We start from the raw sequence: 113993 nt of genomic DNA, 5'->3' as shown, positions 1-113993 counted from the left end.
GGCCCTGGCCGCGGGCGGGGCCGGAGTGGATGCGGCGCAGGCCGGCGGCATCCGCGCGGCGTTCTTCGCAGGCGCGATCATCTCGCTGTTCGCGGTCGCCGGCTCGTTCTTCCTCCGGAAGCCCGCCGACTCCCCCGCCGAAGCCGGAGCCTTCGCCCACTGACCCCGCCGTCGAGTCCGCGATCTTTGCACGCCCGCCCGGCGAGGCGCGTGCAAAGATCGCGGACTCGACGGCAGGGATCGGCGCGCGTGAGAATGAGACGGACCTCACGGGAGGAGACCGCCGTGTCCATCATCGAGAGCCCCGAACCGTCCGACGCGACCGGCGCCGTCGCCGAGCTGTACGCCGAAGACCTCGACGACCTCGGCTACGTCCCCGAGTACACCCGCGTGCTCAGCACGAACCCGGAGGCGTTCCACGCGTTCGAGGATCTCGTCCACGCGATCGTGCCAACGCTCGGCAAGCGGCGGTACGAGCTCGTCACCCTCGCCGCCGCCCAGGCGCTCCGGTCGCAGCAGTGCCGCCTCGCGCACGGGCGCAAATCCCTCACGATCATGGACGAGGACGAGCTCGAGCGCATCGCCCGCGACTACCACAACGCCGGGCTCAGCGAGGCGGAGGTCGCGATGATGGAGTACGCCGAGCGCCTCAGCACGGACTCCTCCACGATGACCCCCGACGACGCCGGACGGTTGCGCGACCTCGGATTCACGGACCGCGAGATCGTCGACATCACCCTGGCCGCCGCGGCGCGCAACTACTTCAGCCGGGCCATCCAGGCGCTGGGCGTCGGCGTCGAGGTCCCGCCCGACCTGAGCGAGCGGCTGCGCGGGGCGCTCCTGGCGCCGCTGTGAGAGACACCGCGCGCGCCCGGGCCCTGAGCGCGTTCCAGGGCCTGGCGCTCGGCGACGCCCTCGGCATGCCCACCCAGTCGATGGCGCGCGAGCGGATCGCCGCCGACCACGGCACCCTCCGCGGGTTCGTCGCCGCCGGCCCGCACCAGCAGATCGCGGCCGGGATGCCGGCGGCTTCCATCACCGACGACACCGAGCAGGCCGTGCTGCTCGCGCGCCTCCTCATCGACGGCGGCGGAACGGTCCGCCCCGCCGTCTTCGCCGGCGAGCTGCTCGCCTGGGAGCGCGCCATGGAGTCGCGCGGCTCGCTCGACCTGCTCGGCCCGAGCACCCGCGCCGCCCTGCAGCGCCTGCAGGACGGCATGCCGCCGGAAGAGGCCGGCCGGTTCGGAGCGACCAACGGCGCCGCCATGCGCATCGCGCCGGTCGGCATCGCCGTGCCCGTCGAGCCGCTCGGCGGCTTCGTCGATGCGGTCGTGTCCGTCAGCGCCCTCACCCACAACACCGGCATCGGCATCGCCAGCGCCGCGGCGGTCGGCGCCGCGGTGAGCGCCGGCATCGACGGCGCCGACACCCCGGAGGCGCTGGATGTGGCGGTCGCCGCCGCACGCGAGGGCGCCAGGCGCGGCCACTGGGTCGCCGGAGGCGACATCGCCGCGCGACTGGAGTGGGCCATCCCTTTCCTCCTCGGCCTGCCGCCGCGAGAGCAGGACGACGCCATCGCCGACGTCGTCGGGACGTCGGTCGCCGCGCAGGAGTCCGTGGTCGCCGCCCTCGCGCTCGTCGCCGTGACCGTCGCGGGGGCGGAACCGGCGCATCCCGAGCCGGACGCAGCCTGGGACACGCTCTGCCGCGCCGCCGGGCTCGGCGGTGACACGGACACCATCGGCGCGATGGCGGGAGCCGTGCTCGGGGCCACGGGAGCCGCCACGTGGCCGCGCACGGCCATCGAGACGGTCCGAAGGGTCAACGCGCTCGACCTGGAACCCCTGGTCGACGGACTGCTGGAGCTGCGGAGGCGACATGGCTGACGGACGCCTCATCTTCACGGGGACGGTCGTCGTCGACCTCCTCCTGACGGTGGATGCCCTGCCGGAGCGCGGCGGCGACGTCCTGGCCTCCTCGGCGGGCATGGCTGCCGGCGGCGGCTTCAACGTCATGGCCGCCGCCGCCCGCGACGGCGCAGACGTCGTGTTCGCGGGCCGTTCCGGCAGCGGACCCTTCGGCGAGGTCGTCGCCGAGGCGCTCTGGCGCGAGGGCATCTCGGTCGCGAACCCGCCGCTCGACGGCGTCGACAACGGCTACTGCGTCGTCCTCGTCGACAGCGCGGCGGAACGCACGTTCGTCACCGCCCCCGGCGCCGAGGGGATGCTGAGCCGCGCCGACCTGGATGCCGTCCAGCCCCGCGCTGCGGACGTCGTGTACGTCTCCGGCTACAGCCTCGCGCATCCCGGATCCGGACCGGCCGTCGCGGGCTGGCTGACGGCGCTCGGCCCGGAGACGCGCGTCGTCTTCGATCCGTCCCCGCTGGTCGGAGCGCTCGACCCGGAGCTTCTGGAGACGACACTGCGCCGCACCGACGTGCTGAGCGCCAACGCCCGCGAGGCGCGCCTCCTGCGCGCGCACGCGCATCCCGCCCCGGCCGCCGGGTCGCTCCGCGGCTCGCTGCGGGAGGGCGGGGTCGCCGTCGTCCGCGACGGCTCCTCCGGATGCTGGGTCGCCACCGACGACCCCGCGCCCGCGCACCTGCCGGCCTTCCCCGTGGACGCGGTCGACACCACGGGTGCGGGCGACGCGTTCGGGGGCGTCCTCGCGGCGGCTCTGGCCCGCGGCGCCACACCGCTCGACGCCGCACGGCGGGCGAACGCGGCGGCCGCGATCGCGGTCACGCGACGCGGCCCGGCGACGGCGCCGACGGCCGCCGAGACCGACGCGCTGCTGGCCACCGGCTGAGCTGCGCGCGACACTGGCCCCAGAACGACCGCACCCGCACGCTCCGGCCGAAGGAGGCATCCCGTGTTCACGGTGAAACGCATCTACGATCCGCCCGCGGCCGACGATGGCTTCCGGGTGCTCGTCGACCGGCTCTGGCCGCGCGGCGTGAGTAAAGCCCGCGCCGACATCGACGAGTGGCTCAAGGAGGTCGCCCCGTCGACAGAGCTGCGCCGCTGGTTCCATCAGAGTCCGGCGGATGAAGCGGAGGTGTTCGACGAGTTCCGCCACCGGTACGAGACGGAGCTGGACGGCAATCCGGCGGTGGATGCGCTGCGCGAGCTCGGCCGGACGCATCCGACGGTGACGCTGCTCGTCGGCGCACGCGACCCCGAACTCAACCACGCCACCGTGCTCCGGCAGTACCTCGAGCACCACCCCTGACCTCCCACCCCCGTCGAGTCCGCAGACTTTGCACGCGACACGCGGCGGATGTGTGCAAAGTTCGCGGACTCGACGGGGTCGGGACGTCATCCGGCGAGGGGGAGCTCCTGCGAGGACGCGTCGGGTGTGTCGGCCAGGTAGCGCGCGTACGCCGGGATGGTGAGGAAAGTCGGGAACTCCTCCCCCAGCGCCACCTCGCGAAGCAGCTCCGCCGCGTCCGCGAACCGATCGCCCGCGGGGGCGACGGCACCCAGGCGAGCGAGCTCCTCCTCCAGGATGCGCGAGACGGCCTCGCGGTCCACGGCCGTCCCCTCGGCGGTGACGACCCGGTTGTCGATCCACTGCCGCAGCAGCGAGCGCGAGATCTCGGCCGTCGCCGCATCCTCCATCAGGCCGTCGATCGCGACCGCCCCGGTGCCGCGCAGCCACGCCTCGATGTAGCGCAGCGCGACGGACACGTTCGAGCGCACCCCGGCGTCCGTCACGGTCGCGTCCGCGCCGCGCACGTCGAGCAGATCGTCCGCGCTCACCTGCACGTCGTCCCGCAGGCGGTCCACCTGGTTCGGCCGGTCCCCGAGCACGGCGTCGAACTCGGCGAGCGCGGTCGGGATGAGGTCGGGATGCGCGACCCAGGTGCCGTCGAAGCCGTCGCCGGCCTCGCGCCGCTTGTCGTCGGCGACCCGGGCCAGCGCCCGCTCGGTCGCCTCCGCATCCCGGCGGTTGGGGATGAAGGCGCTCATCCCTCCGATCGCATGCGCCCCGCGCCGATGGCAGGTGGCGACCAGCAGCTCCGTGTATGCGCGCATGAACGGGACGGTCATCGTGATGCGGTCGCGGTCGCCGAACGCGAACCGCCGGCCGCGGCCCTGGAACGTCTTGATCATCGAGAAGATGTAGTCCCAGCGGCCGGCATTGAGACCGGCGCAGTGATCGCGCAGCTCGAACAGGATCTCCTCCATCTCGAACGCCGCCGGGATGGTCTCGATCAGGACCGTGGCCCGGATGGTGCCGACCGGCATCCCGATGCGCTGCTGCGCGAAGACGAAGATGTCGTTCCAGAGCCGAGCTTCGTGGTGCGACTCCAGCTTGGGCAGGTAGAAGTACGGTCCGCGGCCGTTCGCGACCAGCTCCGCGGCGTTGTGCCAGAAGTACAGGCCGAAGTCGGTGAGGGAGGCGCTGGCCGGTGCCGTGCGCCCGGCCCGGTCGGTGAACGCGAGGTGCTTCTCGACCAGGTGCCAGCCGCGGGGGCGCATCACGATCGTCGGCGTGTGCTCGAACGGGGTCGTGACCCGGTACTCCTTGCCCTCCGTGCTGGTGAAGGCGAGGCGGCCGCGCACCGCGTCGTGCAGCGTCCGCTGGCCGCCGACGATGTTCGCCCAGGTCGGGCTGGTGGCGTCCTCCAGGTCGGCGAGCCACACGCGGGCTCCCGAGTTGAGGGCGTTGATCGCCATCTTCGGATCGGTCGGGCCGGTGATCTCGACCCGGCGGTCCTCCAGCCCGGGCCCGGCTCCGGCCACCCGCCAGGTGCGGTCGTCGCGGATCGCCTCCGTCGTGCTCAAGAAACGCGGGTCGCGGCCGTTGCCGGCCTCGGCGCGGTGGCGCTGGCGCTCGGCCAGCAGCTCCTGCCGCCGGGCGGCGAACGCCTGGTGCAGGTGGTCGACGAAGGCGATGGCCTCCGGCGTCAGGATGGTGTCGGTCGCGTCGTCGCGCGGCCCGGTGATCTCGATCATGTCGTTCTTCCTTGTCGTCGTGGTGTCGTGCGCCGCCCGCAGCTCCTGAGTTTTTCCGCTCCGCCACGGCGTGCCGGGCGAAAAACCAGGAGCGGATGGTGGGGCGCGGGAGGGGTCAGAACTGGTGCTCCTCGGTGGAGCCGGTGAGGGCGAGCGTCGCGCTGTCGGGGTTGAGCGCGGTCGCGACCCGGTCGAAGTAGCCGGTGCCGACCTCCCGCTGGTGGCGGGTGGCGGTGTAGCCGTCGCTCTCCGAGGCGAATTCCGCCTCCTGCAGATCGACGTAGGCACTCATGTGGCGCCGCCCGTAGTCGCGGGCGAGCGTGAACATGGAGTGGTTCAGGGCGTGGAAGCCGGCCAGCGTGATGAACTGGAAGGCGTATCCCATCGCGGCGAGCTCCCGCTGGAACCGGGCGATCGTCTCGTCGTCGAGGTGGCGGCGCCAGTTGAACGACGGCGAGCAGTTGTAGGCGAGGCGCTTGTCCGGGTACTCCGCGTGCACCGCTTCGGCGAAGCGCCGGGCGAGCTCCAGATCCGGCTCGGCCGACTCCACCCAGAGCAGGTCGGCGTACGGCGCGTACGCCAGCCCGCGGGCGATGACCGGCGCGATGCCGTTCTCGACCTCGTAGAACCCCTCGGCCGTGCGCGTCCCGGTCAGGAAGCGGGCGTCGCGCTCGTCGTGGTCGCTGGTGAGCAGCGTCGCGGCGAGGGCGTCGGTGCGGGCGATCACGATGGTGGGCACGCCGGCGACGTCGGCCGCCAGCCGGGCAGCGTTGAGGGTGCGGATGTGCTGGCCGGTCGGCACGAGCACCTTGCCGCCCATGTGCCCGCACTTCTTCTCGCTGGCCAGCTGGTCCTCCCAGTGCACGCCGGCCGCGCCCGCCTGGATCATCGCGTGCATCAGCTCGTAGGCGTTGAGCGGGCCGCCGAAGCCGGCCTCGGCGTCGGCGACGATGGGCGCCATCCAGTCGGCCACCGGCCCGTCGGTGCCCTCGACCTGGCCGGCGCGCAGCAGAGCGTTGTTGATGCGGCGGACCACGGCCGGGACGGAGTTGGCCGGGTACAGGCTCTGGTCGGGGTACGTCTGGCCCGCGAGGTTCGCGTCGGCGGCGACCTGCCAGCCGGACAGGTAGATCGCCTCGAGTCCGGCGCGGACCTGCTGAACGGCCTGGTTGCCGGTGAGGGCTCCGAGCGCGGCGACCCAGCGCGGGTCGTCCGCGGTGCTCTCACGACGGATCAGCTCCCAGAGGCGCTCGGCGCCGCGGCGCGCGAGGGTCTGTTCCTCGCGGACCGGTCCGCGCAGGCTGACGACGTCGTCGGCCGTGTAGTCGCGGCGGATGCCCGACCAGCGCGGGTCGGCATCCCACTCCAGCTGCAGCTCGGCGGCGGTCTGGGTCGTGTCGCCGGGGCGGGGTTCTGTCGTCCGGTTTTCCATGTCTGGACCTCCATCGGTCGGATCGGATGAGTCGATCCTTCGCCCACCGCGCACCGCCCGACCCGGATCGGTCGACAGAAATTCACAGGTTCTTCTGTTTGCCAGAACTTCGCGCGAGTGTCAGCATGGCCACCATGACCGTCATCGACGACGTGCACGACGACCAGCCCGCAGCCGACGCGCTCACCCTCGGGCGGCGCATCCGCGCGTTCCGGCAGCGGCGCGGGATGACGCTGGAGGCCCTCGCCTCCGCCGTCGACCGCGCGCCGTCGCAGGTGTCGACCATCGAGAACGGCAACCGCGAGCCGCGGCTCGCGCTGCTCCGCGCGATCGCCGACGCGCTCGGCGTGACCGTCGACGACCTGCTCGCCCCGGAGCCCCCGGACGAGCGGTCGGCGCTCGAGATCGCGGTCGAGCGGGCGCAGCGCGGACCGGTGTTCGCCTCCCTCGGGATCGATCCCGTGCGGGTCGGCAAGACCGTGCCCGACGCGACGCTGCAGGCGATCCTGGCCCTTCATCAGGAGGTGGAGCGGCTGCATCGCGAGCGCGCCGCGACCCCGGAGGAGGCCCGGCGGGCCAACGCGGAGCTGCGGGCGACGATGCGGGCGCGCGACAACCACTTCCCCGAGCTGGAGGCGATCGCCGCCGACCTGCTGGCCGCCGTCGGGCATACCGGCGGCCCCGTGTCGCACCAGACGGTGACCGACATGGCCGACCACCTCGGCTACGAGTTGCACTACGTCGGCGACCTGCCGCACTCCACCCGCTCGGTCACCGACCGGCGGAACGGGCGGATCTACCTGCCGACCGAGCAGTCGGCGTCCCGCGACTCGCGCTCCCCCATCCTGCAGGCGTTCGCCTCGCACGTGCTGGATCACGACGAGCCGAGAAACTACGCCGATTTTCTGCGTCAGCGGATCGAGACCAACTATCTGACGGCCGCGCTGCTGCTGCCCGAGAAGGATGCGGTGGCCTTCCTGACCGAGGCCAAGAACTTCCGGCGCATCTCGATGGAGGACCTCCGCGACGCGTTCGCGGTGTCGTACGAGACCGCGGCGCACCGGTTCACCAACCTCGCCACCGCACGCCTCGGCATCCCCGTGCACTTCATGAAGGTGCACGAGTCGGGCACCATCATCAAGGCGTACGAGAACGACGCCGTGTCCTTCCCGTCGGATGCGCTCGGCGCGGTCGAGGGGACGCCGGTGTGCCGCAGCTGGACCGCGCGCACGGTGTTCGACGTCGCCGACCGGTTCAGCCCGTACTACCAGTACACGGACACCTCGAGCGGCACTTTCTGGTGCACCTCCCGCGTCGAGAAGGCCAAGGAGGGCGACTACTCGGTCAGCGTCGGCGTGCCGTTCGCGCACGTGAAGTGGTTCCGCGGCCGTGAGACGACGCACCGCGCCGTCTCACGCTGCCCGGACGAGTCGTGCTGCCGCCGGCCGCCCGAAGCTCTCGCCGAGCGCTGGGAGGGGATGGCCTGGCCGGCCGCCCGAACTCCCACGTCCCTGCTCGCCGCGCTCCCGACCGGCACCTTCCCGGGCGTCGATGCGACCGAGGTCTACGCCTTCCTCGACCGCCACGCCCCCGCTCCCCGCCCCTAGCCCCCACCCCCCACCGTCGAGTCCGCGATTTTTGCACGCGACACGCGGCGCGGGCGTGCAAAGTTTGCGGACTCGACGGTGGGCGGAGGCCCGCGAGAGACGGGGCGTCAGTCGAGGGCGAGGAGGCGGATGGCGACGCCATAGGGGTCGAGCGCGATGGACGGGGATGCGTCGCCGTCGAGCGTGCGCAGCTCGCCGCCGGTGACAGTCGGCTCGACGGTCACCGGAGTGTCGTGCTGCGACACGAAGAACACGAAACAGCGGCCGTCCTCGTGCACCAGCGCGTCCGCGAACACGCGCGGATCGTCGATGCGGACATCCCGCTCCACGTCCGCGACGGCGGCGAGGGCGTCGTACAGCCGCCAGGTCTCCTCCGGGTTCACCCGGGCCTGCGCCGACGCGAAGTACTCGAGCGGATAGGTCGACAGCACCGCGCGCCCGGCGCCGTGATCGCGCACCACGATCGCCGGCCGGCCGTGCGCATCCACCGCGACGACGCGGCCCGCGGTCGCCCGCACCGGGAGGTACGTGCGTCCGTTCTCGTTCCCCGCCGCCGCGAACGACAGCTCGGTCCCCGCGGCGATCGACCCGAACGCCTCCGTGAACCGCACGGTCACGGTCGCGTCCGTCACCGGCTCGGCGAGCCCGTACGCGCTGTCGAACCGCACGCCGAAGAGTTCCTCCGTGTGCGCCCACCACGGTCCACGCTGCACACCGCTCGGCCCGTGCGCGTACGACGCGTACACGGTCGCGCCGTCGCGGGCGAGCGACACCAGCTGCTCCCACGAGGTGGCGCACAGTTGCTTGACCGACGGCAGCAGGTACAGCCCGTACCCGGCCGGCAGACCGCCGTCCTCCTTCTCGCGCACCACCGCGACGGGGATGTGCGCCTCGTGCGCGGCGACGTAGGCCTGCTCCCCCGTCGCCACGATGTGGGCGCGCTCCTCTTCCTGCGTGAACGGGTAGTCCTCGGCGAGGTGCGAGGGGACGACGAGCGCCGCATCCACCGGGGCCCTCCGCACGGCGGGCAGCTCGATCGCGGCGAGGTCCTGCGCGAAACGCGCGAGTTCGCGCAGCGGGGGCTTCGGGTTGCCGTGCCGGTCGGTGATCCCGAAGTGCATCTCGAAGGGATGGTGCGAGTACGGCCGCTGATCGGCGAGGTCGTCGTAGTCGGTGTTGTTCCACGCGATCCAGCCGGTCGCGCCGGCCAGGAGGGTCGAGTACAGCAGCTGCCGGTAGTAGGAGGCCGCCCCCGCATCCGAGACGAAGTCGCTGGTCAGGCCGAACTCCTCCATGATGACCGGCAGACCGTCGGTCGCCGCCAGCTCCGCGATGAACGCCGCCTTGAGGTGCTGACGCACCTGGTCGGTCTCCATCCGGTAGACGTGCGGCCCGATGAAGTCGGTGAACGCCGCCAGGTCGCGCACCGAGAACCCGTTGTCGTGGCCGGTCGTCTCGATGCCCCAGGCGCCGTCGCCGACCGCGACCGGCTGCGTCCCTCCGCCTGCGCGCACCGCATCCACCAGCAGCGACGCCCACGCGTCGACGATGGGACGCGGCGCCTCCCCGCCGTAGATCGGCACCTCGTTGGTGAGCAGCCAGCCGGCGACCGCGGGATGCGCGGCGAACCGCGCCGTCAGCTCCCGCACGTACCAGGCCTGCCGGCCGACGAACCAGACGTCCCGGTACAGGTCGCGGCCGTCGCGCCAGGCCGGATCCCAGTTCTCTCCGGACATGTGCCCGACGAGGAACGTCGGGACCGTCGTCATCCCGACCTCGGTGTGGGCGTCGAGGAAGTCGGCGAAGTTCGCGACGCACTGCTCGTCGAGCGAGTCCGGGGTCGGGTGGAAGTCGGGCCAGTAGAAGAAGGAGCGGGTCATGTTCAGGCCGTGTTCGGCCAGCACGCGCAGCTCCTCCCGCACGAGCGCCGCGTCGTACCGCGTCCACATGAGCGGGCCGCCGCTGCGCGACCAGAAGTTGGCGCCGAGCCACACCACGGGGGCGTCGTCGACCTGCAAGACCGGGGATGGGCGATCCATGGTGCCTTTCAGAGGGAGGAGGGGATGCGGGCGCGCGTCACTTCACGGCGCCGGCGGTCAGACCGGCCACGAAGTTGCGCTGCAGCAGCAGGAACGCGACGACGATCGGGATGGACACGACCAGCGACGCCGCCATGATCTGGTTCCAGTAGACGTTCGTCTGGGTCGAGTACAGCTGCAGGCCGACCGCGAGCGTCCTGTTCTCGTCCGTCGTCATCACGGATGCGAACAGCACCTCGCCCCAACTGGTCATGAACGAGTAGATCGCGACCGCGATCAGGCCGGGGCGCGCGGCGGGGAGCACCACGTGCCACAGCGCGCCCATCGGACCGGAGCCGTCGACCTTCGCGGCCTCGTCCAGGTCGCGCGGGATGCCGTCGAAGTATCCCGCGAGCATCCAGATCGAGAAGGGCAGCACGAACGTGAAGTACGTGATGATGAGGCCCCACCGGGTGCCGACGAGCTGGATGCCGGTCGCCTGGTTGATGTTCACGAAGATCAGGAACAGCGGGAGCAGGAAGAGCACCCCGGGGAACATCTGCGTCGACAGCACCGTCGTGGTGAACACGTTCCGGCCCTTGAACCGGTACCGCGAGACGGCGTACGCGGCGAACACCGCGATGACCAGCGAGATCAGGGTGGCGGCGCTCGACACGATGAGCGAGTTCACGAAGTACGACGCCAGCGGGACGGTCGACCACATGTCGATGAACGGCTGGAACGTGATCGTCTGCGGCCACCACGTGAAGGCGGACTGCACCTCCGAGAGCGGCTTCACCGACGACGTGATCATGACGTACAGCGGCACGACCGTGAACACGGTCAGCACGGCGATGGTGACCCAGCGGAAGACGTGGGAAGAGCGGGTCTCACGCATTGCGGTTCCTCCGGTTGACGGTGAGCAGGTAGACGCCGGTCACGATCAGCAGGAACAGCAGCAGCAGGACGCTCATCGCGGCTCCCGAGCCGAAGTTCCAGGTCAGGAACGAGGCGTTGTAGATGTGGAAGGAGATCAGGTCGCCCGCCGCGGGTTGGGCGGTGCTCCCGAACAGCACGAATGGTGTGTTGAAGTCGTTGAACGTCCACAGGAACATGACGAGCAGCAGGACCGAGTTGACCGGACGCAGCATGGGGAGCGTGATCGCCCGCCACTGCCGGAAGGGCTTTGCGCCGTCGACCGCGGAGGCCTCGTACACCTCGGCCGGGATGGACTGGAGTCCCGCCATCAGCATCAGGAACGCGAACGGCCAGAGCCGCCAGATCGCGACGATCACGATCGACCAGAAGGCGTTGCCGCCGATCAGCCAGAACGGCTTGTCGCCCGGCAGCCCCAGGTTGTCGAAGAGGAAGTGGTTGATGGCGCCGGTGTCCTTCTGGAACATGAACTTCCAGGTGATGATGCCGGCGTAGAGCGGGAGGGCGTACGGCACGAGGAACAGCGTGCGGAAGAACGCGCGCCCCCGGAACCGGCCCTGCAGCGAGACGGCGGCCGCCATCCCGAGCACCCAGGAGAGGCCGACGACGAGGATGGTGAAGCCGACGGTCACGAGGAACGAGCGAAGCAGCCCGGCGCCGACCGAGCCGTTGAAGTCGAGCGCGACCGCGTAGTTCTTGAGGCCGACGAACGGCGCCTCGCCCCAGTTGGCGATGTAGAACTTGGTCAGCTGCGTGAAGCTGATCCAGATGCCGGTGAGCATCGGGACGACGTGGATGAGGAGCTCGAACACGATCGCCGGTGCGAGCAGGATGAAGGGCAGCCACCATCCCTTGGGGCGGCGGCGCTTGGGCTGGGGCGGTGCTGCTGCGGCGGCCGGAACGCTGCGCGCCGGGCCGCGGACGTCTGTCGTCGTCGACATGAGTCTCCTTGGGGGTGTGGCTGTCCGCCGGGCGGGACGCGGTGGCCGCGCCCCGCCCGGCGAGCTGGTCTCCGGGTGTCAGCCGCCGAGCGACTGCTTGACCTGGTCCTGAGCGTTCTGCAGCGCCGACTTGATGTCGGCGTCGGAGACCGTGCTGCCGGTGGCGATCTTGGCGAACATGTCGTTCATCGCCTTGCCGACGGTGTTCTCGAACTGGTCCTCGGCCGGCACCAGCGGGAGCGGCTTGGACATGTCGTTGTAGATCTTCTGGAACGTCGCGGCCTCTTCGGCGTTGTCGGTGAAGACCGGCTTGGCGTCCTTCAGCACCGGCAGGCTCGCGTACGGCTTGCCCAGCGTGGACTGGACGTCCTCGCTCGTCATGTACTTGACGAACTTGAGCGCCGCATCCTTCTGCTTGGTGTTCTTGAAGATCGACAGGTTGATGCCCGCGATGAAGGTGGCGATGTCCTTGCCACCCTCGGGAGCCGGGAACGGGACGACGCCGTACTGGTCGTTCTTCATGCCGTTGGCGACGATCGAGGCGTCGGCGTTGTTCTGGCTGAGGATCATCGCGACCTTGCCGGTGGCGAAGTCGTTGACCGCCTGCACGCCGTTGTCGTACTGCGCGTTGGACGGGTTGACGACCTTGTCGGTCTGCATCAGGTCGAGGTAGCGCTTGATCCCGTCGATGTTCGCCTGGCTGTCGAACGTCGGGTTTCCCTTCTTGTCGAACCACTCGCCGCCGTTCTGGGCCGAGTTGATGAACGCGAAGTGGACGTTCTCGGTGTAGCTGCCCGCTGCGAGGGCGAAACCGTACTGGCTGCCGTTGGTGAGCTTCTTCGCCGCGGCGACCAGCTCCTCCCACGTCGTCGGCGGCTGCACGCCGGCGTCCGTGAACATCTTCTTGTTGTAGTACAGGCCGTAGGCGAGGCCGTACAGCGGGACGCTGGTGACGGGCTTGCCCTCGGCGCCGCCGGTGTCGAGCGCGGCCTTCACGAACTTGTCGCTTCCGCCGATCGCCTTCATGTTGGCGTCGTCGAACGGCAGGAACGCGCCGGTCGCCTGCAGGGAGGCGGCCCAGGTGTTCCCGATGTTCAGGACGTCCGGGCCCTGGCCCGACGTGACGGCCGTCTGGATGCGGGTCTGCAGGTCGTTCCAGCCGATGACCTCGAGCTTGACCTTGATGCCGGTCTGCTTCGTGAAGTCGTTCAGGACGGGGGTGAGGACCTGCTTGTCGTTGTCGAGGCTCGTCCCCTGGTTGCTCGCCCAGTACGTGAGCGTCGATCCGCTGGACGACCCTCCGGATCCCGAGCTGCTGCAGCCCGCGACCACGAGCGAGACCGCTGCGGCCAGTGCCGCGACGGCGATGGCGCGTTTCCTCATTGTGACTCCTTCGTCTCTTGATGGGGGCGATCCCGGCCCTGGTGCGAGAGCCGGACCCGGGAGCGCCACGCTGAGCCTAACTTAACCGGTTCAGGTGTCAATCCTTGACTTCACCTCGTCCGAGGGTATACCGCCCGTTCGCCCCTCCGTCCGGGATGCGGCGCGAAGTGCTCGCAGATGCGGCGCGACGCGGCGTGTTGCCCGCGACTGCGAGCACCTCGCGGGAGATCGCTGCGCTCAGCGGGCGGCGTGCTCGCCTGCGCGGATGCTCGTCGCGCGCGGCACGAGCCGGCTCGGCCGGGCTCGGCGGTCGAATGCGGGCCGGCCGGCGAGCTGATCGAGCAGCAGGCGCGTCGACCGGCGCCCCTGCTCCTCCGGGGAGCGGTCGAGGGCCGTGATCGGGCGGGTGCCGAGCCGGCAGAGCAGGGAGTCGTCCCAGCTGACGATCGCGACGTCCTCGCGCCCGGCGTGGGTGAGCGCGGTCTGCGCCCCCAGGGCGAGCAGGTCGTTGGAGGTGAGCACCGCCGTGATCGACGCGTCGGCGGTCAGGAGCTCCGCCGCGATCCGCTCCCCCGACTCCATCGAGTAGTCGGAGGCCGCGAACGAGAACGCGAGCCCGAGCTCCTCTCCGCGGGCGGCGACGGCGTCCCGCCGGTCCTGCTCGTGCTCGAACTCGGCGGGTCCGGCGATGTGCAGCGCCCGCCGGTGGCCGAGGGTGGCCAGGTGCTCGACGAGCAGGCCGGCGTCGGCCCGCGCGTCGTAGAGCAGCACCTTGCCCGGCGCGACCGCCTCCCGGTTGCCGTGCAGCACGAACGCGAGGCCGAGCTCCTCCAGCAGCCGCGGCCGCGGGTCGTCGAACGTGATGTCGAAGAGCATCACGCCGTCCACCCGCGCCTCCGCGCTCCACCGGCGGTAGGCGGCGACCTCCTGGCCCGAGTCCGTGCCGACCATGCGCAGCAGCAGCGACTGGCCGGTCTCCGCCAGCTCGGACTCGACGCCGGCGAGCAGGCTCATGTAGTACGGTTCCGCCCCGAGCAGGCTGGGGTCGCGCCGCAGGACGATGCCGATCGTGTCGGAGCGCGCCCGCGACAGGGCGCGCGCGGACGAGCTGGGATGCCATCCCAGCTGCTCCGCCAGGGCGAGCACGCGCTCGCGCGTCTCGTCGCTCACACCGGGAAGCCCGTTGAGGGCGTACGACACGGAGGCCTTCGAGAGGCCGAGCTGTTCGGCCAGCCCCGCGATGGTCACGCGCCCCGCTCCGTGGTTCACGTCCGCCTCCCTTCGTGGTGCGCGGCCAACATTACTTGTTCGGACGTTTCGCGCACCCGCCGCGTCGTGCGAGAACCCTCAGCCGCGGATCCGGTGAGACCTGTCGGACGGATTGGACGGCGCACCGCGACTTTCCCGACGAACGGCCGACGCGCGGTCGGGCAGAATGGCGGCGTGAGCCCATCCCGGACCAGCACCGTCTTCGAACGACAGCGTCCCGACGCCTCCGTCGTGCGGCACGCGCTCGCCCCCAGCAGGCAGGCCGTGTTCTGGACGGAGGACGCCCCCGCCGAGCGCCATCCCCGCCTGCACGGCGACATCGGCTGCGACCTGGCCGTCGTCGGCGGCGGGTACACCGGGCTGTGGACGGCGCTGCTCGCCAAGCGCGAGGATCCGTCCGCACGGGTCGTCCTGCTCGAGGGCCGGCGCGTCGGCTGGGCGGCGTCCGGCCGCAACGGCGGCTTCTGCGAGGCGAGCCTCACGCACGGCGACGAGAACGGCCGCACCCGCTGGCCCGGCGAGTTCGACGAGCTGCAGCGGCTCGGGATGCGCAACCTCGACGAGATCGAGCAGACGGTCGCCGAGCTGCGGCTCGACGCCGAGTTCGAGCGCAATGGCGCCCTAGACGTCGCGACCGAACCGCACCAGGTCCCGTGGCTCCGGGAGTCGGAGGGGCCGGATGCGACCTTCCTCGATCGGGATGCGGCCCAGGCGCTCGTGCACTCGCCGACCTACGAGGCCGCCCTGCTGCGCACGCGCGACTCGGCGCTCGTCCACCCCGCGAAACTGGTGCGCGCGCTCGCGCAGGCGTGCAGCGACGCCGGCGTCGAGATCTTCGAGCGCAGCCCGGTGGAGAGCATCGGCGACGGCACGGTGCTCGAGACGCCCACCGGCACCGTGCGGTCGCGGCGCACCGCGCTCGCGACCAACGTCTTCCCGAGCCTGCTGCGGCGGAACCGGCTCGCGACCGTGCCCGTGTACGACTACGTGCTCATGTCCGAACCGCTCAGCGCCTCCCAGCGCCGGTCGATCGGCTGGGAGGGCCGGCAGGGCATCGGAGACTCGGCCAATCAGTTCCACTACTACCGCCTGACCGCCGACGACCGCATCCTGTTCGGCGGCTATGACGCGGTGTACCACTACGGCGGCCGGGTGCGGTCGGCGTACGAGGACCGCCCGGCGTCGTTCCAGCGCCTGGCCGGGCATTTCTTCACGACGTTCCCGCAGCTGGAGGGGCTGACGTTCACGCACCGCTGGGCGGGCGCGATCGACACCTGCAGCCGGTTCTGCGCGTTCTTCGGCTCCGCGCGGGAGGGACGCGTCGCCTATGCGGCCGGCTACACCGGCCTCGGGGTCGCCGCGACGCACTTCGGCGCGAAGGTGATGCTCGACCTGCTCGCCGGGCGGACGACCGAGCGGACCGAGCTGGAGATGGTGCGCACCCGTCCCCTCCCGTTCCCGCCGGAACCGGCCGCGGCGCTCGGCATCAACCTGACCCGCTGGTCCCTCGATCAGGCCGACCACCGGGCCGGCCACCGCAACGCCTTCCTGCGCACCCTGGATGCGGTCGGCCTCGGCTTCGACTCCTGACCGGCGCCGTCAGGTCGCCGTGCGCCCCCGGGTCAGCACCGCGGCGTGGAGGGCCGCGACGGTCTCGCCGTCGTCCAGGTCCATCCCGAGCAGGTCCTCGATCAGGGCGATGCGCTGGTAGAAGACCGACCGGGACAGGTGGCTCGCCGCCGCCGCGCGCGTCCGGTTGCCGGGATGGCTGAGGTAGGCGCGCAGCACCTCGACGAGGTCGCCGCCCGTCGCGAGGTCGTGCTCGATCAGCGGCCGCAGCAACTGCTCGGTGTGCTCCAGCAGCCGCGGATCGCTCCCGAGCGCGTTGACAAGCCGCAGCAGGGGGCGGTGCTGCACGCGCTGGATGAGCGGGCGCCGGCCGAGGCGGGAGTCGGTGCGCGCGGCCGACCCGGCCGCCAGTTCGACCGCCTCCTCCAGGGATGACAGCAGCCCGGTGATCCCTCGGGCGTCCGACCCGACCGCGACGACCGCCGCCGGGTCGTCGAGGCGCACAGAGCCGACGGCGTCCGCGATCGAGCCGAACAGCGCATCCCCGAGCTGCCGTCCCGGCCGCGCCGAGACCGCGACGACGAGGGTCCCCGGCTGCTCGGGATGCCGACCGGCGACCGCGTCGACGCCCGCCGCCCGAGCCGCCTCCACCGCCCGCGCGGCGGCGGGGACGGGCAGCGTGCCCGAGCGCAGCCGCACCGCCACCCCGGCGACCCGCCGCCCGGCGAGGGGGAACCCCGCCGCCTCGAACCGCGCGGTGACCCCGCCCTCCCCCGCGAACCGGCGGCCGAGCAGCGCCGCGAGCAGCGCGTCGTGGCTGCGCCGCGTCCACTCGTCCTCGTCGCGGTCGGAGAGCCGGCTGAGCGCGAGCGCGACAGCGGCCTGCTCGAGCACGTTGGAACGCCCGGCGGGATGCGGCTCCCCCGGCAGCCCGACGAGGTGTCCCCAGCGCATGCCCCGCGCCTCGACCGGGACGATCGTCCACCCGGCCTCCGCCGACCGGTGCGCCGCCCGCGACCGCTGCTCCCAGCCGGCCAGCTCGTCCTCGCCCGATGCGTTCGCGGGAGCGGACGCTGCACCGCCGCCGCTCGCAGGGACGCCACCCATCCCGGTCCCGCTCGCGGCAACGCCACTCGCCGCCACCCCGCTCGCCGCCACCGCGCTCGCCGTCAGCCCGCTGGCCGCGATCACCCGGTGGCTGGTGTCCTCCAGCACGACCGGCGACCCCAGCACGCGCGCCGCCTGCTCCACGATGAAGTCGGCCGGGCTGCCCCGCAGGCTCAGGCCCGTGAAGAGCGCGTGGATGTCGTCCCGCGCCCGCAATGCCACCATCTGCTCCGCGATGATGCGGGAGTGCACGGCCTCCGTGATCGCGACGAACCGCGCCTCGCGGTGCAGAACGACGAACGGCAGCCCCGCGGCCTGGAACTCCTGCACCAGGGCGGGCGGTGCGGCGGGCATCGGCGCCCCCAGCTCCAGCACGAGCCCGGCGACGCCGGCGTCGACCAGCACGCGTCCGAGCCGGCGGAGCGCCGCGTCGTCGGACGGCCAGCCCACGCCGGTGGCGAGCAGCAGCTCGCCCCCTGAGCTCAGCCGGGCCGCCTCCGCCGTCTCGGCCACGTGCACCCAGCGCACCGGCGCATCCAGCCGCTCCCGGCCGGTGAGCACCTCGGGCAGGGCGACGGCGACGGGTTCCATGCGCAGCACCTCGCGCACGGTCGGCAGCACGGAGGACGACGGCGCGGAGGCATCCGGACGAACTGTTCGGCCCGCTTGCGGGTCCCGACGATCTGGCATCCCTGCTACCGCCCCTGCTCTGTGATCATTGGGAGACAAGCTTACTGTCAGTGCCGGGCAGAACGTCCGGCCGAAGCACGAGGAGGATCCCCGTGGCCCTGATCCGTCACGTCATCGCCGGCGAAGAGACCGCCGAGCCGGCCGGCGCCCTGCGCACCGGCCCGGTGTTCAACCCGGCCACCGGCGAGCGCCAGCACGAGGTCGCGCTCGCCGACGCCGCCGAGACGGAGCGGGCGATCGCCGCAGCGCGCGCCGCCCTCCCCGGCTGGCGTGCCACCAGCCTCACCAAGCGCGCCGACGTGATGTTCCGGCTCCGCCACCTGCTCACGGAGCGCCGCGACGAGCTCGCCGCGATCGTCACGAGCGAGCACGGCAAGGTGCTCTCGGACGCCGCGGGAGAGATCGGCCGCGGGCTCGAGAACGTGGAGTTCGCCAGCGGTCTGATCGACAAGCTCAAGGGCGAGTACAGCGAGCAGGTGTCCACCGGCATCGACGTGCACAGCGTCAAGCAGCCGGTCGGCGTCGTCGCGTGCATCACCCCGTTCAACTTCCCGGTCATGGTGCCGCTGTGGATGGTCGCCAGCGCCATCGCGTGCGGCAACACCGTCGTGCTGAAGCCGAGCGAGAAGGACCCGAGCGCGTCCGTCTTCCTGGCGAAGCTGTTCCGCGAGGCCGGCCTGCCCGACGGCGTGCTCAACGTCGTCCACGGAGACAAGGAGGCGGTGGACACCCTGCTCGACTCCCCCGATGTCGCCGCGGTCAGCTTCGTCGGCTCCACGCCGATCGCCCGCTCGATCTACCAGCGCGCCTCGGCCAACGGCAAGCGCGTCCAGGCGCTCGGCGGCGCCAAGAACCACATGGTCGTCCTGGCCGACGCCGACATCGACGCGGCCGCCGACGCGGCGGTCTCGGCAGCGTACGGCTCGGCCGGCGAGCGCTGCATGGCGGTCAGCGTGGTGGTCGCCGTCGGCGACGTCGGCGACCGGCTGGTCCCGGCCATCCAGGCGCGCCTCGGCGCCCTGCGGATCGGCCCCGGCACGGATCCGGCCAGCGAGATGGGACCGCTGATCACGCGCGAGCACCGCGACAAGGTGGCCTCCTACGTGACGGGCGCCGCGGCGGAGGGCGCGACGGTCGTCGAGGACGGCACCGCCCGCTCCTTCGACGGCGACGGCTTCTTCATCGGCGTCAGCCTGCTCGACGGCGTAAAGCCGGGGATGAAGGCGTACGACGACGAGATCTTCGGACCGGTGCTGTCGGTCGTCCGGGTCGACACGTTCGACGAGGCGATCGAGCTCGTCAACGCCAACCCGTACGGCAACGGGGTCGCCCTGTTCACCCGCGACGGCGGAGCGGCGCGCCGCTTCGAGTTCGAGGTGGAGGTCGGGATGGTCGGCATCAACGTGCCCATCCCCGTCCCGGTCGGCGCGTACTCGTTCGGCGGCTGGAAGAACTCGCTGTTCGGCGACTCGCACATCTACGGCCCCGAGTCGTTCCACTTCTACACGCGGAGCAAGGTGGTCACCACGCGCTGGCCCGATCCCCTGCACTCGCGCATCGAGCTGGCGTTCCCCGGGAACGCGTGAGCCCCCGGAACGCGTGAGCCCCCAAGACGCAGGAGTGAGGAGACGACGATGACAGACACCATCCCGACCACCGGAACACGGACCGGCTACCTCGACCGGCACGGCGTCGAGCATCCGTTCGGCGATGCGGAGGCCGAGCGCCAGGTGCGCAGCGACGACCGCGCGCACGTCTTCCACTCGTGGAGCGCGCAGGCGAAGATCGACCCGCTGCCGATCGCCGCGGGCGAGGGCTCCACGTTCTGGGACTACGAGGGCAACGCGTACCTCGACTTCAGCTCGCAGCTGGTGAACGTCAACCTCGGGCACCAGCACCCCGACCTCGTCGCGGCCATCCAGCAGCAGGCCGGGCGCCTGGCGACGGTGCAGCCGTCGATGGCCAACGACGTGCGCGGCGAGCTCGCACGGCGCATCGCCGAGGTGGCGCCGGGCACGCTGAACAAGGTCTTCTTCACGAACGGCGGCGCCGACGCGAACGAGTACGCGGTGCGCCTCGCGCGCCGGGTGACCGGACGCCGCAAGGTGCTGTCGATGTACCGCTCGTACCACGGAGGCACCTCCACCGCGATCGCCCTCACCGGCGACCCGCGACGCTGGGCGAACGAGCCGGGCGACCCGTCGGTCGCGCACTTCTTCGGCCCGTACCCGTACCGGAGCGCGTTCCACTCCACCTCCCCGGAGGAGGAGACGCAGCGCGCGCTGGAGCACCTGGAGAACGTCATCGTGCTGGAGGGAGCCGGCACGATCGCGGCGCTCATCGCCGAGACCGTGGTCGGCACGAACGGCGTGCTCGTTCCCCCGCCCGGCTATCTGGCGGGCGTCCGGGAGCTGTGCGACCGGTACGGCATCGTGTACATCGCCGACGAGGTCATGGTCGGCTTCGGCCGGATCGGCGAGTGGTTCGCCGTCGACGCTTTCGACGTGGTGCCCGACCTCATCACCTTCGCGAAGGGCGTCAACTCGGGGTACGTGCCGCTCGGCGGTGTCGTCATCTCGGATGCGATCGCCGCGCAGTTCGACGATGTCGCGTTCCAGGGCGGCCTCACCTACTCCGGGCATCCGCTCGCGTGCGCGGCCGGCGTCGCCACGTTCGACGTGTTCGAGCGGGACGGCATCCTCGACCGGGTCCGCGACCTGGGTTCGCGCGTTGTCGAACCCGAGCTGCGCTCGTGGCTGGAGCGGCACCCGTCGCTGGGCGAGGTGCGCGGCCGCGGGCTGTTCTGGGCGCTGGAGCTGGTGCGCGACCGCGAGACCCGGGAGCCGCTGGTGCCGTTCAACGCGGCCGGGCCGGATGCTGCGCCGATGGCCGAGGTCGCGGCGGCGTGCAAGGCGGCCGGCGTCTGGCCGTTCACCCACTTCAACCGCGTGCACGTCGCGCCGCCGCTGGTCATCGGCGAGGACGAGCTGCGACGCGGTCTCGCCGCGATCGACGCGGCGCTCGATGTGGCGGACCGGTACGCACGGGCCTGACGGGCGCGCAGACCCCACCGGCGGGTGGATGGGCGACCCGGCCTGGGCGCCCATCCACAGCCCCGCCGGCCGTCCACACCTCGCGTCCACCCGGTCTGCTCACGGCGGCCGCAAGCTATCGTGGCAGCATGAGTGAACCCGGAGACGGCCGTGTCGCTGTCTACATAGACTTCGACAACATCGTCATATCCCGCTACGACCAGGTGCACGGCCGCGGCTCCTACATGCGCGACCGCCCCAAGTCGAGTTCGACGGCACCGAAGGCGGGCTTCGCCGAGAAGCTGGCAGAGGCGCGCGTCGATCTGGGCGCGGTGATCGACTTCTCCTCGTCGTTCGGAACGCTGGTGCTGACCCGGGCGTACGCCGACTGGTCGTCGGCCGTCAACGCCGAGTACCGCGGCCAGCTCGTCGGCCGCGCGGTCGATCTGGTGCAGCTCTTCCCGGCCGCCGCCTACGCCAAGAACGGCGCCGACATCCGGCTCGCGGTCGACGCGGTCGAAGACCTCTTCCGGCTCCCGGAGCTCACGCACGTCGTGATCGTCGCGGGCGACTCCGACTACATCCCGCTGGCCCAGCGGGTGAAGCGCCTCGGCCGCTACGTGATCGGGATCGGCGTGGCCGGCTCGACGGCCAAGTCGCTCGCCGCGGCGTGCGACGAGTTCGTCAGCTACGACGACCTCCCCGGCATCGCCCGCGACGAGGCGGCGGACGCCGACGATGTCGAGGTCGCGCCCGGCATCGAGCCGGTCACGGAGGTCGCCGCCGAGAACGCCGGCGAGCAGGAAGCACCCGATGGCGCCGCCGCCGACGGCGCCGCTGCCGGCTCCGGCGAGGCCGACTCGTCCGCTCCCACCACGGAGGCCGTCGCCGAGGCGGCGCCGCGCGCGAAGCGGGGCAGCCGCAAACGGTCCACCCCGGCGGCCAGCGTGGCCGACGCGGACGAGGAGCAGAGCGAGGACCCGCAGCACGTCGCCACCCGCCTCCTCGCCCGGGCCATGCAGCTGGGGCACGAGAAAGACGACTCGCCGTGGCTGCACAGCTCGACGGTGAAGGGGCAGATGAAGCGGATGGACCCGTCCTTCAGCGAGAAGGCCCTCGGATACCGCTCCTTCAGCGACTTCATCAAGTCGCGGGGCGACCTCGTCGAGCTGGACGACAGCTCGACGGCCCAGATGCTGCGACTCGCACCGACCCGTCCGCGCCGCGCGCGGCACAGCGGCCGGGCGACGGACCCCGTCTCCGCCCGCTGAGGGGCCTGGCCGGCCGGTGAAGCGACCGGCCGGTGAAGCGACCGGTCGCTCGGCCTGTGTTGAGCCGGCGCACAGCCTGCGGGAGTTGACTGCGAGCATGGCGAGCCAGAAGACAGCACGACAGTGGCGAGCGACCCGCTGGGGCGGGCCGGAGACGTGGGAGTTCGCGGAGATCGAGCTCCCGGATCCCCGCCAGGGCGAGGTGACGATCGAGGTGCGTGCCGCCGGCGTCAATCCGGCGGACTACAAGCATGTGTCCGCACCGCGGGAGGGCCTGGAACTCCCGGTCCCGATCGGCTACGAGGTGGCCGGCGTCCTCTCCGCCATCGGTCCGGACACCGAGATCGCATCCGGCGGCGGAACCGTCGGCGACGCGGTCGTCGCGTTCCGCATCCAGGGCGGCTATGCCACCGCCGTGACCGTTCCGGCGAAGGACGTGTTCGCCAAACCCGCCCGGCTCGCCGACGAGGAGGCCGCGAACCTCCTGCTCGTCGGCACGACGGCCGCCCAGATGCTCGACGTGACCGGCGTGCGGGCGGGCGAGACCATCCTGGTTCACGGGGCCTCCGGCGCGGTCGGCGTCAGCATCCTGCAGCAGGCGGTCGAGATCGGCGCCCGCGTGATCGGGACGGCGAGCGAAGCCAGCTTCGCCCGGGTGCGGCGCTTCGGCGGCCTGCCGATCGCCTACGGACCGGGACTCGCCGAGCGGGCGACCGAGGCCGCACAGGGCCCGATCGCGGCGGCGCTCGACACGGTCGGCACCGAGGAGGCCGTCGATGTCTCGCTCCAACTCGTCCCCGACCGGAACCGGATCGTGACGATCGTGGCCGCCCAGCGGGCGGAGGAGGAAGGATTCCACGCCGTCTTCGGCGCGCAGCCGGAGAGCCAGGCGTTCCGCGACTCGGTGCGCGGAAGCCTGCTCGAGCTGGCCGGAAGCGGCCGCCTCCAGGTCCCGGTGGCGCGGACCTACCCGCTCGCCGAGGCGCCGGAGGCCCTCGCGTTCCTGAAGGAGGGTCACCCAGGCGGCAAGCTCGCGCTGCTGCCCTGATCGCGGCGGGGCGGTCGGCTCAGCCGGCCGCGCTCAGCCGGCCCGCGCTCGGGCCGGCCGCGCTCAGCCGGCCGGTTTCGTCGCCTTCCCGTCGAGCCACAGCGTCGAGGACTCGTCCCGGTGGACGCCGTCCGTTCCGACGAATTTCGTGTCGATCTCGGGACCCTTGGTGATCACGTGCACCATCGCCATCCCGTGGCCGCGCCCGAGCCCGTAGTCGTCCTTCAGCCAGGCGAGGATCTCGCCCGCCTTCGTGCCCGGCCCGAAGCCGCGCTCCCTCGCCTCCGCGACGAGTTCGCGCGGCGTCTTGCCGGTCTTGTCCTCGACGGCGTCGAGGTATGCCTGGAAAGACATGGTCAGTCCCCTCTCTCGCTGTGGTCGGCGACCGCTTCGGCCTCCGCCTCGGAGACGATCACCATGCCCCCGGTCCGCTGACTGGTCCGCAACAGGGCATCCATCCAGCGCTCATTGAGTCGCGGCGGCCGGCTCCCGCTGAACACGAAGGCCAAGGGGATGTCGCGGCTGATCCAGAGACTCACCCGGCCCCCGCCCAACTCGGCCGGGATCTGCCAGTTCAGCAGGAAGCTCTCGTGGCGCCGCAGCTTCGTGACCACCGCGATCTTGATGTGCGCCAGAGTGCGGTCGTCGAACTCGTACTGCTGAGGGGCGGTGCCGTAGATGAGCCGGCCCACGTCAGGCCCCCTCGCGGCGCTTTCCGTTCCTCGTCCTGCTCGCCCGGTAGGTCCCCTCCGGGACCTCCTCGCGGATCTCCGCGCGCAGGTCGTCCTCCAGCATCAGACCGGAGTTGCTGTTGGCCCGCTCGCCGAGCAGGGTCAGCCAGTCGCGGTTCAGCTCCGGCAGCTCCGTGCCGGCGAACACGAACTGCAGCGAGATGGACGGGTCGAGCCAGATCGAGCGCAGCACGCCGTCCGACCCGGCCGTGCGATCCGTCCAGATGAGAAGGAAGCCCTCCCGGCGCCGCAGCTTCGTCTGGACGACCGCCTGGAGGTGGGCGAGCACACGGTCGTCGAACGTGAACCCGTCTGCCCCGTCGTAGATCAAGGTTCCCACGCGAGTCCTTCCTCTCGGGATCACTTTCTCCGAACCACCGCGCGCCGTCAAGTCGGGGGTGCGGGAACCGCCGTACAGTCCGGTCATGGACGCACTCACGCGAACCATCAAAGCGGCCCTCCTCTACGAGGACGGCCGGACCCTCGACAGCGTCGTGGTCGTGCCCCTGATCGGCGGATGCCCGCCCGGGGAGATCCGCGTCGCCACCCTGTTCGCCGGAGCCCTCGCCTACGACGTGTACGAGCTGGCCGACGAGGAGGAGTACTCGTCGATGCCCGCCTACCCCTACCGCGCCACCGTCCCCGTCACGACGGACGACCTCGCCGACTGACCGCGCCCGCCCGCGCGGCCGGGTAGCGTGGACGGAGTGACCCCCTCCGACGATCCGGCGCGCCCGCGCCCGCGCACGGGAGCGGCCGTCGCCGCACTCAGCCTCGGCACCCTGCTGAACCCGCTCAACTCGTCGATGATCGCCGTCGCCCTCGTGCCGCTGCAGCACGACTTCGAGGTGGGCGTGACGGCCGTGACCTGGGTCATCACGTCGTTCTATCTGGCCTCGGCGGCCGGCCAACCGCTGATGGGCCGGCTCGGCGACCGGTTCGGCCCGCGCCGCCTGTTCCTGTTCGGGATGCTCGTGGTCGTGCTCGCGTGCGTGCTCACGCCGTTCTCGGGATCCCTCGCCGCGGTCTGCGTCGGCCGGGTGGCGCTGGCGGTGGGGACGGCGACCGCGTTCCCGTCGGCGATCGCCCTGCTGCGGCCGCTCGCTGCCGCCTCCGGGGTCGGAACGCCCCGGCTGCTCGGCCGCATCCAGATCGCCAACACCTCGGGCGCCGCCATCGGGCCGGTGCTCGGCGGCGCGCTGATCACGTTCCTCGGCTGGCAGTCGATCTTCTGGGTGAACGTCCCCCTGGCGCTGATCGCGTTCGCCGGCGTGTGGTTCTTTGCCCCGCGCACGGCGGAGAAGCAGGAGCGCACCCCGCTGGCGCGCACCCTGGCCGAGTCCGACATCCCCGGCATCCTGCTGTTCGTCGCCACGTTGACGTCGCTGCTGATCTTCCTCCTCGACCTGCACCCGCAGCCGCTCTGGTGGCTGCTGCCGGTGTGCGCGGTCGCGGCCGTCCTGTTCGTCTGGCGGGAGCTGCGCACGGCGCACCCGTTCCTCGACCTGCGGCTGCTCGCGGCGAACCGGCGGCTGATGCTGGTCTACCTCAGCTTCGCGATCTTCAACGTCGTGTACTACTCCGCCTTCTTCGGACTCCCGCAGTACCTGCAGACCCACGGCGGCTACAGCGCGGGGGTCGCCGGGCTGCTGATGTTCCCGCTCGCGGCGGTGACGATCGTCGTCACGCCGCTCGCCGCGCGCGCCATCGAGTCCGTGGGCCTGCGGCCGACGCTGATCGCCGGCGCGGTCGCCCTCGTCGTCGGCGCCGCCCTGCTCGCCGTCGCCGCCGCGACCACCGCGCCCTGGGTGGTGCTGCTGCTCACGGCCGCACTCGGCATCCCCTATTGCGTTGTCAGCATCGGGATGAATCAGGCGCTCTACTCGGCCGCCCGGCCGGAGGACAGCGGTGTCGCCGCCGGGATCTTCCAGACCTCGCGCTACGTCGGCGCGATCGTCGCGACCACGGTGCTCGGGCTGCTGTTCAGCGGAGGTGCGACCGGGAGCAGCTGGCTGGCCGCCGTCGGGGTCGCGACCGCTCTCGCGGTGGTGCACCTGGCGCTGCTGGTGTTCGTGCGACCCGGGAGGACGCGGCCGCAGGGCGCGTCGGAGCCGGCCGCCGGGTGAGGGCGGTCGCCGGCGGCGTCAGGCGACGAGGGCGGTCCCCGGCGGCGTCAGGCGACGAGGGCGGTCCCCGGCGGGGCGGCGCGTCGTGGCGTCGCCGTGGCCTTCCGGCACAGCGGATTCCGGCATCCGACCGACACCGTCACCACCGTCCAGGCCCCGCGTGACGTCGGCACCAGCCGCCGTTCCGCGGAGATCGGCTCTCCGCACACTCTGCACACCCGTGAGTCCGCGACCATCGTGATCACCCCATCCGACCCGTGGCACCCGCTTCGCCACTTCCATGGTGCGCCCGGCGACGAGCGGAAACAAGATCCGCCGTGAGCGACGGAGCCTGTGGATGTGCGTATTTCCGTCCACAGCGCCGGCTCTCGCCCGATTCTCCACAGGTCACGACGCCGGCCGCCCTCCTCGGGCCGGGACGGGTAGCGTCGTGTGCATGCAGATCGACGTCCCCACCACGGTCGGCCCCGGCCGCCTGACCGTCTCCCCCGCCGAGGATCCGGCAGCGGTGCTCTGGCTCGGCCACGGTGCCGGCGGAGGCATCGACGCCGTCGACCTGGGCGCCCTGGCGGCCCGGCTCCCCGCCGAGCGCATCACCGTCGTGCGCTACGAACAGCCGTGGCGCGTGGCAGGCAAACGCGTCGCGGCACGGCCGGCGACGCTCGACGTCGCGTGGGGGGAGACCGCGCCGCGGGTTCGCGAGCTCGCCGGCGACCTCCCCCTGGTCGTGGGCGGCAGGAGCGCCGGCGCGCGCGTCGCCTGCCGCACGGCCGCGGCGCTCGACGCACGGGCGGTCGTCTGCCTCGCCTTTCCGCTGCACCCGCCCGGCACGCCAGAGCGGTCGCGGCTCGACGAACTCCTCGCACCGGTCGTCCCCGTGCTCGTCGTGCAAGGCGGAAGCGATCCGTTCGGTTCAGCGTCCGTGATCGCAGCCGAGGTCGGCGCCGCGGAGGTCGGCGCCGCGGAGGTCGGCGCGCCCGGGCCGGGCGCCTCCGGCCGCATCCGCGTCGTCGAGGTCCCGGGCGCCGATCACGGTATGCGGGTGCCGAAGGCCTCCATGATCGGGGCGGCTGGCGTGCGCGACCTCATCGTCTCGACGGTCGCGGAGTTCGTCCGCGCCGTCGTGTGAACGGTCGATATGGCTAGTACTCGCCCTTGATCACGAAATACGAGCCGCGGATCGTGCCGGCCAGGCGCGACTTCTGCCGGGCGAACTTGAAGGACGACAGCTCCTCCGGAACGTCCATCCCGTCCGAGAGCTTGAAGCCCACCGCGCGCTTGCCGCCCTCGGCCAGGGTGTACATCACGTTGATCGACAGCCCGGACTCGTAGAAGACGTACGTCATCCGGATCCCGTCGACCTCGAAGTCGGTGGCTTCGAGGGCCGGAGAGGCGATGACGATGCCGCGCTCCTCCTTCAAGACCCGCGCCACCCGATCCACCGCCTCCTTCTCTTCGTCCGCGCTGCCGACGGTGAAGACGTGGTCGTACTTGTTGCGGAAGTAGCGCGCCTCGTTGGCGCGGAGCCCGGCGAGCGCGTCCGCCACCGGCGACGACTCCAGACCAACGGTGGAGACGTTCTCGAAGTCGACGGCGTACGGCATAGGTTCCTCCTGGATGTGCGTGGTCCGAGCCCCACCGTAGCGTGCGCCGTGCCCTGGGCGGGTGCGGGCGTGTCCGCTGCCGCCGAGGGCAGGACCGCGCCAGGATCGTGGAGTGTCCGAGCTGCTGATGCGCATCCACAGTCCCGAGTTCCAGGCGATGTCCGAGCGGGTGCTCGAGGTGACGGCCCTGACCTCCCGCCTCAACGTCCTCCCCTTCGACGACGAGGAGGGGAAGGCCGCACTGTTCGCGCAGATCCTCGGTCGCCCGCTCCCACCGCGGACGACCATCTATCCGCCGTTCTTCACCGATCACGGCCGCAACCTGGAGCTCGCCGAGCGGGTGTTCATCAACCAGAACTGCACGTTCCTCGACTACGCCGGCATCCGCCTCGGCGAGCGCGTCATGGTCGCGCCGAAGGCGACCTTCATCACCGTCGGCCATCCCGTCGGCACCGACGACCGTCGCATCTGGCTCACCGGCGGTCCCATCATCGTCGAGGAGAACGTGTGGATCGGCGCGGGCGCCACCATCCTCCCCGGCGTCACCATCGGCCGCGACTCCGTGATCGCCGCGGGCGCCGTCGTCGCGGAGGACGTCCCCGCCCGCACGCTCGTGGCCGGGCCGAAGGCGGCGGTGCTGCGCGGGTGGTGACGGCCACCACGCAGATCAGCGTCAGATCGGCACGAGCTCGGTCGCCTTGCCGAGCAGTTCCAGCTCGAGCGCCCGCTGCACCGCGTCCGACCGCGACGAGACGCCGAATTTCTGGAAGATCGCGCGGATCTGGGTCCGGACGGTGTTGGGCGAGACGTACAGGCGCTCAGCGATCTCCGGTCGGGTCAGGTGCGTCTGAAGGTAGGGAAGCACCCGCTGCTCGGCCGCGGTGAGCGCCACCGACTCTGCACGACGCTCCAGCGTCCGCGTGTGCGTGGCGAGCAGATCCCGCGCGGCCGCGATCCGCACGTCGAGGGCGTCGCCCGGCACACCGGGCGGAAGGATGTCGTCGATCTCGTCGAGGAGGATCCGCGCCGCGTCCGCATCGCCGACCATCAGCTGTGCGCGGACGAGGAGCAACCGTGTCGGGATGCCGAGGAGCGGCACGGCGCTCCCGCAGCGCTGACGTTCCGACATCGCCCGGGCCAGGTACTGTCCACCCGACAGCCGTCGACCGGCATGGAGCTCCACACAGGCGGCGGCCGCGTGGGCGTACGCCGACATGACATAGCCTTCGATGCCTCCCGCACGGATGGTGTCCAGGGCTCTCTCGACGTGCGGCGTCGCGCGGTCCCACGCTCCGGCCTCGATCGCGAGGAAGGCGAACTCGGACTCGCAGATCACGATGGACGCCGGATTGCCGTGGGCGCCAGCGAGGTGGATCGCCTCGCTGAGCACGACCGTCGCGCGCTCCTCGTGGCCAGCGTGGAGCAGGGTGCTGCCCAGGATCTGGATGGCGGGGTCCCGCCACGGGCTCTCGAGCGGTTCGACCTCGGCGGCGAACTCGGCGTCCTCGAGGGCCGAGGCGATGCCGTCGCGCATCATGATGGCCCGGATCATGGCCTTCGCCGAAGCGACATTGATTCCGGCGGCGTCGGCGTGATCGGGAACCATCCCCAACAGGGTTCCCCACTTCCGGGCGTCGTCATCGGATCCTGCGAGGACGGCGAACCAGGCGAACACCACGACGGCTGACGGGTTCGCGAGGAGGTTGGCGTCGCCGATCTCGCGCAGCCAGCGGCCGAGTGTCGCGCTCTCCCCCGCCTCGTAGGCCGGGAGGCCGGCGGCGGTCACCAGGGCGGTCGCGGTGGGGAAATCTCCCGCCGCGATCGCATGATCGATCGCCGCCGGGAGCTGGCCGCGCTCCGCGAACCAACGCGACGCGCGGGCATGCAGCGTCGGCACGAGCGAAGCCGACTCGAGCTGCAGCTGATCCGCCAGGTACTCCTTGAACAGCGGATGCAGGCGGTAGGCGCGGCCGTCCGCGTCCGCCGTGACGAAGAGCTGGCGCGATTCGAGGTCGCGCAGGACCCCGATCGAATCGGTGCGCTCCAGGACCGCGTCGCACAGGTCCGGGATGTGGGTCCCGAGGATCGAGGTGCGCAGCAGGAACTGCCGGGTGTCCTCGGGGAGGTCGCGCACGCATTCCCGGTAGAGGTAGTCGGCGAGCGCGCTGTTGTCGCTCGTGACGGCGAACGGCCGGCTGCGCGAGAGCAGGGCGTACATGTGCAGCCCGGCCGCCCAGCCATCGCACCGCTCCACCCATTCGGCAAGGATGCCGGGGGCTACACGTGCGCCGGCTTCTGCGGCGATCCTCGCTGCCCCGGCGACGTCGATGCGCAGCTCGGCCGCTCCGACCCTCGACGCGGACATCGCCACCCGCTCCCGGGCCAACGCCGCAACGTGCTGCCGGCTCGCCAGGACCACCTGCGATCCGGCCGGCACCCGAGCCAGAGCCACCTCCAACGCGTCGATGCACCCGACCGTCTTCAGCACGTGGACGTCGTCGATGAACAGGACGAACGGCCGTTCGCACCGGGAGAGCGCGAGCGCCAGCGCCGGGGCCAGCCTGCTCAGCACTCCCGTCTGGGTGGTCGCGATCTGTGTGAAGACCGACTCGGCCTCCGACGCGAACGCCGTGCACACCCGCGCGAGAAGGCGGATCACGGCGGCCGGGTCGTCATCGTCCTGACGGAGCGTGAGCCACCCCGTCGCCCGGTCCTCGACCTGCTTCCACTCGGCGAGGAGCGACGTCTTCCCGTATCCTGCGGGCGCCTCGACCGTGACGATCCGGGAGTTGCCGGCGCGGAGCGACCCGATGAGGTCCTGCCGGTGAACGTACGCCGCGTCGAAGAGCGGAGCGGTGGTCTTGCTCTCGAAGAGGAGAGCCTCCACGTCGTCGTTCGCCGAACCCATCCGATACTCCATCGCCGCACCGGCTGAAAGGCTCGTGCGAGCCCGCCAGGACATCATCCCTATTTAGATGCATTTATACCCGGTGCTGCGCAGTCGTGGAGAACGCATCCTGCGATCGTGGACAGAGGAGGCGCCCTGCCGGACGCACTCCGGAGCGCTCGAGCCGCGAGACCTCGTCCACGACGTTCGCGTCAGTCGGCCGTGGGGAGGTGAGCGGTAGCCGGATGCGTCACTCGGCGGACCAGAGCTCCTCGGCCTCGATGGTCAGATCGATCAGCTGGCGCAGAAGCCCGCCCATCGATGTCGATCTCAACAGGGTGTACCTGTCGTACTCGCCCAGCGGGGCGATCGCCGCCAGTTGCCATACCGCTGCGACGGGATCGTCCGCCAGCTCGATGTCGGCATCCGAGTCCGGGTCCGCGACCCGAGCGATCACACGGCGGACGACTGCTTCTGCCTCAGTCCGCAGGGGTGCGAGCTCTTCGGACCATTCCAGATCCGGCAGCGTCGAGAGCTCGGCCTGGGGATACGGGTCATCATCGACCCAGCGCTCGACCGTGACCCTCCTGGTCCCCACGGCGATGATGAGCAGGTCGTCGGCGCGCGCGGCGGCGCTCACCAGACGCGCCATCGTCCCGACCGAGGCGCGCTGGTCGCCGCCCCCGGCTTCGGGTCCGCGCTCGATGAGGACGACGCCGAACTCCGGTTCGTCCTCGTCGAGCAGTCGCCCGACCATCGTGAGATACCGCGGCTCGAACACACGCAGCGGTATCGGCACGAAGGGGAACAGCACCGATCCGAGCGGGAACATCGGCGAGGCGGCCATACTCCAGTGAATCACCGCTGACATAGAGTGAACAGGTGCCCCGACCGCGCCCGGAGATCCCAGGACCGGGACAGGAGTCCGTGTGGGACTACCCGCGGCCGCCGCGCATCGAGCGCGTCGACGCGTCCGTCACGATCCGTCTGGGCGGGCAGCTCATCGTTGAGACCCGAGACGTCGTCCGTGTGCTCGAGACCAGCCATCCGCCAGTCTATTACCTGCCGATAGCGGAGTTCGTGACCGGCGCCCTGGCCGACGCGGACGGCTCATCGTTCTGCGAGTTCAAAGGAACCGCGCGATATCTGGACGTGCGAGGCGGCGTCGAGCTGCGGTCCGCCAGCGCGTGGAACTACCCGCGCCCGTCGCCGGGATTCGAGTCGCTCCGAGACCGCGTCGCCGTCTACGCACAGCAGATGGACGAGTGCACGGTCGACGGCGAGGTCGTCACGCCCCAGCCCGGAGACTTCTACGGCGGCTGGATCACACGTACCGTCGTCGGGCCCTTCAAGGGGTCCCCCGGCTCACGGAACTGGTGACCGCGGGAGGTGCTCGGGGTCGCGCCCGGCTTCTGATGTGGTGGCTGACGACGGCGCGCGGCAAAAACCCCAGGTCAGCTACACATTAGACCGGGACTCGACCACATGCCCTCGTTTTGCAACGTCATGCAAAATCCCGCTCGGAGAGTTTCAGCCCGACTACGCGGCGAAAGATGAAGTCGATGCAGGCACTGACCCGATCCTCGTGGATGATCACCGAAGAGTAGCTGCCGTCGAAGTCGCCGACCTCGTTACCTCGCAGATACGGAGCCGGGGTTGAACGGTTATCTTCCGAAAATCCCTCCCACGCGTCGATCAGCTCGGGTCGATCGGTCAATATCCGATGCATTTCACCGACTATTACTCGCCTATCAGCGATTGCGGGCAATGAAAAGTCGAAGAGCTCTCGAAACGAGCCCTTCCATCCTCTCGACGTGATGGGAATGTCGCACAACGCCTCAACAGAGTGCGGTTCTGGACGCATGTCTTTGAGTATCCCAGCCATTGCGATTGCGGCCGAGCTTGTGTTGATCGGCGTCTCCTCAGACTTACACGTTGAAGCGGAACTCGACCACGTCGCCGTCGTGCGCTGAGCTGACGATCGGCGACGGACCCGAGCAGATGTTTCCGCGCCCAGTGGTACTTCGCCCCGCGGGTTGTCGGGCGCATGTAGGAGGATGGAACCCATGAACCAGCACGGGCCTGGCGAGCAAACGCAGCCACCACCTCAGATCCACTTGATTGGCGGCGTGAACTTCTCGACCTGGCCGGACCTCAAATGGGCCCGCGGGAACACCCATGCCAAAGCACTGGAGGCCAGTTTTCTTGAGTGGTCGGCGAGCGCTCCGGTATCGGTCGAGGGCGTCTTGAGAGACGACCATCAGGGAATCGATTTCGTCGCGCGCGTGCCCCGCGGCATCCCCACCCACGAATGGGCACTCCTGCTCGGAGACTCCCTGCACAACTTCCGAAGCGCATTCGACGCGCTCGCCTGGGGCATGGCGCATTTTGGCGACTCGCTGCCCACTAAGCCCAAGCATATTCAGTTCCCCATCTGTAACGACGAGAAGCAATGGACTGACACGGTGAAGTCGTGGGTCGGCGAGCTCGATCCCGAGTTCCAGCATCGACTCCACATAATGCAGCCGTTCAACTACGCGACTGCTGGGCAAGTCTGGATACTCAAGATGCTTCATGACCTCGATATTCAGGACAAGCACAAGGACTTCCTGACTGTGTCGGCGGACATGAACGGTCTGGGTCTCGACGGGGCTGTGTTCAAATACAAAGACATTGATGTGATCGCGACGCCCCGACTGGAGATGAGAACTGATGCAAAGTTCGGAGACGGCGCGGTACTCGGGTCCCTGCACGCAGGGGCGACTATTGAAATGGTCGGGCAAGTATTCCTGACGCCAGCAATGCGCGTTCAACTGACCTGGGGCGGTCAAGTCTTCGACGTCGCTTCTTTGCTTGAGCAGCTCGCCACCGAGACACGGCGCTACCTAGACATCTTGATGCACGGACTCGCCCCAAGCCATAACGACGAAGGCGACTGGGCGCCCCTCGACGTCGATACGACACCGGTTTAGCAGCCACGGCTGTAGACCGAAACGCCAGACCGCCGCGGCAGACCCAGGGCCAAGCGCGCGAGGACGGCAAACACCTAACTGCGACGGAACTCGATTACGTCTCATTACGGCGAGCTACTTCCAGCCGAATCTAAAGCACCAACGCAACGCAGGAACGGCCTCGTACCTCAATTCGGGACAATGCCCTGCGAACGTTTGTGCGCTCTGTTCGCGGGCCCTCTCACCGACCACGCCTCCGATCGTTCCGACCGCTTGGGTGGTCAGGACGTAACTGTGGGTGTGAGCGTCGCGAGTTCTCGGTCGTCGAGGACGGCCAAAATCGGCTCTTCGACATTTCCATCGGCGAGCTTCAACTCGATCGTGTACAGTCGGTGCCCCTTCGGCAGTTCACGCACCCGGACGACTTCACCGGTAAAGGGCTGACCGCCCCACAGCAGCGGGACGACATCTCCGAGCTTGTGCTTACGCAGCCGTACAGTGCGGGCGTTCCGCGGGTGCTCTGCGACCCGAACCATCTCCGCCTCCCTCACCACGGTGCGTGCCCCATCAGCTTACTCAAGTGCACTGTGACGACGCTGTCGATTCCGATGGTGATCGCGTTCAGCATCGTCCGCCACTTCCTCGCGTGCACGAGGTCCAACGGTTGCACAGCCCGCACCTCCGCGAGCTTCTTTTCGTCGTTGTGCGCGATCGCGTTGCGCGCATCGTTCAGCCGCGTCAACTGGGTATTCCAGTGCTCGCGCTTGGCCTTACCGTACATCGCTTCCAACGAGTCCCACAGGATCAGGCCGAACGCCTTATAGTCGCTCCCAAGAGCGCTAGGCGTGGGGTTCTGCCTATCCAAGGATCGGCCGCTTGCGAACTGCGAACGAACTACTTGGCGGATCGTCGGGTCAGGCACCGTCGTCGCATTCACAAACGCGTAGATTGACTCGTCATGTAACTGCCGGGCGAACCCCTGGAACTCGCTGCTGAGTCCAGTGATCAACGCGAAGTTGATCTGCACCGTGAGCGTCTGTCGCCCTGGCAAACCCGTCCGCAGCCGGTCGTGCGCGGTCAGCAGGTCGTCGATAGCCCTCGCTCTTCGACCATGCCAGTCAACCAACGCCTGTGACGTCATAGGGCTCAGCGTAACGGCCCACCACTTTCCCGCGCCGCCACCCCCGATTGATCCTCGGCGGGAAGTGGCCTTGAGATCGAGAAGCGCCCCCGAACCACAATTCCGGGAAGTCGTCTTCGCGCACCAGTGGCCGCCGCACTCAACGCGACAGGATGGTGAGCTCCGATGCGTTGCCGAGGATAGACATAACAACCTTCATGGCGTTCCCCGGCTGCCCCTCCACCCTCTTGATGTCGGTGTCGATGAGAGGCGCATCGATCGCAACCTCAGCTGGCCCATCCACGACGGCAGTGAAGGACCAACTCGTACCGCGTTTGAGCAGGGCCGGTCCCAGCAACACCGTAGCTTCGGCGCCTGCGGCGCCGACCCCCGGAGAACTGATCTGCGGATTCCCAGCGGTCTCCGTGACTCCATAGAACATCTTGTCGAAGCTGATGACGATGGGCTTGGCACCGTCGAAGTGTGCTGACGTTAGGTCCCGCGGACCGGAGTTCGTCAGCGCCACTGTGACGAGATGCGGATCATCAACGGGCAGATCACGGTAGGTGACAGCGAGCGGCCCGGGCTTGACGCCATTGGGCAGGATCGCGGCCGCGATAACGGGCAAATCGAGGCGCGCGTTGCGGTTGCCCCACTTCCGAGTAGCCCACACCGTGACCGGAACTGCTACGACTGCAACGACGAGGGCCGCCCAGCCGACCCATGCGCTCACGTCCACCTCGACCCCCAACCGCTCCGATCAGCCCTTAGACGTAGACTGTGATCCAAACCGGAATTCGACCACGTCGCCGTCCTGCATGACGTAGTCCTTGCCCTCCATGCGCGCCTTGCCGCGCGAGCGGGCCTCGGCGATGCTTCCGGCATCCATCAGGTCGTCGAAGGAGATGACCTCCGCCTTGATGAAGCCCTTCTCGAAGTCGGTGTGGATGACGCCCGCCGCCTGCGGGGCCTTCCAGCCCTTGTGGATGGTCCAGGCGCGCGCTTCCTTCGGCCCGGCGGTCAGATAGGTCTGCAGGCCGAGGGTGTCGAAGCCGATGCGGGCGAGCTGGTCGAGGCCGGACTCCTCCTGGCCGGTCGAGGCGAGCAGCTCCGCGGCGTCGGCGGCGTCGAGGTCGATGAGCTCCGACTCGAGCTTGGCGTCCAGGAACACCGCCTGAGCCGGCGCGACCAGCGCGGCCAGCTCGGCGCGGCGGGACTCGTCGGTCAGCACGTCCTCGTCCACGTTGAAGACGTAGATGAACGGCTTCGCGGTGAGGAGGCCCAGCTCGCGGACCGGCTCCAGGTCGATCGAGGAGGTCGACAGCGGCTTGCCCGAGTTCAGGTACTCGATCGCGGCGCGCGCGGTCTCCAGCACCACCGGCTCCAGCTTGCGGCCCTTGACCTCTTTCTCGTACCGCTGCTCCGCCCTCTCGAGGGTCTGCAGGTCGGCGAGGATGAGCTCGGTGTTGATGGTCTCCATGTCGCCGGCCGGGTCGGTCTTCCCCGCGACGTGGACGACGTCGGCGTCGCTGAAGCCGCGCACCACCTGGGCGATCGCGTCGGCCTCGCGGATGTTCGCCAGGAACTTGTTGCCCAGGCCTTCACCCTCGCTGGCGCCCTTCACGATGCCCGCGATGTCGACGAACGACACCGGGGCGGGAACGATCCGCTCGCTGTGGAACAGCTCGGCCAGGCGGTCCAGCCGCGGGTCGGGCAGGTTCACCACGCCGACGTTCGGCTCGATGGTCGCGAACGGGTAGTTCGCGGCGAGCGCGTCGTTCTTGGTCAGCGCGTTGAACAGGGTGGACTTGCCCACATTGGGCAGCCCGACGATTCCGATAGTGAGAGCCACGGTCGTCCATTCTACGGGGCGGGCCGGACGCGGCCGCCCGGCTCAGCCCTGCAACGTCGCCCGGTAGCTGCGGGTCACGTACGGCAGCTCGATGATGTCGCGACCGGCGAGGTCGGGATGCTCACGGGCGAGACGCCGCAACGACTGGATCACGGCGGCCTGGCCGTCCGGATCCTTCGTGATGAAGTAGCTGCGCGACCGCGCCAGATCCAGCAGGCCGTCGACCGTCAGGGCCTGCACCCACCGGGTCTCGTGACACTCCAGCGGACCGAACGGCGGCGGGACGACCGGATCGGCTTCGTCGTCGAAAGCGGCCGAGCCCGCATCCATCAGCTCCCCCAGCTCGCGCACCCAGCCGACGCTCTCGTCCCGCTCGTTCCAGATCAGTCCCAGCCGGCCGCCGGGGCGGAGCACCCGGGCGACCTCGGGCACGGCGCGGTCCGCATCCACCCAGTGCCAGGCCTGAGCGACGACCACCAGTCCGAAGGCGTCGTCCGCCGCCGGGATGCGCTCGGCAGCGCCTTCGCGCGCGTCCACCTCCGGAAGGCGCTCGCGGAGTACCCGCAGCATCTCCGGGGACGGGTCCACCGCAGCGACCTCGCGGCCCCGTTCGACGATGGCCGCGGTCAGCTTGCCGGTGCCGGCGCCCAGGTCGAGCACAGGTCCTTCCACGCCGTCGAGCAGCCAGCCGACCGCCTCCGCGGGGTAGGTCGGCCGGGAGGCGTCGTAGATGTCGGCCGCACGGTCGAACGAGGCGGCATGGAGGTCGCGCAACTGACGGGATCGCATGCGGCCGATCGTACGCGTCGCGCCCGACACCCGCCCGGCCGGGCAGGTGAGGTGCTCGCAGGTGCGCATCCACTCGGTGTGTCGACCGCGACTGCGAGCACCTCGCGGTGGATGCGGCGGCGCGCGGGCGGGATGCCGGGCGGCGTCGGTGGGCCGTGTCAGCATGACGACGTGACCCTGGACTTCACCGCCATCGACTTCGAGACCGCCAACTCCTCCGCCGCGTCGGCCTGCTCGGTCGGACTCGTCAAGGTCAGGGACGGCAAGGTGGTGGACCGGGCGGGATGGTTCATCCGTCCGCCGCTGGGGCACGACGTCTTCCAGGAGTGGAACGTGCGCATCCACGGCATCCGCCCGGAGGATGTGGCGGATGCGGCCGGCTGGGTCGACCAGCTGGCCGACCTGGTCGAGTTCGCGGAGGACGACCACCTCGTCGCCCACAACGCCGGCTTCGACATGGGCGTGATCCGCGCGGCGTGCGCTGCGACGTTCGTCGCGTGCCCGGAGTACAGCTACCTGTGCAGCCTCCAGGTCGCGCGGAAGACGTACCACCTGGAGTCGTACCGTCTGCCGGTCGCCGCGATGGCGGCCGGGTTCGAGGACTTCGCGCACCACGACGCCCTGGCGGACGCGGAGGCCTGCGCCGCGATCATGATCCACGCGGCCCGGCGCCACGACGCGGCGACGATCGCCGACCTGGCCGAGCTGACCGGAGCCCGGCTCGGGCGCATCGGGATCCCGATCGCCGCCTGATCGAGTCGTGACATCATGCCGCAATCCGCGGCGGATTCCGGCGATTCCTCACGTCTCGACGGGAGAGGACGCGGACTCGCGGGGCGCGCAGACGGCAGTGTCGGCGGCTCCTGACACACTGAGGGCATGGACATCCTCGCCCTGCTCCTCGGCCTCCTGATCGGCCTCGTCGTCGGCGCCATCGGCGCGGGCGTCGCCGTCCTGCGGCTCGTGCGTTCGCGACCGGCGGCAGAGCCCGCGACGCCGCTCGTCGACCCGGCTGTGGTCGCCGCGCAGCACCAGGCCGAGCTCGCCGAGCTGCGCGCTGCCGAGACCGCGGTGCAGTCCGAGATCCGTGCCGACCTCGCTGCGGCGCACAGCCGGGTGGATGCGCTGCAGGATCAGCTGCGCGCCGCCCAGGAGCAGTACCGCGAGACGGTGGAGCGGCACCGCGCCGAGGCGGAGGCGCGCACCGAGCGCGAGCGGGCGGAGAGCAAGGTGCTCCAGGCGCTCGCCCCGGTGCGCGAAAGCCTGACCGACATGCAGCGCAAGGTCATCGAGCTCGAGACGCAGCGCAACCAGCAGCACGGGCAGCTCGCCCAGCAGCTGCGGTCGGCGGCGGAGTCCGAGGAGCGGCTGCGCAGCACGGCGGAGGCCCTCGCGTCGGCCCTCCGCTCCAACAGCACCCGCGGCGTCTGGGGCGAGACCCAGCTGCGCAGCGTCGTGGAGGCCGCCGGCCTCATCGAGCGCGTCGACTTCGATGTGCAGTCGAGCATCCACTCGGAGTCCGGCGCCGGGCGCCCCGACATGATCGTGCGGCTCCCCGGCGGCAAGAGCATCGCGCTCGACGCGAAGGTGCCGTTCAACGCGTACCTCGAGGCCAGCCAGATCCCGGCGACGGCGACCGGCCCCGAGGCCGCGCAGCGCGAGGCGCTGCTCAAGCAGCACGTCAAGGCGGTGCGCGACCACATCACCGCGCTGGGCAGCAAGGCGTACTGGACGGGTCTCGAGTCCTCCCCCGAGCTCGTGATCGCATTCATCCCGAGCGAGTCGCTCGTGTCGTCCGCCCTCGAGGCCGATCCGTCGATCATGGAGTTCGCCTTCGGCAAGCGCGTCGCCCTCGCCTCGCCCGTCACCCTGTGGTCGGTGCTCAAGACCGTGGCGTTCAGCTGGCAGCAGGATGTGCTGACGCAGGAGGCCAAGCAGCTGTTCGACCTCAGCCGCACGCTGTACAGCCGGCTCTCGACCACCGCCGGTCACATCGAGAAGCTGGGCCGCTCGCTCGAGCGCACGGTCAAGGACTACAACGGGTTCGTCGGCTCCTTCGAGCGCCAGGTGTTCCCCGCAGCTCGCAAGCTCAACGCGCTCGACGAGTCGAAGGTCATCGGCGTGATCGAAGGCATCGAGGAGGCGCCGCGCGAGCTGACCGCGTTCGAGCTGGTCAGCGAGCTGGAGCCGCGGGACATGCACGGGATCGACAAGCTCGCCATCGAGGAGCAGGAGCGCGCCCGCGCCCTCGAGGCCGAGCGCGACACCGGCGCCGCCTGAGCGCGCGAACGCATCGGCAGGGCCCTCCCGGCCCCGCGTCGCCGGTTCAGAGCTGGTCGGGCTCCAGCCACTTCGCGGCGAGGTGGTCGGCCACGACGCGGCGGGCCGTTCCGGACTTCGAGCGCAGCACGATCGACTCCGTGCGGATGATCGGACCCTTTCGGCGCACGCCCTCCACGAGGCCGCCATCGGTCACGCCGGTGGCCACGAAGAACGTGTTGTCGCCCTTCACGAGGTCGTCCGCTCCGTAGATCTTTTCCATGTCGAGCCCGGCGGCCTCGCCCTGTGCACGCTCGGCGTCGTCCTTCGGGGCAAGCCGCCCCTGCATGAACCCGCCGAGGGCCTTGATGGCACACGCCGTGGTGATGCCCTCCGGGCTGCCGCCGATACCGACGCACATGTCGATCCGCGACTCGTAGCGAGCGGCGTTGATGCCGCCGGCCACATCCCCGTCGAGCAGCAGCCGCGTGCCGGCGCCGGCCGCCCGGATCTCCTCGATCAGCCCCTCGTGCCGCGGGCGGTCGAGCACCGCCACCCGGATCTCGCCGACCGGCTTGCCCTTCGCCTTCGCCAGCTCGCGGATGTTGTCGCCGATCGACTGCGACAGGTCCACGACCCCGTGGCCCTCGGGTCCGGTGACGATCTTCGACATGTAGAAGACGGAGGAGGCGTCGAGCATCGTGCCCCGGTCGGACACCGCGATGACCGACAACGCGTTCTGCCGTCCGGCCGCGGTCAGCGATGTGCCGTCGATCGGGTCGACCGCGATGTCCACCGCCGGGCCGCGTCCGTTGCCGACGTGCTCGCCGTTGAACAGCATGGGAGCGTTGTCCTTCTCTCCCTCGCCGATCACGATGACGCCGTCGAAGTTGACCGTCCCGAGGAACTTGCGCATCGCATCCACCGCGGCGCCGTCAGCCGCGTTCTTGTCGCCGCGCCCGATCCACGGGGTCGCCCGGATCGCCGCCGCCTCCGTCGCCCGCACCAGCTCCATCGCCAGGTTCCTGTCCGGGTGCTGGAAGTTCGTGGCGGTGTCGGTCATGCTCATGATGGGTCCTCCCGGACGGATTCGGAACGTCGTCGTCGATGCCGGTGCGGATGCCCGCCGCCGGACGCTGCCAGTGTATCGACCACCCCGTGCCGCGTGAGGGGGTCTGCACGGATGTTCACCCCCGGACGCACCCGCGCACGCGCGCACCCGCGCATCCGTACGCATCCGTACCCGCGCACCCGCCCGCACGCGACCCGCCCCGGGCCGGACCGGAGCGCCTCGGTATGATGAGGGCGTTCGACACCCCGATCACCAAGGAGCCGCAATGCCCATCGCCACGCCGGACCAGTACGCAGAGATGCTCGACAAAGCGAAGGCCGGCGGCTTCGCCTACCCGGCGTTCAACGTGTCGTCGTCGCAGACGATCAACGCCGTGCTGCAGGGTCTCACCGAGGCGGGGAGCGACGGCATCATCCAGGTCACCACCGGCGGTGCGGACTACTTCGCCGGCCAGACCGTCAAGGCCCGCGCGACCGGAGCGCTCGCGTTCGCGAAGTTCGCGACCGAGGTCGCCAAGAACTACCCCATCACGGTCGCCCTGCACACCGACCACTGCCCGAAGAACGCGCTCGACGACTTCGTGCTGCCGCTCATCGCCGCCTCCGAGGAGGAGGTGAAGGCGGGCCGTAACCCGATCTTCCAGTCGCACATGTGGGACGGCTCGGCCGTGCCCCTCGACGAGAACCTCGAGATCGCGCAGGAGATGCTCAAGCGCACCAAGGCCATCAACGCGATCCTCGAGGTCGAGATCGGCGTCGTCGGCGGCGAGGAGGACGGCGTCCGTCACGAGGGCTCCAACGAGGCGCTCTACACGACCCTCGCCGACGCGGAGAAGGCCGTCGACGCCCTCGGTCTCGGCGAGAACGGCCGCTACATGGCCGCCCTCACCTTCGGCAACGTCCACGGCGTCTACAAGCCCGGCAACGTGAAGCTGCGCCCGGAGCTGCTCAAGGAGATCCAGGACGGCCTCGCCGCGAAGTACGGCCACGGCCCGAAGCCGCTCGACCTCGTCTTCCACGGCGGATCGGGCTCGACCGACGAGGAGATCGCCGAGGCGGTCCGCAACGGCGTCGTGAAGATGAACATCGACACCGACACGCAGTACGCCTTCACCCGCTCGATCGCCGGCTACATGTTCGAGAACTACGACGGCGTGCTCAAGATCGACGGCGAGGTCGGAAACAAGAAGGCCTACGACCCGCGCGCCTGGGGCAAGGTCGCCGAGTCCGCCATGGCCGCCCGCGTCGTCGAGGCGACGAAGCAGCTCGGCTCGGCCGGCCACTCCGGCAAGTAGTATCCGCGGGCGGCGGATGCGTCACGCGCCGCCGCCCGCACCACGCGCACCGCGCGCACCAGCAAGGGAGGCGGCCACGATGGCCGAGCAGGAACCGCAGCCGGACGACCGGCCGCGCCCGCAGTACGGGGAGCTCGCGCCTCCCGGCTGGGTGTGGCGTCCGCCCGCGGACGCGGACCGCCTCGACACGTCGCGTCCGCTGGAACGGGAGGACGACGTCCCGGCCGCACCCGCGGCCCCGGTCCTCGGCCAGCGCCCGCCGGAAGGCGTCCCGGCGCCGGCCGGCGCCGACGGCCGTCCCGCTCCCACCTGGAACCTCACCCTGACGGTTCTGCTCGGCGTCTTCGGCTTCTTCGGGATGACGTACTCGATCGCGACGCTGCAGGCGATCCCGGCATCCATGCAACTGCTGCACAGCACGAACGGCCTCGGCGAGTACGTTCCTGCGCCGGCGGTGAGCACCCTCGTGCTCGTCGGCTCGATCGTCATGGCCGTGATCTGGGTCGTGTCGGCGGGCTTCGCCGCATGGCTCCTAGTGAAGCGCCGCCTGGCGTTCTGGGTGCCCCTCGTCGCCGGGATCGTCGCGATGGTCGCACTGCTGATCTTCGCCGGAGCGGTGCTCGCGACCGACCCGGTGCTGCTCGGGTTCTACGGCGGGGTCACTCCCCCGACGACGCCGGTCCAGACTCCGTAGCGTCCGGACGCATCCCGGCCGACCGCGTGCGGCTCAGCGGCCGCGACCGCCCAGCGCCCGCGCATCCTGCTTGCCCGAGATGTCCTTGCGGAGCTCCTTCGGCAGCGAGAACATGAGGTCCTCCTCCGCCGTCTTGACCTCCTGGACGTCCTGGTAGCCGGCACCGGCGAGGTCGTCGAGCACCTCCTGCACCAGCACCTCCGGCACGGATGCGCCGCTCGTCACGCCGACGGACGCGACACCGTCGAGCCACTCCTGCTTGATCTCGCTGGCATAGTCGACGCGGTAGGCGGCCTTCGCGCCGTACTCCAGCGCGACCTCGACGAGGCGCACCGAGTTGGACGAGTTGGCCGAGCCGACCACGATGACCAGCTCCGCCTGCTCCGCAACCTTCTTGATCGCGACCTGGCGGTTCTGGGTCGCGTAGCAGATGTCATCGCTCGGCGGGTCCTGCAGGTTCGGGAAGCGCTCGCGGAGGCGGCGGACCGTCTCCATCGTCTCGTCCACCGAGAGCGTGGTCTGCGACAGCCAGACGATCTTGTCCGGGTCATCGACGACGATCGAGTCGACATCGCCCGGGCCGTTGACCAGGGTGACGTGGTCGGGAGCCTCGCCGGCGGTGCCCTCGACCTCCTCGTGGCCTTCGTGTCCGATGAGCAGGATCTGGAAGTCGTCGCGCGAGAACCGCACGGCCTCGCGGTGCACCTTGGTGACCAGCGGGCAGGTGGCGTCGATCGCCTGGAGCCCGCGGGCGGCGGCCGCGTTCACCACGGCCGGTGACACCCCGTGGGCCGAGAACACGACGTGCGCGCCCGGCGGAACCTCGTCGACCTCGTCCACGAAGATCGCGCCCTGCTGCTCCAGCTCGGACACGACGTGCACGTTGTGGACGATCTGCTTGCGCACGTAGACGGGCGCTCCGTACAGGTCGAGCGCCTTCTCGACGGCGACGACGGCGCGGTCCACGCCGGCGCAGTAGCCGCGGGGCGCGGCCAGCAGCACCCGCTTATGTCCGACGACCGGGTTATCCTGAAGCCGTCGCCTGGCGCCGGGAATGCGCGGCATCGGGAGGCTGATGGTTGCGTCGCTCACCCTTCGATCCTACGTGAGCGCGCTGAGCACGGAATGGGAGACGGCGGTGAGCCAGACGACGACGGTCGCCATGCAGGCCGCTCCGCCGACCGTGGATGCTCCGTGGCCCGTCGCGCTGCTCAACAGCAAGATCAAGGGATGGATCGACCGGCTGGGCACCGCCTGGGTCGAAGGCGAGATCACCCAGTGGGGCATCTCAGGCGGCAACGTCTACGGAAAACTCAAAGACCTGAACGAGGACGCGACGATCAGCTTCACGATCTGGTCGTCCGTGAAGGCGCGCATCCCCGCCGATCTGAAGCAGGGCGACCGCGTGGTGGCCGCGATCAAGCCGAATTTCTGGGTCAAGGGCGGCACGCTCACCATGCAGGTCTACGACATGAAGCACGTCGGCCTGGGCGACCTGCTCGAGCGGCTGGAGCGGCTGCGCCAGCAGCTCACCGCCGAGGGCCTGTTCGCGGTCGAGCGCAAGAAGCGCCTCCCGTTCCTCCCCCACACCATCGGCCTCGTGACGGGCAAGGACTCCGACGCCGAGAAGGATGTGCTGCGCAACGCCCAGCTCCGCTGGCCGCAGGTGCGCTTCCGGGTCGTGCACGCGTCCGTCCAGGGCGAGCGCACCGTGACCGAGGTGGTCTCCGCGATCCGCACGCTCGACGCCGACCCCGAGGTCGAGGTCATCATCGTCGCCCGCGGCGGCGGCGACTTCCAGAACCTGCTCGGCTTCAGCGACGAGCGGCTCGTGCGGGCCGCAGCGGCAGCGCTCACGCCGATCGTCAGCGCGATCGGCCACGAGGCCGACCGGCCCCTGCTCGACGAGGTGGCCGACCTCCGCGCCTCCACCCCCACCGACGCGGCCAAGCGGGTGGTGCCGGATGTGGCGGAGGAGCTGGCGCGCGTGCAGCAGGCCCGCGCCCGCATCGGCATCCGCGTCACCCAGCGGATCGCCCACGAGATCGACCGGATCGGCCACCTGCGCACCCGGCCGGTCCTCGCCTCGCCGTCGTGGATCGTCGACGCGCGCGCCGAGGAGCTCACCCGTTACGTCGCCCGCGGCACCGAACTGGTCGCCCGGCGCGTCGAGCGTGAGACGACGCGGGTCGCCGAGCTGCGCGGCCAGCTCCGGGCGCTGTCGCCGCAGGGGACGCTCGACCGGGGCTACGCGATCGTGCAGACGCCGGCCGGCCACGTCGTGACCGACCCGGCCGAGGCATCCACCGGCACCGAGCTGCGGGTCACCGTGTCGGGCGGGTCGTTCGCCGCGACCGCGGGCGACCGGCTTCCGTCGCCCGCCGGCCACGGCACGGCGGCTGGAGTCGACCACCCGTCGGCCCCAGCGGACCCTCAGCGGGACAAATAGAATGGACGTCATGCCCAGTTCCGAGACCGCCCCCGCGGGCGACCCGCTCAGCGCGCTCAGCTACGAAGAGGCGCGCGACGAGCTGATCCGCGTGGTCGGCGAGCTCGAGCAGGGCTCGGCGACGCTCGAAGAGTCGATCGCCCTGTGGGAGCGCGGAGAGGCGCTCGCCCGTCACTGCGAGGAGTGGCTGATCGGCGCGAAGGCGCGACTGGATGCGGCGCGCTCGGGCGCGGGAACCGCTCCGCAGTCCTCAGAGGCCCCGCAGTCGTCAGAAGCTACACAGTCCTCAGAAGTCCTGGGCGGATGAACCCCCGCACCAGCAAGCCGCCCGCGGTCGTCGCCGAGCTCGGCCGCCCGGAGACGCCAGAGGAGACGGCGGCCCGCAAGGCCCAGAACTCGGCGAACCACCGCAACCGGCAGACGATCAACAACCTGATCTACTCGCTCATCGCGACGCTCGCCCTCGTCGCGGTGATCGTGCTCGTCGTGCCGCGGGGCAATCCGACGGCGACGACGGCGCCCGTCGACTACGCCGCGGTGGCCCAGGAGGCGCAGGGCAGCGAGCCGGACCGCCTGCTCGTGCCGAAACTCCCCTCGACCTGGACGTCGAACAACGCCGAGCTGCGCACCAAGACCGCCGACGGCGTCGACTCCTGGTACATCGGGCTGATCACGCCGAAGAAGCAGTTCATCGGGATCACGCAAGGCTTCGGCGCGAACGACAGCTGGGTGTCGGATCAGGTCGCCAAGTCGAGGATCGCGGGCACCCGCGACATCGACGGCGTCACCTGGGACGTCTACGACAACCGCGCGAGCGGCTCTGGCAACGGCAACGTCGACTACGCCCTGGTGACCAACGCGGGCCACAGCTCCGTCATCGTCTTCGGCACCGCCGTCGACACCGAGTTCCGCACGGTGGCGTCGTCGCTGGCCGATCAGATCCGCTCACTCGGAGGAGGACAATAACCGTGCCGACAACGCGCCCCGGAAAGATCTGGAACGCCATGCTCGAGGGCAACGCCCGCTTCGTCGCGGGCGAGCCGCAGCATCCGCACCAGGATGTGACGCGCCGCGAGGTCGTCGCGGGAGGCCAGGAGCCGGTCGCCGCCATCTTCGGGTGCGCCGACTCCCGCCTCGCCGCCGAGATCATCTTCGACCTCGGGCTGGGCGACGCGTTCGTCGTGCGCAACGCCGGACAGGTCGTCTCCGACTCGGTCGTCGGCTCGCTCGAGTACGCGGTCGCCGTGCTGAACGTCCCGCTCATCCTCGTGCTCGGCCACGACAGCTGCGGCGCGGTGGCCTCGGCCATCGCCTCCCAGGCCGCCGACGCCGACCCGCTCCCGCCGCACATCGCCGACCTGATCGCGCCGATCGTCCCCGCCGTGCACCGTATCGCGGGCCCGGGCGCCGTCGACCCGTCCGGGGTCGATGCCTCGGCGGTGGGACGCGAGCACCTGCGCGACACCGTCTCCGACCTGCTCGCGCAGTCGGAGATCATCTCCTCCGCGGTCGCCGAGAACACCCTCGCGATCGTCGGAGCCAACTACCGGCTCGCGGAGGGCCGGGTCGTCCCCGACGTCGTCGTCGGCATGCGCGACTGACACCAGCTCCCGCCAACAGAAAGGAAACACACACCGTGGTGGACACCCCGGCGGACGCCGAGTACCGCATCGAACACGACACGATGGGCGAGGTGCGCGTCCCGAAGGACGCCCTGTACAGCGCGCAGACGCAGCGCGCTGTCGAGAACTTCCCCATCTCGGGCGACGTGCTCGAGCCGGCCCAGATCGCCGCCCTCGCGCGCATCAAGAAGTCGGCCGCCCTCGCGAACGCCCGGCTGGGCGTGCTCGACCAGGACATCGCCGACGCGATCGCCGCCGCGGCCGACGAGGTGGCCTCCGGCGCACACGACGCCGAGTTCCCGATCGACGTGTACCAGACCGGATCCGGCACGTCGTCGAACATGAACATGAACGAGGTGCTGGCGACGCTCGCCTCGCGCCGCCTGGGCCGCACGGTGCACCCGAACGACCACGTGAACGCCTCGCAGTCCTCCAACGACGTCTTCCCGACCTCGGTGCACATCGCGGTGACGGGTGCGCTCATCGACGAGCTCATCCCGGCGCTCGACCACCTCGCCGTCTCGCTCGAAGCCAAGGCGGAGCGGTGGGCGGAGGCCGTGAAGAGCGGCCGCACGCACCTCATGGATGCGACTCCGGTCACCCTCGGCCAGGAGTTCGGCGGGTACGCCGCGCAGATCCGCTACGGCATCGAGCGCATCCGCGCCGCCCTCCCCCGCGTCGCCGAGGTCCCGCTCGGCGGGACGGCCGTCGGCACCGGCATCAACACCCCGCTCGGCTTCCCGCAGCTCGTCATCGAGCTGCTGACGGAGGAGACCGAGCTGCCGGTCACCGAGGCGCGCAACCACTTCGAGGCGCAGGCCAACCGCGACGCGCTGGTGGAGGCGTCCGGCGCCCTCCGCACGATCGCCGTCTCGCTGACGAAGATCTCGAACGACCTCCGCTGGATGGGCTCCGGCCCGAACACCGGACTCGGCGAGCTGCACATCCCGGACCTCCAGCCCGGCTCCTCGATCATGCCCGGCAAGGTGAACCCGGTCATCCCGGAGGCCGTGCTCATGGTGGCGTCGCGGGTCGTCGGCAACGACGCGACCATCGCCTGGAGCGGCGCGTCGGGCCTGTTCGAGCTGAACGTCGCCATCCCGGTCATGGGCACCGCGCTGCTGGAGTCGATCCGTCTGCTCACCCAGGCCAGCCGCGTGCTCGCCGACAAGACGATCGACGGGCTCGAGGCCAACCTGGAACGCGCCCGCGCCTTCGCCGAGTCGAGCCCGTCGATCGTGACCCCGCTCAACCGGGTGATCGGGTACGAGGCCGCCGCGAAGGTCGCCAAGCACGCCGTCGCCAAGGGCATCACCGTGCGGGAGGCCGTCATCGACCTGGGCTTCGTCGAGCGCGGCGAGGTCACCCTCGAGCAGCTGGACGCCGCCCTCGACGTCCTCTCGATGACGCACCCCGGCTGACCCTCCTCTGTCGAGTACGCAAAAACTGCACGCAGAATCAGCATTCTGCGTGCAGTTTTTGCGTACTCGACGGGGCGGGGGCGTCGTCGGTGAGCGGGAGGAACGAGGCGCACTGCCAGCGCTGCGTGGCCGCCGCCTGTGGGCTGGTCGCCGCGGACCAGGGCGGATAGACCCGGAAGCCGCGCTTGCCCCCCACACCGTCGACCGAGACGACACCACGCGATGCGAGCGTCTCGCTCGGGAACACGAACGCCCCGACGTCGCTCCCCTCGCGCGCGACGACCACCAGCCGACGCTGATCGCCCACGTCGAATGGCTCGGTGCCGCCGTCGGACGCACGACGCCAGACGGCGACGAACAGACCCGACTTGCGCGGCGTCACCCGCGCCGACCGGAACCGCACCAGGCCGCCCGGAGTCTCGCACGCGGCAGCGTCGTATCCGCCGTTGTCGGCCTCTGGGTGCAGCTCTCCGCGCGGGACGCCCAGCGCATCCATCACGCTCAGCACCCGCTGGATGTCGGCAGCAGTCATGCGCCCTCCCCCGTCATCGACGAAGACGAGGGAGGGCGATGATTCATGACGGGCGACGGGCGACGGGCTACGCGAGCTCGTTCGCCTCCAGCATCTCGGTGACCAGGGCCGCGATCGCGGAGCGCTCCGAGCGGCTCAGCGTGACGTGCGCGAACAATGGGTGGCCCTTCAGCGTCTCGATCACGCTGGCGACGCCGTCGTGGCGCCCGACCCGGAGGTTGTCGCGCTGCGCGACGTCGTGCGTGAGCACGACGCGCGAGTTCTGACCGATCCGGCTGAGCACCGTCAGCAGCACGTTGCGCTCCAGCGACTGGGCCTCGTCCACGATCACGAACGCGTCGTGCAGCGACCGGCCGCGGATGTGCGTGAGCGGCAGCACCTCGAGGATGCCGCGGTCGAGCACCTCGTCGAGCACGTTCTGCGAGACCAGCGCTCCGAGCGTGTCGAAGACCGCCTGGCCCCACGGGTTCATCTTCTCGCCCGCGTCGCCGGGCAGGTAGCCGAGCTCCTGGCCGCCGACCGCGTATAGCGGGCGGAACACCATGATCTTCTTGTGCTGCCGGCGCTCCAGCACCGCTTCGAGGCCCGCGCAGAGCGCGAGCGCCGACTTGCCCGTACCGGCACGGCCGCCGAGCGAGAGGATGCCGATCTCCGGATCGAGGAGGAGGTCGATCGCGAGCCGCTGCTCGGCCGAGCGCCCGTGCAGCCCGAAGACGTCGCGGTCGCCGCGGACCAGCTTCACCTCGCCCTCGGCGACGACGCGGCCCAGGGCCGAGCCGCGGTCCGAGTGGATGACGAGGCCGGTGTTGATCGGGAGGTCGTCGGCCAGCTCCGTCCGCATCCACTCGTCTTCGTACAGCGCGGCCATCTGGTCGCTGCCCAGCGAGATGTCGGCGAGGCCGGTCCAGCCGGAGTCGACCACCTGCTCGTGCCGGTACTCCTCCGCGGCGAGGCCGATCGAGGCGGCCTTGACGCGCAGGGGAAGGTCTTTGGAGACGACGGTCACGTCGAGCCCGTCGTTCGACAGGTTGAGCGCGACCGCGAGGATGCGCGAGTCGTTGTCGCCGAGCTGCATTCCGCTCGGCAGAACCGACATGTTCGAGTGGTTGAGCTCCACCCGCAGCGAGCCGCCGTCCCCCACGGGGATCGGGAAGTCGAGCCGCTCGTGCTCGACCCGCAGGTCGTCGAGGTTGCGCAGCGCCTGCCGCGCGAAGTACCCCAGCTCGGGGTCGTTGCGCTTGCCCTCGAGCTCGCTGACGACCACGACGGGGATGACGACAGCATGCTCCGCGAAACGGAAGATGGCCTTCGGATCGGAGAGGAGGACGGACGTGTCGAGCACATATGTGCGCTCACTCGTCTTCGCCGCTCCCGCTGCCTCGCCGTTCGACCGGGTTGCTGCCTGTCGGGTTGCTGATTCCGCCACGACCACTCCCACCCCGCCGCTCCCTCGGGAGCCGGCGGATCTCACTGACGAGACGGCCGCTTGGTTTCGAGACGAACTTTTGTGGCCGTCTCGATCGGGCGCGGTGCCCGATGCGTCGAACCTACGCCCGGCCGCCGACACCCGTCCGACCGCGGGACAGCGTGTCGTGTTTCGTTCAGGTGAACATTCACCCCCCGTTCTGGGAGGGTGGCGCGGGACGCCGCGGAGCGCCCGATCAGGCGGCGGACGCGTACGAGGTGAACGCCGCCCGCAGCATGTCGAGCGTCTCGGCCGTGGTGCCCGCGTGGACGCTGATGCGCACGTTCGTCGCCCGTACCGAGGCGGAGACGCCGTGGTTGTGCAGGGAGGCGCCCAGCACGGTCAGCTGCTCGGGCAGCGGCTCCAGCACGATCATGCCCGCCCGCTCCGCCGGGCTCCGCGAGGAGCTGACCGGCACCGCGAACTCGTCCGCGAGCTGCAGCACGCGCTCGACGTTGTCGGAGATCGCCGCGGAGATCGCGCTGACTCCGACCGAGGCCACCTCCTCCAGGGCCGCGGCGAAGCGCGCCTGCGCCACCCGGTCCGGGTTGGAGACGGAGAAGGCGCCAGCACCGCGCACCGGCTCGAGCACTTCGTCCCACGGCTGCTGCGGCCCGGACCCGGTCCAGCCGCTGAAGACGGGGGTGAGGTGGTCGACCGCGCGCTCGCTCAGCGCGAGGAATCCCGTGCCCCAGCCCGCGCGCATCCACTTCTGGCCGCCGGACACGACGACATCGGCGACCTCCCACGGCGCGTCGACGACGCCGAAGCCCTGGATGGCGTCGACGATCAGCAGGCGGTCGCCGATGACCTGGCGGATGCCGTCGATGTCGGCGAGGTACCCCGTCCGCGAGTCGACGAGGCTCACCATGACGGCGGACGTGCTGTCGGTCAGCTGCTCGCGGATGCGCGCAGGCGTCACGCGGCCCCCGTCCGTCTCCAGCCAGGTCGGCGTGATGACGCGCAGTGCCCGCGCCGCGCGCTCGGCCGCGTAGGTGAGAGAGGGGAACTCGGCCAGCGACAGGAGCACGTCGCCGCCGGTCAGCCCGAAAGCCGCGTGCAGCAGCCCGCTCGACGCGTTCGGCTGGAACGCCACCTGGTCGGCGGGGAACCCGGTCAGGGCGCTGACCGCGTCCCGCACCCGTTCGTCCTCCGCGCCCATCCGGTCGATGGTGCCGAAGCGCGCCTTGGAGAGGATCTCGTACTGCCCGATCGCCTCCGCCCGCACGGTGGCGGACAGCGGACCGACCCGTCCGTAGTCCAGATATCCGGGCTCTTCGCCGAACCCGCGGGCATACTCCTCGACCGTCGTCACCCTCCGATTCTGGCCGAGCCGACCGGCCAGCCGGAAATCGGGGACGAAACGGAACAGGCGGCGCCGCGTGCCGCGCTCAGCCGCCGAAACGGCGATTGCGGCGCGAGTAGTCGCGCACCGCGCGCAGGAAGTCGACCTTGCGGAGGTCCGGTCCGAGCGCCTCCACGAAGTAGAACTCGCTGTGCGCGCTCTGCCACAGCATGAAGTCGCTGAGGCGCTGCTCCCCCGAGGTCCGGATGACGAGGTCGGGATCGGGCTGGCCTCCGGTGTAGAGGTGCTCGCCGATGAGGTCGGGCGTGAGGAGGTCGGCGAGCGTCTCCAGGCTGCCGCCCTCCGCGTGGTGGGCGGCCACGATGCTGCGCATGGCGTCGGTGATCTCCTTGCGGCCGCCGTAGCCGACCGCGAGGTTGATGTGCATCCCGGTGTTCGCGGCGGTGCGCTTCTCCGCATCCGCCAGCGCCTCGAGCAGCCGGGGAGGGAGGCCGGTCGCCGACCCGACGTGCTTGACGCGCCAGTCGCGGTAGTGCGAGAGGTCGTCGGCCAGCTGGGCGATGATGTCGATGAGGTCGCCGAGCTCGCCGCTCTCGCGGTTGGTGAGGTTGTCCGACGACAGCAGGTAGAGCGTGACGACCTGGATGCCCAGCTCGTCGCACCACTCCAGGAACTCGTGCATCTTGGCGGCGCCCGCGCGGTGGCCGTGCGCGACGGTCGTCATCCCGGCCTGCCGCGCCCACCGGCGGTTGCCGTCGATGATCATGGCGACGTGCTTCGGGAGGGACTCACGATTGAGGTCACGGCGGAGGCGTTTCTGGTAGAGCCCGTAGAGCAGCCCGCTGGCCTCCAGCCGGCCCATCCCCGGCGTTCCGCGTCTGCTCACGCTGCTACGTTAGCGCGGTCGAGCGGGGCCGGCTCACAGCATCCGGCCACCCGTCCTCCCCTACTCTTGGTCTATGTCGCCCCGAGAGAGTCAGAACACCGGTACGACCGGCGACCGCGCGGCCGACGAGGACGTCGCCGAGCTGCTGGCGGAGCCTGCCGCCGACCTGAGCACCTCCGACGCGGCCGTCCAGGCGGACGAGCGCGAGGCGCGCGACGGCGGCCCGGAACTGCCGAACATCCCGCTGCTGGATGCCTCCCCGGCCTTCCCCGGCGAGGTCAAGCCGACCTGGCGCGGCTGGATCCACGCTGCGACGTTCCCGGTCGCCATCGCGGCGGGCATCGTCCTCATCAGCCTCGCCCAGGGCGCACCGGCCAAGTGGGCGTCCGCCGTGTTCATGCTCACGTCGATGCTGCTGTTCGGCAACTCGGCGCTGTACCACCGCTTCAACTGGCGCCCGCGCACCAAGATCATCCTGAAGCGCATCGACCACGCCAACATCTTCCTGCTGATCGCGGGAACGTACACGCCGCTCGCGGTGCTGGCGCTCCCACCCGAGAAGGGCATCCTGCTGCTCTCGCTGGTGTGGGCCGGCGCCCTCATCGGCATCGGCTTCCGGGTGTTCTGGATCAGCGCGCCCCGCTGGCTGTACGTGCCGATCTACGTCGCTCTCGGCTGGGCGGCGATGATGTACATCGTCGACCTGGTCGACGCCAACGTCGCGATGATGGTGCTCGTGCTCGTCGGCGGCCTGATGTACACCGCCGGTGCGGTGATCTACGGCATGAAGCGGCCGAACCCGTTCCCCGGGCGCTTCGGCTTCCACGAGATCTTCCACACGCTGACCGTGCTGGCGTTCCTCTGCCACTGGACGGCGACACTGCTGATCGCGCTGCACCCCGCCTACAACGCCGGCTGACCCGCGACCCGCTTGAGTGGAGACGGGGTCAGGTCGGCAGCGCCCTCCGGCCGGTCACCTGCTTCATGACCAGGGTCGACGACAGCTTGCGGACGCCGGGCAGCGCCCCCAGCGGCCCGTCGAACAGCTGCTGGTATCCCGTGAGGTCGGCAGTCAGCACGCGGAGCATGTAGTCCGGGTCGCCGAACAGCCGCTCGGCCTGCACGATGTTCGGGATGGCGAGCACCCCCTCCTCGAACGCCCCGACGGTCTCCGGGTCGGTCCGGTCGATGGTGACGAACACGATCGCCTCGAAGTCGAGCCCGACCGCCGCGGGAGAGACCACGGCGCGGTACTGCTCGATCACGCCGGCGTTCTCCAGCTCGCGCACGCGACGGTGGCACGGCGACAGCGTCAAACCGACCCGCGCGGCGAGGTCGGTGAGGCTGAGCCGGCCGTCTTCCTGCAGTGCAGCGAGAATCTCCCGGTCGATCGCATCCATGCAGCAGATTCTTCCACGAATGCATGCCGGATGCACGAAAGTGGCAAGCACTTTCGGCCTCATACGCCATAGCTTTCCAGTGCACGCAGAGCGCGGGCGGAGGGAGGACGGCGATGGATCCGGCACTGGTCTTCGGCTTCTGGGGCGTCGCGGCCCTCCTCGTCTGCACGCCGGGCGCCGACTGGGCGTACGCGGTCACCGCCGGGCTCGGCGGCCGGACGCTGCTGCCCTCGATCGGCGGAATCCTGTTCGGGTACCTCGTGGTGGTCGTCGCGGTCGCGGTCGGACTGGGCGCGCTCGTCGCCGCCAATCCCGTGCTTCTCGACGTGCTCACCGTCGGCGGCGCCCTGTACCTGCTGTGGCTCGGGATCAGCGGGCTGGCGAGGTCGGCCGCACCGATCGCCGCGCACACGGGCGCGGACGGCACCGTGACCGGCGGCGCGTCGTCGGTCGCGTCCTTCCTGCGCGGAGCCGGGGTCAGCGGGTTCAACCCCAAGGGGCTGCTCGTGCTGGTCGCGCTCGTGCCGCAGTTCACCTCGGCGCACGGAGGCTGGGCCCCCGCGGCGCAGATGCTGATGCTCGGCGGGCTGTTCGTCGCGACCTGCGCGGTCGTCTACCTCACCGTCGCGGTGCTCGCCCGGCGACTGCTGGCTGCACGCCCGCGCGGCACGGTCGTCATGGCACGCGTCTCGGCGATCGCCATGACCCTGATCGGCGTCGCGCTGCTCGCCGAGCGGGTGGCGCAGGCGTTCTGACCCGGACGACCCGCGAGGGGACGGCCGCTACTGCTGCTCGGGCCCGTCGCCCCGGCGCTCGGCCTCTTCCGCATCCAGCTTTTCGGCGATCTCGGCGCGGTAGCGCACGCGCCGGATCCTGCGCACCATGTCGATCACCAGCAGGACGACGACCACGGCCAGCAGGAAGGTGATGACGAAGCCGATCACGCCGGGGGTGACCGAATCGTCGTCGGGCGTCCCGGATGGCGTCGGCGTCGGGGTGGCGGCCAGCAGGACGGAGGCGCGCAGCAGAGCGTCGGCGATCACGCACGCACCTCGGCGACGAGGTCGATCTCGGGCATCCAGGTCTCCACTTTCGAGTCGATGAGCGGCGACTCCTCCGTCGGCCGGGCGGCCCGCAGGATGTCGGTGGGCCAGGAGGCGCCAGCATTCACAGCTTTCTCTCCTAGTCTGGTCTCAGCCTACCGTCGCCCGGCGGGAGGCTCCTGAGCGGAAGGCGGGACTGGACGGCATGGCGGTGCACGCATGACGGCGACCCCGACTCCCCCGGTTCCCACGCCATCGGCCTCCGCGCCCTCGGCTGCGACGCCGCGCGTCCCCACGCTCGACACCCGCTACGGCCGCACCCCCCAGCGGAAGCGGCGCGACCGCTGGCTGCTCATCGGCGGAGCGGTCGCCCTCGTCGCGATCGTCACCGGGTGGGTCTTCTGGGCCGGCTGGGACAACAACCAGGCGAACCTCGAGACGACCGACACCGCCTACACGATCCCCGACGACCATCACGTCGACATCTCGTTCACGATCAATGCGCCGCCGGGCACGCCCGTGACCTGTGCCCTCCAGGCGCTCAACGAGGACTTCGCGATCGTCGGCTGGCGCATCGTCGAGTACCCCGGTTCGGAGACGCGCGTGACCTCCCACACCGAGTCGATCCGAACGATCATGACGCCCAACACGGGTTTGATCAACACCTGCTGGCTGACCTAGTATTGTGCGGATACGCCCCGGCCGTGGCCGGGGCGTCGACTTTAGCACCGGTACCGAACCGGACCATCTGCTCGCGTGCTGGCCGCCCCGTGGCGGCAGCCGCAGGCGCGAAGGAGTTCATCATGTCTCAGGAGTCTCAGGTCACGTTTCTGACCCAGGACGCGTACGACCGTCTCGCGGCCGAGCTCGAGGAGCTCAGCGTCAACGGCCGCAACGAGATCGCGAAGCGCATCGAGGCGGCCCGCGAGGAGGGCGACCTCAAGGAGAACGGCGGCTACCACGCGGCCAAGGACGAGCAGGGCAAGATCGAGGCCCGCATCGTCCAGCTGACCAACCTGCTGCGCAACGCGACGGTGGGCGCGGCGCCGGAGAGCCACGGCGTCGTCGAGCCCGGCACCGTCGTCACCGCGACGATCGCGGGCGACGAGAGCGTGTTCCTCATCGGCAACCGTGAGATGGCGGCCGGGACCGACCTCCCCGTCTACAGCGAGCAGAGCCCGCTCGGCGCGGCCATCCTCGGCCTGAACGTCGGCGACACGACCGAGTACACCGCCCCGAACGGCCGTCAGATCGCCGTCGAGGTCACCAAGGTCGAGACCTACACCGGCCAGTAACGCCCACCGCACCCCGGCACCCACGCGAACAGCTCCTGAGTTTTTCCGCCGTTTCTCCGCGAAACGAGCGAAAAACTCAGGAGCTGTCGGCGTTATTCGTCGTCGACGACGGGGTCGTAGCCCGCGGCACGGAGCGCGTCGATGACCTGACGGCGGTGGTCGGTGCCGCGCGTCTCGACGCTGACGTCGAGCTCCACCTGGCTGAGCTGCATCCCGCGCCCGTGCCGGGTGTGCAGCACCTCGACCACGTTGGCGTTGACACCGGCGAGGATCTCGGCGATGCGCGCCAGCTGGCCCGGGCGGTCCGGAAGCATGATGGTCAGCTTGAGGTACCGGTCGGAGGCGGCGAGACCCTGGCTGATGACGCGCTGCATGAGCAGGGGGTCGATGTTGCCGCCCGAGAGGATGGCCACGGTCTTTCCGTCGGCGGTCACCGATCCGGCGAGGATCGCGGCGACACCCGCGGCGCCGGCCGGCTCCACCACGAGCTTGGCGCGCTCCAGGAGCAGGACCATCGCGCGGGCCATGTCGTCCTCGGAGACGGTGACGATCTCATCCACCGCCTCGCGGACGATCTCGAAGTTGAGCGCGCCGGGGCGACGCACGGCGATGCCGTCGGCAATCGTGCCGGTGAGCGAGATCTCCGTCGGCGCCCCCGCCGCGAGCGACGGAGGGTAGGCGGCCGCGTTCGCCGCCTGCACGCCGATGATCCGCACCGTTCGCCCGGAGAGCGCCGCGCGCTGCTTGATCGCGCTGGCGACGCCCGAGATCAGGCCGCCCCCGCCGATCGGGACGATCACGGTCGCGACGTCGGGCACCTCGTCGAGGATCTCGAGGCCCAGCGTGCCCTGGCCGGCGATCACGTCCGGGTGGTCGAACGGCGGGATGAGCACGGCGCCGGTCTCGGCCGCGAAGTCGGCGGCGGCCTCGAGGGTCTCGTCGACGACGCTGCCGCTGAGCACCACATCCGCCCCGTAGGCGCGCGTGGCCTGGAATTTGGGGATGGCGACGCCGACGGGCATGAAGATCGTCGCGTGGATGCCGAGCTCGCGGGCGGCGAAGGCGACGCCCTGTGCGTGGTTGCCCGCGGAGGCGGCGACGACGCCGCGTGCGCGCTCCTCCGCGCTCAGCTTCGACAACCGGTTGTATGCTCCGCGGATCTTGTAGGAGCCGGTGCGCTGCAGGTTCTCGCACTTGAGGATCACGGGGGCGCCGAAGACGTCGCTCAGGAAGCGGGAGGTCTCCATCGGCGTCGGCTGGGCGACGTGGGCGACGATGGCGCGCGCAGCCTCGAACTCGTCCAGGCTGGGGCCTGCGAACGGGGTGCGCGTGTGATCGGTCGCGATTGCCACCCGCTCAGCCTAGCGGCGCTCGTATGCCGGCGACTGTATGCATATCGGCGCTACGGCCGCGCGGGCGGGCGCCGCACCGGCCGCGGCACCGTCTCCCAGATCGCGCGTTCTGGTGACGTGTAGTCGGTCGGTGCGGCGTTCCGCCAGACGCCGCTCGCCACGTAGTGCACCATCACGTTGAGGACCGCCACGAACGGCACGGCGAACAGCGCGCCGGGGATGCCGGCCAGCAGCGATCCCGCCGCCACGGCGAGCACCACGGCGAGCGGGTGCACCTTCACGGCGCTGCCCATGATGAGCGGCTGGAGGATGTGCCCCTCGATCTGCTGCACCAGCAGGACGACGCCGAGCATGATCAGCGCGAACACCCAGCCCTTGAAGACGAGCGCGATGAAGATCGCGAGCGCCCCGGTGACGACCGCGCCGACCACCGGGATGAACGATCCGAGGAACACCAGGACCGAGATCGGGATCACCAGCGGCAGCCCGAGGAAGAACGCGCCGAGGCCGATGCCGAGCGCATCGATGGAGGCGACGAGCACCTGCACCTTGGCGAAGTTCCGGAGCGTGACCCAGCCGGCCTTGCCCGCGCCGTCGATCGCCGCGCGCGAACGCTTGGGGAAGACGCGGACGATCCAGCCCCAGATGCTCTTGCCGTCGATGAGGATGAAGATCGTGCTGAACAGGGTCAGCAGAGCGCCGGCGAAGACATGCCCGAGGGTCGAGCCGACCGACAGCGCGCCGGAGAGGAAGACCTGGCCGTCCTGCTGGATCGACTTCCCGATCGACGCGAACGCGTTGCTGATCTGGTCGGGGCTGAGTCCGAGCGGTCCGCTGGTCAGCCAGGCCTGCAGGTCGTTGAACGAGGCGACCGATTGCTTCTGCAGCTCGCCGCTCTGCCGCGTCACCTGCCAGATGGCCAGGTAGAGCAGGCCCCCGACGACGATGACCAGGGTGATCAGCACGACGACGATCGCCAGCCATTTCGGCCAGCGGTGCCGCACGAGGAAGTCCTTGAACGGCACGAGCAGACCCGAGAGCAGCACGGCGATGAGCACCGGGATGACGATGAGCTTGAGCTGGATGATCAGGAAGATGACGACGGCGAGGACCGCGCCGATCACCAGCAGCCGCCACGACCAGGCCCCGGCGATGCGCATCCCGCGCGGGACGGTCTCGTCCGCGTCCTCGATCGGCTCGCCGAGCTCTCGCCGGCGGCGCTGGAACCAGGCGCGGGCGGGGGCGCGGTTGGCCTCCTGGCCGGCTCCGGGCGCAGTCGTGGGCGACGGGACGGGGCGGTCGGTGTCGGACATGACCGTCAGTGTAGGCCGCGGCCGTGTCCCTTCGGAGAAACGCGGCCGCGGCTCTCGGCCCCTTGACAGCGAGCCCGGTCAGAGCTGCAGGATCAGGGGCGGGTACTCGATGACCGTCCGGTACCACTGCCAGCCGGCCCCTCCGGTCTGCTGGATGGAGGCGTACGTCACCTGCGTCGGCGGGACGTGCTTCAGCCCGACGACGACGGCGACGTTCCCGTTCACCGTCCGTGCGCCGAGCCCGGTGGGCGTCGTGCCGCCCGCGAAGCCGCCGACGGTGAGGTTCACGCTGCCGTTCGTCGCGATGACGAAGGTGACGACGTAGTCGCCCACCGCCGTCGCTCCGTAGTCGCCCGGCGTGAAGTGCACGGAGACCCCCGGCCCGCCGGACGGTGTCGGGCGGTACGTGAACGACGCGTAGGGGGTGCCGGTCGTGTCCGTCTGCATGATGTCGGACGCGATGAGGGTCAGGTTGGTCCGCCCCTTCCCCACGGTGTGGGTGGGGCTGATGGTGTCGATGGGGCGGAACCACGGGAAGGTGATGACATCGTGCACCGAGATGCGGTGCGCGATGTCCGTGAGGGACTGGGTCTTCTCGAACGTTGCGGGATCGATCTGCACAGCGACTTCGGCGTCTTCCCCCGCACGTCCACCCCGATTCGGAGTCTCGCTGGACATGCGCGGACTCTACTCCGCGGTCAGCGCGCCGGGACTGCCCCATTTCCCGCGTCGCGCGGCGCGACGGTGACCGGCGAACCGGTAAGGCCGACGGCCACCCGCTCGCCCGGTTCGGGCCGCTCGCGGGCGCCGTGCTGCAGCGACAGCTCGGTGCCGTCCTCCAGCCGGACGCGCGTGCGCCGGAGGGCTCCGAGGAAGCTCGTCGTCAGCACGACGGCGGGGATGCCTCCGGCGGTGAGGACGACGTCCTCCGGCCGCAGGTAGGCGGTCACCGGACCCTCCACCGCGTCGGAGGCAAGCGGCACCTCGTGCCCGAGGACCGTGAGCCGCCCACCCGCGACGACTCCGTCCACCCGGTTCGTCAGGCCGACGAACTCCGCGACGAACGCCGTCGCCGGGCGGTGGTAGAGCTCCTCGGGGCTGCCGATCTGCTCGATCCGGCCCGCGCGCATCACCGCGACCCGGTCGGCGACGGCGAGCGCCTCCTCCTGATCGTGGGTGACGAAGAACGTCGTGATGCCGAGTTCGGTCTGGATGCGGCGGATCTCGTCCCGCAGCTGCACCCGGACCTTCGCGTCGAGCGCCGACAGGGGTTCGTCGAGCAGCAGGACGCGCGGCTCGGTGACCAGGGCGCGGGCGAGCGCGACGCGCTGCTGCTGACCGCCGGAGAGCTGGTGCGCGTACCGGCCGGCGTGGTGGTCGAGGCCCACCAGTTCGAGGGCTTCCGCCGCGCGGCGGCGGCGGTCCGCCGGGGCGACCTTGCGCATCCGCAGACCGAACTCCACGTTCTGCCCGGCGGTGAGGTGCGGGAAGAGCGAGTACGACTGGAACACCATCCCGAGGTCGCGGCGGCTGGTGGGCTCGTCGGTGACGTCGCGGCCGTCGATGAGGATGCTGCCGCTGTCCACCCGCTCCAGCCCGGCCAGCGAGCGGAGCGCGGTCGTCTTGCCGCAGCCGCTCGGGCCGAGGAGCGCGATCAGCTCCCCGGGCGCCGCCTCCAGGTCGAAGCCGGACAGCCCGACGCCGCCGCCGAAGTCGCGGACGAGGTCGCGCAGCTCGACGGTGGAGCCGGTGCGGGAGGAGAGGAGCGGGGTCTCGAGGGCGGTCATGTCAGCCTTTCGCGGTGCGACGGCGCCGGACGCTCACGAGGCGGTCGACGACGACGAGGAGGATGAACGCGAACACCAGCGCGAGGAGCGCGAAGATGACCGCGACGAAGGGGTCGGACTGCGACACCAGCAGCAGGGAGGTCTGCAGGTTGACGCGGGAGAGCAGCGAGGCGATCGTGAACTCGCCCAGCACCACGGCGACGGAGAGAGCGGAGGCGGCGAGGATGCCGCGGCGCAGGTTCGGAACGAGGACGCGCCAGAACACCGTCCACCAGCCGGCGCCGAGCGAACGGGCGGCCTCGCTGAGGGTGATCATGTCGACGGCGGCGACGTTGCTCTGGATCGCCCGGTAGGCGTACGGCAGGACCGTGATGCCGTACGCGAAGGCGAGGGTCCAGGCGCCGGAGCCGAAGAGCTGGGTCACCACCGCGTAGGTCGGAGCGAGTCCGACGACCATCACGATCGCGGGGATCATGATCGGCAGCAGGCAGATCGCCTCCAGCAGCCGCCGCAGCTTCGGGAAGCGCAGCTCGACGAGCACGATCGTCGGCAGCAGCACGAGGAGGACGATCGCGACCGTCACGACCGCGAGCACGAGCGAGTTGCCGAGCCCCTGGTAGACGCGGTCGTACCGGGTCGTCTCCCCCGAGAAGACGGCCACCCAGCGGTCGAGGTTGTAGACGCCGGGCTTCGCGGTGCGCAGGGTGAACTCGACCATCGAGAACAGCGGGATGAGGAAGAACAGCCCGAGAAGCGTCCAGATCACCGCGCGGACGACGGGACCGGGGCCGAGCCGGAGCTCGTGCGCGCGGCGCCGGGCCGGGCGCGGCCGGGCCGAGCGGGCCTCGACGGCGCGGCTCACCGCTGCCACCTGGCCGTCCGTCGCACCAGCGCGGAGTAGCCGAGCATGACGACGACCATCACCACCAGCATCCCGAGCGCCATCGCGCCGGCCAGGTTCGCCCGGCCGAGCACGGTCTCGCTGATCAGCGCCTGCCGGATCTGCAGCGAGACGATGTTGTTGGCCTGCCCGACGAGGGCGGCGGCCGTCGCATACGACGAGAACGCGTTGGCGAAGAGCAGCAGCAGACTGCCGAGGAACGACGGGAGGAGGATGGGGCCTCCCACGCGCGTCCAGTACGTCCAGCGGCTGCCACCGAGGGTCGCGGTCGCCTCCAGCCACTGCGGGCGGAGTCCCTCCAGGGCCGGCATGAAGGTGATGACCATCAGCGGGATCTGGAAGTAGAGGTACGGGAGGATGAGGCCGGGCACCGTGTACAGCCACACGCCGTGCTCGTAGATGTTGATGTGCGCGACGTTCCGCAGCAGCACGGTCACCAGCCCCTGCGCGCCGATCGTGGCGATGAACGCGAAGGCGAGCATGACGCCGCCGAACTGGGCGAGGACGCTGCTGGCCGAATCCACCAGGGAGCGGGTCACGCCGCCGGACCGCGAACGGAGGAGGGCGAAGCAGAGGGCCGCCCCCGCGATCGCGCCGACGACGGCGGTCACGGCGGAGAGCCAGAACGCGCCGAAGAAGGAGCCGGCGATGGCCGGCTCGGCGAGCCCGGTCAGGTTCGCCCAGGTGAAGCGGCCGGCGTCGTCGAGGAATCCGCTGCCCACTGCGACGACGGTCGGGACGGCGAGGAACACGATGACGTAGAACGCGAACGGGGTCAGCCCCAGCACGGCGGCCGCGCCGCCCCTGCGGCGTCGTCCCGGCCGCTCGGCCGCGGCCCGGGCCGACGACGGCCGCCGCCGGATCTCCGTCTCGGAGATTCCGGCGGCGGCGCGTCCGACCGCAGGCGCCGCGGCGCCTGTGACGGTCTCGGTCATCAGCCGACCGCGTTCGCCCACTTGGCGTTCAGGAGGGTGCCGGCGTCGGTGGCCTGCTTGTCGTTCATGACAGCCACCTTCTCCAGCTTGCCCGGGAACTCGGCCTTGTCGAGCGTCCCGGCCTTCTCCATCGCGTCGACGCGCGCCGGGTAGGCGCCGCCCTTCAGCCACGCGTTCTGGGCGGCGTCGCTGTAGAGGTACTCCTCCCAGAGGCGCGCGGCCGCGGGGTGCGGGGCGTCCTTGTTCACGGCCTGGTTGTAGTACCCGACGTACGCGGTGCCCGGGAGCACGACGTACTTCCAGTTCACGCCGCCGCCCTTGATCGTGTCGGAGGTGGCGTAGCCCTTCTGGTTGAACGACCAGTCGAGCAGCACCGGGGTCTCGCCCGAGGCGATGGTGTTCGGCTTGCCGTCGGCGGCGTTCCAGTTGCCGGCCTTCTTCAGCTTGGTGAACCAGTCGATGCCCGGGGTGAGGTCGTCGAGCGTCCCGCCGTTCTGCAGGGTGGCGTAGGCGACCGCTCCGGCCGCGGCGGCCGCCTGGGTCGGGTTGCCGTTGAGCGCGACGGCGCCCGCGAACTCCGGCTTCAGCAGGTCGTCGAACGACTTCGGCGGCGTCTTGATCTTGTTGGCGTCGTAGCCGACCGCCATGACGCCGTAGTAGCCGACCTTCCAGAGGCCGGTCTTCTCCTTCTGGCTGTCGGGGATGTCGTCCCAGCCGGTCGGCTTGTACGGCGCGAAGTACTCGGTGTTCGCGAGCGCGACCGAGGAGCCGATGTCGAAGGTGTCCGGAGCGGTGTCCTGGCCCTTGAGCTTCTTGGCAGCGTCGATCTCCTCCTGGCTGGAGGCGCTGTCCTGGCTCGGGTTGATCGTGATGCCGTACTTCTTGGTGAAGCCGTCGAAGATCTCCTGGTAGTTCGCCCAGTCGCCCGGGGTCGCGATGATGTTGAGGCTGCCCTCCTTCTTCGCGGCCGCGACCAGCGCGTCCATCCCGCCGGCGGACGCGACGTCGGTGGCGGTGCTGATCTTCGCGGTGTCTGCGGTGCTGGCGCTCGCGCCACCGGAGCAGGCGGAGAGCGAGAGTGCGACGACGGCGGCCGCGGCGGCGAAGCCGGCGACACGTGCGCGCTTGTTGATCACGGGTTTCCTCCAGTGCAAGGTGTCGACCGGGCGGAGCGCCCGGACGTCGTCACGGTAGGAAGGTCAGGCGTCCGGACGGTCGCGTACCGGTGACGCAGCGGTGAACGTCCGGTGTCCGGGGTTGTCGATAGGGTCGTCGCGTGGTCGAACAGGTCTCCCCCGCACTCGCACGTCGCATCGCCCTGGCCGCGCAGGGCTTCGGCCGGCCGCATCCCGAGACCGTGGGGACGCGCCAGCTCAACGGCCTGATGGACCGCCTGCGGCTGTTGCAGATCGACTCGGTCAACGTGTTCGAGCGCAGCCACTACCTCCCCGCGTTCGCGCGGCTCGGCGCCTACGACCGCACCCTGCTCGACCGGCTGACCTTCGACGCTCGCGGCCCGTACACCGAGTACTGGCCGCACGAGGCCGCCTTCCTGCGCACGGAGGACTGGCCGCTGTTCGCCTGGCGGATGCGCGCCTATCGCGCCCGGTACGGCGGACCGGGGAGCTGGTTCGAGGTCAACGAGAGCACCGTGGAGTGGCTGCGCGGCGAGCTCGCCGCGAACGGTCCGCTGGTCGCGGGCGAGATCGAGCACGACGCGAATCACCGCACCGGCCCGTGGTGGGGCTGGTCGGAGGTGAAGCGCGCCCTGGAGCGGATGTTCCTGTTCGGCGAGGTGGCCATCGCCGGGCGCACCCGGTTCCAGCGGCGGTACGGACTCGCCACCGACGTGCTGCCCGCGAGCGTGCTGGAGCAGACCGTGAGCGACGAGGACGCGATCCGCGAGCTCCTGCGCCGGGCGGCGGTCGCCCACGGGATCGGCACGGCGCGCGACTTCGCCGACTACTACCGCATCAAGGGCCCGCGCGTCGCGACGGCCCTGCAGGAGCTGGAGGACGCGGGTGAGCTCGTGCCCGTCCAGGTGCCGGGGTGGGAGAGCGCCGGGCGTCCGCTGCGCGCGTGGATGCACCGCGACGCGCGCAAGCCCCGCCGGGTCGAGGCGGCCGCGCTGCTGTCGCCGTTCGACCCGGTGGTCTGGTACCGCGACCGGGCCATGAGGATGTTCGGCTTCCACTACCGCATCGAGATCTACACGCCGGCGCCGAAGCGCGTGTACGGCTACTACTCGCTGCCGATCCTGCTCGACGACGCCCTGGTCGGGCGCATCGACCTCAAGAGCGACCGGCAGGCGGGCGTTCTGCGCGTGCAGTCCGCCTGGACGGAGCCGGGTGCTCCCCCCGCGACGATCGACCGGCTCCTCCCGCTGCTGGAGACGACGGCCGCGTGGCAGGGGCTGGAGCGGGTCGAGGTGGCCGAGGGCGCGCGCGGCGACCTCGCGCCGCTCCTCGCGGACGCGCTGCGGCCCGGGGTAAGGTTCGGGGCATGACGACGTCACCGCTGGACTACCTGGATCAGGACGGGGCCGACGAGGCCGACTACGAGACGCCGATGCGCGAGCTGTACGCGTACCACGACGGCGACACCTGGCTCGACGGGATCGTGACCGGCGTCAAGCCGCACGCGGCCGCCGACGGCGGCACGCTGGTGCAGTTCGACGAGCGGCTGTGGGTGCCGGCGCGCGAGGTCCGGGAGTCGGACCACTACATCGCCGTTCTGCTGAACCCGGACTCCGAGGTCTACGCCGAGGTCATCCAGTCGTTCGTCGACGGGAAGCCGAAGGACGTCATCCGCGACGTCTCGATCATCGGCGACGGCGACAACGTCGGCACCGAGTGGCACCTCCTGGACGAGCCCGCCACCGGCACGCGCGTCCGCTACCGCTACACGGGCACCGCGGAGCTGCCCGAGCCCGACGAGGACGCGACCGCCACCGTCTGATCCGCCGGGCCGCGAGTGCGGGCTTGCGTCACGTCTGCGGGTGCGCGCGCACCCGCAGACGTTCCGGGAGAGCGCACTCGCGCCGCGGGCGGGGGTCCCAGGCCGGGGTTATGTGGTGCGGCGCTGCAGGGTGAGGGCGCCGAACACGACGGCGGCGACCGCGAACGCCCCGATGATGAGGAGCTGGCCTCCCACGTAGGCGGCGTCGTGGGAGTCGGTGGCCACGGCGTTGAGCGCATCCACCGCGTGCGACAGGGGCAGCCAGTCGCTCAGCTCCTGCAACCCGGCGGGGAGCTGGTCGCGCGGGAGGAAGATCCCGCCGAGCAGGATCTGCGGGAACACGAGCAGCGGCATGAACTGCACGACCTGGAACTCGGTGCGCGCGAACGCGCTCGCGAAGAGCCCGAGCGTGCTGCCGAGCACGGCGTCCGTCACCGCGACGGCGACGAGCAGCCACGGGTCGCCGGCGACGTCGAGCCCGCACACCCAGAGCGCGTACCCCGAAGCGATCAGAGCCTGCACCACCGCGAGAACGCCGAAGGCGAGCGTGTAGCCGAGGATGAAGTCGCTGCGCCCGAGCGGCATCGACAGCAGGCGTTCGAGGGTGCCCGTCCTCCGTTCCCGCAGGGTGGTGATGGAGGTCACCAGGAACATCACGATGAACGGGAACAGCGCCAGGATGGCCGGGCCGATCGTCTGGAACACCGGCGTGTCCGTGAAGATCCACGCGACGAGGCCGATGAGGAGCGCGGGCACCACCAGGAGGAGCACCACGGTGCGCGGGTCATGGCGGATCTGGGTGAGCACGCGACCCGCGGTCGCGAGTGTGCGCGTGGGGTTCACGGCGCATCCACCTCCGTCCCTGGCTCCGGCTCCGCGTCCGGTTCCGCATCCGGCAGCGCGTGCCGGGCGCGGTGCCGCCGCAGCAGGGCGAGGAACGCGCCCTCCGCATCGTCGGCCCCCGTCTCGGCGAGCAGCTCGGCCGGCGTCGCATCCGCGAGCACGGCGCCGTCGCGCATCAGGATGAGACGGTCGCAGCGGCTGGCCTCATCCATCACGTGACTGGAGACCAGGAGGCTGGTTCCGGCCTCGGCGAGCCGGTGGAACAGCGTCCACAGCTCGACGCGGAGCACCGGGTCGAGCCCGACCGTCGGCTCGTCGAGCACCAGCAGGTCGGGCGAGCCGAGCAGGGCGGCGGCGAGCGAGACGCGGCTGCGCTGGCCGCCGGACAGGGTCGAGACCAGCCGGCCGGCGTGCTCGTCGAGGTCGGTCGCCGCGATGGCGCGGTCGACGTCGGCGCGGCTCGCGCCGAGCACCCGGCGGAAGTACTCGAGGTTCTGGCGGATGGTCAGGTCGTCGTACACGCTGGCCGCCTGCGTGACGTAGCCGACGCGGTGGCGGAGCGCCGCCGTCCCCGCCGGCTCGCCGAGCACCGTCACGGTGCCCGACTTCACCTTCTGCACCCCGACGACCGCGCGCATCAGCGTGGTCTTGCCGCATCCACTCGGCCCGAGCAGGCCGACGACCTGACCGCGCGGGATGCTGAGGTCGAGTCCGTGCAGGACGTCGGTGCGCCCGCGTCGCACCCGCAGCCCCGCGATGACGATCGCATCGGTGAGGGCGTCGTCGCCCGTGTCCGCGGACGCTCGCCGCGAATTCATCATGCGATGAATTATTCGCCTGAAGCACCCTCTGCGTCAAGAGGTTCGTGCGCGTCGCGGGGCTCGTCCGCATCGGCGGGAGCGGCCACCGGCTGACCGCCCACCGTTCCGAACAGGTGCCACTGCACGACCGCGCCGACCCGGCGCGCCAGCTCGTCGCGGGGTGCGCCGGCGATCGGCTCGACCCGGAGGGCGTACCGCGTCATCATCAGGCCCACCAGCTGGCTGGCGGCGAGCTCGGCACGCAGCTGCGCATCCTCTCCCCCGACCAGACCCGCCAGTTTCGAGAGGACCTCGCGCAGCAGGAACTCGCGCACCATCCGCGTGCCGGGGCCCGAGCTGAGGGCCGTGCGCAGGATGACGACCATGCGGCGGCTGGACTTCTCGTCGTCCAGCCGCTCCAGCAGGTAGCCGACCAATCGCTCGCCGACGTCGTCGCGGGAGCCGGCGAGGATGACGTCCAGCGCGCGGTCGGGACGCAGCGGCGCTTCCAGGGTCGCCGTGAACAGGTCCGCCTTGTCGTCGAAGTAGTGGTGGACGAGCGCCGGGTCGACGCCCGCACGACGCGCCACCGCGCGCAGTGATGCCGCCTCGTACCCGCGCTCGGCGAACTCCTCCGCCGCGGCCCGCATGATCGACGTGCGCGCGGACGCCTCTCCCCGCTCTTTCCGCGGCCGTCCGGGACGACGCCGCGTCACTGCTTCGCTCACGGCCCCATTCTGCCCTCCGCGAGCCCGCGCGAGGATGCTGTCCACGGCCGATGCGCTTGCTTCGAGTGTGATGAGAACGCAGTGGGAGCGCGCTCCGCCGAAGCTAGGATGAGGTCTGCGCACCTGCTCGTCCCGGCGCCTGGCACACAAGGAGTTCTGCGAACATGGAATGGCTCATTCCGGTCATCATCGTCGTCGTGATCGTCGCGATCATCGGGATCTACCTGTGGGCCACCTACAATTCGCTGGTCACCCTCAAGGTCCGCGTCGACGAGGCGTGGAGCGACATCACGGTGCAGCTGAAGCGCCGCGCCGACCTCATCCCGAACCTCATCGAGACGGTCAAGGGATACGCCGCGCACGAGCGCGGCGTCTTCGAGTCGGTGACGAAGGCCCGCGCCGAGACGCTGTCCGCGCAGACGCCGGGTGAGGCGTCGGTCGCCGAGAACCACATGCAGACCGCGCTGAAGAGCATCTTCGCCGTGGCCGAGGCCTACCCGCAGCTGCAGGCGAGCCAGAACTTCCTGCGCCTGCAGGCCGACCTGGTCGACACCGAGGACAAGATCCAGGCGTCCCGCCGGTTCTACAACGGCGGAGTGCGCGAGTTCAACACCAAGATCAAGGTGTTCCCCAACAACCTGTTCGCCCGACGCCTGGGCTTCACGGAGCGCGAGTTCTTCGAGGTCGAGAACCTCGCCGCGATCGCCGAGCCTCCGCGCGTCCAGTTCTAGGGCCTAGATGTACAGGGCGATCGCCAGGAACAAGCGCAACACCGTCTTCATCATCCTGCTGTTCCTGGTCCTCATCGGTGCGCTCGGATGGCTGGCGTCGGTCATCTACCAGAGCTACACGATCCTCGTGGTCGTGCTCATCGGGGCGGTGCTCTACGCGCTCTTCCAGTACTACCTGGCGAGCAGTCAGGCGCTGAGCATGTCGGGCGCGATCCCGATCCAGAAGGCCGACAATCCGCGGCTCTGGAACGTGGTCGAGAACCTGTCCATCACGACGGGGACGCCGATGCCGGCCGTCTACATCGTCAACGACCCGGCCCCCAACGCGTTCGCGACCGGCCGTGACCCGGAGCACGCCTCCGTCGCTGCGACCACGGGGCTGCTCGACATCATGACGGACGCCGAGCTCGAGGGCGTCATGGCGCATGAGCTGGGGCACGTGCGCAACTACGACATCCGGCTCGGGATGATCGTGTTCGGCCTGACCGTCGCGATCGGTTTCATCGCCGACATCTTCCTGCGCATGGCGTTCTTCGGCGGCAACCGGAACAACAACAACGGCGGAGGCAACCCGGTCGTGCTGGTGTTCGGCCTGATCGCCGCGATCGTCGCTCCCCTGGTGGCGACCCTCGTGCAGCTGGCCGTGTCGCGCCAGCGCGAGTACCTCGCCGACGCGACCGGCGCGATGACGACCCGTCACCCGGATGCGCTGGCGAGCGCGCTGCTCAAGCTGGAGGCGTACGGCCGTCCGATGCAGAAGCAGAACTCGTCCATGGCCCACCTGTGGATCAACGACCCGCTGAAGCCGGGCCTCATGGCGCGCCTGTTCTCGACGCACCCGCCCATCCCGCAGCGCGTCGAGCGCCTCCAGGAAATGGGCGGCAGCTTCTAACGCCGCTCCTCCGGCGGCCCGTCGCCGTCGAGTCGTGAGTCGTTGCCGCTTCGGGAGTCGGTTTGCGGCATCAGGTCACCACTCGGCGGAGTGCCTGGGACGTGACGGGGACGGGACGGGGTCAGGGGCCGAGGACTCGGCGGAGGTAGGCGTTCTCGAAGCGGCGGTCCGGGTCGAGACGGTCGCGGACCGCGAGGAAGTCGTCGAAGCGCGGGTAGGTCGCGCGCAGCGACTCCGCATCCCTGCCGTGCAGCTTGCCCCAGTGGGGGCGTCCGTCGTGGGCGACCATGATCTCCTCGACCGCCGCGAAGTACTCGCGCTGATCCTCCCGGTAGTAGCGGTGCACGGCGATGTAGCCGGTTTCGCGTCCGTACGCCGTCGACAGCCAGTTGTCGTCGGCCGCCGCACTCCGCACCTCGATCGGGAACGAGATGCGCCATCCCCGTCGCTCGATGAGCGCCTTCACCTCGCCGAAGGCCTCCGGAACCGCCTCCCGCGGCAGCGCGTACTCCATCTCGCGGAAGCGCACCGTGCGGTTGGTGACGTACACCCGCGGCGCGTGGTCGGTGAAGTCGCGGTTGCCGGTCAGGCGCTGCGCGAGCCGGCTGAACGGCGGGATGACGGCGGGCGCCGCCGTCCCGAGCGCGCACACTCCCCGGTACAGGCCGTTGGCGAGCAGTTCGTCGTCGACCCAGCGGCCGGCGCGCGGAAGCGGCTTGCGCTCGGCCGTCAGCGGCAGCCGGGTGTTGGTCTTGGTGAGCGCCGTCTCGGTGTGCGGGAACCAGTAGAACTCGAAGTGGTCCTCCCCCGCCGAGCGCTCGAGGTACGACTCCACCGTGGCCTGCAGCGGCTCCGGTCGCTCGACCGCCTGCAGCAGGTAGGCCGGAACGCACTGCAGGGTGATGTCGACGATGACGCCGAGCGCCCCGAGCCCGAGGCGCGCGGCGGGCAGCAGCTCGGCGTTCTCCGTCTCGTCGATGTGCAGCAGCTCGCCCGTCCCGGTCACGAGCGTGAGGCCGACGATCTGGGTCGCCAGGCCGCCGAACGATCCGCCGGTGCCGTGCGTGCCGGTGGATGTCGCTCCTGCGATCGTCTGCCGGTCGATGTCGCCCATGTTCTCCAGCCCCAGGCCGTGGGGGCGCAGCAGCCGCGGCAGCTGGTGGAGGTGCGTGCCGGCGAGCAGCGTCACCCGACCGCGTTCGAGGTCGACGTCGCGGATGCCGTTCAGGTCTTCGAGGTCGAGCTGCACGCCGGGCGCCACGGCGATGCCGGTGAAGCTGTGTCCCGCGCCGACCGCCTTGACGCGCATCCCGGTCCGGTTCGCCGCCTGCACGGCGCGCTGCACGGCGTCGATGCTCGCCGGCCGCTCCACGCGCTGCGGGCGCACCGCCTCCGTCCGCCCCCACGTGCGCCAGAGGCCGCCGACCGCCGTCACAGGAAGACCTTCCCGTCGCCGCGGTAGGTGGCGGCCTCCCCGACGACGCGGGCCCGCCCGTCCACCGTGTCCACCAGCTGGAAGCCGTCGACGTGCTCGCTCAGCTCCCCCGACTTGGTGTGCCGCAGCCAGACCCGGTCGCCGATGCGGAGCACGCCGGCCGCCGCCCCGGTGAGCGGGGTCTGCACTTCGCCGGCCATCTCGCGGGCGACCATGCTCAGCCCGGTCGGCCACTCGACCTTCGGCATGCGGTCGGGACCGGGAGGGCCGGAGGCGATCCAGCCGCCCCCGAGCAGGGTCGCCGTCCCGGCGTTCGGCCGGCGCACCACCGACAGCGCGAAGGAGGCGGCGGGCGCCGGATGGAACGCCCGGTAGGTGTCGAACAGATGGCCGCCGAACAGTCCGCTGCCCGCCGCGATCTCGGTCACCGACTCGTCGGAGGCCGTGAACTCGATGGAGCCCGTGCCACCGCCGTTCACGAACTCGAGGTCCGCGATCCGGCGAACGGCGGCGACCGCTTCTCCACGGCGGCCGAGGAGCTCGTCGCGGGAGTTCTTCTGCATCCACCGCAGCGTCGCACCCCAGGCCGGCTTGCCGGGCGGGTTGTCGCCCTGGCCGGCGATCTGGGCCTCGTAGCCCATCATCCCGACGAGGGCGAAGCCCGGACGCCGCGCGATCTCCTCCGCGACCGTCCGCACCGCCGTGGCCGAGTGCAGCGGCGAGCGGAACACGCCCACGTGCCCGAGCACCGGGGCGAACCAGGAGGAGTCGAGCTCGAGGCACAGCCGGATGGTCTCGCGCTGCGCCGGCGGAACCACCGCGTCGATGAAGTCGAGGTGGGCGACCGAGTCGACCATGAGCGTCACGCGGGCGGCGAGCTCCGGAGAGGCGGCGAGCCGGGCGATCGCGGCACGGTCGGCCGTCGGGTAGCCGACGACGACGTCCTCGATCGGCGGGTGCTCCGCGTCCCCCTCCGCGAGCCAGAGCGCCTCCGGGAGGGTGTACGCGAGGACGCCCGCGTACCCGGGAAGGGCGAGCACGGCATCCATCACCGCGCGCACGCGCACCGACTTGGAGGCGACCCGGATGGCCTTCGTCGGCCGGTCGGTCCCGGCGGCCCCGGCCGCGCGGCGCAGCAGGTCGTGCGCGTTGTGCCGCAGCGCCGGCAGGTGCAGGACCGCGAGCGGAGGGTCGAGCCGGGCGGTCGCCGCCGACAGCGACGGCCAGAACACGTCGGGCGTCGTCCAGGTCCGCTCGGCCGGGGCCGGTGGCGTGGACAGGTCGAGGTCGCTCATCAGCGCACCGCTTTCACTCGGGCGACCGCGAGCGCTCCCGCGAACGCGAACACGGCCGACAGGACGAACAGGCCGGCGAAGCCGCCCAGCGCCGCCACGATCATCGCGCCGAACAGCGGAGCGACCGCCTGCGGAACGGCGAGGGCGATGTTCATGATGCCGAGGTCCTTTCCGCGGCTCTCCGGGTCGGGCAGCACCTGGGTGGCGAGCGCCTGATCCACCGACAGGAAGCAGCCGTAGCCGATGCCGAGCAGCGCGGCGGCGACGATCGCGACAGACAGCTGCGGGACGAACGCGAGCAGCAGCGCGGCGACGCCCTGCACGGCGGAGGAGGCGAAGACGAACGCCTTGCGCCGGCCGAGGCGGTCGGAGAGGCGGCCGAGCACGAGCGACGCCACGATCACGAACACCATGTAGACGAGGATGAGGATGAGGAGGTCGTCGTCGGCGTTCGGGTCGCGCAGCCCGAACTCGAGGAAGTAGAGCAGCAGCGACGTGCCGAACGCGTTGCCGAAGTTGACGAGCACGCGGCTGAGCAGTGTCCAGCCGAAATCGGGATGCTCGCGCGGGCTGATCCACAGCCCCTCGATGACACCGCGGAACGACATCCGCTCCCGCAGCTCCGCCGGAAGAACCGCGTCGGGCAGGAACAGGAACGGCAGGACGAGAACCACGAGGAGCACGGCCATCGCCGTGTATCCGACGAACGCTCCGACGAAGACGTAGGTGACCAGGGCGACGCCGAGGATGATCCCGATCGCCTGCGGGGCGCTGATCCAGCCGCTGACGTACCCGCGCTGGTCGACCGGCACCTGGTCGCTGATCGTGGCGGTGAGCGCGGCGGTGAGGATGCAGAAGCCGGTCAGCGCGAGGGACCAGAACACGCCCATCCCGACCATGCTCGTCTGCAGCCCGAGCAGCACCAGCGACACCGCGAAGACGACGGCCCCGGCGGCGATCCACGGACGGCGCCGGCCGAACCGGCTCGTTGTGCGGTCGGACAGCGCGCCGGTCAGCGGGTAGGCGACGATGGCACACACGCCGGAGATGCCCGAGATGACCCCGAAGGCGATGACGTTGTCCACCCACGAGTCGGAGTGCAGCTGCGCCTGCACCTGGTCGGGAAGCAGCTTCTGGATGGGCGCCAGCTGCGCCATCCACACCCCCAGCCAGGCGACGGCGAAGGCGGCGATCCACCGCCCGGGGACCTTGCGCACCGGCTCGGCGAAGACCGCCGGCGTCGTCGTGTTCGTCATCGTGCACCTGCGTTCGTCGAGGGGGCGGGGGTGTGGTGCGTCGTGCGGTGGTGCGGGGCGTCGGCGGCGGGGGTGTCGGCACCGGCGCCGGCGCCCGACGGGACGGCGAGGGCAACGAGGGCATCGGCCGCCACATCCATCACGGCGGCCGCCGCCGCGTCGTCGCCGGTGACCAGCCAGCCGACGGTGAGCCCGTCGGTGAAGGAGACGAGGATGCGGGCGATCTCGTCGAGGGGACGCGTCCACTCGTGTCCGGCGAGCCGGGCGGTCTCCGCGGCGGCCTGCGCGGCGACCTCGTGGTAGCGCGCGTACTGGCGCCGGGCGAGCGGTTCGAAACCCGGTTCGCGGAGCGCCCACTGGGTCAGCTCGAGCATCGCCTTCTCGCGGCCGGGATCGGCGCGCACCCCGTCGAAGTAGTGCTGGAGACCGGCGCGGATGGCGTCGCGCATCCCCCCGTGCGCCGCGTCGACGGAGAGCGCGGGGGCGACATCGGTCTGCTCGCTGCCGACGGCGGTCTCAATCAGCTCGGCCATCAGCTCGTCGCGGGAGGCGAAGACGTAGTGGAAGCTGGCCAACGGCATCCGGGCCTCCGCGACGATCCGGCGCGTCGTCGCCGCGGCGACACCGTCACGGGCGATCACGCGGAGGGCAGCCTGGACGAGGGCGGTGCGACGGTCTGCGACCGGGATGCGCGTCATCCGGACTCCTCGGGCTCCGCCCGCGCGCCGTCGCGCGGGAGAAAGTGGGACAGTTGACCCAGATCACAGTATGCCGTAAATACCGGCGATTCGTTTGACACGTCGTGCCGCCACCCCCTGGAATGGGGTGGAATGCGGGGATTTACGAGCGACGTGTCACCACCAGTCCGGCCACGGGGGTCGAACCGACTGGTGCGCACCGCTGCCACTACGGCGCTCGCCGTCCTCCTCCTCAGCGCGGCCGGCCTGATCGGCACCGCTCCCCCGGCCGCCGCGTCACCACCGCCACCCGGCACATCGACGTCCGCCGTCACAGCATCCGGCTCCACCGCAGCATCCGGCACCACCGCAGTCGTCTCCACCACCGCAGCCCTGTCCGCTGCAGCCTCCCTCCTCACCGGCACCGGCCTCGCGCCGGGGTCCGCTTCCGCGCGCCCAGCGGCCATACCCACGCCGTCCGCCGTCGCGCCGTCGGACACGGGGACGCCGTCGGGCACGCCGACGCCGCCCCCCACGCCGCGTCCGGTGAGCATCGACCGGCTTCCCGACCTGGTGCGCAGCTTCCCTCTGGCCGTCTCGGGCACAGCGACCCCGCAGGACACCGTCTCCGTCTCCGCGGGCTCCTCCCCCGGCGCGGCGGAGAGCTGCACGGCGACGGTGGACGACGACGGCGATTGGCGCTGCTCGCTCGCCTCGCTTCCCGATGGTGAGGGCGTCCCCGTCCGTGCCGAGTCCACCCGCAGCGGTTCCGACAGCACGCGGGTGGATGTGCTCCACCCGCCGGTGATCGCCGGAAGCGGCGTCGTCGCGACCAGCGGGAGCATCCGGGGCACCGCGTACCCGGGCGCGAGCGTCACCGTGACGGCCGAGACGGGCGCGAGCTGCACGTTCCCCGCCGACGCGAACGGGGCCTGGGCGTGCGTGCTCACCGGCTCGCTCCCTGACGGACAGCACACCGTGAGCGCGACGCAGACGGCGCCGTTCTCCTCCCAGTCGTCCGCCGTCAGCGGCCGGGTCACCATCGACGTCGACCGCACGGCGCCCGCTGCTCCCGGCATCACCTCGCCGCCGAGCGGCGCCTCGGCCCGCGCCGGCGAGACCGTCGCGTTCGGCGGGACCGGAGAGTCCGGCGCGCACGTGACCCTCTACGCGACGACCTCCCAGGGCACGACGGTGGTGTGCACGGCGGATGTCGCCGCGGGCGCGTGGGCGTGCCAGGGCGCCCTCCCCGCTGGCGCATACACGCTCTCCGCCCTGCAACGGGATGATGCGGGCAACGTGAGCGGCGGCAGCAACGCCGTCGCGCTCAGCGTCGCCGGCGCGACCGCCCCGTCGAAGCCGTCGCCGACGCGCACGCCGAGCCCGACGCCGACCCCGGCCGTGCCCGCCCCGCCTGCCGCCGGCGGCGGATCCGGCACCGGGCCGCTCCATCCCGACACCCGCGGCTGGATCGCGACACCGTTCTCGAACGCCTCGGCCCCGGTCGTGACGGCGGCCTCCCTGCCCGGGTGGATGCGCTCTGCCGGCCTGGCCATCGCCGCACTGCTCCTGCTGGTCCTGCCGGCACGGCTGCTCACCGCCGCCCTCGCCCGCGGCCGAGCCGACCGCGCAGAGCGCGAGCGCCGCCGCGGCGTGTCCGTCTTCGGCCGCAACCGGCCGCGATCGGACGTCTCGGAGGCGTCCGCCCTGTTCGGCGCGGCCGCTCGATCGGAGCGCGCGTCGGGCTCTGCACGGTCGGGAGCGGGGGCCGACACCACGACGACGTCATCCGGTGCCCCGCAGCCGCGCTGGCTCGCACCCGTGGTCGGCGCCGCCGCTGCGGTGCTGGTGACCCTCTCCACTCCGCTCTCCGACCCCGGCGCCTACCTGCGGGTGCTGCTCGCGATCGGGATCGCCGTCACCGCCGTGAACGCCGTGTGGGTGCTCGCCGGGCGCGGCATCGCGCCGCACCTCCGCCTCCCGGCCCCGCGGATCGTCGTGCGGCCGGAACTGCTCGTGGTGGTCGCGGTCGCGGCCTTCGGCTCGCGCCTGCTCGGCCTGTCGCCTGCGCTGCTGTTCGCGCTCGTGCTCGGGCTGTCGATGGCGCCGCACGCCGGGCGCGCGCGGCGCGGGCGGATCGCCGCGGTTCAGATCTCGGCCGTCGCGGCCCTGGGCGTGCTCGCCTGGCTCGCCGTCGGGCTGCTCGCGACTCCCACCGGGGCGTTCAGCGCCTTCCTGGTCGAGCTCGTCAACGCGATCGCCCTCATCGGCATCGGCTCGGCCGCGGTCATGCTGCTGCCCCTCGGGGGCCTCGCGGGGCGCGCGGTCGCGCAGTGGTCGCGCTGGCTCTGGGGCGGACTGAGCCTGGTCGTGTACACCGTCCTCTTCGCGCTGCTGCTGCCGGTCGCCTCCCTCGTCGAGCGGGGCGTCGGCGTGATCGCGATCGTGGGAGTCGCTGCCGGGTTCGCGGCGGCGAGCGTCGCGGTGTGGCTGTGGGAGCGCTACGTCGCGCCCGCGCTCGACCGGACGGTGCCGTAGCGCGCTCTGCCGCGACCCGGTCTCAGGACCCGCTCAGCGCATCCACGTAGAACCAGTCGCGTCCCTCTCGCACGAACCGGGACACCTCGTGCAGGCTCCCGCGTTCGGTGCCCTTGTAGTGCGCGACGAACTCGACGACGCCGTCCCGGTCGAAGGGGCCGCCGCGCTCCGTCCGCTCGATGTCGAGGCGGTACCAGCGGAGGCCCGGGTCGAGCTCCAGCGTCGCGGGCCGCGTGGAGGGATGCCAGCTGCGCAGCAGGTAGGCGTCGTCGCCGAGGGCGAACGCGCTGAACCGGGACCGCATCAGCCGCTCCGCGGTCGGGGCAGGCTCGCCGCGGTGCAGCGGACCGCAGCAGGCGTCGTACGTCTCGCCGCTCAGGCAGGGGCACCGGGTGGTCACGCGTCGAGCCTAACCGGGGTCGGACATCCACTCGCCATTTCGCACGTGCGTGGTGGAGGCCCGGCCAGCGCCCGCGTCGGGGGATCCCGGGCACCGGCCGGACCGGGGACACCTCACCAGAAAGGGTGTCTGCGAGCAGTGTGCCGCGGAAGCTTGGAGAACGGCTCCGGAACTGCTGAAGGAGTTCGCAGAAGCGGCACGCGGCGGCAACGGTGTAGCGTTGACGGCATGGAAGGTCTGCTCATCGGATTCATCTGGCTCGTCGTGATCGTCGGCGGCGGGATCGCCACAGCCGCGATCGTCCAGATGGTCAAGTCGCCGTACCGCGACCGCTAGACCCGTCCGGCGGCCGTCCGGTCGCCGCCCGCCGCACCATCGGCCCCCATAGCCCAATCGGTAGAGGCAGGCGACTTAAACTCGCCCGAGTGTGGGTTCGAGTCCCACTGGGGGTACTCGACAGGCTCCCGCTTGCGTCGGAGAAAGCGGCTCGAATCTCCGACGGACCGCGGTGCGGTTGGAGATCCGGGCCGATCGGAGGCGGATCTCCGACGCTGGCAAGACGCACGACGACGAAGGCCCGGCCCCCTCGGGGGCCGGGCCTTCGCGGTGTTCGCTCCGCGAACTACTTCGCGGTGACCTCCGCCGGCTGCTTCTCGGCAGCGGGCTTCTTGCGGGCGGGAGCCTTCTTCGCCGGCTCCTCCGGAGCGGCCTCGACGGCCGGCTTCGGTCGGGCGGCGAACTCCTCGAAACCGGCGCGCGGGTGCTGCACGGCCTCGAGCGAGACGATGTCGCGTCCGAGCCAGAAGTTGTTCCACCAACCCCAGATGACGCGCCACTTGCGCTCCCACGACGGCATGGCCAGGCCGTGGTAGCCGCGGTGCGCGAGCCAGCCGATGACGCCCTTCATGGCGATCTTGCCGGACTGCAGCACGCCGACGCCGACGCCGAGGCCGGCGACCGCGCCGAGGCTCTTGTGGTAGTACTGGCGCGGCAGCTCGCCGCGCAGCGACGCCACGATGTTCTTCGCGAGCAGCTTGCCCTGGCGCACGGCGTGCTGGGCGTTCGGCACGCAGTAGCCGCCGACGCCGGCACCGGTCAGGTCGGGGACGGCCGAGACATCTCCGGCGCCCCAGGCGTCCTCGATGATCTCCTCGTCGGTGCCGACACGGAGGTCGGCGCGGACGCGGAGGCGGCCGCGCTCCTCGATCGGCAGGTCGGTGTGACGCACGATCGTCGGGTTCGCCATGACGCCGGCGGTCCAGACGATGAGGTCGGTCTCGAAGCTCTCGCCGGTCGACAGCTGGATGACGCCGTCCACCGCGCTGGTGAGCTGGGTCTCCAGGTGGATCTGCGCCCCGCGCTCCGCGAGGTTCTTGATCACCCAGTGGCTGGTCTTGAGCGACACCTCCGGCATGATCCGGCCCATGGCCTCGATCAGGTGGAAGTGCGTGTCCTCGAACGACAGCTCCGGGTACCGCTTCAGCAGCGAGCTGGCGAAGGAGCGCAGCTCGGCGAAGATCTCGATGCCGGCGAAGCCGCCGCCGACGACCACGACGGTGAGGAGGCGGTCGCGCTCCGGGCCGGCGGGCAGCCCGGCGGCCTTGTCGAAGTTGGTGAGGAGCTGGTCGCGGATGTACACAGCCTCCTCGATGTTCTTGAGGCCCACCGCCTGGTCGGCGACACCCGGGATCGGGAACGTGCGCGAGACGGCGCCGGCCGTGACCACGACGATGTCGTACTCGAACTCGTACGCCTCGCCGACGGGCGGCTGGATGGTCGCCACCTTGCGGGCGTGGTCGACGTACGTGACCTTCCCGGTGATGATGTTGGTGGTCTTGAGGTGACGGCGGTGCGCGACGACCGCGTGACGCGGCTCGATCGAGCCGGCAGCGACCTCCGGCAGGAACGGCTGGTACGTCATGTACGGCAGCGGGTCGACCATGGTGACCTCGGCCTCGCCCGGGCGGAGCTGCTTCTCGAGCTTCCACGCGGTGTAGAAGCCGGCGTATCCGCCGCCGACGATCAGGATTTTGGGCACAGTGATGCGTCTCCTCTAACCGATAAGTTTGGGCCTACATTACTCCTTGCTGCGCATCCGCCTGAAATGCAGCCACGCGCCGACGCCGCCGAGGGCGACGAGAGCGAGCAAGCCGGCGATCAGACCGAATGGCAGCCAGAATGCGGTGAGGACGCTCCATTGCGGCCAGAAGAACCGACTCCATGGTAGCGCGCGCTCGGGGGTCAGTTTCGCCGGGACGGGCGCTGCTTGCGGATCCCCGCCGGGAGCGGGGGTCGACGGCGCCGGCGTCGACGGCGATTCCGCCCGGCGGTGGATGCGGATCCAGTCCCCCAGATCGCCCATCGGGTTCGCGGTGACGTGCGGGACGGAGGCCGTCACCGCGGCTGCGGCATCCAGCAGGCCGTAGCCGTAGATGGGGCTCGGAACGGCCCCGCCGGCAGGTCTGGCCGTGCGGATGATGCGCTCGATCACATCCGGGGCCTTCAGTTCGGGATGCGCGGCGCGCACCAGGGCGACGGCTCCCGCGACCAGCGGCGTCGCACCGCTGGTGCCCGCCCACTGCACGTACCCTCCGCCGGGGCTCGCGCCGACGAGCTGCTCGCTCGGCGCCGAGACGCCGATCGTGATGCCCTGGGCGGACGCGTCGAAGCTCGCCTTGCCCGCCCGGTCGACACCCGCGACGGTGAGCACCCCGGGGATGGTCGCCGGCGCCCCGACCTCGCTGGTACCGCTCCCCCGGTTGCCCGCGGCGGCCACGATCACCACATCGTGCGCGAAGGCGTACTTAAAGGCGTCGTCCCAGCTGGTGGGCCAGTCGAGCGTGTTGCGGGTCAGCGACATGTTGATCACGGACGCGCCGTTGTCCACCGCCCAGCGGACGGCCTCGGCGATCTGCTCGTCGCTGCCGACCGGTCCCATCGCCTTCCCCAGGGCGACGGAGGCGGTGAGGATGCCGGTCTCCGGCGCCGCCCCCAGCACGCCGCTGTCCGGTCCGGTCCCCCGGCCGGCCAGGAGGGAGGCGACCCACGTTCCGTGGTCGGCGCTCTCCGCATCGCCGAGCGGCTTCTGCCCGGAGGCGGCGCCGACGCCCGAGACGTCCGTGCCGCCGACGACCGCGCCGGCGAGGTCGCGCACGGAGCCGTCGACGCCCGTGTCGATCACGGCGACCTTCACGCCCGCGCCGCGGGTCGTCTTCCAGGCCTGGGTGAAGCCGTAGTCGTTCAGCCAGTACTCGAGGTCGCGCACCTGGTCGGCGTGGGCGACCGTGACCGGGACGAGGGCGGAGGCGACGGCGATGGCGGCCACAGCGGCGACCGAGGCGAGGCGGCGGACCCGGCGTGCGGCAGCAGGCGGACGCGGGCCGCGACGACGGACGGGCGCCTCCCCGCCGCGCCCCGCCCCGTCGGGCTCACGCGCGGCCGATCGCCGCATCCGGTTCCCCACCGTGCACCCCTACCCGGCGACGTCGATGCGGCACTCGCAGACCGCGGGCGACCAGTCGCCGCGGGCGAGCGCCAGGTCGCCGATCGGGTTGACGCCCGGGCCTGCGGCGAGGGCGTGCGCGGCGAGGGCGTGCAGGCACTTCACACGGGAGGGCATGCCGCCGGCCGAGATGCCGGCGATCTCCTCCACCACGGCGATGGACTTGCGGTCCGCCAGGTACTGTTCGTGCGCCGCGCGGTAGGCGGTCGCGACGTCGTCGTCCTCCGCGAGTAGGTCGTTGTACTCCGCCATCACCTGCGTCGCCTCGAGCGCGGACATGGCCGCGGTGGCGGCGGGATGCGTCAGGTAGTAGAAGGTCGGGAACGGCGTGCCGTCGTCCAGGCGCGGCGCGGTCGAGACCACGGTCGGGCGGCCGCAGACGCAACGTGCGGCGATGCCGACCACATTGCGCGCGGGGCGGCCCAGCTGCTCGGAGACGACGGCGATGTCCTCGTCGGTCACGGGGTCGAACGGGGGTCTGGTCATGGCGCTACTTCTTCGGGGTGGGCGACCCGGTGGCGGGAGCCGTCGGGTCGGGGGCCGGGGTTCCGCTCAGCTGCTGCGGGGTCGCCTGCGTCAGCCCGGCGCCCATGAAGGAGCCGAACAGCGAGCCGACCCAGTCGGTCTGCGTCTTCACCAGCTTGGAGCTGACCGGGGTCGTGTCCTGCTTCGCCGCCGGAGGGCGGTCGTCGATCACGAGGTAGCTGACCTCGCCGGGCATGACGTAGTAGAGCCGGTCGCGGGCCTGGGCGCGCAGGTAGCTGGGGTCGTTCCAGCGCGCCCGCTGGTCGGTGAGGGTGTCGACCTGGGCCGCGAGCTGATCGACGGCGTGCTGCTGGTCGGCGATCTGCTGGCGCTGCGCGATGAGCGCCTGGACGGTCGGCGCGAGGATGAGGACGGCGACCACGAGGACGCCCATCATCACCAGCGAGAACGCCGAGAAGTGCAGCTGGCGCAGCCATCGGCCGGTGCCGCTCGGGCGGGACATGCGCACCGGGACGCGTTGCGTGCGCGGCTTCGGCATGAGCCCTCCGGGTGGGATGCTGCTGACGGATCGGGACCGGTCGGCCCCCTCCCATCGTAGGCGATCGCATCCCCGCGGCCCGTGGCGGCACGGGGTGTCGGGATGCGCTCAGCCGGCGGTCAGGATGCCCGCGAGACGCACGGCGCCGAGCGCGACGAGCGCGCCGCCGCCGACGAGGAAGACCGCGCCGAGCGCCCGCACGTCGCGTGCGCGGAACCGGCGGTGCGCATCCTCATCGGCGAAGAACTCGGCGCTCCGGCCCGGCCGCAGCACGAGGAACAGCCCGAGCAGGGCGAAGAGCGCCGCGAGCGCCAGGAACAGGACGAGCGGGACGACCTCCGACTCGGTCCGCATGAGCTGCTCGATCCGCACCCCAGCACCCTACCCTCGCCCCGCGAGGTGCTCGCAGTGGCGCGCGACACGCCGCGCGCGGGCGCATCTACGAGCACCTCGCGGCCAGGCGTTACGCGGTGAAGCGCGGGAACGCGCTGCGGCCGGCGTAGACGGCGGCGTCGCCCAGCTCCTCCTCGATGCGGAGCAGCTGGTTGTACTTGGCGACGCGCTCCGAGCGGGCCGGGGCGCCGGTCTTGATCTGGCCGGCGTTCGTGGCGACGGCGAGGTCGGCGATCGTGGTGTCCTCGGTCTCGCCGGAGCGGTGCGAGAGCACGGCGGTCATGCCGCTGCGCTGCGCGAGCGACACGGCGTCGAGCGTCTCGGTCAGGGTGCCGATCTGGTTGACCTTGACGAGGATGCTGTTCGCCGCGTGCTTCGTGATGCCCTCGGCGAGGCGCTTCGGGTTGGTGACGAACAGGTCGTCGCCGACGAGCTGCAGCTTCGTGCCGAGCTCGGCGGTGAGGTGCGCCCAGCCCTCCCAGTCGTCCTCGGCCAGCGGGTCCTCGATGGAGACGAGCGGGTAGTTCGCCGCGAGCTCCTGGTAGTAGGCGCTCATCTCGGCGGCGGTGCGCTCCTGGCCCTCGAAGCGGTACACGCCGTTCTCGAAGAACTCGGTGGATGCGACGTCGAGGCCGAGGGCGATGTCGCGGCCGACCGTGAAGCCCGCCTTCTCGATCGCCTCGGAGATCAGGTCGAGCGCCGCACGGTTGTGCTCGAGCTCCGGGGCGAAGCCGCCCTCGTCGCCGAGGCCGGTGTTGAGCCCCTTCGACTTCAGCAGCGCCTTGAGCGAGTGATAGGTCTCGACGCCCCAGCGGAGGCCCTCCGAGTACGTCTCCGCACCGAGCGGGAGGACCATGAACTCCTGGATGTCGACACCCGTGTCGGCGTGCGCGCCGCCGTTGATGATGTTCATCATCGGGACGGGCAGGACGTGCGCGTTCGGTCCGCCGACGTAGCGGAACAGCGGCAGGTCGGCCGAGTCGGCTGCGGCCTTCGCGACGGCGAGGCTGACGCCGAGGATGGCGTTCGCGCCGACGCGCTTCTTGTTGTCGGTGCCGTCGAGGTCGATGAGGGCCTCGTCGACCAGGCGCTGCTCGGAGGCCTCGAAGCCCTCGATGGCCGGGCCGAGCTCGTCGAGCACCGCGTCGACGGCCTTCAGCACGCCCTTGCCCTGGTAGCGCTCCTTGTCGCCGTCTCGCAGCTCGTAGGCCTCGAACGCCCCGGTGGACGCGCCGGACGGGACGGCGGCACGGCTGACCGTGCCGTCCTCGAGGAGCACCTCGACCTCGACGGTCGGGTTGCCGCGCGAGTCCAAGATCTCGCGAGCGCCTACAGCTTCGATTGCAGCCACAACTGTCTCCTTGCGTGGTTTTCGTGGGATTACGACGTCAGTCTAGTGATGCCGGGTGAGCCGGTCAGTTCAGCGGCTTGACCTGGAGGGCGGCGGCGTCCGCCGTGTCCGCGTCGACGAACGCGAAGGAGCGGAAGCCCGCCGCGGCCGCGCGGTCGAGCACGGCCTTCAGGTTCTTGGCGCGGCGGTCCAGGCGGACCCGGTGGCCGCGCGCGATCAGCTCCGACTTGATGGCGACGAGACGGTCGAGCGGGACGCTGGGGTCGTACACCAGAACGACGGACTCCGCGGAGGCGTCCTCGGGCACCTCGATCAGGTCGACGACCCGCTCGAAGCCGATCGAGAACCCCGCGGCCGGCACGTCGGTGCCGAGGAACCGGCCGATCATGCCGTCGTAGCGGCCGCCGCCGCCGACCGAACTCCCCGAGCCCGGGTGCGCGATCTCGAAGATGGTGCCGGTGTAGTAGCCCATTCCGCGAACGAGCGTCGGGTCGAACCGCAGCGCGACGCCGGGCGGGAGGGTGTCGAGCGCGTGCGCGAGCGCCTCCAGATCCGCGACGGCGTCGGTGTCCATCCCCTCGGGGAGGATGCTCGTGATCGCCTCGACGGTGAGCTCGACGCCGCCGTCGGCCAGGTGCGGCTCCAGGTCGGAGAGGATGCCGCCGAGCACGGCCGCCGCGTCCGCCCCGCCCTCGGCGAGCTCGGCGACGACGCCGTCTGCGCCGATCTTGTCGAGCTTGTCGATGGAGATGAGCACCTGCGGCCAGCGCGTCTCGTCGAAGCCGCAGTACTCGAGCAGCCCGTTGAGGATGCGCCGGTCGTTGATGCGGATCGTGCAGTCCGTCAGCCCCAGGGCCTCCAGCGCGGCGGCCGTCGCGGTGATCAGCTCGACCTCGGCCAGCTGCGACGCCTCGCCGATGATGTCGATGTCGCACTGCACGAACTGCCGGTAGCGGCCCTTCTGCGGACGCTCGGCCCGCCACACCGGGGCGATCTGGATGCTGCGGAACACCGGGGGCAGCTCGGCCCGGTGCGTGGCGTAGAAGCGGGCGAGCGGCACCGTCAGGTCGAACCGGAGGCCGAGGTCGGCGAGGCTCAGCAGGTCGCCGGAGTCGATCGCCGCGGTGAGGTCGTCGCCGTCGAGGCCGCGCTTCAGGATGCTGAACGAGAGCTTCTCGTTGTCGCCGCCGAGACCCGAGTGCAGGCGCTCGACGTCTTCGACGACGGGGGTCTCGATCTCATCGAACCCGTGCGCCGAGAAGCTGCGCCGGATCACCCCGAGGGCATGCTCGCGGCGGGCCTTCTCAGCGGGGAGGAAGTCGCGCATGCCGCGGGGCGGGGTGATCGGAGTGGCCATGGCTCGATTCTTCCATGACGGGGCGGCGAGGCGCCGATTCCGGGTATGGTGCACGCCCGCCGCTCCGGCGTAAACTCCCCCCGTTGCCACCCTGAGGCCGCGCCGTTGTGCGGGGCTCGGTGGTGTCCTCACTACAGGACCTGGCATGAGTCGCATCCGTCCGACCACGGCGCTTGCTCGCTGCCAGACACAGGCCGACAACGCGTCCGCCGACCACCAGGAGCGCGCCGCCGCGAGGCGCCGTCTCACCCGAATGGAGACCTGAACCGGGCGGACGCGCTGCCGGCCATCCGCGCGCTGCTGCGTTGCCGCACGTCTCGCGGCCGCGCGCCCGGCGCTCACGACGGGTCTTGGTTCCGTCATCCGGATTAGGTTAGGCTTGCCTTACATCGCGCCGACCGTGTCGTCGGCAGCCGCCCATCCCATCCCCTCCCGAGGAGAACCATGCTGCCTGTCCCCCGTGCCCGCCGCCGGTCGCGTCTTGCCGTGATCGCTTCCGCGATCGTGGCCTCCGCCGCCCTCGTGCTCACCGGCTGCAGCGCCGGCGGATCGGCTGCGCAGAGCAGCTCGAGCGCCGACTCCGGCTCTTTCCCGGTCACGGTGAAGAGCGCCCTCGGCTCCACGACGATCGACGAGAAGCCGAAGCGGATCGCGACCTGGGGATGGGGCGCGCAGGACATCGTGCTGGCGCTGGGCATCGTCCCGGTCGCCATGCCCTCGTTCAGCTACGGAGGCGACAGCGACGGCGTGCTGCCGTGGGATGCCGACCGCATCAAGGAGCTCGGCGGGAAGACCCCGCAGATCATCGACGCCGACAGCGGCGAGGTGCCGTTCGAGCAGTTCGTCACGGCCAAGCCCGACGTCATCCTCGCGCCGTACTCCGGCCTGACGCAGGCCGAATACGACACCCTCAGCAAGATCGCCCCGGTCGTCGCGTACCCGGACAAGCCGTGGGCGACGAGCTGGCGCGACCAGACCGCCATCGTCGGCAAGGCGCTCGGCATGACGAAGGAGACCGACGCCCTGGTCGCGAAGACCGAGGACTCGGTGGCCGCGCTGGCCGCCAAGTACCCCGTGCTGAAGGACAAGACGTTCTTCTACGCCGCCGCCAACGAGCCGGGCAAGCTCAACGTCTACCGCGCGGAGGACCCGCGCGTCCAGCTCCTCAACGACCTGGGACTGAAGAACTCCGCCAGCATCGCCGCGCTCGACTCCTCGAAGGGCGACGGGAGCTTCTTCTACCAGCTCAGCTACGAGAACCTGTCGAAGATCGACACCGATCTCCTGGTCATGTACTTCGACAAGCAGTCGTCGGTGGATGCATTCACCTCCGACCCGCTCGTCGCCGCGATGCCCACCATCAAGGACGGCCGTTTCGCCCCGATCGTCGGCGAGTCGTTCGTCGCCGCCACCAGTGCGCCCAGTGTGCTCAGCATCCCGTGGATGCTCGACCGCTACGTGCCCGAGCTGGCCAAGGCCGCCGACAAGGTCAAGTAGAGCAGGTGTCCGCGAGCGTCGACGCGCCTGCCGCCGGGATCCCGGGCGGGCAGGGGGCCGGTCGCGCGGGGTCGTCCCCGCGCGCCCGGCGCCGCCGCCTGCTCGCGGGCTTCGCCGTCGCGGCCGTCCTGCTCGCGGTCGTGGCGGTGCTGAGCCTCATGGTCGGCGCCCGCACCATCGCGCCGGCCGATGTCGTCCACGCCCTGCTGCACTACGACCGCACCGACCAGGACTCCCTGGTCGTCGTGGACAGCCGGCTCCCCCGCACGCTGCTCGGGCTCGTGGCCGGAGTCGGTCTGGGGCTTGCGGGAACCGTCATGCAGGGACTGTCGCGCAACCCGCTGGCCGACCCCGGCATCCTCGGCGTGAACTTCGGGGCGTCGCTCGCCGTCGTCGTCGCGATCGCCGTGCTGGGCGTCACGTCGCCGTCGGGGTACCTGTGGTTCGCGTTCGCCGGGGCGGCGCTCGCCTCCGCGCTCGTCTACGCCGTGTCGTCGCTGGGGCGCGAGGGCGCGACGCCGGTCAAGCTGGCGCTCGCGGGGGCGGCCGTCTCCGCCGCCCTCGGCTCCCTGATCACGGCGGTGGAGCTGACCAGCCGGACATCGCTCGACGCCATGCGGTTCTGGCAGGTCGGGTCGCTCGCGGGCCGCGGGTTCGGCGTCCTGTGGCAAGTCCTGCCGACGCTCACGGCCGGCGCGATCCTGGCGCTCGGTCTCGGGAGGCTGCTCAACGGCCTCGCCCTCGGCGACGACGTCGCCCGCGGCCTCGGGCAGCGGGTCGGCGTGACCCGTGCCCTGTGCGGCGTCGCGATCGTGCTGCTCTGCGGCTCCGCCACCGCGGCGGTCGGCCCGATCGCGTTCCTGGGCCTCATCGTCCCGCACATCGCCCGGCGGGTGGTCGGCGCGGACTACCGCTGGATCCTCGCGTACTCCGCGGTGGCCGCGCCGGCGCTGCTGCTCGCCTGCGACATCCTGGGCCGCGTCGTCGCCCCGCCCGGAGAGCTGCAGGTGGGCGTCGTCCTGGCGTTCGTGGGGGCTCCGGTGTTCATCGCGCTGGTGCGGCGCCGGCGGCTGGTGAGCCTGTGAGCGGGACGATCGAGGCGGCCCGTGCCGACGTCCGCGCCGACCGTCGGCGCGGCCGCTCGCGCGCACTCCGGGTGTCGCTGGTGCTCGCGCTGCTCGTCGTGCTCGTCGCCGCCGTCTCGCTCACCCTGGGGGCAGCGGCGGTCGCCCCGGCGGACGTGCTGGCCGCGCTGATCGGCCGGGCCGACCGGCTGACGTCGTTCGTGATCCTCGAGCTGCGCCTGCCGCGGCTGGTCGCGGGCGCCCTGGTCGGGGCGTGCCTCGGGATGTCCGGTGCGCTCATCCAGTCGGTCGCCCGCAACCCGCTGGCGAGCCCGGACATCATCGGCATCACCGCTGCGGCGAGCGCCACCGGCTCCGTCGCGCTGATCTGGTTCGGGCTGACCGGGCCGGCGCTCTCGGCCGTCGTGCTCGCGGGCACCCTCGTCGCCGCCGCCCTGATCTACCTGCTGGCGTGGCGGCGCGGCGTCAGCGGCTATCGCTTCGTGCTGATCGGGATCGGGATCGCAGCCTTCAGCGCCGGGATCGTCTCGTACGTGCTCACCCGGGCCGACATCTCCGATGTGCAGCAGGCGCTGGTCTGGATCACCGGCAGCCTCAACTCGGTCGACCCGGCGGCGCTGCTGGTGCTCGGCATCGGAACGGCCGTGCTCATCCCGTGCGCCCTGCTGATCGGCCGCCCGCTCGGCGCGCTGTCGCTCGGCGACGACCTCGCCGCCGGCCTCGGCGTGCGGCCGGAGCGCACCCGTCTGCTCGTGGTCGCGGTGGCCGTCGCCCTCGCCGCGCTCGCGGTCGCCGTCGCCGGCCCCGTCTCCTTCGTCGCGTTCCTTGCGGCGCCGATCGCCCGGAGGCTGCTCGGCCGCGGGTCGCTGGCTCTGGTGCCGTCGGCGCTCCTCGGCGCGCTCATCCTCGTCGTCGCGGACATCGTCGCCCAGTTCGCCCTGCCCGGGGTCGTGCTGCCGGTCGGCGTCGTCACCGGGATCGTCGGCGCCCCCGCCCTGCTCTGGCTGCTCGCCAGGACCAACCGCATCGGCCGTGGAGGCTGACATGACACACGACACCCCATCCACCGTGCCGGAGCTGGCCGCCCGCGACCTGTCGCTCGCCTATGAGGGAGGGGTGGTGGTCGACGCGCTCGACCTCGACATCCCGTCCGGCCGGGTGACCGCCATCGTCGGACCGAACGCCTGCGGCAAGTCGACCCTGCTGCGCGGGCTGTCGCGGCTGCTGCCGCCCGCCTCCGGCAGCGTCCTGCTCGACGGCTCCGACATCCACTCGCTGCCGACGAAGCAGGTGGCGCAGCGCCTGGGGCTGCTCCCGCAGTCGCCCACCGCACCCGACGGCATCACCGTCGCGGATCTCGTCTCGCGCGGCCGCTACCCGCACCAGGGCTGGTTCCGGCGCTGGACGGCCGCCGACGACGAGGCCGTCGCGGAGGCGATGACCGCGACCGGCGTCACCGACCTCGCCGACCGGCCCGTCGACGAGCTGTCCGGGGGTCAGCGGCAGCGCGTGTGGATCGCGATGGCGCTCGCCCAGCGCACCGACATCCTGCTGCTGGACGAGCCGACGACCTTCCTCGACCTCAGCCACCAGCTGGATGTGCTCGACCTCCTGCTCGACCTCAACGCCGCCCGCGGGACGACCGTCGTCATGGTGCTGCACGACCTCAACCTGGCCGCTCGCTACGCCGGGCACCTGGTCGCCATGCGCTCGGGATCGATCGTGGCGGCCGGCGATCCGGCCGCGGTGGTCACCGCCGAGCTCGTGCGCGACGTGTTCGGTGTCGAGTCGGTCATCGCCGACGATCCGGTGACAGGGACCCCTCTCGTCGTCCCCCTCGGACGCCACCACAGCCCGGGCGTCGAACAGTGAGCGGATGCCCTAATCAGGGTCGAATTCGGACGTGATGTCACCACTCGGCGGGAGGGACTCCTGGTCGCGGATCTCGTCCTGCAGGTCGCGCAGCGTCGAGCGCAGCGCGCGCTCCGCATCCAGCCCCTGCGCCTTGGCCGACGCGACGATCGCGAGAAGCAGCGGGCCGAGCTCGTCCTCGCTTCCGACCTGGACGCCGCCCGACTCCTGCAGATCGAGCAGCCCGACCTTCTGGGCGCGGCCGAGCAGCTTGTCGGCCAGCGCGAGCGACGGCATGCCCTGAGGGATGCCGTCGAGCACGCTCGTGCGGCCCGGCTTCTCCTGCTTCTTCAGCTCGTCCCAGAACCCGACCACGTCGTCCGCGGTCTCCGCGCGCCGGGCGTCCGCGGCGGTGCGGTCGCCGAAGACGTGCGGGTGGCGGCCGACCATCTTCGCGGTCATGTGGGCGGCGACATCCTGGATGTCGAAGTCCTCCCCCGGCGTGTGCGCGGCGATGTCGGCGTGGAAGAGCACCTGGTAGAGCACGTCGCCCAGCTCCTCGAGCAGCTCGTCGCGGTCACCGGTCTCGATGGCGTCGATGAGCTCGTAGGTCTCCTCGATCAGGTACTGCACCAGCGACTCGTGGGTCTGGTCGGCATCCCACGGGCACCCGCCCGGAGCGCGCAAGCGGGCCATCACGGCGACCAGCTCGTCGAGCTTCGTCGCAGCCTCCGGAACCACCACCGGTCCGGCGTCCCGACCCACTGCCTCGCCCATGCGGACCTCCTCGCTCTACGATTCATCCATCCTGCCACCGGGTAGAGTCGAAAGCGGTGTGCCGGGAAGTCTGGTCGGCGTCGTTTCCGTGACCCCGCATGATTGGTGACCGCATGAGCATCATCCGATCCGAGCGCACCGCCGCCGGACTCCTCCTCGGCGCCGCCGCGCTCGGCCTCCTCCTCGCCAACACGCCTGTGGGCCCTGCGCTGCTCGACGTGCAGCACGCCCACCTCGGCGCCGGCCCGCTCGACCTCAGCGTCGGCCACTGGATCAGCGACGGCCTCCTCGCGGTCTTCTTCTTCATCGTCGCGGTCGAGCTCAAGCACGAGCTCGTCGTCGGCGAGCTGAACAGCGTGCAGAAGGCCATCCACCCGGCGATCGCCGCGGTCGCCGGCGTCGTCGTGCCGGCCGGGATCTACCTGGCGTTGACCGCGGGCACCGGCCTGTCGCAGGGCTGGCCCATCCCGACGGCGACGGACATCGCCTTCGCCCTCGGGGTGCTCGCCGTCTTCGGCCGCGGTCTGCCCAACCGGCTGCGCGTCTTCCTGCTCGCCCTCGCCGTGCTCGACGACCTCATCGCGATCGTCATCATCGCCGTGTTCTTCACCACCGACCCGAACCTGGTGGAACTGCTGCTCGCCGCCGTCGCGGTCGCCGTGTTCGGCGTGCTGAGCCGGATGCTGCGCGGGCGGATGCGGTGGCCGCTGGGCGTCCTCATGGTGCTGCTGGCGCTGCTCACCTGGTGGCTGGTCTACGACTCCGGCGTGCACGCGACCATCGCGGGCGTGGCCCTCGGCCTGGTGATGGCGCGCCGGCCCGCCGGGCGGGTCACCCATGTGCTGGAACCGTGGTCCAACGGCTTCATCCTGCCGCTGTTCGCGTTCTCGGCGGCGCTCGTCCCCATCCCCGCCGTGGCGCCGTCGCAGTTGTCGCCCGCGTTCTGGGGCATCCTGGTCGCGCTGCCGGTGGGCAAGCTGATCGGCATCACCCTCGGCGGATGGCTGGGCTCGTTCACGAAGCGCGGCGCCGAACGCGGCCGCATCTCCCTCTTCGGACTCATCACCGTCGCCGCGCTCGGCGGGATCGGGTTCACCGTGTCCCTGCTGATGAACGAACTCGCGTTCGCCGGGTCGGAGGAGGTGCGGGCGGAGGGCACGCTGGCCGTGCTGCTCGGATCGGCGGTCGCGATCGTCGTCTCCGGGTTCCTCGTCAGCGCGCTGGCCCGCCGCAACCGCCGCGAGCACCCGCACCCGGCACACCCCTGACGCTGCACGTCCGTGGGTCGCAACACGCCGTTTCGGCTGCCGCATAACGGCGTGTTGCGACCCACGGATGCGGCGGTCAGCTGGCGCGCTCGGCCGCGGCCGGCTCCTTCTCGGGGAACAGCGCGCCCAGCAGGTCCGCCACCCAGGTGATGAGCGACGTGTCGTCCAGCGCCTCGCCGTTCACCCGCGGAAGCGGGACGGTCGCGACCTTCGGCGCGGCGTGGTACTTCGACCCTGGGTACATGCGCTGCAGGCGCACCTGCAGCGAGTCGGGCAGCACGGCGGGCGCCAGGCGCAGGTTGGATCCCATCGCCACGACCTCGCCCAGGCCCGCCTTCTGCGCTGCGCGGCGCAGACGGGACACCGCGACCAGGTTGGTCACGGCCTCTGGCGGCGTGCCATAGCGGTCGGTCAGCTCCTCCAGCACGAGATCGATCTGGCCGTCCTTCGCGGCGGGCGAGCTGGCCGTCGAGAGCTTCTGGTACGCCTCCAGCCGCAGCCGCTCGCTGTCCACGTACTCCTCGGGGATGTGCGCGTCGACCGGGAGCTCCAGCCGCAGCTCGGTCTGCCCCTCGGCGACCTCCCCGCGGAAGGTGGAGACCGCCTCGCCGATCATCCGCAGGTAGAGGTCGAAGCCGACGCCCGCGATGTGACCGGACTGCTCGCCGCCGAGCAGGTTGCCCGCTCCACGGATCTCGAGGTCTTTGAGGGCGACCTGCATGCCGCTGCCCAGGTCGTTGTTGGCGGCGATGGTCGACAGCCGGTCGTGGGCCGTCTCGCTCAGCGGCTTGTTCTCGTCCCACAGGAAGTACGCGTACGCGCGCTCCCGGCCGCGGCCGACACGACCGCGCAGCTGGTGCAACTGGCTCAGGCCGTACTTGTCGGCCCGGTCGATGATGATCGTGTTCGCGTTGGCGATGTCGAGACCCGTCTCGATGATCGTCGTGGAGACGAGCACGTCGAAGCGCCGCTCCCAGAAGTCGACGACGACCTGCTCCAGGGCGTGCTCGTTCATCTTTCCGTGGGCAACGCCGATCCGGGCCTCCGGCACGAGTTCGGCCAGCTTCGCCGCCATGCTCGTGATCGAGCCGACCCGGTTGTGCACGAAGAACACCTGACCCTCGCGCAGCAGCTCGCGGCGGATCGCCGCCGCCACCTGCTTGTCCGAGTACGGCCCGACGAAGGTGAGGATGGGGTGCCTGTCCTCCGGCGGGGTCGCGAGGGTCGACATCTCGCGGATGCCGGTGACCGCCATCTCCAGCGTGCGCGGGATCGGCGTCGCGCTCATCGCGAGGATGTCGACGTTGGTCTTCAGCTTCTTCAGCGCGTCCTTGTGCTCGACGCCGAAGCGCTGCTCCTCGTCGATGATGACGAGCCCGAGGTCTTTGAAGCTCACGCCGTCGGCCAGGATGCGGTGCGTGCCGATCACCACATCCACCGTGCCATCGGCCATGCCGCGCAGGGTCTCGCGCGCCTCTTTGTCGGTCTGGAACCGGCTGAGCTGGCGCAGGTGGATGGGGAACCCGGCGAAGCGCTCCTGGAACGTCTCGGCGTGCTGCTTCACGAGCAGCGTCGTCGGAACGAGCATCGCGACCTGCTTGCCGTCCTGCACCGCCTTGAACGCGGCGCGCACGGCGATCTCGGTCTTGCCGAAGCCGACATCGCCCGAGATCAGGCGGTCCATCGGGATGGGCCGCTCCATGTCGGCCTTCACCTCGTCGATGGTCTGCAGCTGGTCCGGCGTCTCGGCGAACGGGAAGGCCTCCTCCAGCTCGCGCTGCCACGGGGTGTCCGGAGCGAACGCGTGGCCCTTGCTGGCCATGCGGGCCGAGTAGAGCTTGACCAGCTCCACGGCGATGTCGCGCACCGCGCGGCGCGCGCGGCCCTTCGCGGCGGCCCAGTCGCTGCCGCCCATCTTGGAGAGCTGCGGAGCCTCCCCGCCGACATAGCGCGTGAGGAGGTCGAGCTGGTCGGTGGGGACGTACAGTTTGTCGCCGGGATAGCCGCGCTTCGACGGCGCGTACTCGAGCACGAGGTACTCGCGCTTCGACTTCACGGCATTGCGCCCGCCGCTGGAGACCTCGCGCTGCGTGAGCTCCACGAACCGGCCGATGCCGTGCGTCTCGTGCACGACGTAGTCGCCGGGCTTCAGCGCGAGCGGGTCGACGACGTTTTTCCGCCGCGCGGCCAGCTTCTTGACCTGGCGGGAGTCGTAGCCGGCCGCACGGCCGTAGAACTCGGCCTCGCTGATGAGCGCGAGCTTCGTCTCCGGCATCTCGAAGCCGTGCTCGGCCGTTGCCTTGACGAGGTAGGCGATGCCGGGCTCCGGGTCGGCCGGGAACTCGTCGACGGGACGCGCGGGCAGCTCGGACTCGGCCAGCACGTCGGCCGCGCGCTCGACCAGGCCGTTGCCCGCGGCGACGATGGCGACGCTCCAGCCGTCGCGCAGCCGGGCGGCCACGTGCTCGACGGCGCCGGAGACGTTGCCCTGGAAGCTGGGGACGGCCTCGGCGTTGATGCGCACCTGCAGGTGCTCCTCCAGCTCGCGCTCCTCGGGGAGGACGTCGTTCGCCTGGAAGCCGCTCATCGTCCACCACGCGTGGTCGGGGCTCGGGGAGCCGGGACGGCTGAACTTCACCGAGTCCTTCAGCTGCTGCAGCGTGAGGAAGTCGCCGGCGGCGAGGTCGATCGGGGCGGCCGCGCCGACGGTCGCCGCGCTCCAGGCGGCAGAGAGGAACTCGCGGTTGGTCTCGGCCAGGCTCACCGCGCGCGAGGCGACGCGCTCGGGCGACAGCACCGCGACGGCGGCGCCGTCGGGCAGGTAATGAGTGAGCGGGACCAGGCGGTCGACGAGCGCGGGAGCCAGCGACTCCATCCCCTCGACCGGGATGCCCTCGCCGATCTTGGCGAGCATGGCCGACAGGCTCGGGAACTCGTGCTCCATCTCGCGCGCCCGCTGGCGCACCGACTCGCTGAGCAGCAGCTCACGGCTCGGCGGCAGGCTCACCTCGGCGATCGGCTCGGGCATCGAGCGCTGGTCGGCCACCGAGAAGGCGCGGATCGCATCCACCTCGTCGCCGAAGAAGTCGATGCGGTACGGGTGGTCGGCCGTCGGAGGGAAGACGTCGAGGATGCCGCCGCGGACGGCGAACTCGCCGCGCCGGGTGACCATGTCGACGCGGCCGTACGCCAGGTCGACCAGCTGCGACGCCAGACCGCCGAGGTCGAAGCCGCGCGCACCGGTCCGCAGGGCGACCGTCGCGTAGTCGGTGAGGTTGTCGGCGAGCGGCTGCAGCGCCGCGCGCACCGATGCGACCAGGATGAACGGGGTGCTCCGGTCGCCCTCCGACCAGTCCGCGAGCCGCCGGAGGGCGCTCAGCCGCTTGCCGACGATCTCGGGGCTGGGGCTCAGCCGCTCGTGCGGCAGCGTCTCCCACGCCGGGAACTCGACGATCTCGGCGTCCGGCAGGATGCACGGCAGCGCGCCGCGGATGGACTCGGACTCGCGACCGGTCGCGGTGATGAGCAGGATCGCCTGCGACGCCCCCTGCTCGGCACGGCGCCGCAGCAGCCCCGCGAGGAGCGGTGCGCGCAGGCCGTCGGTCAGCGAGAAGTCGGCGTCGCGCGCCGCATAACCGAGCGCATCGGCGAACGAGGACTCGCGTGCGAGAGCGGCGACCAGACCCTGGAGTATCACTCGGACGATTCTACGTGGGACGGCCGACAGATCGAGGGGGTACGGACAGGTCGGAGGCTCAGATCCATCCCTCGAGCGCCCGCATGAAGCCCTCGTGGTCGTCGCGGTTGATGACATGCCCGGAGCCGGGCACGATCCGGACCTCGTACCCCTCCGAGCGCAGCCGCTCGGCCAGCTCCGGCTTCACCAGCTGCGAATTGTCCGCCAGCATGACGAGCGACGGCACCGACATGACCTCGGGGGCGCGCATGGCGGAGGGGGTCACCACCACCGGGAGGACGGCCCGGTCGAACGCTTTGAAGGTCTCGACCTCGATGGCGACGTCGGCCGGATCCCAGCGCGGGTTGCGCTTCGCGATGCGCGCCGCCGACTGCCGCGCCAGAGTGCGCAGGAAAGCCGGAGCGAGCAGCTGCTGGAACCGGTTCGCGGCCGGGCACGAGAAGGCGGGGTCGACGTAGATCACACGCTGCGGGTCGAGGCGCTCGATCGCGAGGCTGACGGTCAGCCCGCCGAGCGAGTGGCCCATGACCAGCTCGGGATGCGCGGGCACCGTGTCCACGATGTCCTGGGCCATCAGCTCGGCCGAGTACTCCTCCGTGCGAGGGCTGTGGCCGTGACCGCGCAGGTCGACGGCGATGACGCGGTAGCCGCGCTCGGCGAGCACGGGCCCGACCCGGCGCCAGTTCCGCGAGTCCGACATGACCCCGTGGACCAGGATCGCGAGGCGGTCGCCGGTGCCCCACTCGCGCGTGAACAACTCCATGCCGCTCACGGTACGCGTGATGGCTGACCCGGGGCCGGGTGTCCGCTACGCTCTGGCTGAGCATCCGCCGTGAGGCGGCCCGAATCCGAGGGGGGACCCGTGACCGACCCGAACCAGCCCGCGTACTACAGCGCCTATCCGCCCCCGCCTTCGGCCTTCGCGCCGGCCGGCTGGGCGGCCCCGCCCGCTCCCCCGCGCTCGCGTGCCCTGGGGGTCACCGCGATGTCGATCGCCATCCCGGTGTTCGTCCTCTCGGTGATCGCGTCCGTGGTCGTCGGCGTCTCGGCCGGCCCGCTCGCGACGCGCACGTCGTCCAGCTTCTCCTTCAACACGAGCGACCTGACGGCGCAGCAGGCGGAGGCGTTCGCGCCCGTCGCGGTCCTCATGGGCGTGCAGATCCTGCTCGGGACGGCGCTGGGCATCCTCGCGCTCGTGCTCGGCATCGTGGCGGTGGCGACGAAGCGCGGACGGCCGTTCGGCGTCGTGGCCATCATCGTGGCCGCGGCGGCGCCGATCGTCTCGTTCGCCGTGTACACGGCGACCCTGATCGCGACGCTTCCGCCCGCCTGACGGCCCCTCGCGGCCCCGTCCCCTCCGTTTCCGGCGGCGTCGCTCACGGAGGTCGCCGCGGCCGTCCGTGACGCTATCGCCTCCGTTTCCGGCCGACACGCGGCACGCGGCTGCGTTTCTCCTCCCCTTCCGACCTGCAGAAAGGGAGGAGAAAGCAGAGGTTCGGCCGAGCAGGGCGGACGAGGTGGCAGTAACGGAGGATCGCCCGGGCCGACGCGGAGAACCGGCGTGCGGAAAGGGAGGATCGCCCGGGCCGACGCGGGGAACCGGCGTGCGGAAAGGGAGGACATTTCGCCGCGACGCGCCGGCGGACGCGGAGAACGGAGGTCGCGAGGGCCGGGAGGGCCGGGATGTCCTCCGTTCGCGGCGCCGAGCGGCGCGGGGACGGACGGCTCCGGGCGGTGCGGGTCAGCGCGCGTGGAAGCGGTTCTGCGCCGGGGTGAGTCCGTCGGAGGCGATCTGCTCGACGGCGTCGGCCGCATCCGCCACCAGCACCGGCAGGTTCGTACGCTCCGTGGACGAGAAGCCCTTGAGCACATGGTCGGCCGCGGCCGACGAGCCAGGCGGCCGGCCGACGCCGACGCGGACGCGCGTGAAGTCGCCCGTGCCGATCGCGGCGATCACGTCGCGGACGCCGTTGTGGCCGCCGTGTCCGCCGCCGTGCTTGAGGCGGATGGTGTCGAACGGGATGTCGAGCTCGTCGTGCACCACGATCAGGTGCGACGGGTCGAGCGAGTAGAAGCGCAGCAGCTGCGACACTGGGCCGCCGGACACGTTCATGTACGTGTTCGGCTTGGCCAGGACGAAACGCGGGCCGCCGGGGGTCAGCCGACCCTCGGCGACCGTCGCGTTCGTCTTGTGGGTCTTGAAGGTGAGACGACCGCGCGAGGCGAGCTCGTCGAGCACCATCTGACCGACGTTGTGACGTGTGGCGGCGTAGCCGGGCCCGGGGTTGCCGAGCCCGACCACGAGCCACGGCCCGTCAGCGGGTCCCGTGGACGACGCCGGACGGGGGGATTCCATCGGAGGGACTTACTCGGCGCTCTCGCCGGCCTCGGCGTCCGCGGCGGCCTCGGCCGCTGCGGTCTCCTCGTCCTCGGCACGGGCGGACGCCGGCACCGCGATGTTGACGATGAGGAGCTCCTCGTCCTCGGCCAGGGTCGAGCCGGCCGGGAGGTCGAAGTCCTTCGCGAGGTACTGGGTGCCCTCCGGCGCGTCGGTGACGTCGATGACGATGCGCTCCGGGATGTGGGTCGCCTCGGTCTCGAGGCGGATGGTGCTGACCTCGAGCATGGCGATCGTGCCGGAGTAGGGCTCGCCCTCGATGTGCACGGGCACCTCGACGGTGACCTTCTCGCCGCGGCGGATCAGGATGAGGTCGAGGTGCTCGATGATCTGCGACACCGGGTCCTTCTGCACGTCCTTGACGAGCGCGAGCTGGGCCTTGCCGGCGATGTCGAGGTCGAGGACCGCGTTCGCCTTGCGGAGCAGCAGGCCGACCTGGTGCGCCGGGACGGTGATGTGGACGGGGTCGGTGCCGTGACCGTAGATGACGGCGGGGATCTTGCCGGCGGCACGGATCTTGCGCGCCGCGCCCTTGCCGAAGCTCTCGCGCAGCTCGGCTGCGACCTTGTTGGACTCGTCTGCCATGGTGTCTCCTCACCGGACGGGGTCCGGCTGTCGGGCGAGCCGCGAGGCCCGCAGTGTGGTTGTTGTTCGACTCGAACGCATCGAAGTGCGCGAGGAAAGACTGCGTAGCCTGCTCCACCGCGTCGATCACGGATGCTGGGGGCAGCATCCCTCGCCGAAGTTCAGTTGCCGAGTCTACCCGATCGCGGCGCCCTCGCAGGTCGGCCGTACTCTGCCGCGGCTGGACGTGACCGGCGCACTCATCCCTGGGTCGCAACACGCCGTTACGGCCACGCCATGACGGCGAGTTGCGTCCCACACACGGATGGACGGGCCGGCCGGGCCGGCCGGGCCGGTCAGGCCGGGGCGGCCAACTCCGCCGCGATGGTGTCCACGAGCTCGTGCGGCGGGCGGGCGACGTCGAGGCGCATGCCCCTCTCGTCGTCCTGCAGCGGCTGGAGGGTGGCGAGCTGCGAGTCGAGCAGCGACACCGGCATGAAGTGACCCGGCCGGGCGGCCATCCGCGTCGCGAGCAGCTCCCGGGAGCCGTCGAGCTCCGCGAACACCGCACCGGGCGCCTCCGACCGGATCAGGTCGCGGTACGCCCGCTTGAGCGCCGAGCACGCCACGACGACGCCCTCCGGGGCCGTCGTCTCGAGCACCCGGCCGACCTCGCGCAGCCACGGGATGCGGTCGTCGTCGGTCAACGGGATGCCCGACGCCATCTTGGCGACGTTCGCGGGCGGGTGCAGCGCGTCGCCGTCGACGAAGGGCACGCCGAGGCGCGCCGCGAGCAGCTCCCCCACCGTGCTCTTGCCCGAACCGGACACGCCCATCACCACCACCTGCACACGCTCCACGTGCGCTCCTTCCCTGCGTCGCCGGTCACCAGTCGTGCATCGAGCCGTCGAGCAGACGGTTCACCGGCAAGTATGCCGCCTGGTACGGGAACGACCCGGCGAGCACCTCGTCGTAGTCGACGCCCAGGCCCGGCTCCTCGCCGGGGACGAGCAGGCCGTCCTCGAACCGGTACCCGGGCCGGAACACCTCGTCCGTCTCCGGGCTGTGCTTCATGTACTCCTGGATGCCGAAGTTCGGGATGGCGACCCCCAGGTGGATGGCCGCGGCGAGGCCAACGGGCGACACGTCGGTCGGCCCGTGCACCCCGGACTTGATCTGGTACACCGCCGCGTAGTCGAAGATGCGCCGCAGCCCGGTGATCCCGCCGGCGTGGGTGACGGGGCTCCGCACGTAGTCGATCAGCTGCTCCTCGAACAGCTCCCGGTAGTCCCAGATGGTGTTGAAGACCTCGCCGATCGCGAGCGGCGTCGTGGTGTGCTCGCGCACGCGGCGCAGCACGGCCTGATTCTCGGCCGGGGTCACATCCTCGAGCCAGAACAGGTCGTACGGCTCCAGCGACTTGCCGAGCTTCGCCGCCTGGATGGGCGTGAGCCGATGATGGGCGTCGTGCAGCAGCGGCAGCTCCGGCCCGAACTCGTTGCGCACCGCCTCGAAGACGCCGGGGATGTGGCGGAGGTACGCACGCGTGTCCCACTGCTCCTCGACGGGCACCGCACTGCGGCGGGCCGGCTCGTGGTCGTAGCGGGCGGTGCTGCCGCCCGCGCTCGCGTCCGCCCCCGCGACCGCGTTCGGCGAGGACGCGACGCCGTACACCGAGCCGAGGCCGGGCACCCCGGTCTGGATGCGGATCGCGCGGTAGCCCTGCTCGAGGTGCGCACGCACCGAGTCGAACAGCTCCGGCAGCTCGGCGCCGGAGGCGTGGCCGTAGGTGAGGCACCCGGTCCGGCTGCGGCCGCCGAGCAGCTGGTAGAGCGGCAGGCCGGCGACCTTGGCCTTGATGTCCCACAGCGCCGTGTCGACCGCCGCGATCGAGGCCATCGTCACGGGGCCGCGCCGCCAGTACGCGCCGCGGTACAGGTACTGCCAGGTGTCCTCGATCCGGTGCGCATCGCGGCCGATCAGCAGCGGGACGACATGCTCGCTCAGGTAGGCGGCGACCGCGAGCTCCCGGCCGTTGAGGGTGGCGTCGCCGAGTCCGACGACGCCGTCCTCCGTCGTGATGCGGAGGGTGACGAAGTTGCGGCCGGGGCTGGCGACGAGGACGTCGGCGGAGGTGATTCTCATGCGGGGGCTCCTTGCAGGGATGCGATGCGGTCGGCGATGAGGCCGGCCAGGTCGGTGCGTTCGGTGAGGTCGGGGGCGAGGGCGTCGAGGACGAGGGCGGCGCGGTCGCGGTCGGTCCGCGCGTCGCGGAGGCGCACCGCGAGCCCGACGGCCCCCGCGTCGTTCACCTCCGCGGCGGCGGAACCGGCGAAGTGCCGGGCCCACGCGGCGAGGACGCCCGCCTGCGCGACGCCCGGGGCTCGGCCGCCGGCGAGCCGGGCGCGCAGCGGGTCGAGGATGCGCGGGCCGAGCTTCTGCGAGCCGTCCGCCCCGATCTGGGCCAGCCGGTGCGCGATGCGGCCGTTGGCGAACCGGTCGCGCAGGGCGGCGAGCGCCTCATCCACGGCGTCGTCCGCGAACGGGAGCTCGGTGCGCTGCTCCGACCAGAGCAGCTCCAGCTCGTCGCGCAGGGCGGGGTCGCCGACGGCCTCGGCCACGGTCGCCCGGCCGCGCAGCAGCCCGTGGTAGGCCAGCAGCGAGTGCCCGGCGTTGAGCAGCCACAGCTTGCGGCGCTCGAACGGCTCGATATCGGCGACGAACCGCGCTCCCCCGGCCTCCCAGTCCGGCCGTCCGGCGGGGAAGGCGCCCGCGAGCACCCACTCCGTGAACGGCTCGGTGACGACCGGCGCCGCGTCGTCCCAGCCGGTGAGGCGGCGCACCTCCTCGCGGTCGGCGTCGGTGGTCGCGGGCGTGATCCGGTCGACCATGCTGGAGACGAACGAGACCTCGGTGCGGATCCAGTCGCTCAGGCCGGCGTCGTCGGCGGCGAGCGCGAGCACCGCCTCCCGGATGACGTCGCCGTTGCGCGGGAGGTTGTCGCAGCTCACCACCGCGAGGGGGCCCGCGCCCGCCGCCCGGCGGGCGGCGAGGCCGTCGAGCACCCGCGCCGGGGCTCCGGCGCCCGGCCGGTACCCCGCCTCCGTGATGGTGAGGGTGAGCACCGCGACGTCCGGGTCGGCGATGGTCGCCCGCCAGGCGTCGCGATCGGCGCCGTCGTGGACGCGGCTCAGGGCGTCCACCGCCCGGGCCGCGTCGCCGTCCGCGCCGCGCTCGACCAGCGTGTAGACGGCGTCCTGCGCGGCCAGCACGCGCGCGGCCTCGGGGCTGCGACCGGTGAAGGCCGCGATCCCCCAGTCGCCGCCCGCGTCGTTCGCCGCCTGCGTGTACCAGGCCTGGTGGGCGCGGTGGAAGGCGCCGAGGCCGAGGTGCGCGACACGGACGGGGTGGCGGGCCGACCTCGGCGGCGGCGTCATGCCGCCGCCGTCGTGGCGGTCCGCGCCGCGACCGCGCGCAGATAGGCGAGGTCGTCGCGCGTGCGCTCCCGGAGCGGCACGTCGGTCGAGAAGTCCTCGCAGGTCACCCAGCCGTCATACCCGAAGGCGTGCAGCGCGCGGAAGTACGCATCCACGTCGCCGGCACCGGTGCGGAGAGGCGCCCACTCGTGGTGCCAGCGGACCGTGCCGTCCTCCTCCGGGTCGCCCGGCACCCACGCGGCGTTCTTCACGTGCACGTGGGCCAGGTACGGGCCGAGCAGCTGGAGGGACGCCAGGGTCTCCTCGCGCCCCTCGATGACGAGGTTGCCGAGATCGTGGATGACGCCGACGTGCTCCGGATCGAGCCCGTCGAGCAGCCGGAACGCCGCGGAGGCGGACGGCGTGATCGTCTCGTGGTGGAGCTCGACCAGCGCCTTGACCCCGTGGGCCGCCGCTCGTTCGGCGGCCCAGGCGATGTCGGCGCGGGCGGCGGCGAACAGGGCGCGGTAGTCGCCGGTGTCGGTCCGCGGCATGGTGACGCGCACCTGCCCGGCGCCGAGCCGCGCGGTGGCGGCCAGCATCCGCTCGACGTCCTCGTGCTGGTCGCAGCGGGCGTAGCCGCCGATGCCGGAGAACGCGAGGCCCGACTCCCGGGTGATCCTGGCGATGTCGTCCAGCCGCTCCTCCAGCCCGGTGAGCGGCCAGGTGGCGCGGTTGCCGGCCCAGAATCCCGGCTCGGCGGCGTCCTGCTGGTCGGTGATGCGCCACTCGATGCCGTCCCAGCCCTGCTCGGCGAGGATGCCGGCCGCCTGCTCCGGCGTCCATTCCGGAGTGGATGCGGTGAAGACCGAGAACCTCATGCCGGCACCCCCGTCGTGACGACGACATCGTCGAGCTCGCCCGCGACCACCTCGTCGAAGCGCACCGGCCGGCCGAGGGTGGCGGACAGGTACACAGCGCGGACGACGCACAGCGACGCGAACGCGTCCTCCACCCGCACGCCCGGGGCGCGACCGGAGTCGATCGCGTCGACGATGTCCTCGTACTGCCGCAGGTGCCCGGTCACGAAGGCGTCCGGCCCGCGGTCGCCGCCGCGCAGCTCGCCCGCCGGGACCACGTCGGCTGCGCGGTCGGCGGTGTCGCCGTCGGCAGAGAACGCCTCCAGCTGATCGTCGTGCACGACCGCCGAGCCGCGGTCGCCGTGCACCTGGATGCGCACCGCGAGGCCCGGGAACGCCGCGGTGGTCGCGTGCAGCACGGCGAGCGCGCCGGACGCGAAGCGGATGGTCGCGACGGCGATGTCCTCGACCTCGACCCGCTCGTGCGCGAGCAGGGCCGTGTGAGCGGTGATCTCGACCGGGCGGCCGAGGAACCAGACCAGCAGGTCGACGGTGTGGACGCCCTGGTTCATCACGGCGCCTCCCCCGTCGAGCTCCCAGGTGCCGCGCCACTGTCCGGAGTCGTAGTACTCCTGGCTGCGCCACCAGGCGACCGAGGCGACGCCGCTCGTGAGGCGGCCGAACCGTCCGGTGTGCGCGGCGTCGGCGACCGCCCGGGAGGCCGGGTCGAACCGGTGCTGGCTGATCACGGAGACGACGAGGCCGTCGCGCTCGGCTGCGCGGGCGAGGTCGAGGATCTCCCGCGCGCGGCCCATGTCGGTGTCGAGCGGCTTCTCGATGACCACGTTCGTGCCGGCGGCGATCGCCTCGCGTGCCGCCGCGACGTGCAGTCCGCTCGGCGTGCAGATGACGACGAGGTCGAGAGGAGCCGCGGCGAGCGCCGCGGTCAGCGTCGTGAACTCGGCCGGGCGGGCGGCACCGGACTCGGCGGCGATCGTGTCGGCGAGCGTGCGCGCGGCCGCGGGGACCGCATCCACCAGCGCCGTGATCGCGAGGCGGGGATGCCGCAGGATCGCGCGGGCGTGGTTGAGGCCGATGATGCCGCAGCCGACGATGCCGACGCGCAGCGGGGCTGCGGGTGAGGGGTCTGTCATGCGAGGGTCACTCCGATCCGGTCGGTGAGGAGGCGGAACGCGCGCCCGGCCCGCCCGAAGGCCGCAGGCCCCGAGAAGCCGCCGAGCGCGTTCACGTCGGTGAGATGGGGTTCGAGCGAGGCGAAGCCGGCGTAGCCGTCGTCGCGGAGCGCGGTGAGGGTCTCGAGCAGCTGGCCGTCGCCCTCGCCGGCGGGGACGACCTCGCCGGTTGCCGAGAGCGCGTCCTTCACCTGCAGGTACTCCAGGTGCGGACGCAGCAGCGCGTAGCCGTCGTCGAAGGGACGCGCGACGCCGACCTGCACGAAGTTCGCGCTGTCCCACGCCAGCCGGAGGGCCGGGGAGCCGACCGTCTCGACGATGTCGAGGCAGCGCTCCGGGGTGTCCCCGTAGATGTCCTTCTCGTTCTCGTGCAGCAGGATCACGCCGGCGGCCTCCGCGCGATCGGCCAGCGCGCGCATCCGCACCATCACGTCGTCGCGGATGCTCTCCACCGCGACGCCCTCCGCACGGAAGAACGAGAACAGACGGATGCAGCGGGAACCCAGGCGCTCGGCCGCGGCGATCGCGCGGCCCAGCCGCTCCACTTCGTGCTCGACCGGCAGCGCCACATCCACCTTGCCGACCGGCGACGCGATGGCCGACACGCCCATCCCGCGCTCCTCGAACACGGCGGCGAGCCGGTCGAGCTGCGCCGCGTCGAGGTCGACGATGTTGACGCCCCACGCGCTCCGCACCTCGATGAAGCTCGCACCGAGGGCCTGCAGCACCGCCGTCTGCACGACGGGGTCCGCGTCGATCTCGTCGCCGAACCCGGACAGGGTCCACGTCGCGCGATCGGTCATTCCTCCACTGTTCACGTCACTCACTGGTCACTTCACTCCTCCGGATGTCAATCCGCCCACCAGGTACCGCTGGAAGACGAGGTACAGCACCACCACCGGCAGTGCGCAGATCAGGGATGCGGCCATCATCTGGCCGTACAGCGGCACCGCGCCGCCCTCCTGCGTCGCCCCGAACACCTGCAGCGCCACCGCCGCCGTCCGCGTCTCGGGGTTCGTCAGCACCGACGCGAACAGCACGTCGTTCCAGCCGAGCAGGAAGGCGAAGATGCCGGAGACGACGATCCCCGGCCAGCTGAGCGGCACGACGATGCCGGTGAGGATGCGCCACGACGACGCTCCGTCGATGCGGGCCGCCTCCTCCAGCGCCTTGGGCAGTCCACGCAGGTAGGTCACCATGACCCAGGTCGAGAACGGCAGGGCGAAGGTGAGGTAGGTGATGAACACCGCCCAGCGCGTCCCGATGATCTGCACGCCCAGCAGCGACGCGGTCGACGAGAACAGTACGAACACCGGGAGCAGCATCAGCGTGCCGGGGATGGACTGCAGGCCGAGCAGCGCCCGGAGGAACGACAGCCGCCCGCGGAACTCGTACCGGACGAGAACGTACGCGGTGGCCACGGCGAGGAACGCGCACACGATCGCGACGGCGCCGCAGATCAGGACGCTGTTGGCGAGCCCTGTGCCGAGGTCGACGGTCGTCCACACCTTCAGGTAGTTGTCGAGGTGCAGCTCGGTCGGGAGGAACGCGCCGGCCGCGACCGACACATCCGCGTTCACCGACGCGAACAGCATGTAGAGCACCGGGCCGAGCACGATCACGAGCAGCACGGTGATGATCGTGACGATCAGCCAGCGCGGGAGCAGGCGGTGCACGTCGGCACTCGAGCGGACGACGGTCATCGCTGCGCCTCCTCTCCGGAGTCGAGCCTCACGGCCCGCAGGTACACGAACAGCGGGATGGCGATCAGCACGAGCGAGCAGATCGCCATGGCCGCGCTCAGGCCGAACCGGAAGCTCTGGAAGCTCGTGGTGTAGGTGAGCACGGGCAGGACGTCGACGTCCTGCGGCGCCGGGACGCCGAACAGCACGAACGGCAGGGTGAAGGCGTTGATGTTGTGCAGGAACGCGATGATGAGCGCGAGCAGGATCGAGCCGCGCAGGTAGGGCAGGATCACGTAGCGGAGCTTGATCCACCAGGTCGCGCCGTCGATCGCCGCAGCCTCGTGCACCTCCGGGTCGACGCTCTGGAGGCCGGCGACGACCAGCAGGTAGAAGAACGGCCACGACGTCCAGAGCTGCACGATGATCAGCGACCAGTAGCTGAGCGGCCCGTTCAGCCAGAGCCCCGGATGCGCACCGACCGCGCCGAGCATGCTGTCCACCACACCGCCCGGCTGCAGCATCGTGCGCCACAGCGTGCCGACGACGAACGCAGGAAGCACGTACGGGATGAGGAACAGCGAGCGCACCAGGGCACGGCCGCGGAAGCGGTTCTGCGTGGCGAGCGCCGCCGCCAGGCCGATCGGCAGGGTGACGACCGCGGCGATGACCGCGAACGAGACGCTGATGCCGATCGAGCGCAGCAGGGGCGACGACGCGACCGCCTCCACGTAGTTGCCGAGTCCGACGAACGGCGCCTGGAGCCAGCTCTGCAGCGTGTACTGGTCGAGGTCGAGGGTCGACATCACGACGGCCACGATCAGCGGGACGACGATGACGACCAGCATCAGGATGCCGCCGGGGAGCAGCATCCAGAGCGGGCGGTTGCGTCGTTCGAGGCCGCGGCGGCGGGCGCTGCGGGCGGAGCCCGGGCGGGCGGAGCCGGGGCGGCCACCCGCGGGAGCGCGTCCCGCGGGCGAGCCGTCGGCCGGCGCCGTGCCCTGCGGCGCGGCGATGGTGGGATTCGACATCGGTCTGACTACTTCGCCTTGCTGAGCGCGGCCTGCGCGGTGGCTTGCGCGGCCTTCAGCCGGGACTGCAGGTCGGACGACGACACACCACCGGACGACAGGGCCGGGATGGACTGCACCACCACGTTCACGAGCGCCAGCTGGGTGTCGCCCCAGGCGCCGGAGAACGGCGTCCCGTAGGCCTTCGTCCCGGCGTCGAGGATGGGGCCGAGCAACTGGTTGCCTTCCTCGATCCGCTTGGCGGCTGCGGCGTTCGTCGGCAGGTCGCCGAACGTCTTCGTGTACGCGACCTGGTTCTCCTCGCTCGTCAGCATCTTGATGAGCGCGAAGGCGAGGTCCTGGTTCTTCGAGTACTTCGCGACGACCATGTTGTCGCCCGAGATGATCGTGGCGGCGGCCTTGCCGTCGCCGGGCAGCTTCGACGCCCCGGGCGGGACGGTCGGCATGACGGCGTACGCGTACTTCCCGGCGACCGGCGACGCGTCGAGCGACACCTGCGACGACGAGGAGACCATCGGGAGGAAGGCGGCCTTCCCCGCGGCGAAGGCGGCGACGGCCTGCGCGTTCTTCCAGCCGATCGCGGACGGGTCGACCACCTTGTCCTCGGTCAGCCATCCGAAGTACGTCTGGTACGCCTTCTTCACGGCGGCGTCGTCGATGGTCGCCTTCTTCGACTTCAGGTCGAGCAGGGTGTTGCCCTGCTGCATCGACATCGCCCAGACGAACTTCCACGGGTCGAAGCTGTCCGCGTAGGCGACGGCCATGCCGTGCACGTCGCCGCTGGTGAGCTTCTTCGCCTGCGCGGCCAGGCCGTCCCAGGTGGTGGCGGGCTTGTCGATGCCCGCGGCCTTCAGCAGCTCGGTGTTGTACGCCAGGACGAACGGGCGGCTGAGGAACGGGATGCCGACCTCGTCGGATGCGCTCGGACCGGAGATGCCGAGCGTCGCCGGGACGAATCGGTCGCGGCCTCCGACCTTCTCCCAGTCGTCCTTCGTCAGCTTGACGAACGCGCCCGTGGAGTACGCGGTCGGTGTGAACGTGGTGCCGAGGTCGTAGATGTCGGGCCCCTGGCCGCTCAGCACCGACGTCTGGATCTTCGTGAGCTCGTCGTTCGCCGACGCGAACGTCTCGAACTTCACGGTCGCCCCCGTCTCCTTCTGGAACTGGGCCGAGACGTCGGAGAACCATTTCTGCTGCTGGGTGGGATAGAGCGCGTTGGCCGCGATCATGACATCGAGGGTCTTCCCGGTGCCGTCGACCTTCCCACCCGCGGACGACGAGGAAGAGGAACCGGAGCCGGAGCATCCGGTGAGCGCGATGGTTGCGGCCGCGAGGGCCGCCACCGCGCCGAGCGCAAGACGTGATCTCATTCGTGACTCTCCTTTGAGCAGGGATCGTGGCCTCGACCCGGTGGGGCCGGGGAGGATGGCTGCGACTCTAAGAGCGAGGCAAATCGGACTGCAAGCGATTGCCAGAATTTGCCATCGTGTGCTCTGATATCGGCATGAGCCCTCTCACCGGTGCGGGGAACGACCGCCCAGCGACCCTGGCGGACGTCGCAGCGCTCAGCGGCGTCGCCACCTCCACGGTCTCGCGGGCGCTCTCCAACCCGGGCCGCGTGAACGTCCTCACGCGCGAGCGCATCGAGCGCGCCGCACGCGAGCTCAACTACGTGCCGAACTCGCAGGCCCGCGCGCTGACGAGCGGACGGACCCGCGCCATCGCCGTGCTCGTCTCGGACGTGACGAACCCGTTCTACTTCGGCATCATCCGGGGCACCCAGCACCAGCTGAAGGCCGCAGGCTACACGCAGCTGCTCGTGGACACCGAGGAGTCGGACGAGCTGGAGGACGGGACGCTGCACAAGCTCCGGCGCTCCTTCGACGGCGCCATCCTCGCCGCCTCCCGGCTCACCGACCGGCGGCTGACGGCCCTCGCCAAGGAGATCCCGCTCGTCGCCGTGAACCGGCAGACCCGGGGCGTTCCGAGCGTGTTCATCGACACCCCGAGCGCGATCGAGCAGGCCGTCGGCCACCTCGTCTCGCTCGGCCACCGCCGCATCGCGTACGCGGCGGGGCCCGCCACCTCGTGGCCGAACGAGGGCCGCTGGCGCGCACTGGTCCGCGCCGCCGAGCACTACGGCGTCGAGGCGGTCCGCCTCGGGCCGTTCGCGCCGAGGCAGTATGCGGGGGCGGCGGCGGCCGATGCGGTCCTCCACTCGCGCGTCACCGCCTGCATCGCCTTCAACGACCTGCTCGCGATCGGGATGCTCCCGCGCTTCCGCGAGCGCGGCGTCCGCATCCCGGACGACCTGAGCATCGTCGGCTGCGACGACATCTTCGGCGCCGACTTCTGCAACCCTCCCCTCACGACGCTCACCGCGCCGATCGAGCAGGCGGGCCGGACCGCGGTCGCCATGCTCCTGTCCCGTCTCGACGGCGGGCCGGCGCCGATGGCGCGTCAGGCGGTCACGCTCCCGACGCACCTGACCGTCCGCGACTCCACCGGACCAGCACCCCGGACCGCACCGACCGCACCGACCACGAACGGAGTCCCGACCGCATGACCGCCCTCGCGCCGCATCCCGACCGCCTGTTCCCCGCCGACCCGGGCGTGCGCGACATCGCCCGGCGCCTGTACGCCGAGGTGGCGACGGCGCCGATCCTGTCGCCGCACGGACACGTGGATGCGCGCATGCTCGCCGACGACGAGCCGTTCCCGGACCCGGCGGCCCTCCTCATCACGCCCGACCACTACGTCACACGCATGCTGCACGCTGTCGGCGTGCCCCTCGACGAGCTCGGGCTCGCCCGCGACGGCCGACCGTCCACGGCCGACGGGCGCGCGATCTGGCGGCGGCTCTGCGAGCACTGGGACGTCTTCCTCGGCACGCCCGTCCGGCTCTGGTTCGAGACGGAGTTCAGCGAGGTCTTCGGCCTCACCGAGCAGCCGTCCCCCGCCACCGCCGACGCGCTCTACGACCAGCTGAGCGCGACGCTCGCCGACCCGGCGTTCCGGCCACGGGCGCTGTTCGAGCGCTTCCGCATCGAGGTGCTCGCGACCACGGACGACCCGGCCGACGACCTGGCCGCGCACCACCGGCTCGCCGCCGACGCGACCTTCCGCGGCCGCGTCATCCCGACCTTCCGCGCCGACCGGTACATGCACCCCGACGAACCCGGATGGGCGGCGCGGCTGGAGCGGCTCGGCGCCGTCGCCGACGTCGACACCACGACGTACCCCGGGCTGCTGGAGGCGCTGCGCCGCCGCCGCCGGGCGTTCGCGGAGGCGGGAGGGACGGCGACCGACACCGGCGTGATCGACGCCGGCAGCGATCCGCTCGACGAGGCCGAGGCGTCGCGCATCCACCGGGCGGCGCTCGAGGGAACGCTCACCGCCGGCGAGGCGGCAGCCTACCGCCGCAACCTGCTCTACCGGCTCGCCGAGCTCTCCGCCGAGGACGGCCTGGTCATGCAGCTGCACCCCGGCGTGCTCCGCAACCACCACCGACCCACCTTCGACGCGTACGGACCGGACACCGGCCACGACCTCCCCGCCGTCGGCGCGTTCACCCGGCCGCTCACGCCCATCCTGCGCGACTTCGGGACGCATCCCACCTTCCGGCTCGTGCTGTTCACGGTCGACGAGACGACGTTCTCGCGCGAGATCGGCCCGCTGGCCGGCTTCTACCCTTCCGTGTACGCGGGGGCGCCGTGGTGGTTCATCGACACACCGGACGCCATCCTGCGCTACCGGCGGGCGGTCACCGACAGCGCCGGCTTCACCAAGACCAGCGGGTTCATCGACGACACGCGTGCCTTCTGCTCCATCCCGGCCCGGCACGACATGTCGCGGCGGGTGGATGCGTCCTACCTCGCCATGCTGGTCGCCGAACACCGGGTGAGCGAGGAGGACGCCGTCGCGCTCGCCCGCCGGCTGGTGGACGACATCCCGCGGACCACGTTCCGGCTCGGCTGACCGGGCGTCGCGCTACGCTGGAGGGACTGCTCGATTCTTGCCACCCGCGGGAGAGCTGACCCCCGACTACATCCCCGTCGTGGCGGACGGCCCTCGTCCGTCGCGGCTATACGAAGGAGCACTACGTGTCACAGGAAGCAACCGCCAACATCGGCGTCGTCGGTCTGGCGGTGATGGGGTCGAACCTGGCCCGCAACCTCGCATCGCGCGAGGGCAACACCGTCGCCGTGTACAACCGCACGTACACGCGGACCGAAGACCTGATGAACGCGCACCCCGAGGCCGGCTTCGTCGGCTCCGAGGAGATCGACGACTTCGTCGCCTCGCTGTCGAAGCCGCGCACCGCGATCATCATGGTGCAGGCGGGGAAGGGCACCGACGCGGTCATCGACCAGCTGGTCGAGCGGTTCGAGCCGGGCGACATCATCGTCGACGGCGGCAACGCGAACTTCCACGACACCATCGAGCGCGAGAAGCGCATCGCGCCCACCGGCATCCACTTCGTGGGCGCCGGCATCTCCGGCGGTGAGGAGGGCGCACTGAACGGCCCGTCGATCATGCCGGGCGGCTCGGTGGAGTCGTACAAGACGCTCGGACCCATCCTCGAGTCCATCGCCGCGGTCGCCGAGGGCGAGCCGTGCGTGACCCACGTCGGCACCGACGGCGCCGGACACTTCGTGAAGATGATCCACAACGGCATCGAGTACGCCGACATGCAGCTCATCGCCGAGGCGTACGACCTGCTCCGCACCATCGGCGGCCTGGAGCCGGCCCAGATCGCGGACGTGTTCGCCGAGTGGAACAAGGGCTACCTGGAGTCGTACCTGATCGAGATCACCGCCGAGGTGCTGCGCCAGGTGGATGCGGAGACCGGCAAGCCGTTCATCGACATCGTCCTCGACCAGGCGGGATCCAAGGGCACCGGCGTCTGGACCGTGCAGAACGCGCTCGACCTCGGCGTCCCGGTCGGCGGCATCGCGGAGGCCGTCTTCGCCCGCGCCGTCTCGTCGAAGCCGGCCCAGCGCGCGGCGGTGCAGGCGACCATCCAGTCGCGGCCGGACGTGCAGAAGGCGGAGGACGTCCAGGCGTTCGCCGACGACGTGTCGAAGGCGCTGTACGCCTCGAAGGTCGTCGCGTACGCGCAGGGCTTCGACGCGATCATCGCCGGCGCCGAGAAGTACGGCTGGGACATCCACAAGGACAAGATCGCCAAGATCTGGCGCGGCGGCTGCATCATCCGCGCGCAGTTCCTCAACCGCATCGCGGACGCGTACGACGAGAACCCCGACATCGCGACGCTGCTCGAGGCGCCGTACTTCGCCGACGCGGTGCGCGAGGGCGAGGCCGCCTGGCGTCGCATCGTCGCCACCGCTGCGCTCTCCGGCGTCCCGGTGCCCGGCTTCGGCTCGGCGCTGTCGTACTACGACTCGCTCGCCTCGAAGCGCCTCCCGGCCGCCCTCGTGCAGGGCCAGCGCGACTTCTTCGGCGCGCACACCTACAAGCGGGTCGACAAGGACGGCGTCTTCCACACCCTGTGGTCCGGCGACCGCACCGAGATCGAGACCGAGCCCTCCACCCACTGACCCTCGTCGCGGCTCCCGCCCGCCGTCGAGTCCGCAAAAATTGCACGCCGATCCCACGATCGGCGTGCAATTTTTGTGTACTCGACGGCGGGAGCGAGGGAGGATGGGAGGGTGACGTACGACGACCATCCGGAACTCGCGGAGTACGAGCCCCTCGGGGAGCGACCGCTCCGCGGGCGGACGATGACGGTCGCCAGCCGGGTCTTCGTCGTCGTCGCGCTGAGCGCACTGCTGCTGCCCGGCATCCTGCTCACGATCAGCATCCAGACGCAGACGGCCGAATACACCTGCTCGGTGTACGCCCGCCACTACCAGCCGGAGGCGCAGGGCTCGTCCGCGCGGTTCGAGTTCGCCGGGCCGGTCGGCCCGGGCTGGCAGTGCTACGCGCTCAACACCGAGGGGGACGCGACCTGGGTGGCGCCGCTCGGCCTCATCCCGTCGACGCCGCACCAGCTCCCGTAGGCGTCACGAACGGAGGCGTTCCCCGGCTGCGGCCAACCGCCACATCCTCCGTTCGTGGCGACATGCCGGGGCCGGCACGCGCATCTCCTCCGTTCGCGCTCGGAGGTGTGCGAGGCGAGGTGGCCACCGGGCCTCATCCCGTCGACGCCGCACCGGCTTCCGTGAGGAGCGTGCGCACTGTCGCGAGCACCCAGGTCGAGTAGCGCTCGAAGCCCCATCCGCTCTCGCCGACGAGCTGCTGGTGGCCTTCAGGCGACATGACGAACGAGAGCGCGTCGGCGAGCTCACGACGCCCGGCGGGCGAGAGAGCCGCGATGGAGGTGATCCCGCGCTCTCCGAGGAGACCCACCATCGCCAGGTAGTCAGCGTGCCGGCGACCGAGGAGCTCCGTGTACGCGGCGCGAACCGCCTCGTCGTCACGCGACGCAGCGGTGAACGTCGCCCAGAGGCCCGCGGTCCGTGCGTTGGCGGCGGCGATGAACGGGACCAGCCGCTCGAGCATCTCCTGCGGGTCATCGAGCGCGGCGATCGCCGCGATCTCGGGACGCTCGGTGAGCGACGACTCCCCCGCCTCGCCGCCGAAGCTCAGCTCGAAAGCGGCGAGAAGCAGCGCCCGCTTCGGTCCGTGCACCTTGACGCTCTCGACCGAGACGCCCGCGGCGGACGCGATGTCCGCGAGGGATGCACTGGCGTAGCCGCGCGCCGAGAACACCTCCGCGGCGGCCTCCAGGATGCGGCGCCGCGTCTGCTGCGCGTGCTCCTGCCGGAGGGTCGAACGGTACGGTCGCGTGCCGGCCACTATTGACTACCTTTCGCGTGTAGTGAATACTGTTGACGTTTATTCGACTCTACCCGAAACGAGGACCAGCACCATGAACGCCCGATCGCTCGACATCCTTCTCTGCAGCACGCCCGTGCACGGACACGTCACGCCCCTCCTCGCCGTCAGCCGCGCGCTGGTCGACCGGGGTCATCGCGTCCACTTCCTCACCGGTGCGCGGTACCTGGAGCGCGCAGCAGCGACCGGTGCGTCCGCGCTCCGCCTCCCGGCCGAGGCCGACTACGACGACTCCGACATCGATGCTGCGTTCCCCGGGCGGGTCGGTCTGACCGGACCGGCGGGCATCCGCTGGGACATGACCGAGATCTTCCTGCGGCCGGCGCGGACGCAGCTGGCGGCGATGGATGCGATCATCCACGACCGGTGCATCGACGTCGTGCTCGCCGAGAGCCTCTTCCTCGGGGCCGCGCTGCTCGCGGGCCGCCCGCGGGCGAACCGCCCGGCGCTGCTCAACCTCGGCATCGTGCCGCTCGGCGTCAAGAGCCGCGACACCGCACCGTTCGGGCTCGGCGTGCCGCCATGGCCGGGCGCGCTCGGCCGGGTCCGGAACGCCGCACTCACCGCCGTCGCCGAGAAGATCGTGTTCGCGCCCGTGCAGCGGGCCGCGGAACGGGTGGCCCAGGAGGCCGGGACGGGACTGAACGGCTTCGTCCTCGACTGGCCGTCCCACGCGGACGGCGTCGTCCAGTTCACCGTCCCCGAGTTCGAATACCCCCGCGCGGACGCCCGCGTGCCCGTCCACTTCGTCGGACCCGTGTCGCGCACGCAGCCCTCCGACACGCCGCTGCCGGCCTGGTGGAGCGATCTGGACGACGGACGCCCGGTCGTCCACGTCACCCAGGGCACCGTGGCCAACCGTGAGGCCGGCGACCTCATCCTCCCCACCATCCACGCGCTCGCGGACCAGGACGTGTGGGTGGTGGCGAGCACCGGCGGACGGCCCGTGACCGAGCTGGGCTCCGACCTGCCGCGCAACGCCCGGGTCGCGACCTATCTGCCGTACGACCGGCTGCTGCCGCGCACCGCCGTCTACGTCACGAACGGCGGGTACGGCGGCATCCACTACGCCATGGAGCACGGCGTTCCCGTCGTCGTCGCGGGCACGACGGAGGACAAGACGGAAGTGTCGGCACGCGTCGCCTGGTCGGGAGTCGGGGTGAAGCTGCCCACCAACCGTCCGCAGCCGGACGCGATCGCCCGGGCGGTCCGGACCGTGCTGGACCACCCCGCCTACGCGCAGCGCAGCGCAGCGATCGGTCTCGCGATCCGTGCGGCGTCCG

General features: G+C 71.1%; 111 protein-coding genes, 1 tRNA gene and 1 pseudogene (2 of these 113 only partly in view). 47 read left to right on the top strand and 66 right to left on the bottom strand.

Translation table 11 applies throughout. The annotated features are described in order from the left end of the window. The 5 genes from BLW09_RS05850 to BLW09_RS05830 form a co-directional block, all read left to right on the top strand. Positions 1–163, top strand: the 3' portion of a protein-coding gene (locus BLW09_RS05850; RefSeq protein ID WP_089909702.1) for a DHA2 family efflux MFS transporter permease subunit. Its footprint begins 1325 nt before the window's first position; the window shows 163 of its 1488 coding nt (coding positions 1326–1488); its start codon lies off the left edge, out of view; its stop codon occupies positions 161–163. Positions 164–285: 122 nt separating this feature from the next. Further along, a complete protein-coding gene (locus BLW09_RS05845) occupies positions 286–855 on the top strand; it encodes a carboxymuconolactone decarboxylase family protein (protein ID WP_089909699.1) in 570 nt (189 codons plus the stop codon). Further along, a complete protein-coding gene (locus BLW09_RS05840; protein ID WP_089909696.1) occupies positions 852–1886 on the top strand; it encodes an ADP-ribosylglycohydrolase family protein in 1035 nt (344 codons plus the stop codon). The genes BLW09_RS05845 and BLW09_RS05840 overlap by 4 nt, the downstream gene beginning before the upstream one ends. Then, complete coding sequence (locus BLW09_RS05835; protein ID WP_089909694.1) at positions 1879–2808, top strand: PfkB family carbohydrate kinase; 930 nt, start codon at positions 1879–1881, stop codon at positions 2806–2808. Before BLW09_RS05840 ends, BLW09_RS05835 begins: the two co-directional genes overlap by 8 nt. A gap of 63 nt (positions 2809–2871) precedes the next feature. Continuing rightward, positions 2872–3231, top strand: coding sequence for a DUF488 domain-containing protein (locus BLW09_RS05830; RefSeq protein ID WP_089909691.1), 360 nt, complete (start codon positions 2872–2874; stop codon positions 3229–3231). An 86-nt stretch (positions 3232–3317) separates the two neighbouring features. Here the strand turns inward: BLW09_RS05830 and aceB are convergent, their stop codons facing one another. Further along, positions 3318–4961, bottom strand: coding sequence for a malate synthase A (gene aceB / locus BLW09_RS05825; RefSeq protein WP_089909688.1), 1644 nt, complete (start codon positions 4959–4961; stop codon positions 3318–3320). 115 nt (positions 4962–5076) lie between these two features. Continuing rightward, a complete protein-coding gene (gene aceA, locus BLW09_RS05820; protein ID WP_089909686.1) occupies positions 5077–6393 on the bottom strand; it encodes an isocitrate lyase in 1317 nt (438 codons plus the stop codon). A gap of 125 nt (positions 6394–6518) precedes the next feature. Here aceA and BLW09_RS05815 point away from each other — a divergent pair, with 125 nt between their 5' ends. Continuing rightward, positions 6519–8000: a helix-turn-helix transcriptional regulator gene (locus BLW09_RS05815; RefSeq protein ID WP_089909681.1), complete on the top strand. Its 1482-nt coding sequence runs from the start codon at positions 6519–6521 to the stop codon at positions 7998–8000. Between the two features lie 107 nt (positions 8001–8107). On the opposite strand, the gene BLW09_RS05810 is transcribed toward BLW09_RS05815, so the two are convergent. From BLW09_RS05810 to BLW09_RS05790, 5 genes are all read right to left on the bottom strand, one after another. Next, a complete protein-coding gene (locus BLW09_RS05810; RefSeq protein WP_089909678.1) occupies positions 8108–10039 on the bottom strand; it encodes a cellulase family glycosylhydrolase in 1932 nt (643 codons plus the stop codon). Between the two features lie 37 nt (positions 10040–10076). Further along, positions 10077–10916: a carbohydrate ABC transporter permease gene (locus tag BLW09_RS05805; RefSeq protein WP_018191516.1), complete on the bottom strand. Its 840-nt coding sequence runs from the start codon at positions 10914–10916 to the stop codon at positions 10077–10079. Further along, positions 10909–11895, bottom strand: coding sequence for a carbohydrate ABC transporter permease (locus BLW09_RS05800; RefSeq protein ID WP_089909675.1), 987 nt, complete (start codon positions 11893–11895; stop codon positions 10909–10911). The genes BLW09_RS05805 and BLW09_RS05800 overlap by 8 nt, the downstream gene beginning before the upstream one ends. A gap of 78 nt (positions 11896–11973) precedes the next feature. Next, positions 11974–13278: an ABC transporter substrate-binding protein gene (locus BLW09_RS05795; RefSeq protein ID WP_089909672.1), complete on the bottom strand. Its 1305-nt coding sequence runs from the start codon at positions 13276–13278 to the stop codon at positions 11974–11976. A 237-nt stretch (positions 13279–13515) separates the two neighbouring features. Next, positions 13516–14547, bottom strand: a complete 1032-nt coding sequence (locus BLW09_RS05790) for a LacI family DNA-binding transcriptional regulator (protein WP_089909669.1) — start codon at positions 14545–14547, stop codon at positions 13516–13518. 174 nt (positions 14548–14721) lie between these two features. Here BLW09_RS05790 and BLW09_RS05785 point away from each other — a divergent pair, with 174 nt between their 5' ends. Next, on the top strand, positions 14722–16137 hold the full coding sequence (locus BLW09_RS05785; protein ID WP_089909666.1) for an NAD(P)/FAD-dependent oxidoreductase: 1416 nt from the start codon (positions 14722–14724) through the stop codon (positions 16135–16137). Between the two features lie 9 nt (positions 16138–16146). Here the strand turns inward: BLW09_RS05785 and BLW09_RS05780 are convergent, their stop codons facing one another. Next, positions 16147–17814 (bottom strand): PucR family transcriptional regulator, encoded by a 1668-nt coding sequence (locus tag BLW09_RS05780; protein WP_231947095.1) that lies wholly within the window; start codon positions 17812–17814, stop codon positions 16147–16149. 191 nt (positions 17815–18005) lie between these two features. Between BLW09_RS05780 and BLW09_RS05775 the strand changes: the two genes are divergently transcribed. The 4 genes from BLW09_RS05775 (at position 18006) to BLW09_RS05760 (ending at position 23264) form a co-directional block, all read left to right on the top strand. After that, positions 18006–19499 carry a CoA-acylating methylmalonate-semialdehyde dehydrogenase gene (locus BLW09_RS05775; protein ID WP_089909660.1) on the top strand — a complete coding sequence of 498 codons (1494 nt, stop codon included), beginning with the start codon at positions 18006–18008 and terminating at the stop codon, positions 19497–19499. Between the two features lie 48 nt (positions 19500–19547). Next, positions 19548–20966, top strand: coding sequence for an aspartate aminotransferase family protein (locus BLW09_RS05770; protein ID WP_089909657.1), 1419 nt, complete (start codon positions 19548–19550; stop codon positions 20964–20966). A gap of 128 nt (positions 20967–21094) precedes the next feature. Beyond that, a complete protein-coding gene (locus BLW09_RS05765; RefSeq protein ID WP_089909654.1) occupies positions 21095–22216 on the top strand; it encodes an NYN domain-containing protein in 1122 nt (373 codons plus the stop codon). Positions 22217–22313: 97 nt separating this feature from the next. Further along, a complete protein-coding gene (locus BLW09_RS05760) occupies positions 22314–23264 on the top strand; it encodes an NADP-dependent oxidoreductase (protein WP_089909651.1) in 951 nt (316 codons plus the stop codon). A gap of 63 nt (positions 23265–23327) precedes the next feature. Here BLW09_RS05760 and BLW09_RS05755 read toward each other — a convergent pair whose 3' ends face one another. Genes BLW09_RS05755 through BLW09_RS05745 form a run of 3 tightly spaced genes read right to left on the bottom strand, consistent with a single transcriptional unit; the run spans position 23328 to position 24335 of the window. Next, the gene (locus BLW09_RS05755; protein WP_089909649.1) at positions 23328–23618 is read right to left on the bottom strand and encodes a DUF4287 domain-containing protein; all 291 of its coding nucleotides are present in this window, start codon (positions 23616–23618) and stop codon (positions 23328–23330) included. A gap of 2 nt (positions 23619–23620) precedes the next feature. Further along, the gene (locus tag BLW09_RS05750; protein WP_089909646.1) at positions 23621–23956 is read right to left on the bottom strand and encodes a DUF7882 family protein; all 336 of its coding nucleotides are present in this window, start codon (positions 23954–23956) and stop codon (positions 23621–23623) included. Position 23957: 1 nt separating this feature from the next. Next, the gene (locus tag BLW09_RS05745; protein ID WP_089909643.1) at positions 23958–24335 is read right to left on the bottom strand and encodes a DUF7882 family protein; all 378 of its coding nucleotides are present in this window, start codon (positions 24333–24335) and stop codon (positions 23958–23960) included. Positions 24336–24420: 85 nt separating this feature from the next. Between BLW09_RS05745 and BLW09_RS05740 the strand changes: the two genes are divergently transcribed. From BLW09_RS05740 to BLW09_RS05725, 3 genes are all read left to right on the top strand, one after another. Continuing rightward, positions 24421–24666, top strand: coding sequence for a hypothetical protein (locus BLW09_RS05740; protein WP_089909640.1), 246 nt, complete (start codon positions 24421–24423; stop codon positions 24664–24666). Positions 24667–24702: 36 nt separating this feature from the next. Next, positions 24703–26121, top strand: coding sequence for an MFS transporter (locus BLW09_RS05735; protein WP_231947094.1), 1419 nt, complete (start codon positions 24703–24705; stop codon positions 26119–26121). A gap of 436 nt (positions 26122–26557) precedes the next feature. After that, complete coding sequence (locus BLW09_RS05725; protein ID WP_089909632.1) at positions 26558–27250, top strand: alpha/beta hydrolase family protein; 693 nt, start codon at positions 26558–26560, stop codon at positions 27248–27250. Positions 27251–27263: 13 nt separating this feature from the next. Here BLW09_RS05725 and BLW09_RS05720 read toward each other — a convergent pair whose 3' ends face one another. Then, entirely contained in the window at positions 27264–27725 is a 462-nt protein-coding gene (locus BLW09_RS05720; protein WP_089909629.1) for a phage tail protein, read from the bottom strand. A gap of 112 nt (positions 27726–27837) precedes the next feature. Here BLW09_RS05720 and BLW09_RS05715 point away from each other — a divergent pair, with 112 nt between their 5' ends. Next, positions 27838–28377: a sugar O-acetyltransferase gene (locus tag BLW09_RS05715; protein WP_089909626.1), complete on the top strand. Its 540-nt coding sequence runs from the start codon at positions 27838–27840 to the stop codon at positions 28375–28377. 21 nt (positions 28378–28398) lie between these two features. Here BLW09_RS05715 and BLW09_RS05710 read toward each other — a convergent pair whose 3' ends face one another. Together BLW09_RS05710 and BLW09_RS05705 are read right to left on the bottom strand one after the other, a co-directional pair. Then, on the bottom strand, positions 28399–30633 hold the full coding sequence (locus tag BLW09_RS05710; protein ID WP_089909625.1) for an AAA family ATPase: 2235 nt from the start codon (positions 30631–30633) through the stop codon (positions 28399–28401). Between the two features lie 229 nt (positions 30634–30862). Next, positions 30863–31459: an LON peptidase substrate-binding domain-containing protein gene (locus BLW09_RS05705; protein WP_089909622.1), complete on the bottom strand. Its 597-nt coding sequence runs from the start codon at positions 31457–31459 to the stop codon at positions 30863–30865. 35 nt (positions 31460–31494) lie between these two features. On the opposite strand from BLW09_RS05705, the gene BLW09_RS05700 reads away from it, so the two are divergent. Beyond that, on the top strand, positions 31495–31992 hold the full coding sequence (locus tag BLW09_RS05700) for a DUF427 domain-containing protein (protein ID WP_089909618.1): 498 nt from the start codon (positions 31495–31497) through the stop codon (positions 31990–31992). 124 nt (positions 31993–32116) lie between these two features. On the opposite strand, the gene BLW09_RS18880 is transcribed toward BLW09_RS05700, so the two are convergent. Then, on the bottom strand, positions 32117–32476 hold the full coding sequence (locus BLW09_RS18880; RefSeq protein WP_157696908.1) for a hypothetical protein: 360 nt from the start codon (positions 32474–32476) through the stop codon (positions 32117–32119). Positions 32477–32678: 202 nt separating this feature from the next. On the opposite strand from BLW09_RS18880, the gene BLW09_RS05695 reads away from it, so the two are divergent. After that, entirely contained in the window at positions 32679–33584 is a 906-nt protein-coding gene (locus tag BLW09_RS05695) for a hypothetical protein (protein ID WP_089909615.1), read from the top strand. Positions 33585–33844: 260 nt separating this feature from the next. On the opposite strand, the gene BLW09_RS05690 is transcribed toward BLW09_RS05695, so the two are convergent. From BLW09_RS05690 to BLW09_RS05670, 5 genes are all read right to left on the bottom strand, one after another. Next, positions 33845–34099 carry a hypothetical protein gene (locus BLW09_RS05690; protein ID WP_157696907.1) on the bottom strand — a complete coding sequence of 85 codons (255 nt, stop codon included), beginning with the start codon at positions 34097–34099 and terminating at the stop codon, positions 33845–33847. An 11-nt stretch (positions 34100–34110) separates the two neighbouring features. Next, positions 34111–34704, bottom strand: coding sequence for a hypothetical protein (locus BLW09_RS05685; RefSeq protein WP_089909609.1), 594 nt, complete (start codon positions 34702–34704; stop codon positions 34111–34113). A 139-nt stretch (positions 34705–34843) separates the two neighbouring features. Continuing rightward, a complete protein-coding gene (locus BLW09_RS05680) occupies positions 34844–35416 on the bottom strand; it encodes a hypothetical protein (RefSeq protein ID WP_157696906.1) in 573 nt (190 codons plus the stop codon). Positions 35417–35443: 27 nt separating this feature from the next. Continuing rightward, a complete protein-coding gene (gene ychF, locus BLW09_RS05675) occupies positions 35444–36535 on the bottom strand; it encodes a redox-regulated ATPase YchF (protein WP_089909603.1) in 1092 nt (363 codons plus the stop codon). 42 nt (positions 36536–36577) lie between these two features. Continuing rightward, positions 36578–37324: a class I SAM-dependent methyltransferase gene (locus BLW09_RS05670; RefSeq protein WP_231947092.1), complete on the bottom strand. Its 747-nt coding sequence runs from the start codon at positions 37322–37324 to the stop codon at positions 36578–36580. Between the two features lie 171 nt (positions 37325–37495). On the opposite strand from BLW09_RS05670, the gene BLW09_RS05665 reads away from it, so the two are divergent. After that, positions 37496–38077 (top strand): exonuclease domain-containing protein, encoded by a 582-nt coding sequence (locus tag BLW09_RS05665; protein WP_231947090.1) that lies wholly within the window; start codon positions 37496–37498, stop codon positions 38075–38077. A gap of 126 nt (positions 38078–38203) precedes the next feature. Continuing rightward, positions 38204–39604, top strand: a complete 1401-nt coding sequence (gene rmuC, locus BLW09_RS05660) for a DNA recombination protein RmuC (RefSeq protein WP_089909594.1) — start codon at positions 38204–38206, stop codon at positions 39602–39604. A gap of 46 nt (positions 39605–39650) precedes the next feature. On the opposite strand, the gene glpX is transcribed toward rmuC, so the two are convergent. Then, positions 39651–40652 carry a class II fructose-bisphosphatase gene (gene glpX / locus BLW09_RS05655; RefSeq protein ID WP_089909591.1) on the bottom strand — a complete coding sequence of 334 codons (1002 nt, stop codon included), beginning with the start codon at positions 40650–40652 and terminating at the stop codon, positions 39651–39653. Between the two features lie 268 nt (positions 40653–40920). On the opposite strand from glpX, the gene fbaA reads away from it, so the two are divergent. Together fbaA and BLW09_RS05645 are read left to right on the top strand one after the other, a co-directional pair. After that, a complete protein-coding gene (gene fbaA, locus BLW09_RS05650; RefSeq protein ID WP_089909588.1) occupies positions 40921–41949 on the top strand; it encodes a class II fructose-bisphosphate aldolase in 1029 nt (342 codons plus the stop codon). A gap of 79 nt (positions 41950–42028) precedes the next feature. After that, the gene (locus BLW09_RS05645) at positions 42029–42643 is read left to right on the top strand and encodes a DUF6264 family protein (protein ID WP_089909585.1); all 615 of its coding nucleotides are present in this window, start codon (positions 42029–42031) and stop codon (positions 42641–42643) included. Positions 42644–42676: 33 nt separating this feature from the next. Here BLW09_RS05645 and BLW09_RS05640 read toward each other — a convergent pair whose 3' ends face one another. Beyond that, positions 42677–43708 carry a 4-hydroxy-3-methylbut-2-enyl diphosphate reductase gene (locus BLW09_RS05640; protein ID WP_089909582.1) on the bottom strand — a complete coding sequence of 344 codons (1032 nt, stop codon included), beginning with the start codon at positions 43706–43708 and terminating at the stop codon, positions 42677–42679. A 73-nt stretch (positions 43709–43781) separates the two neighbouring features. On the opposite strand from BLW09_RS05640, the gene xseA reads away from it, so the two are divergent. Genes xseA through BLW09_RS05615 form a run of 5 tightly spaced genes read left to right on the top strand, consistent with a single transcriptional unit; the run spans position 43782 to position 48135 of the window. Continuing rightward, positions 43782–45092: an exodeoxyribonuclease VII large subunit gene (gene xseA / locus BLW09_RS05635; RefSeq protein ID WP_231947088.1), complete on the top strand. Its 1311-nt coding sequence runs from the start codon at positions 43782–43784 to the stop codon at positions 45090–45092. Position 45093: 1 nt separating this feature from the next. Further along, on the top strand, positions 45094–45399 hold the full coding sequence (locus BLW09_RS05630; protein WP_089909578.1) for an exodeoxyribonuclease VII small subunit: 306 nt from the start codon (positions 45094–45096) through the stop codon (positions 45397–45399). Next, the gene (locus BLW09_RS05625; RefSeq protein ID WP_089909575.1) at positions 45396–46058 is read left to right on the top strand and encodes a DUF4245 domain-containing protein; all 663 of its coding nucleotides are present in this window, start codon (positions 45396–45398) and stop codon (positions 46056–46058) included. Before BLW09_RS05630 ends, BLW09_RS05625 begins: the two co-directional genes overlap by 4 nt. Before the next feature lie 38 nt (positions 46059–46096). After that, positions 46097–46693, top strand: coding sequence for a carbonic anhydrase (locus BLW09_RS05620; protein ID WP_172824291.1), 597 nt, complete (start codon positions 46097–46099; stop codon positions 46691–46693). 35 nt (positions 46694–46728) lie between these two features. After that, positions 46729–48135, top strand: a complete 1407-nt coding sequence (locus BLW09_RS05615) for a class II fumarate hydratase (protein WP_089909570.1) — start codon at positions 46729–46731, stop codon at positions 48133–48135. Positions 48136–48172: 37 nt separating this feature from the next. On the opposite strand, the gene BLW09_RS05610 is transcribed toward BLW09_RS05615, so the two are convergent. The 4 genes from BLW09_RS05610 to BLW09_RS05595 all read right to left on the bottom strand — a co-directional run bounded on the left by BLW09_RS05610 (position 48173) and on the right by BLW09_RS05595 (position 52300). After that, positions 48173–48667, bottom strand: a complete 495-nt coding sequence (locus tag BLW09_RS05610) for a MepB family protein (RefSeq protein WP_089909567.1) — start codon at positions 48665–48667, stop codon at positions 48173–48175. A gap of 67 nt (positions 48668–48734) precedes the next feature. Beyond that, positions 48735–50099: a PhoH family protein gene (locus tag BLW09_RS05605; RefSeq protein ID WP_231947206.1), complete on the bottom strand. Its 1365-nt coding sequence runs from the start codon at positions 50097–50099 to the stop codon at positions 48735–48737. Between the two features lie 229 nt (positions 50100–50328). Beyond that, positions 50329–51447, bottom strand: a complete 1119-nt coding sequence (locus BLW09_RS05600) for an aminotransferase class V-fold PLP-dependent enzyme (protein WP_089909560.1) — start codon at positions 51445–51447, stop codon at positions 50329–50331. A gap of 76 nt (positions 51448–51523) precedes the next feature. Then, positions 51524–52300 (bottom strand): isoprenyl transferase, encoded by a 777-nt coding sequence (locus BLW09_RS05595; RefSeq protein ID WP_089909557.1) that lies wholly within the window; start codon positions 52298–52300, stop codon positions 51524–51526. A gap of 97 nt (positions 52301–52397) precedes the next feature. Here BLW09_RS05595 and trhA point away from each other — a divergent pair, with 97 nt between their 5' ends. Further along, the gene (gene trhA, locus BLW09_RS05590) at positions 52398–53243 is read left to right on the top strand and encodes a PAQR family membrane homeostasis protein TrhA (protein WP_089909554.1); all 846 of its coding nucleotides are present in this window, start codon (positions 52398–52400) and stop codon (positions 53241–53243) included. A gap of 28 nt (positions 53244–53271) precedes the next feature. Here the strand turns inward: trhA and BLW09_RS05585 are convergent, their stop codons facing one another. Then, positions 53272–53724 carry an Lrp/AsnC family transcriptional regulator gene (locus tag BLW09_RS05585; RefSeq protein ID WP_089909551.1) on the bottom strand — a complete coding sequence of 151 codons (453 nt, stop codon included), beginning with the start codon at positions 53722–53724 and terminating at the stop codon, positions 53272–53274. A gap of 113 nt (positions 53725–53837) precedes the next feature. Between BLW09_RS05585 and BLW09_RS05580 the strand changes: the two genes are divergently transcribed. Then, entirely contained in the window at positions 53838–54479 is a 642-nt protein-coding gene (locus tag BLW09_RS05580; protein ID WP_089909549.1) for a LysE family translocator, read from the top strand. A gap of 27 nt (positions 54480–54506) precedes the next feature. Here the strand turns inward: BLW09_RS05580 and BLW09_RS05575 are convergent, their stop codons facing one another. After that, positions 54507–54767, bottom strand: a complete 261-nt coding sequence (locus tag BLW09_RS05575; RefSeq protein WP_089909547.1) for a hypothetical protein — start codon at positions 54765–54767, stop codon at positions 54507–54509. Beyond that, entirely contained in the window at positions 54764–54895 is a 132-nt protein-coding gene (locus BLW09_RS19255; protein WP_269457906.1) for a hypothetical protein, read from the bottom strand. The genes BLW09_RS05575 and BLW09_RS19255 overlap by 4 nt, the downstream gene beginning before the upstream one ends. Before the next feature lie 91 nt (positions 54896–54986). Between BLW09_RS19255 and BLW09_RS05570 the strand changes: the two genes are divergently transcribed. Both BLW09_RS05570 and greA read left to right on the top strand, forming a co-directional pair. Next, on the top strand, positions 54987–55448 hold the full coding sequence (locus BLW09_RS05570; RefSeq protein ID WP_089909544.1) for a DUF4307 domain-containing protein: 462 nt from the start codon (positions 54987–54989) through the stop codon (positions 55446–55448). Positions 55449–55570: 122 nt separating this feature from the next. After that, positions 55571–56062: a transcription elongation factor GreA gene (gene greA / locus BLW09_RS05565; RefSeq protein WP_089916643.1), complete on the top strand. Its 492-nt coding sequence runs from the start codon at positions 55571–55573 to the stop codon at positions 56060–56062. A 92-nt stretch (positions 56063–56154) separates the two neighbouring features. Here greA and ilvA read toward each other — a convergent pair whose 3' ends face one another. The 7 genes from ilvA to BLW09_RS05530 all read right to left on the bottom strand — a co-directional run bounded on the left by ilvA (position 56155) and on the right by BLW09_RS05530 (position 63486). Next, positions 56155–57414, bottom strand: coding sequence for a threonine ammonia-lyase (ilvA, locus tag BLW09_RS05560; RefSeq protein ID WP_089909541.1), 1260 nt, complete (start codon positions 57412–57414; stop codon positions 56155–56157). Positions 57415–57464: 50 nt separating this feature from the next. Next, positions 57465–58727 (bottom strand): AI-2E family transporter, encoded by a 1263-nt coding sequence (locus tag BLW09_RS05555; protein WP_089909539.1) that lies wholly within the window; start codon positions 58725–58727, stop codon positions 57465–57467. A 78-nt stretch (positions 58728–58805) separates the two neighbouring features. Continuing rightward, the gene (locus BLW09_RS05550) at positions 58806–59405 is read right to left on the bottom strand and encodes a hypothetical protein (RefSeq protein WP_218857039.1); all 600 of its coding nucleotides are present in this window, start codon (positions 59403–59405) and stop codon (positions 58806–58808) included. A gap of 20 nt (positions 59406–59425) precedes the next feature. Next, on the bottom strand, positions 59426–60514 hold the full coding sequence (locus BLW09_RS05545; protein ID WP_089909533.1) for an ABC transporter ATP-binding protein: 1089 nt from the start codon (positions 60512–60514) through the stop codon (positions 59426–59428). Position 60515: 1 nt separating this feature from the next. Beyond that, a complete protein-coding gene (locus tag BLW09_RS05540) occupies positions 60516–61385 on the bottom strand; it encodes an ABC transporter permease (protein ID WP_089909530.1) in 870 nt (289 codons plus the stop codon). Continuing rightward, positions 61373–62371, bottom strand: coding sequence for an ABC transporter permease (locus BLW09_RS05535; RefSeq protein ID WP_089909527.1), 999 nt, complete (start codon positions 62369–62371; stop codon positions 61373–61375). Before BLW09_RS05535 ends, BLW09_RS05540 begins: the two co-directional genes overlap by 13 nt. Next, entirely contained in the window at positions 62350–63486 is a 1137-nt protein-coding gene (locus tag BLW09_RS05530; RefSeq protein WP_089909524.1) for an ABC transporter substrate-binding protein, read from the bottom strand. Before BLW09_RS05530 ends, BLW09_RS05535 begins: the two co-directional genes overlap by 22 nt. A gap of 140 nt (positions 63487–63626) precedes the next feature. Here BLW09_RS05530 and BLW09_RS05525 point away from each other — a divergent pair, with 140 nt between their 5' ends. Further along, on the top strand, positions 63627–64856 hold the full coding sequence (locus BLW09_RS05525; RefSeq protein ID WP_089909521.1) for a winged helix-turn-helix domain-containing protein: 1230 nt from the start codon (positions 63627–63629) through the stop codon (positions 64854–64856). Beyond that, complete coding sequence (locus tag BLW09_RS05520; RefSeq protein WP_089909518.1) at positions 64853–65308, top strand: hypothetical protein; 456 nt, start codon at positions 64853–64855, stop codon at positions 65306–65308. Before BLW09_RS05525 ends, BLW09_RS05520 begins: the two co-directional genes overlap by 4 nt. 108 nt (positions 65309–65416) lie before the next feature. On the opposite strand, the gene BLW09_RS05515 is transcribed toward BLW09_RS05520, so the two are convergent. The 3 genes and pseudogenes from BLW09_RS05515 to BLW09_RS05505 all read right to left on the bottom strand — a co-directional run bounded on the left by BLW09_RS05515 (position 65417) and on the right by BLW09_RS05505 (position 67679). Beyond that, entirely contained in the window at positions 65417–66151 is a 735-nt protein-coding gene (locus tag BLW09_RS05515; RefSeq protein WP_089909515.1) for an ABC transporter permease, read from the bottom strand. 292 nt (positions 66152–66443) lie between these two features. Continuing rightward, a pseudogene (locus BLW09_RS19330) lies at positions 66444–66969 on the bottom strand (ABC transporter ATP-binding protein); the annotation flags it as partial. A gap of 11 nt (positions 66970–66980) precedes the next feature. After that, on the bottom strand, positions 66981–67679 hold the full coding sequence (locus BLW09_RS05505; RefSeq protein ID WP_231947086.1) for a TetR/AcrR family transcriptional regulator: 699 nt from the start codon (positions 67677–67679) through the stop codon (positions 66981–66983). A 164-nt stretch (positions 67680–67843) separates the two neighbouring features. Between BLW09_RS05505 and BLW09_RS05500 the strand changes: the two genes are divergently transcribed. After that, positions 67844–68410, top strand: coding sequence for a LemA family protein (locus tag BLW09_RS05500; protein WP_089909508.1), 567 nt, complete (start codon positions 67844–67846; stop codon positions 68408–68410). A gap of 7 nt (positions 68411–68417) precedes the next feature. Next, positions 68418–69302: a M48 family metalloprotease gene (locus BLW09_RS05495; RefSeq protein ID WP_089909506.1), complete on the top strand. Its 885-nt coding sequence runs from the start codon at positions 68418–68420 to the stop codon at positions 69300–69302. A 121-nt stretch (positions 69303–69423) separates the two neighbouring features. Here the strand turns inward: BLW09_RS05495 and BLW09_RS05490 are convergent, their stop codons facing one another. The 4 genes from BLW09_RS05490 to BLW09_RS05475 are packed head-to-tail and all read right to left on the bottom strand — an operon-like array spanning position 69424 to position 73986. Further along, a complete protein-coding gene (locus BLW09_RS05490; RefSeq protein ID WP_089909503.1) occupies positions 69424–70737 on the bottom strand; it encodes a D-arabinono-1,4-lactone oxidase in 1314 nt (437 codons plus the stop codon). Beyond that, complete coding sequence (locus tag BLW09_RS05485) at positions 70734–72032, bottom strand: alanine racemase (RefSeq protein WP_089909501.1); 1299 nt, start codon at positions 72030–72032, stop codon at positions 70734–70736. Before BLW09_RS05485 ends, BLW09_RS05490 begins: the two co-directional genes overlap by 4 nt. Further along, on the bottom strand, positions 72032–73288 hold the full coding sequence (locus tag BLW09_RS05480; protein WP_089909498.1) for an MFS transporter: 1257 nt from the start codon (positions 73286–73288) through the stop codon (positions 72032–72034). Before BLW09_RS05480 ends, BLW09_RS05485 begins: the two co-directional genes overlap by 1 nt. Continuing rightward, entirely contained in the window at positions 73285–73986 is a 702-nt protein-coding gene (locus tag BLW09_RS05475; RefSeq protein WP_089909495.1) for a TetR/AcrR family transcriptional regulator, read from the bottom strand. The genes BLW09_RS05480 and BLW09_RS05475 overlap by 4 nt, the downstream gene beginning before the upstream one ends. Positions 73987–74178: 192 nt before the next feature. On the opposite strand from BLW09_RS05475, the gene BLW09_RS05470 reads away from it, so the two are divergent. Then, complete coding sequence (locus BLW09_RS05470; protein ID WP_089909492.1) at positions 74179–76503, top strand: Ig-like domain-containing protein; 2325 nt, start codon at positions 74179–74181, stop codon at positions 76501–76503. Between the two features lie 22 nt (positions 76504–76525). Here BLW09_RS05470 and BLW09_RS05465 read toward each other — a convergent pair whose 3' ends face one another. Further along, positions 76526–76903: a YchJ family protein gene (locus tag BLW09_RS05465; protein ID WP_089909489.1), complete on the bottom strand. Its 378-nt coding sequence runs from the start codon at positions 76901–76903 to the stop codon at positions 76526–76528. 378 nt (positions 76904–77281) lie between these two features. Between BLW09_RS05465 and BLW09_RS05460 the strand changes: the two genes are divergently transcribed. Beyond that, positions 77282–77355: transfer RNA gene (locus tag BLW09_RS05460), tRNA-Leu, on the top strand. Positions 77356–77525: 170 nt separating this feature from the next. Here the strand turns inward: BLW09_RS05460 and BLW09_RS05455 are convergent. The 7 genes from BLW09_RS05455 to hisS form a co-directional block, all read right to left on the bottom strand. Beyond that, positions 77526–78941 carry an NAD(P)/FAD-dependent oxidoreductase gene (locus tag BLW09_RS05455; protein WP_089909486.1) on the bottom strand — a complete coding sequence of 472 codons (1416 nt, stop codon included), beginning with the start codon at positions 78939–78941 and terminating at the stop codon, positions 77526–77528. 39 nt (positions 78942–78980) lie between these two features. Further along, a complete protein-coding gene (locus BLW09_RS05450) occupies positions 78981–80354 on the bottom strand; it encodes a S8 family serine peptidase (RefSeq protein WP_089909481.1) in 1374 nt (457 codons plus the stop codon). Between the two features lie 21 nt (positions 80355–80375). After that, entirely contained in the window at positions 80376–80891 is a 516-nt protein-coding gene (locus tag BLW09_RS05445) for a DUF501 domain-containing protein (protein ID WP_089909478.1), read from the bottom strand. A 4-nt stretch (positions 80892–80895) separates the two neighbouring features. Further along, positions 80896–81429 (bottom strand): FtsB family cell division protein, encoded by a 534-nt coding sequence (locus BLW09_RS05440; protein ID WP_089909475.1) that lies wholly within the window; start codon positions 81427–81429, stop codon positions 80896–80898. A 108-nt stretch (positions 81430–81537) separates the two neighbouring features. Next, positions 81538–81801: a hypothetical protein gene (locus tag BLW09_RS05435; protein WP_231947084.1), complete on the bottom strand. Its 264-nt coding sequence runs from the start codon at positions 81799–81801 to the stop codon at positions 81538–81540. A gap of 91 nt (positions 81802–81892) precedes the next feature. Continuing rightward, positions 81893–83173: a phosphopyruvate hydratase gene (eno, locus tag BLW09_RS05430; RefSeq protein WP_026307240.1), complete on the bottom strand. Its 1281-nt coding sequence runs from the start codon at positions 83171–83173 to the stop codon at positions 81893–81895. Positions 83174–83237: 64 nt separating this feature from the next. After that, positions 83238–84530 (bottom strand): histidine--tRNA ligase, encoded by a 1293-nt coding sequence (gene hisS / locus BLW09_RS05425; RefSeq protein WP_089909472.1) that lies wholly within the window; start codon positions 84528–84530, stop codon positions 83238–83240. 486 nt (positions 84531–85016) lie between these two features. Here hisS and BLW09_RS05420 point away from each other — a divergent pair, with 486 nt between their 5' ends. The 4 genes from BLW09_RS05420 to BLW09_RS05405 are packed head-to-tail and all read left to right on the top strand — an operon-like array spanning position 85017 to position 88984. After that, positions 85017–86027: an iron-siderophore ABC transporter substrate-binding protein gene (locus tag BLW09_RS05420; protein WP_231947082.1), complete on the top strand. Its 1011-nt coding sequence runs from the start codon at positions 85017–85019 to the stop codon at positions 86025–86027. Positions 86028–86032: 5 nt separating this feature from the next. Beyond that, a complete protein-coding gene (locus BLW09_RS05415) occupies positions 86033–87112 on the top strand; it encodes a FecCD family ABC transporter permease (RefSeq protein ID WP_089909466.1) in 1080 nt (359 codons plus the stop codon). Continuing rightward, complete coding sequence (locus BLW09_RS05410) at positions 87109–88155, top strand: FecCD family ABC transporter permease (RefSeq protein WP_231947080.1); 1047 nt, start codon at positions 87109–87111, stop codon at positions 88153–88155. Before BLW09_RS05415 ends, BLW09_RS05410 begins: the two co-directional genes overlap by 4 nt. A 1-nt stretch (position 88156) precedes the next feature. Next, entirely contained in the window at positions 88157–88984 is an 828-nt protein-coding gene (locus BLW09_RS05405) for an ABC transporter ATP-binding protein (RefSeq protein WP_089909463.1), read from the top strand. A gap of 9 nt (positions 88985–88993) precedes the next feature. Here the strand turns inward: BLW09_RS05405 and BLW09_RS05400 are convergent, their stop codons facing one another. Next, complete coding sequence (locus tag BLW09_RS05400) at positions 88994–89740, bottom strand: MazG family protein (RefSeq protein WP_089909461.1); 747 nt, start codon at positions 89738–89740, stop codon at positions 88994–88996. A 113-nt stretch (positions 89741–89853) separates the two neighbouring features. On the opposite strand from BLW09_RS05400, the gene nhaA reads away from it, so the two are divergent. Further along, entirely contained in the window at positions 89854–91008 is a 1155-nt protein-coding gene (gene nhaA, locus BLW09_RS05395) for a Na+/H+ antiporter NhaA (RefSeq protein ID WP_089909458.1), read from the top strand. A 76-nt stretch (positions 91009–91084) separates the two neighbouring features. Here nhaA and mfd read toward each other — a convergent pair whose 3' ends face one another. Next, complete coding sequence (gene mfd, locus BLW09_RS05390; protein ID WP_089909454.1) at positions 91085–94705, bottom strand: transcription-repair coupling factor; 3621 nt, start codon at positions 94703–94705, stop codon at positions 91085–91087. 58 nt (positions 94706–94763) lie between these two features. Next, positions 94764–95468 carry an alpha/beta fold hydrolase gene (locus BLW09_RS05385; protein WP_089909451.1) on the bottom strand — a complete coding sequence of 235 codons (705 nt, stop codon included), beginning with the start codon at positions 95466–95468 and terminating at the stop codon, positions 94764–94766. A 99-nt stretch (positions 95469–95567) separates the two neighbouring features. Here BLW09_RS05385 and BLW09_RS05380 point away from each other — a divergent pair, with 99 nt between their 5' ends. Beyond that, positions 95568–96038: a hypothetical protein gene (locus BLW09_RS05380; RefSeq protein ID WP_089909448.1), complete on the top strand. Its 471-nt coding sequence runs from the start codon at positions 95568–95570 to the stop codon at positions 96036–96038. Positions 96039–96446: 408 nt separating this feature from the next. On the opposite strand, the gene pth is transcribed toward BLW09_RS05380, so the two are convergent. The 11 genes from pth to BLW09_RS05325 form a co-directional block, all read right to left on the bottom strand. After that, on the bottom strand, positions 96447–97061 hold the full coding sequence (pth, locus tag BLW09_RS05375) for an aminoacyl-tRNA hydrolase (RefSeq protein ID WP_089909445.1): 615 nt from the start codon (positions 97059–97061) through the stop codon (positions 96447–96449). Between the two features lie 9 nt (positions 97062–97070). Next, on the bottom strand, positions 97071–97688 hold the full coding sequence (locus BLW09_RS05370; protein ID WP_089909442.1) for a 50S ribosomal protein L25/general stress protein Ctc: 618 nt from the start codon (positions 97686–97688) through the stop codon (positions 97071–97073). A 335-nt stretch (positions 97689–98023) separates the two neighbouring features. Next, a complete protein-coding gene (locus BLW09_RS05365) occupies positions 98024–98527 on the bottom strand; it encodes a gluconokinase (RefSeq protein ID WP_089909441.1) in 504 nt (167 codons plus the stop codon). Positions 98528–98552: 25 nt separating this feature from the next. After that, the gene (manD, locus tag BLW09_RS05360; RefSeq protein ID WP_089909439.1) at positions 98553–99812 is read right to left on the bottom strand and encodes a D-mannonate dehydratase ManD; all 1260 of its coding nucleotides are present in this window, start codon (positions 99810–99812) and stop codon (positions 98553–98555) included. Next, positions 99809–101104 carry a mannitol dehydrogenase family protein gene (locus BLW09_RS05355; RefSeq protein WP_089909436.1) on the bottom strand — a complete coding sequence of 432 codons (1296 nt, stop codon included), beginning with the start codon at positions 101102–101104 and terminating at the stop codon, positions 99809–99811. Before BLW09_RS05355 ends, manD begins: the two co-directional genes overlap by 4 nt. After that, positions 101101–101964: a sugar phosphate isomerase/epimerase family protein gene (locus BLW09_RS05350; protein ID WP_089909434.1), complete on the bottom strand. Its 864-nt coding sequence runs from the start codon at positions 101962–101964 to the stop codon at positions 101101–101103. Before BLW09_RS05350 ends, BLW09_RS05355 begins: the two co-directional genes overlap by 4 nt. After that, complete coding sequence (locus tag BLW09_RS05345) at positions 101961–103097, bottom strand: Gfo/Idh/MocA family protein (RefSeq protein ID WP_089909432.1); 1137 nt, start codon at positions 103095–103097, stop codon at positions 101961–101963. Before BLW09_RS05345 ends, BLW09_RS05350 begins: the two co-directional genes overlap by 4 nt. After that, positions 103094–103939 (bottom strand): sugar phosphate isomerase/epimerase family protein, encoded by an 846-nt coding sequence (locus BLW09_RS05340; protein WP_089909429.1) that lies wholly within the window; start codon positions 103937–103939, stop codon positions 103094–103096. The genes BLW09_RS05345 and BLW09_RS05340 overlap by 4 nt, the downstream gene beginning before the upstream one ends. 27 nt (positions 103940–103966) lie before the next feature. Then, on the bottom strand, positions 103967–104839 hold the full coding sequence (locus tag BLW09_RS05335) for a carbohydrate ABC transporter permease (protein WP_089909426.1): 873 nt from the start codon (positions 104837–104839) through the stop codon (positions 103967–103969). Further along, complete coding sequence (locus tag BLW09_RS05330; protein WP_089909423.1) at positions 104836–105849, bottom strand: carbohydrate ABC transporter permease; 1014 nt, start codon at positions 105847–105849, stop codon at positions 104836–104838. The genes BLW09_RS05335 and BLW09_RS05330 overlap by 4 nt, the downstream gene beginning before the upstream one ends. 8 nt (positions 105850–105857) lie before the next feature. Next, on the bottom strand, positions 105858–107219 hold the full coding sequence (locus tag BLW09_RS05325) for an ABC transporter substrate-binding protein (RefSeq protein WP_231947078.1): 1362 nt from the start codon (positions 107217–107219) through the stop codon (positions 105858–105860). A gap of 134 nt (positions 107220–107353) precedes the next feature. Here BLW09_RS05325 and BLW09_RS05320 point away from each other — a divergent pair, with 134 nt between their 5' ends. The 4 genes from BLW09_RS05320 (at position 107354) to BLW09_RS05305 (ending at position 111872) form a co-directional block, all read left to right on the top strand. Then, positions 107354–108415 (top strand): LacI family DNA-binding transcriptional regulator, encoded by a 1062-nt coding sequence (locus BLW09_RS05320; RefSeq protein WP_089909418.1) that lies wholly within the window; start codon positions 107354–107356, stop codon positions 108413–108415. Further along, positions 108412–109827, top strand: a complete 1416-nt coding sequence (gene uxaC / locus BLW09_RS05315; RefSeq protein ID WP_089909415.1) for a glucuronate isomerase — start codon at positions 108412–108414, stop codon at positions 109825–109827. The genes BLW09_RS05320 and uxaC overlap by 4 nt, the downstream gene beginning before the upstream one ends. A 173-nt stretch (positions 109828–110000) precedes the next feature. Continuing rightward, entirely contained in the window at positions 110001–111410 is a 1410-nt protein-coding gene (gndA, locus tag BLW09_RS05310; protein WP_231947205.1) for an NADP-dependent phosphogluconate dehydrogenase, read from the top strand. Positions 111411–111521: 111 nt separating this feature from the next. Continuing rightward, positions 111522–111872: a hypothetical protein gene (locus tag BLW09_RS05305; protein WP_089909409.1), complete on the top strand. Its 351-nt coding sequence runs from the start codon at positions 111522–111524 to the stop codon at positions 111870–111872. Between the two features lie 133 nt (positions 111873–112005). Here BLW09_RS05305 and BLW09_RS05300 read toward each other — a convergent pair whose 3' ends face one another. Next, positions 112006–112671 carry a TetR/AcrR family transcriptional regulator gene (locus tag BLW09_RS05300; RefSeq protein ID WP_089909406.1) on the bottom strand — a complete coding sequence of 222 codons (666 nt, stop codon included), beginning with the start codon at positions 112669–112671 and terminating at the stop codon, positions 112006–112008. Between the two features lie 73 nt (positions 112672–112744). Here BLW09_RS05300 and BLW09_RS05295 point away from each other — a divergent pair, with 73 nt between their 5' ends. Next, on the top strand, positions 112745–113993 hold the 5' portion of the coding sequence (locus BLW09_RS05295) for a glycosyltransferase (protein WP_089909403.1). 95 nt of this gene lie beyond the right edge of the window; only the first 1249 of its 1344 coding nucleotides appear in the window; the start codon lies at positions 112745–112747; the stop codon falls past the right edge of the window.

The sequence above is a fragment of the Leifsonia sp. 21MFCrub1.1 genome (assembly GCF_900107895.1).
Classification (GTDB): domain Bacteria; phylum Actinomycetota; class Actinomycetes; order Actinomycetales; family Microbacteriaceae; genus Leifsonia; species Leifsonia soli.
Note: the sequence above shows the minus strand (reverse complement) of the source record. Positions and strands in the feature narration are given on the sequence as shown.

Coding starts and splice junctions, on each gene's coding strand:
- BLW09_RS05835 (WP_089909694.1), top strand. CDS start 1,879: ATGGCTGACGGACGCCTCATCTTCACGGGGACGGTCGTCGTCGACCTC.
- aceB (WP_089909688.1), bottom strand. CDS start 4,961: ATGATCGAGATCACCGGGCCGCGCGACGACGCGACCGACACCATCCTG.
- aceA (WP_089909686.1), bottom strand. CDS start 6,393: ATGGAAAACCGGACGACAGAACCCCGCCCCGGCGACACGACCCAGACC.
- BLW09_RS05815 (WP_089909681.1), top strand. CDS start 6,519: ATGGCCACCATGACCGTCATCGACGACGTGCACGACGACCAGCCCGCA.
- BLW09_RS05810 (WP_089909678.1), bottom strand. CDS start 10,039: ATGGATCGCCCATCCCCGGTCTTGCAGGTCGACGACGCCCCCGTGGTG.
- BLW09_RS05805 (WP_018191516.1), bottom strand. CDS start 10,916: ATGCGTGAGACCCGCTCTTCCCACGTCTTCCGCTGGGTCACCATCGCC.
- BLW09_RS05800 (WP_089909675.1), bottom strand. CDS start 11,895: ATGTCGACGACGACAGACGTCCGCGGCCCGGCGCGCAGCGTTCCGGCC.
- BLW09_RS05795 (WP_089909672.1), bottom strand. CDS start 13,278: ATGAGGAAACGCGCCATCGCCGTCGCGGCACTGGCCGCAGCGGTCTCG.
- BLW09_RS05780 (WP_231947095.1), bottom strand. CDS start 17,814: ATGGAACCCGTCGCCGTCGCCCTGCCCGAGGTGCTCACCGGCCGGGAG.
- BLW09_RS05770 (WP_089909657.1), top strand. CDS start 19,548: ATGACAGACACCATCCCGACCACCGGAACACGGACCGGCTACCTCGAC.
- BLW09_RS05765 (WP_089909654.1), top strand. CDS start 21,095: ATGAGTGAACCCGGAGACGGCCGTGTCGCTGTCTACATAGACTTCGAC.
- BLW09_RS05760 (WP_089909651.1), top strand. CDS start 22,314: ATGGCGAGCCAGAAGACAGCACGACAGTGGCGAGCGACCCGCTGGGGC.
- BLW09_RS05755 (WP_089909649.1), bottom strand. CDS start 23,618: ATGTCTTTCCAGGCATACCTCGACGCCGTCGAGGACAAGACCGGCAAG.
- BLW09_RS05740 (WP_089909640.1), top strand. CDS start 24,421: ATGGACGCACTCACGCGAACCATCAAAGCGGCCCTCCTCTACGAGGAC.
- BLW09_RS05725 (WP_089909632.1), top strand. CDS start 26,558: ATGCAGATCGACGTCCCCACCACGGTCGGCCCCGGCCGCCTGACCGTC.
- BLW09_RS05720 (WP_089909629.1), bottom strand. CDS start 27,725: ATGCCGTACGCCGTCGACTTCGAGAACGTCTCCACCGTTGGTCTGGAG.
- BLW09_RS05710 (WP_089909625.1), bottom strand. CDS start 30,633: ATGGGTTCGGCGAACGACGACGTGGAGGCTCTCCTCTTCGAGAGCAAG.
- BLW09_RS05705 (WP_089909622.1), bottom strand. CDS start 31,459: ATGGCCGCCTCGCCGATGTTCCCGCTCGGATCGGTGCTGTTCCCCTTC.
- BLW09_RS18880 (WP_157696908.1), bottom strand. CDS start 32,476: ATGCGTCCAGAACCGCACTCTGTTGAGGCGTTGTGCGACATTCCCATC.
- BLW09_RS05695 (WP_089909615.1), top strand. CDS start 32,679: ATGAACCAGCACGGGCCTGGCGAGCAAACGCAGCCACCACCTCAGATC.
- BLW09_RS05690 (WP_157696907.1), bottom strand. CDS start 34,099: ATGGTTCGGGTCGCAGAGCACCCGCGGAACGCCCGCACTGTACGGCTG.
- BLW09_RS05685 (WP_089909609.1), bottom strand. CDS start 34,704: ATGACGTCACAGGCGTTGGTTGACTGGCATGGTCGAAGAGCGAGGGCT.
- BLW09_RS05670 (WP_231947092.1), bottom strand. CDS start 37,324: ATGCGATCCCGTCAGTTGCGCGACCTCCATGCCGCCTCGTTCGACCGT.
- rmuC (WP_089909594.1), top strand. CDS start 38,204: ATGGACATCCTCGCCCTGCTCCTCGGCCTCCTGATCGGCCTCGTCGTC.
- glpX (WP_089909591.1), bottom strand. CDS start 40,652: ATGAGCATGACCGACACCGCCACGAACTTCCAGCACCCGGACAGGAAC.
- fbaA (WP_089909588.1), top strand. CDS start 40,921: ATGCCCATCGCCACGCCGGACCAGTACGCAGAGATGCTCGACAAAGCG.
- BLW09_RS05645 (WP_089909585.1), top strand. CDS start 42,029: ATGGCCGAGCAGGAACCGCAGCCGGACGACCGGCCGCGCCCGCAGTAC.
- BLW09_RS05640 (WP_089909582.1), bottom strand. CDS start 43,708: ATGCCGCGCATTCCCGGCGCCAGGCGACGGCTTCAGGATAACCCGGTC.
- BLW09_RS05630 (WP_089909578.1), top strand. CDS start 45,094: ATGGACGTCATGCCCAGTTCCGAGACCGCCCCCGCGGGCGACCCGCTC.
- BLW09_RS05625 (WP_089909575.1), top strand. CDS start 45,396: ATGAACCCCCGCACCAGCAAGCCGCCCGCGGTCGTCGCCGAGCTCGGC.
- BLW09_RS05620 (WP_172824291.1), top strand. CDS start 46,097: ATGCTCGAGGGCAACGCCCGCTTCGTCGCGGGCGAGCCGCAGCATCCG.
- BLW09_RS05610 (WP_089909567.1), bottom strand. CDS start 48,667: ATGACTGCTGCCGACATCCAGCGGGTGCTGAGCGTGATGGATGCGCTG.
- BLW09_RS05595 (WP_089909557.1), bottom strand. CDS start 52,300: ATGGGCCGGCTGGAGGCCAGCGGGCTGCTCTACGGGCTCTACCAGAAA.
- trhA (WP_089909554.1), top strand. CDS start 52,398: ATGTCGCCCCGAGAGAGTCAGAACACCGGTACGACCGGCGACCGCGCG.
- BLW09_RS05585 (WP_089909551.1), bottom strand. CDS start 53,724: ATGGATGCGATCGACCGGGAGATTCTCGCTGCACTGCAGGAAGACGGC.
- BLW09_RS05580 (WP_089909549.1), top strand. CDS start 53,838: ATGGATCCGGCACTGGTCTTCGGCTTCTGGGGCGTCGCGGCCCTCCTC.
- BLW09_RS05570 (WP_089909544.1), top strand. CDS start 54,987: ATGACGGCGACCCCGACTCCCCCGGTTCCCACGCCATCGGCCTCCGCG.
- greA (WP_089916643.1), top strand. CDS start 55,571: ATGTCTCAGGAGTCTCAGGTCACGTTTCTGACCCAGGACGCGTACGAC.
- BLW09_RS05555 (WP_089909539.1), bottom strand. CDS start 58,727: ATGTCCGACACCGACCGCCCCGTCCCGTCGCCCACGACTGCGCCCGGA.
- BLW09_RS05550 (WP_218857039.1), bottom strand. CDS start 59,405: ATGTCCAGCGAGACTCCGAATCGGGGTGGACGTGCGGGGGAAGACGCC.
- BLW09_RS05545 (WP_089909533.1), bottom strand. CDS start 60,514: ATGACCGCCCTCGAGACCCCGCTCCTCTCCTCCCGCACCGGCTCCACC.
- BLW09_RS05520 (WP_089909518.1), top strand. CDS start 64,853: ATGACGACGTCACCGCTGGACTACCTGGATCAGGACGGGGCCGACGAG.
- BLW09_RS05500 (WP_089909508.1), top strand. CDS start 67,844: ATGGAATGGCTCATTCCGGTCATCATCGTCGTCGTGATCGTCGCGATC.
- BLW09_RS05495 (WP_089909506.1), top strand. CDS start 68,418: ATGTACAGGGCGATCGCCAGGAACAAGCGCAACACCGTCTTCATCATC.
- BLW09_RS05485 (WP_089909501.1), bottom strand. CDS start 72,032: ATGAGCGACCTCGACCTGTCCACGCCACCGGCCCCGGCCGAGCGGACC.
- BLW09_RS05480 (WP_089909498.1), bottom strand. CDS start 73,288: ATGACGAACACGACGACGCCGGCGGTCTTCGCCGAGCCGGTGCGCAAG.
- BLW09_RS05475 (WP_089909495.1), bottom strand. CDS start 73,986: ATGACGCGCATCCCGGTCGCAGACCGTCGCACCGCCCTCGTCCAGGCT.
- BLW09_RS05450 (WP_089909481.1), bottom strand. CDS start 80,354: ATGCGGCGATCGGCCGCGCGTGAGCCCGACGGGGCGGGGCGCGGCGGG.
- BLW09_RS05445 (WP_089909478.1), bottom strand. CDS start 80,891: ATGACCAGACCCCCGTTCGACCCCGTGACCGACGAGGACATCGCCGTC.
- BLW09_RS05440 (WP_089909475.1), bottom strand. CDS start 81,429: ATGCCGAAGCCGCGCACGCAACGCGTCCCGGTGCGCATGTCCCGCCCG.
- hisS (WP_089909472.1), bottom strand. CDS start 84,530: ATGGCCACTCCGATCACCCCGCCCCGCGGCATGCGCGACTTCCTCCCC.
- BLW09_RS05405 (WP_089909463.1), top strand. CDS start 88,157: ATGACACACGACACCCCATCCACCGTGCCGGAGCTGGCCGCCCGCGAC.
- BLW09_RS05400 (WP_089909461.1), bottom strand. CDS start 89,740: ATGGGCGAGGCAGTGGGTCGGGACGCCGGACCGGTGGTGGTTCCGGAG.
- nhaA (WP_089909458.1), top strand. CDS start 89,854: ATGAGCATCATCCGATCCGAGCGCACCGCCGCCGGACTCCTCCTCGGC.
- BLW09_RS05385 (WP_089909451.1), bottom strand. CDS start 95,468: ATGGAGTTGTTCACGCGCGAGTGGGGCACCGGCGACCGCCTCGCGATC.
- pth (WP_089909445.1), bottom strand. CDS start 97,061: ATGGAATCCCCCCGTCCGGCGTCGTCCACGGGACCCGCTGACGGGCCG.
- BLW09_RS05370 (WP_089909442.1), bottom strand. CDS start 97,688: ATGGCAGACGAGTCCAACAAGGTCGCAGCCGAGCTGCGCGAGAGCTTC.
- manD (WP_089909439.1), bottom strand. CDS start 99,812: ATGAGAATCACCTCCGCCGACGTCCTCGTCGCCAGCCCCGGCCGCAAC.
- BLW09_RS05355 (WP_089909436.1), bottom strand. CDS start 101,104: ATGACGCCGCCGCCGAGGTCGGCCCGCCACCCCGTCCGTGTCGCGCAC.
- BLW09_RS05350 (WP_089909434.1), bottom strand. CDS start 101,964: ATGAGGTTCTCGGTCTTCACCGCATCCACTCCGGAATGGACGCCGGAG.
- BLW09_RS05345 (WP_089909432.1), bottom strand. CDS start 103,097: ATGACAGACCCCTCACCCGCAGCCCCGCTGCGCGTCGGCATCGTCGGC.
- BLW09_RS05340 (WP_089909429.1), bottom strand. CDS start 103,939: ATGACCGATCGCGCGACGTGGACCCTGTCCGGGTTCGGCGACGAGATC.
- BLW09_RS05335 (WP_089909426.1), bottom strand. CDS start 104,839: ATGACCGTCGTCCGCTCGAGTGCCGACGTGCACCGCCTGCTCCCGCGC.
- BLW09_RS05330 (WP_089909423.1), bottom strand. CDS start 105,849: ATGTCGAATCCCACCATCGCCGCGCCGCAGGGCACGGCGCCGGCCGAC.
- BLW09_RS05325 (WP_231947078.1), bottom strand. CDS start 107,219: ATGAGATCACGTCTTGCGCTCGGCGCGGTGGCGGCCCTCGCGGCCGCA.
- BLW09_RS05320 (WP_089909418.1), top strand. CDS start 107,354: ATGAGCCCTCTCACCGGTGCGGGGAACGACCGCCCAGCGACCCTGGCG.
- uxaC (WP_089909415.1), top strand. CDS start 108,412: ATGACCGCCCTCGCGCCGCATCCCGACCGCCTGTTCCCCGCCGACCCG.
- gndA (WP_231947205.1), top strand. CDS start 110,001: ATGGGGTCGAACCTGGCCCGCAACCTCGCATCGCGCGAGGGCAACACC.